Consider the following 113,233-nt stretch of genomic DNA (forward strand, 5'->3'; position numbering starts at 1 on the left):
CGAGATCAAGCTGCCCGGCATGGCCAACCACTTCTACCGCGAGCGCGTGGACCAGCACCTGCGCATCGGCATCCGCGCGATCGAACTTCTGCGCCAGGGCGGGGTCGACCAGTTGCACAGCCGCAAGCTGCGCAGCTTTGCCGAAGTGGCGTTCCAGTAAGCGCCCGCACCGTCACGTTCCCGAGCCTTTCCCGATCGAATGACCCCCATCCAAGAACGCCTCGCCCACCTTCTCAACGTCGATATCTGGCTGGCCATCACCCTGGCCGTGCTCCTGATGGCCCTGGTCGTGAGCCAGGTCACCCGCGTCCTTTTCAACCAGTTGCTCCGCTGGACCCGGCGCTCCGAAACCGTCTGGGACGAAGCCCTGGTTGAATCCGCTCGCCGGCCCATGCAGTTGCTGATCTGGATCGTGGCCCTGACCTGGGCCGCGACCGCCCTGCAGCGCCACTGGCCCGAGCCCGACTTCAGCCCCACCATCGGGCTGGCCCGCAACATCGGCATCGTGCTCACGGTGGCCTGGTTCTTCTGGCAGTTCATCGGTCGCGCGTCCGAACACACCATCGCACGCGGCCAGGCGCAGGATCCCGCCTTCGACCTGACCACCGCCCTGGCTCTGAGCAAGCTGGCCCGCCTGATCGTCGTCGTCGTGGCCACCATCACGGTGGCCCAGACCCTGGGTTTCCAGATCGGTGGCCTGCTGGCTCTGGGGGGCGTGGGTGGCATCGCGGTCGGCCTGGCCGCACGCGACATCCTGGCCAATTTTTTCGGCGGCCTGACCATCTACCTGGACCGCCCGTTCAGCGTCGGCGACTGGATCCGATCGCCCGACAAGAGCCTGGAAGGCACGGTCGAATACATCAGTTGGCGCCACACCCGCATCCGCGCCTTCAACAAGAACCCGATCTACGTGCCCAACTCGGTCTTCACCAACATCGTGGTGGAGAACCCTTCGCGCATGACCCACCGGCGCTTCACCGAAACCATCGGCGTGCGCTACGACGACCTGGCCCAGGTCGACGCGATCGTCACCGAAATTCGCCGCTACCTGAGCCAGCACCCCGCCATCGATACCCGGGAACTGCTGATCGTCAACTTCAACCGGTTCGGCACCAGTTCGCTGGACATCATGATCTATGCTTTCACGCTGCAGCGTGTCTGGGCCGAGTTCCAGTCCCTGAAGCACGAATGGCTGCTGGCCATTGGCCACATCATCGAGCGCCACGGTGCGCGCGTGGCGCTGCCGACCCAAACGCTGCACGTCGATACCCTGCCCGTTCCCCAGGAGCCCACACCCACCTGAGCGTGGGTGCTCGGCGCGGGCCGGGCTTTTTTCCTGACCCGCTTCATGACCCCATTTTTCTCCCCCCGGCGGGAACGCTGGCTGTTGCTGACCATCGCCGGCATCCAGTTCACGCACATCCTGGACTTCATGATCATGATGCCGCTCGGGCCGCAGTTCACGCGGCTGTTCGGCATCAGCGATGCACAGTTCGGGTTGCTGGTATCGGCCTACACGCTGTCGGCCGGGGCCTCCGGCCTGGCCGCTGCCACCTATGTCGACCGTTTCGACCGCAAGCACCTGCTGCTGTGGCTGTACGGCCTGTTTGCCATCGCCACCCTGGCCTGCGGACTCGCGACCAGCTACGGTTTTCTGATGATGGCGCGCGTGGCAGCCGGCCTGTTCGGCGGCGTGCTCTCGGCCCTCTCGCAGACCATCGTGGCCGACGTGGTGCCGTTCGAGCGTCGCGGTCGCGCCATGGGCATTGTCATGTCGTCCTTCTCCGTCGCCACCGTGGCAGGTGTTCCCATCGGCCTGTTCATTGCCAGCCTCTGGGGTTGGCAGCTGACCTTCGTCGCCATCGCGCTGTTCAGTGCGGTGCTGGGGCTCGGTGCCTGGCTCACCCTGCCCCGCCTGCGTACCCACCTCGATGCCCCGCGCACGCATTCCGTGTGGCGCGGCATCGGCCGGGTGCTCGTCCACCGCGACCACCTGTTGGCCTTCGCCTTCTCGGCCCTGCTCATGTTCACCGGGTTCACAGTGATCCCCTTCATCACCCTCTACATGCAGGCCAACCTGGGCATGACGGACACCCAGATCCCCTACGTCTACCTCTGTGGGGGCATCGCCACCCTGATCACGGCGCGGTTTTTCGGCCGGCTCACCGACCGGCTCGGCAAGGTCCGCACCTTCACCTTCATGGGCTGTGCCGTCACGCTCCCGCTGATGGTCACCACCCTGATCCCCCCCGCACCGCTGTGGGCAGTCCTGCTGGTGTCCACTGGCTTCTTCGTCTGCATGAACGGCCGCATGATCCCCGGCATGGCCCTCATCACGTCGGCACCCGCGCCGCAGCAGCGCGGCACCTTTCTCGTGCTCAACGCGGCGGTGCAGTCGGCCGCCATGGGCGTGGCCTCGTTCCTGGGCGGCTGGATCATCAGCCGCGACGCCAGCGGCCATCTCGAACACTACGGCTGGGCCGGGCTGGTGGGCGTTGCCGCCAGCCTGGGCTCCGTGCTGCTCGCCCGCCGGCTGCGTCTGCACGGCGCCCAGTCCGCCCGCTGATCCGCCACGGCGCTGGCGTGCCCGGCCTTGCGCCACGTCAAGGCCGCAGCCGGTGGCTTGCAGCTTGTTGCAATGCAGGGTTGCACGCCCGCGCCTTCTTGGGCATAGTGATCCCAACGGCTACCCGTGACCGTCGGGTTGCCAGAACAGCCCGGCGGTTTGTGTCAACCCGGAGCATAAGGAGGCTCTTCATATGAACCTGACGATCAGCGGTCACCACCTGGAAGTCACGCCGGCCCTGCGCGGCTACGTCACATCCAAGCTCGAACGCATCTCCCGGCACTTCGACCAGGTGGTCGACATCAAGGTGCTGCTGACGGTGGACAACCTCAAGGAGAAAGACCTCCGGCAAAAGGCCGAGTGCAACATCCACGTCAAGGGCAAGGACCTGTTCGCCGAGAGTGCCCATGCCGATCTGTATGCCGCTGTGGACGAGTTGGCCGACAAGCTGGACCGCCAGGTCCTGCGCTACAAAGACAAGGCGCAGGACCATCACCACGACACGGCCAAACGCCTGATGTGAAACCCCTGCCCTGGCGGGTGTGCTGAAGCCACCCGCATGTTGCGATGCAACAAGCCGCTTGAAATGTCAAGCGGCTTTTTTGTAGGCAACGTCTAGTCAATCGGACCCAACTGGGCATAATTTGCGGTCCGAAAGGCCTCCCCGATGAACCGACTTTCTGCCATATTGCCCGCCGCGCAGGTGCTGGTCCGTGTAGATGCCACCAGCAAGAAGCGCGCTTTCGAAGAAGCGGGCCTGTTGTTTGAAACCCTGCACGGCCTCAACCGCGCCCTCATTACCGACAGTCTGTTCGCCCGCGAGCGCCTGGGCTCCACCGGGCTGGGCCATGGCGTGGCCATTCCCCATGGCCGCATCAAGGGTTTGAAGCAGCCGCTGGCCGCGGTCTTCCAACTGGCCAACCCCATCGGCTTCGATGCCCCGGACGAACAGCCGGTGCAACTGATGATTTTCCTGCTCGTGCCCGAAGCCGCCACCCAGAAGCACCTGGAAATCCTCTCTGAAATTGCCGAGCTGCTCAGCGACAGCGGCCTGCGCGACAAGATGAAGAATGCCGACGAAGCCCTGGCCCTGCATGGCCTGATCAACGGCTGGCAATCGGCCCACGCACCGGCGTGATGAAAGCCCGCCTGCGCCTGGGCGCGGCACCCCCTCCGGCGACAGCCCACTGCAAAGCCCGATGAAGGCCACGGTCGTCAGCGCCGATGTCCTCTTCGAGGACCACCGCGACACCCTCAAGTGGCAGTGGGTCGCCGGGCTTGGCGCATCCGAACGCCAGTTCGACGACGCCGCCATCAGCCAGGCCCGCTCCGGCGCCGATCTGGTGGGCTACCTGAACTACATCCATCCCTACCGCGTGCAGGTGCTCGGCGAACGCGAGGTGGCCTACCTCAGCAGTACCAGCGAAGACGACAACCGGCGCCGCATCGCCCGCATCGTCACCCTGGAGCCACCGGTGCTGGTGGTGGCCGACAACCAGCCTGTGCCGGAGGGCGTGCGCGCGATGTGCGAGCGCGCCCAGATCCCGATGTTCGCCACGCCCGAACCGGCGGCCTTCGTGATCGATGTCCTGCGGGCTTACCTGTCGCGCCACTTCGCCGACCGCGCCACCATGCACGGCGTGTTCATGGACATCCTCGGCATGGGTGTCATGATCACGGGCGAATCGGGGCTGGGCAAGAGCGAGCTTGGCCTCGAACTGATCTCGCGCGGCCATGGCCTTGTGGCCGACGATGCGGTCGACCTCTACCGCATCAACCAGACCAGCATCGAAGGCCGCTGCCCCGAGCTGCTGCAGAACCTGCTGGAAGTGCGCGGAATCGGCCTGCTCGACATCAAGGCCATCTTTGGCGAGACCGCTGTGCGCCGCAAAATGCGCCTGCAGCTGATCGTGCACCTGGTGCGCAAGGAAACCATGGAGCGCGACTACGAGCGCATGCCTCACGAGCCGTTGTACCAGGACGTGCTGGGTGTGCCGGTGCGCAAGGCGGTGATCCAGGTGGTGGCCGGCCGCAACATCGCCGTGCTGGTCGAAGCGGCCGTGCGCAACACCATCCTGCAACTGCGCGGGATCGACACCTACCAGGAATTTGTGGCGCGCCACCGCGCGGCCATGTCGCGCGAAGGCTGAACTTCCAACCGCGCTGCTGTTGCAGCGCAGCGTGTCCGGCTTACCGGTTCACGGGATGACCACGGTGCGGGCAATCGCCTTTGGTGCAATGCGCATAGAGCGACAGCGCGTGCTCCTGGAGCGCGAAGCCGCGGGCCTTGGCCACCATCTGCTGGCGCTTTTCGATCTCCGGATCAAAAAACTCCTCCACCCGGCCGCAGTCCAGGCACACCAGGTGGTCATGGTGCTGCCCTTCATTGAGTTCGTAGACCGCCTTGCCCGATTCGAAGTTGCTGCGAATCAGCAGGCCGGCTTGCTCGAACTGCATGAGCACCCGGTACACCGTGGCCAGCCCGATGTCCGAGTGGTCCTCCAGCAGGACGCGAAAGACGTCTTCGGCGGTCATGTGGCGCTGCCGGGCCGTCTGGAAGATCTCCAGGATCTTCAGGCGGGGCAAGGTGGCCTTGAGGCCCGTGCTCTTGAGTTCTTCGATGTTCGACATGGATATGGCTCGGCGCGGGGGACGGCTGCAAAACACCGGCGGTAGAAGGGAAAAACCCATCGGAGCGCCACGGCACCCCCCGGCTACAATGGCCCGATGATATCGCCCTTGCCCGCCCCATGGCAGATACCCTTGGCGCGGCGGGTCAGCGGCAAGTCGACCCCGATGGCCTCGATGGATCTGTCCTGCCCATGCTGCTACGTCTTCTGACACCCCGTTCCCCGCTTCTGCTGGCCGCCGTCGCGGCGGGCCTGCTGAGCGCCTGTTCCAGCACCCCTTCCAGCCTGGGCAGCTCGCTCGCCCCCTACAAGATCGAGATCGTCCAGGGCAACGTGGTCACGCGCGAGCAGTCCCAGATGCTGCGCGCGGGCATGACCCGCACGCAGGTCGCTGAAATCCTCGGCACCCCGCTGCTGGCCAGCGTCTTCCACGGCAACCGCTGGGACTACGTGTTCACGCTTCAGCGCCAAGGCCAGAAGGTGCTGCAGCGGCGCTTCACCGTGTTCTTCGACAACGACCTCGTCGCCCGCTTCGAAGGCGACGAACTGCCCAGCGAGATCGAATTCGTGGCCTCGATCGACAACCGCCGCAAGATTGACAAGCCGCCAGCGCTGGAGGCCACGCCCGAACAGCTCAAGTCGTTCCGCGAGCGCAACCCGCAAGCCACCCCGGAAGCCGACACGGCGCCAGCCGGTGCGCCGGCCGGTGCCACCTACCCGCCCCTCGAAGCCGGAGCCACCCGATGAGCGCAGCCGACTTCCAGCCCCTGCGCGTGTGTGTCGCCGGGGCCAGCGGCCGCATGGGCCAGATGCTCGTCGATGCAATACGCGCCAGCGGCGACTGCCAGCTCAGCGGCGCGCTCGACATCCCCGCCAGCCCCGCCATCGGCCAGGACGCAGGCGCCTTCGGCGGCCAGCCCACGGGCGTGGCCATCACCGCCGATCTGGCCGCCGGCCTGGCCGGCAGCCGCTTCCTGATCGATTTCACCCGCCCCGAAGGCACCCTGGCCCACCTGCGCGAATGCGTGAAGCAAGGGGTCAACCTGGTGATCGGCACCACCGGCTTCAGCGACGCCCAGAAAGCCGAGATCGCCGAAGCGTCGAAGTCCATCGCCATCGTCATGGCCCCCAACATGAGCGTCGGCGTGAACGTCACCCTCAAGCTGCTGGACATGGCAGCGCGGGCCATGTCCACCGGGTACGACATCGAGATCATCGAAGCCCACCACCGTCACAAGATCGACGCGCCCAGCGGCACGGCGCTCAAGATGGGAGAGGTCATCGCCCAGGCCATGGGCCGCGACCTCAAGGATTGCGCCGTCTACGCCCGCGAGGGTGTGACCGGCGAGCGCGACCCGTCCTCCATCGGGTTCGCGACCATCCGCGGCGGCGACATCGTGGGCGACCACACTGTCCTGTTCGCGGGCACCGGCGAACGCATCGAAATTTCCCACAAATCGAGCAACCGCGCCGGCTACGCCCAGGGCAGTCTGCGCGCCGTGCGCTTCCTGGCCGACAAGACCAGCGGGCTGTACGACATGTTCGACGTGCTGGGCCTGCGCTGACCCCACCATGGCCACCAACGCCGTCTGGCACACCATCCTCCAGGGCGACTGGGTCAGCCGGCTGGTGGCCGCGCTGTTGCTCGGCATGTCGGTCAGCAGCTGGGTCGTCATTCTCTGGAAGGGCTGGCTGCTGCGCCGTGCCACGCGCGATGTGCGCACCGCCGCGGCCGCCTTCTGGCAGGCCGCCAGCGTCGCCGAAGCGGGACAGCGCATGGCCACTTTCGATCCACACCGCTGGCTGACCCCGTTGGTCGCCGCCGCGCAGGCGCTCGACCAGGCGCCCGCCCAGTCGCTGGCCGCAGCGGGCGACCGGGCCCACCAGTACACCCGCGTGCTGCGCGACGCCCTGCACGGCGTGCTGCGCCGGCTGCAGTTCGGCCAGGTGCTGCTGGCCACCGTGGGCGCCACCGCCCCGTTTGTCGGCCTGCTCGGCACGGTCTGGGGCATCTTCAATGCCCTCACCAGCATCGGCCTGGAAGGCCAGTTCAGCATCGAACAGGTGTCGGGGCCGGTGGGTGAAGCGCTGGTCATGACCGCGGCCGGTCTCGCGGTCGCCATTCCGGCCGTGCTGGCCTACAACGTGTTCGGGCGCCAGATCGGCCACATCGAAGCCGACCTCGAAGGGTTTGCCTTCGACCTGCGCGAACTGCTCACTCACCAAGGTGGTGATCTGTGAACCTGGCCAGACCCCAGGTGCAGGCCATGGATGCTGAGCGGGGTCGCCCCAAGCCGGATCTGCGCTCCCCTGAACAGCCCCTCGCGCAGCGGCGACGCCTGGAAGTCGCATGAGCTTCGGCCGGCTCGAAAAGGCTTCGGGCAACCCGCCCATGAGCGACATCAACGTCACCCCGCTGGTGGACGTGATGCTGGTGCTGCTGGTGATCTTCATCATCACCGCCCCGCTGATGGCCTCACGCCTGAAGCTGGACCTGCCCAAGGCGCCAACCCCTGACGCCAGCGCATCGGCCCAGCAGCCCGACGCCGTGACCCTGGCCATCGACGCCAGCGGGCAGTGGCACTGGCAAGACGAAGCGGTCACCGAAGACGAAGCGCGCCGCCGCCTGCAACAGGCCGCTGCCCGCAACGCCGACACCGAAGTCCAGGTGCGCGCCGACACCACCGTGCCCTATGGCCAGATCGTGCGCCTCATCGCCATGGCCCAGCAGGCCGGGCTGGCCCGGGTCGGCTTCGTCACCGACGCGGCCACGGCCCGCGAGCTGCAACTGGAAGGGGCGGCCACCGCCCCCCGCTGAGCGCCTAAAATTCCCCGGTTTGCGTCCACCCGCTGTGCCATCGGCCCGGGTGGGCCCGATGTGCACCCGAGCAACCTTTGGCCCCGTGGGCGGCAGGCGCCCACCTCTCCATGCAAGACAAATACCTCCACCAAGCCGTCGAACAAGCCGCCCATGCCCACTGGAGCGCCACCGACGCCTACCGCGTGACCGAAGATGCGGGCAAGAAGAAGTTCTACGCCTGCTCCATGCTGCCGTATCCCAGCGGCAAGCTGCACATGGGCCATGTGCGCAACTACACCATCAACGACATGCTCACGCGCCAGTTGCGCATGAACGGCTACAACGTGCTCATGCCCATGGGCTGGGACGCCTTCGGCCTGCCGGCCGAAAATGCGGCACTCAAGAACAAGGTGCCGCCAGCGCAGTGGACCTACTCCAACATCGCCTACATGAAGCAGCAGATGCAGGCGATGGGGCTGGCCATCGACTGGTCGCGCGAAGTCGCCACCTGCTCGCCCGAGTACTACCGCTGGAACCAGTGGCTATTCCTGAAGATGCTGGAAAAGGGCATCGCCTACCGCAAGACCCAGGTCGTCAACTGGGACCCGGTGGACCAGACCGTGCTGGCCAACGAACAGGTGATCGACGGGCGCGGCTGGCGCACCGGTGCGCTGGTGGAAAAGCGCGAGATCCCGGGCTATTACCTGAACATCACGGCCTATGCCAATGAACTGCTCGACCACGTGCAGATGGGCAACCCCAAAGCGACGCTCAACGGCTGGCCCGACAAGGTCCGGCTGATGCAGGAAAACTGGATCGGCAAGAGCGAGGGCGTGCGCTTTGCGTTCACCCATGACATCCAGGGGTCTGACGGCGCGCTGATCGGCGACGGCCGCATGTATGTGTTCACCACGCGTGCCGACACCATCATGGGCGTGACCTTCTGCGCTGTGGCGCCGGAGCACCCGCTGGCGCTGCACGCGGCCGCGACCAACGCCACGCTGGCGGCCTTCATCGAAGAGTGCAAGAAGGGCGGCACGACCGAAGCCGAGCTGGCCACGCAGGAAAAGCTGGGCATGCCCACCGGCCTGTTCGTCACACATCCGCTGACGGGTGCGCAGGTCGAGGTCTGGGTCGGCAACTACGTGCTGATGAGCTACGGCGACGGCGCCGTGATGGGCGTGCCCGCGCACGACGAGCGCGACTTCGCGTTCGCACTCAAGTACCAGTTGCCGATCAAGCAGGTCGTGGCGGTCGAAGGCGAGACCTTCTCCACCGACGCCTGGGCGGAGTGGTACGGCGACAAGCAGAAATGCGTGTGCGTGAACTCCGGCGAACTCGACGGCCTGGGCCACAAGGCCGCGGTCAACAAGGTCGCCGAGCTGCTGGCCGCCAAGGGCCTGGGCGAGAAGAAGACCACCTTCCGCCTGCGCGACTGGGGCGTCAGCCGCCAGCGCTACTGGGGCACGCCGATTCCCATCATCCACTGCGAAGCCTGCGGCCCGGTGCCGGTGCCCGAGAAGGACCTGCCGGTGCGCCTGCCCGAAGACCTGGTGCCGGACGGCAGCGGCAACCCGCTGAACAAGTGCGAAGCCTTCCTGGCCGTGGCCTGCCCGTGCTGCGGCAAGCCGGCCCGTCGCGAGACCGACACCATGGACACCTTCGTGGATTCGTCCTGGTACTTCATGCGCTATTGCGACCCGAGCAACCCCGAGAAGATGGTCGCCGACGGCGCCGACTACTGGATGCCGATGGACCAGTACATCGGCGGCATCGAACACGCCATCCTGCACCTGCTGTACGCGCGCTTCTGGACCAAGGTGATGCGCGACCTGGGGCTGGTCAAGGTCGACGAGCCCTTCACCAAACTGCTGACGCAGGGCATGGTGCTCAACCACATCTACTCGCGCCGCACCGAGAAGGGTGGCAAAGAGTATTTCTGGCCGCACGACGTGGAGCATGTGCTCGACGAAGGCGGCAAGATTGTCGGCGCGAAGCTCAAGAACGCGGTGGGCGATCTGCCGGTGGGCACGGCCATCGACTACGAGGGCGTGGGCACCATGTCCAAGTCCAAGAACAACGGTGTCGACCCGCAGGACCTGATCGAAAAGTACGGCGCCGACACCGCGCGCCTGTACACCATGTTCACCGCCCCGCCCGAAGCCACGCTGGAGTGGAACGACGCGGCGGTGGAGGGCAGCTACCGCTTCCTGCGCCGGGTCTGGAACCTGGGCGTGAAGCTGTCCCAGACCGATTGGGCGGGCGCGGTGGCGGCGGCCCACGGGGCTGCGAGCCTGGACGACATCAGCTTCGGCAAGGCCGCCAAGGCCCTGCGCCTGGAAATCCATACCGTGCTCAAGCAGGTGGATTACGACTACCAGCGCATGCAATACAACACCGTGGTGTCGGGCACCATGAAAATGCTCAACGCGCTGGAGGACTTCAAGCAGTTCGACGACGCGGGCGCCCAGGTGGCGGTGATCGAAGGCTTCGGCATCCTGCTGCGCGCGCTCTACCCGGCCACGCCGCACATCACCCACACGCTCTGGAGCGAGCTGGGCTACGCCGGCGCCCTGGGCGGCCTGCTCGACGCGCCCTGGCCGCAGGTGGACCCGGCGGCCCTGACGCAGGACGAGATCGAGCTCGTGCTCCAGGTCAACGGCAAGCTGCGAGGCAGCGTGACCGTGCCCGCCAGTGCCGACAAGGCCGCCATCGAAGCGGCGGCCCTGGCCAGCGAAGCGTTCGCCAAAGCCGCCAACGGCGCCCCGCCCAAGAAGGTGGTGGTGGTCCCGGGGCGCCTGGTCAACGTCGTGGTGTAAGGTTCAGCTTTCGAGGTCCCGATGAAACATCCGCAGCACGCCATCCCGCCGACCATGACCCATTCCACCCTGCCCTCTTCCGACCGCCGACGCTGGCTGGGCGGATCGGCCGCCCTGCTGGCGGCTGGCGTGCTGTCCGGCTGCGGCTTTGCGCTGCGGCAGGCGCCGAAGTTCTCCTTCAGCGCCATCAACATCATGGGCCTGACCAACACCAATATCTCGCGCGCCATCCAGCGCAACCTGAATGCGGCGGGTGTGCAGGTGCAGCGCGGCGGCGGCCCCTTGCCGGTGCAGGCCGTGATGACCATCGAAGCCGACTACCGCGAACGGGTGGTCACCGGGCAAAGCAGCGGGGGTCTGGTCACCGAACTGCAGTTGCGCACCCGCTTCCGCTACAACATCACCGCCCCGAACGGCCGCATCCTGCAGGAAAGCAGCGAGCTGCTGATCGAGCGGGACATCACCTTCAGCGAAACCGCAGCCATCGCCAAGGCCGCTGAAGAGCAGATGCTGTTCCAGGACATGGAGTCCGACATCACGCAGCAGGTGCTGCGCCGCCTGGCCGCCGTTCACATCTGACCGCATGCAGTTGGCCGCCGCCCAGTTGCAGGCCCACCTGGAACAGGGGCTGCGCAACCTCTACACACTGCACGGCGACGAAGCGCTGCTGGTCCAGGAGGCGGGCGACGCGATCCGCCAGGTGGCTCGCGCCCAGGGCCACACCGAACGCACGGTGCACACCGTGGCGGGCGCGCATTTCGACTGGAGCGCGGTGCTGGCCAGCGGAGGGTCGCTCAGCCTGTTTGCCGACAAACAGATCGTCGAAGTGCGCATCCCCTCCGGCAAGCCGGGCAAGGACGGTTCGGCCGCGCTGCAGCAGATCGCCGAAAGCGCACCCGGTAACGACAGCACACTCACCCTGGTGATCCTGCCCCGGCTCGACGGCATGGCCCAGAAAAGCGCCTGGTTCGGCGCCCTGGATGGCCACGGCGTCACGCTGCGCCTGGACCCGGTGGAACGCCAGGGCCTGCCCGCCTGGATCGCCCAGCGCCTGCAACGCCAAGGCCAGCGCGTGCAGGCCGGCGAGGCGGGCCAGCGCACGCTGCAGTTCTTCGCCGACCGGGTGGAAGGCAACCTGCTGGCCGCGCACCAGGAGATCCAGAAACTGGGCCTGCTCTACCCGGCGGGCGAACTGGGCTTCGAACAGGTGGAGGCCGCCGTGCTGAACGTGGCGCGCTACACCCCCTTCAAGCTGGCCGAAGCCGTGCTCGGTGGGCAACTGGCGCGCGCGCAGCGCATGCTCGACGGGCTGCAGGCGGAGGGCGAAGCGCCCGTGCTGGTGCACTTCGCGCTGGCCGAAGACATTCGCACCCTGCACCGCCTGCGCACGGCGGTGGACGCCGGGCGCCCCCTGCCCATGGCGCTGCGTGAAAGCCGCGTCTGGGGCGTACGCGAAAAGCTCATGGAGCGCGTGCTGCCGCTGCTGGGCGCCCACACGCTGGGCAAGTGGCTCGACGACGCCCACACCGTGGACGGTATCGTCAAGGGCCTCAAGGCCGACGGCTGGCCGATCGACCCCTGGCAGGCCCTGCAGCAGATGGCCATGCGCGTGGCGCGGGCCTGCGCGCCACGCTGATCCGCCGCTGCAGCGCCCTCACACGCCCGAGCGCCACGCAGCTTGCCGGAACTCGCTGGGCGCCATGCCGGTGTGCTCGCGGAACGCGCGGCTGAAATGCGCGCCGTTGTTGAAGCCCCAGGAAAAGGCGATGTCGGTGATGGTGCGCCCGGCCATCGCCGGGTTCTTGAGGTCGCGCATGCAGGCCTGCAGGCGCCGGCGCAGGATGTGGTTGGCCAGGGTGTCGTCTTCTTCGCTGAAGGCCTTGTGCAGGTGGCGTTTGCTGCAGTTGAGCGCCAGGGCCATGCCCTCGATGGACAGGCCCGGGTCGCGCAGGTGCTGACCGATGTGGTCGCGAATGCGGTCGCGCAGCGCCTCCATCTGTGTGGCGCTGCTGGCCTTGCCCGCCAGCTCCTGCAGCGACAGCCGCACCAGCTCCATGACCATCTCGCCCGCCCCGCAGGCCGAGGCCTCGCTCATGCTGGGCAGTTCCTGCCAGGTGCTGCGCATGGCTTCCAGCGCCACGCGGGAGATGCCGCTGGCGCCCCCCACGTGCCGCGCCATCAGCGGCTCCAGCCGCAGGCCGCGCTCGGTCAATTGTTCCCGAGGCAGCATCACGATGAGGTGCTCCACCCGCTCGGGGTTGCCGATCTCGTAGCTGCCGGTGGTGTCGTAGATGGCCCAGCCACCGGGCCGCACAAAGGCCTGGCGGCCGTGCTGCTCCACCGCCGCGCTGCCCTGCCAGGGCGCCACGATCTTGAGGTAGCTGGTGTCGCTGGAGCGCGCCAGCCGCTGGCTGCGCAGCACGCGGTGGCGGTTGGCTTCGAGTTTGGTGAACACCACCTGGCCGGCGTGCGAAGCCGCTATGTGACCGTCGAACAGGGTGTCGCCGTACAGGTCGGACTCCAGCCCACCGAAATGGCTCCAGACCCAGTCGCGCCAGACCGCCGCACGTTCGGCCGGCGCGGCGACATCGGTGGACATGAGGTGGGTGGCGGTCATGGCGCGAACCATTATGCGGCGCGACCTGCCGACCCTGAACCCCTTAAGGTCGAGGGAAAACCCGTATCGGCGTGCACGCTGGGGCAAGCACAAAGTGCACGCTGGGCAAAGCGGCTGCCCCGGGGTCTGCCTAGGATTTGAAACCCGTCCCAGAGGCGGTTTCCAACGCGAATCCAGGAGACAAGCATGGTTCACCCGACGAGACGACAGATCATCCGGGGCGCCGCCGCGACGGTGGGCGCCCTGTCCGTGGCGCCGCAGTTGCTGGCACAGTCCGCGCCCGTGCGCATCGGCTACACCATGGCGCGCACCGGCCCCTGGACCGGTGGCGCCCAGACCAGCCAGGAGCCCAACTACCTGCTGTGGGCCGAGCAACAGAACGCCGCCGGCGGCCTGGACGTGAAGGGCCAGCGCCGCAAGATCGAGCTGATCAGCAGCGACGACCGCAGCGACGTGGAGACCGTGGTCCGCACCTATGAAAAGCTCATGGGCAGCGACAAGGTGGACCTGGTGCTGCCGCCCTGGGGCTCCAACGCCAACTTCGCCGTGGCCCCGCTGGCCAACCGCTTCCAGTACCCCTTCCTCGCGCCCACCGCGCTGTCGCGCAAGCTGGCCGAGATGAAGCTGCCCTACTTCTTCCTGCTGCTGCAGCAGCCCAAGCCCATGTGCGAGGCGCTGGTCGACATGTTCAAGGCCGCCGGTGTGAAGACCGTGGCCGTGATCTACGTGGACGACCTGTTCGGCCTGGAAAACTACGCCGCCCTCAAGGTGGCGCTGCAGGGCAGCGGCATCCAGATGGTGGAGGACAAGAGCTACCCGGGCGGGGTGAAAGACCTCTCGCCCGTGCTGCGTTCCATGAAGGACAAGAACCCCGACGCCTTCGTGGGCTTCACCTACCCGCCCGACACCATCCTGGCCAGCCGCCAGGCCAAGGAAGTGGGGTTCAACCCCAAGTTCTTCTACGCTTCGGTGGGCACCGCCTTCCCGCTCTACAAGAACGTGCTCACCCCCGCCGGCGCCGAAGGCGTGCTGGGCATGGGCTCGTGGAACAGCAAGACCAGCCCGGGCGCCAAGGCCTACTTCGACGCCCACGTGGCCAGCCAGAAAAAGGAACCCGACCGCTGGGCCAGCGGCGCCACCTGGGCCGGCCTGGAAATCCTCACCAACGCCGTCAAGTCCGTCGGCCTGGACCGCAAGGCCATCCGCGACTACGTGGCGGGCAACACCCACAAGACCATCATCGGCGACATCAAGTTTGCCGGCAGCGAGAACGTGGGCACGCCGGGCACCGTGGGCCAGTGGCAGAACGGCGAGTTCGAGGTGGTGTGGCCGAAGGACCGCGCCACCGCCGCACTGAACCCCAACAAGCCGGCCTGGAAGTAGACCCACCCCCGAAGCGGCCACCGGGCCGCTCCCCCCTCAAGGGGGCGGCGCGAGCGGCCCGGCAAAGCCGGTTCCGCCGCGCCCTGGACAACTCTCCCTTCGTTTGCTGCATGTCCTTTTCTGCCTGGCTTGAACTCATCGCCTCGGGTCTCATCACCGGGGGCATCTACGCGCTGGTCGCGCTGGGGCTCAACCTCCAGTACGGGCTGATGCGCATCCTCAACATCGCGCACGGCGAATTCCTCATGGTCGGCGCGTTCCTCACCTGGATGGTGCAGTCCAGCTTCGGCCTCTCGCCGCTGTGGATGATCCCGGTCTCGTTCGCGCTGCTCATGGCGCTGGGCATCGCCATCCACTGGCTGTGCTTCCGCCGCCTCACTGCCACTTCGCCCAACCTCGACGTGTTCGAGGCGCGGGGCCTCATGGTGGCCTTCGGCCTCATGTTCCTGGTGCAGAACGTCATCTCCTACGTCTGGGGTGGCGATCTGCGTGGCTACGACTTCCTCACGCAGCCGGTGCAGATCCCGCTGCCGGGCGGCGAGGCGCAGTTTGCCGCCAACAAGCTGCTGGTGTTCGGCTTGGCGCTGCTGTTTGCGGGCGCGCTCATCGTGCTGCTGCGCCAGACGCTGCTGGGCAAGGGCGTGCGGGCGTTGATGCAGTCGCCCATCGGCGCGCAGCTCGTGGGCATTGACACCAAGCGCCTGCACCCGCTGATGTTCGGCATCGGCCTGGGCCTGTCGGGTGTGGCCGGCTGCCTGCTGTCCATGGCCTACACCATCAGCCCGTCCATGGGCGAGCCCTACACCGTCACCGCGCTCATCGTCATCACGCTCGGCGGCTTCGGCAGCATGGGCGGCGCGCTCGCGGGCGGCCTGCTGCTCGGCGTCATCGAAGCCGTGGGCATGCACTTCACCAACCCCTCGCTCAAGGCCTTGCTGAGCTACGTCGTCTTCATCGGCGTGCTGCTGCTGCGTCCCGAAGGCCTGTTTACGAGAAAGAGCAGAAAAGCATGACGCACAACGCCGGACCGCTCCAAGTTGTGCGAGCCCCCTCGGGGGGCAGCGCAGTACACGCAGTGACAAGCGTGGGGGCACCATGACCTCCCGACAATTCCTCATCCGCGACCTGCTGGTCCTGTTCGGCCTCACCGGCTGGGCCGTGGCCCTGCCTGGTTTTGCCAGCGAGTTCGCCGTGTCCATGGCGCTCACCTGCCTGATGTATATCGCCCTGTCATCCAGCTGGGCCATGTTCTGCGGCACCACGCGCTACCTCTCGCTGGCCACCTCGGCTTTCTTCGGCATCGGCGCCTACACCAGCGCCATCCTGCTCGAATCCCTGCCGTGGGAGCAGGTCATCGTGCTGGGCGCACTGGTGGCGGCCGCCGTGGCCGTGGTCATGGGTGCGGCGGTGCTGCACCTGCGCGGCACCTACTTTGCGGTGCTCACCTTCGGCATGACGGAGCTGATCCGCCACGCCATCAGCTACTTCGAGAAATCGGTCACCGGCACCGTGGGCCGCGTGCTCATGGTGGTGCCCGAACGCGAAACTATCTACCTCACCGTGCTGCTGCTGGCGGTCATCGCCGTGGCGCTCTCCATCGTCATCCGCCGCACCCGCTTCGGCCTGGCGCTGCAGGGCATTGGGGCCGATGAACAACGCGCCCAGACCCTGGGCGTGAACACCCGCATCGTCAAGGTGGCCGGCTTCGCGCTCACGGCCGCCATCGCGGGCGCCGTGGGCGCGGCCATGAGCGTGCGCTGGACCTACATCGACCCGCACACCGTGTTCAACCCCTTCATCGGCTTCCAGACCGTGCTGATCGCGCTGATTGGCGGCGCCATGACGCTGTGGGGCCCGCTGATTGCCGCCATCGTCTTCAGCGTGCTGGCCGAGACCCTGCGCCTGCAGGTGCCGCAGCTCTACATGATGTCGCTGGGTCTGCTGCTCATCCTCTCGGTGCTGTACCTGCCGGGTGGCCTCGCCTCGCTGCGTGCTGACACCTTCAAGGGCTGGAAAAACGACATCCAGGCCTGGTGGACCGACATCAAGGACGACCTGAGCGGCGAGACGAAACGCCGCAAGGAACGCGAGAAAAAACGCCGGGAGCAGCGCCATGTCTACTGACGCGAAACAGCCCCTGCTGGATGCGCAGCAAGTCACCGTCCGCTTCGGTGGCCTGGTGGCGGTGGACGCGGTCAGCGCCACCTTCATGCCCGGCGAGCTGGTGGGCATCATCGGCCCCAACGGTGCCGGCAAGACGACCTTCTTCAACGCCATTTCGGGCGTGACCAAACCCACCAGCGGCCGCCTGACCGTGCGCGGCCAGCAGTTGGCCGGCAAGGGTCCGCACCGCTTCGCGCGCAACGGCCTGGCCCGGACCTTCCAGACACCGCGCACCTTTGGCGACATGACCGTGCGCGACAACATCGCCTTCGGCCTCAAGTTCGCCGGCCGGCGCCGCCGCAAGTACCTCCTGTGGGGCGAAGAAAGCGGTGTGCCCTGGGTGCTGCGCACGGCCGACAGCATCCTCGGCCTCATTGGCCTCAGCGCGCAGGCCGATCTGCCCGCCGCTGCCATCACCCCATCGCAGCAGCGCCTGCTGGAGATTGGCATGGCGCTGGCCACGCGCCCGCGCATGCTGCTGCTGGACGAAGTGGCCGCCGGCCTGACCGAAAACGAGGTGGAGGAAATGGCCCGCCTCATCCGCCGCCTGCGCGACGAGCTGGACCTGACCGTGGTGTGGATCGAGCACGCCGTGACCACGCTGCTGCGCCACGTGGAGCGCGTGATCGTGCTGCACCAGGGCAAGAAGATTGCCGACGGCCCGCCGCGCGAGGTGGTGCGCAACCCCGAGGTGATCGAGGCCTACCTGGGCGACGAGATGAACGACGAGAACGACGAATCCCGCGCGGAGGTGACCGCATGATGTGGCACCGCCCCCAAGCCTTCACCCTGGGTGGCAGCACCAGCGCGCACCTGAAGGTGGAGAACCTCAGTGCCGGCTACGGCGCCTTCCTGGTGCTGCGCGACATCACGCTGGACATCCGCCCCGGCCTCACCGTGGTGCTGGGCCCCAACGGCGCCGGCAAGACCACGCTGCTCAAAGCCCTGAACGGCCTCATTCCGCGCGGCGGCAACGTGCTGCTGAACGGCGACGAGCTGCCCGAGAAAACCCACGAGATCGTGGAAAGCGGCATGGCCCTGGTGCCCGAAGGGCGGCAGCTGTTCCCGCAGCTCACCGTGGCCGAAAACCTGGAGCTGGGCGCCTGGCTGGTGCCCAAAGCCGAGCGCCCGCAGCGCATGGAACAGGCCTTCACCAACTTTCCGAAACTGCGCGAGCGCGTCAGCCAACTGGCCGGCACCATGAGCGGCGGCGAACAGCAGATGGTGGCCGTGGCCCGCGCCATGATGTGCGCGCCGCGCCTGCTGATGCTGGACGAACCGTCTCTGGGCCTGGCGCCCAAGATGGTGGACGAGCTGCTGGGCATTGCCCGCCGCATTGCCGACGCCGGCACCACCGTGCTGATGGTGGAGCAGAACGTGAAAAAAGCCCTGGCCGTGGCCGACCGCGGCTACGTGCTGGAGCGCGGCAACCTGGTGGCCAGCGGCCCCGCAAAACTGCTGGCGCGCTCCACCGTCATCCGCGAAGCCTACCTGGGCGCCGACAAAGACCCCGCCACCGGCACCACCAACGCTGCCGACGCCGTGGCGCGCCGCAAGAAAACCGCGACCGCGGCCTGACCCCTTTTGCTTTTATTCAGACCCGCCAAGGAGAACCCCATGTCCGACCTGTCCATGCTCATCAACGGCCTCAAGGTCACCGCCGAAAAAGGCGCCACCTTCGAACGCCGCAACCCACTGGATGGCAGCGTGGCCACCCGCGCGCCCGCCGCCAGCCCGGCCGACGCCGTGCTGGCCGTGGAAGCCGCCGCCGAAGCCTTCAAGACCTGGAGCGAAACCGGCCCCGGCGAACGCCGCGCCCTGCTGCTGAAAGCGGCCGATGCGCTCGAAGCCAAGACGCCCAAGTTCATCGAAGCCGTGGCCGCCGAAACCGGCGCCACCGGCATGTGGGCCGGCTTCAACGTGCACCTGGCCGCCGGCATGATCCGCGAGGCCGCCGCCCTCACCACCCAGATCAGCGGCGAGGTGATCCCGTCCGACGTGCCCGGCAGCCTGGCCATGGGCGTGCGCCAGCCGGCCGGCGTGGTGCTGGGCATCGCGCCGTGGAACGCACCCGTCATCCTCGGCGTGCGCGCCATCTGCGTGCCCCTGGCCTGCGGCAACACCGTCATCTTCAAGGGCAGCGAAAACTGCCCCCGCACCCACCAGCTCATCGTCGAAGCGTTTGAAGACGCCGGCTTCCCCGCCGGCGTGGTGAACTACATCACCAACGCCCCGGCCGACGCCGGCACCGTGGTCGAAGCCATCGTGGCCCACCCGGCCGTGCGCCGCATCAACTTCACCGGCAGCACCAAGATCGGCAAGATCATCGCCATGACCTGCGCCAAATACCTCAAGCCCGTGGTGCTGGAGCTGGGCGGCAAGGCCCCGCTGGTGGTGCTGGACGACGCCGACCTCGACGACGCCGTCAACGGCGCGGCCTTCGGCGCCTTCGCCAACAGCGGCCAGATCTGCATGAGCACCGAACGCCTCATCGTGGACCAGAAGGTCGCCGACGAATTCGTCAAGAAGTTCGCCGACAAGGCCAAGAACCTGCCCCTGGGCGACCCGCGCAAGCCCGAGCCCGTGGTGCTCGGCTCCGTCATCGGCCAAGGCACCGTGGACCACTGCAACGCCCTCATCGACGACGCCCTGGCCAAGGGCGCCAAGCTGGTGGCCGGCGGCAAGGCCGACAGCACGCTGATGCCCGCCACCCTGCTCGACCACGTGACCCCGCAGATGCGCATCTACCACGAAGAAACCTTCGGCCCCGTGAAGTGCATCGTGCGCGTGAAGAACACCGAAGAAGCCATCGCCTGCGCCAACGACAACGAATACGGCCTCAGCTCCGCCGTGTTCGGCAAAGACATCGCCCGCGCCTTCAACGTGGCCCGCAAGATCGACAGCGGCATCTGCCACGTGAACGGCCCGACGGTGCACGACGAAGCGCAGATGCCGTTTGGCGGCGTCAAAGGCTCAGGCATCGGCCGCTTCGGCGGCAAGGCCGGCATTGCCGAGTTCACCGAACTGCGCTGGATCACGGTGCAGACCACGCCGCGGCACTATCCGTTCTGAGGCCGGCGGCTTTCGGCAGCCTTTGCGAGAGGAGCCCCGGAGGCGTGCGTGTCCGGGGCCATCAGAGGGCCGTCGTCTGCCCAGGCGCTTCCGGTGAATGGAAGTCCTGGGCCGACCACTTCAGGCTCACCGCTGCCGGTCAGGTTCCGCAGCCCAATGCCAGCCGCCACCGCGACCCTGCCATGCCATGCCATGCCATGCCATGCCATGCGTCATCCTGTGAGGCAGCCGACCGCGGTACCTTCAGCAGTTGCCACGCAGCAGCGAAGGGCTGCACGAGGTTCCGAACGGCTCCTACCTGCCCAGGCGACTGGCGCCTTGCGACCTTGTACAGAAGATCACCCGCCCCGCGTGAGCAGCTGGTCTGCAGCGATTGCCGCCTATCGCAGCTCAAATCCGAATAGCCGCTAAAAGTCGAACATCGGTCGTTCGCTCGCGTCCAAGGCCCGATTTTCGGCGGTGAACCTGTCTGAATAGACCCGGTCGAGCTTGACCTAGCGCAACACCCTGCATTGGACGCGGCGCATGCTGTGTGGCCCTCAACTTGATGGGAGTCCATCATGGAAACTTCAAGCAGCTCCGTTCACCGTGAACCTTGGAACAAAGGAAAAATCGTTGGCCAGAAGGCGCCATTCAAGCTCAAAGACATCTGGGCGTTGCGCGTGCGCCTTCAACTGGAGGGCCGGGTTCGAGAGTTGGCACTCTTCAATCTCGGTATCGACAGCAAGCTGCGTGGTTGCGATTTGGTGGCACTCAAGGTCCGTGATGTATGCCACGGCGACCAAATGTCCACGCGAGCTATCGTCATGCAACACAAAACACTGAGGCCTGTGCAGTTCGAAATCACGGCGGGAACCCGCGAGGCGCTGCAGATTTGGATCAAGCAGGCCGCGTTGAAGTCAGATGACTTCCTGTTCCCCAGCAGGCTTCATGAATCACCCCATTTAGGCACGCGGCAGTACGCTCGGATTCTGGGTCACTGGGTTGACGAGTTGGGACTCGACCGTGCCGACTATGGGACGCACTCCATGCGAAGAACCAAGGCGACTCTGATCTATCGACGCACCAAAAACCTCCGAGCCGTGCAGCTGCTGTTGGGACATGCAAAACTGGAATCCACCGTGAGGTACCTGGGCATTGAGGTCGATGACGCGCTTGAAATCTCCGAGCAGACGGAGATTTGAACCCCACAGCTGGCTGTTGGCACAAGAGTCGGGCGCGTCCCACACAGGATGGTTCAGTTCGCAATACGACGGACCAAGGCCTTGGTGAATTCCGCTGTGCTCGCTTTGCCACCCAGATCACCCGTCCGAACCTTGTCGATGTTCAGCGTTGCGTCGAGTGCCTGGCGCAGTTTTGTGGCCATGTCTGTGAGCTGGACGTGGTCCAGCATCATCGCGGCGGCCAGCAACAGGGCGGTGGGGTTGGCGATCCCCTTGCCAGCGATGTCCGGCGCTGAACCGTGCACCGCTTCGAAGATCGCGGCGTCTGCGCCGATGTTGGCGCCCGGCGCCATGCCGAGCCCACCCACCAGACCAGCGACGAGATCGGACAGGATGTCACCGAAAAGGTTGGTGGTGACCAGCATGTCGAACTGCCAGGGGTTGAGCACCAGCTTCATTGCACAGGCATCGATGATGACGGTGTCCAGTTCGAACTTGCCCTTGTACTTTCGTTCGTACAAGTCCAGTCCGGTCTCCAGAAAAATGCCAGTGAGCGCCTTCATGATGTTGGCCTTGTGCACGATCGTGACCTTTTTGCGGCCCGTCGCGACGGCGTGTTCGAACGCGAACTCCAGCAGGCGGCGGCTGCCTGCTCGGGTGTTGATGCCGGTGGCCATGGCCACAGCGTGTGGGTCGTCGTCGATCTGCACGAAATGCTCGTGCCCGATGTACAGACCCTCCAGGTTTTCGCGCACCACGACGAGATCGATTTTGTCGAAGCGACCGCCGGGGATGATGGTCAGGGCTGGGCGCAGGTTGGCGTAGAGCTTGAACTCTTCGCGCAGCCGAACGTTCGACGAGCGATAGCCACCGCCCGAGGGCGTTTCCAGCGGACCCTTGAGCGCCAGGCGCGTGCGACGGATGCTGTCGAGGGTGGCCTGAGGCAGCGGGTCTCCAGCTTGCTTGACGCCTTCGAGGCCTGCGATCTGCCGGTCCCAGGTAAACGGCGCCTTGAGTGCATCCAGTGCGGCCACCGTGGCATCGACGATTTCAGGACCAATGCCGTCTCCGGGGATCAGGGTGGCGGGAATCGATGTGATCATGGTGAAGGTCCTTGGAAGAGCGTTGGTGTGAAGGTGAAGTGCATGAGCAGCCGGGCCATCTGTCGGAAGCCTCTGTTCAACAACATCTGGCGCCGACATCCATCAAAGTTGCGGCTGTTTGCAGGATGTCATCGCGTAGCGTTGATTTCGGCAACGGTCAGCGCGGTCATGTTGACGATGCGGCGCACCGTGGCGGAGGGTGTCAGTATGTGCACGGGTTTGGCTGCGCCCAGCAGAACGGGACCAATGGAAATGCCGCTGCCCGCCGCTGTCTTGAGCAGGTTGTAGGCTATGTTTGCCGCGTCAAGGTTGGGCAGCACGAGCAGATTCGCACTGCCTTTGAGAGGGCTCGATGGCATGAGATCACCTCTCTGCGAAGCATCCAAAGCAACGTCACCATGCATCTCACCATCGACCTCCAGCTTGGGTGAGAGCGCGCGTATCAGCGGCAGCGTGTCGCGCATCTTCACCGCAGAAGGGTGGTCGCTGGAGCCGAAGTTGGAGTGAGACAACAGTGCGGCCTTTGGCGTGATCCCGAAACGGCGTATTTCCTCGGCCGCCAACACCGTGATCTCGGCCAGTTGGGTGGCTGTGGGATCGTGGTTGACGTGGGTGTCAACGAGGAAGAGCTGCCGGTCGGGCAGCATCAGGCCGTTCATGCAGGCGTAAACATTCGCTCCCGAGCGCCGGCCAATGACCTGGTCGATGTACTGCAGGTGGAAGTCTGTCGTGCCCCAGGTGCCGCAAAGCATGCCGTCAACCTCGCCCTTGCGCAGAAGCATGGCCCCGATGAGCGTCAGGCGCCTGCGCATCTCGATCTTGGCGGTCTGCTGGGTCACCCCTCTGCGCTCCATGAGTGCATGGTAGGTCTGCCAGAAGTCTCGGTACCGGTCATCGTGTGCGGTGTTCACCACGTCGTAGTCCCGCCCGACTTGCAACCGCAGTCCGAAGCTCTCGATGCGCTGCAGGATGATCTCGGGGCGCCCGATCAGCGTGGGTCGTGCAAGGCCCTCATCGACGGCCACCTGGGTAGCACGCAGGACCCGCTCCTCTTCGCCCTCGGCATAGGCGATGCGCTTGCGCTCGGCCAGTTTGGCCACAGCGAAGATGGGTTTCATCGTCGTCCCGGAGGCGTAAACGAAGGACTGAAGCTTTTCGCGATAGGCTTCGAAGTCGGCGATGGGACGTGTCGCCACGCCCGACTCAGCGGCCGCCTGGGCCACCGCCGGGGCGATGTGCATCATCAGACGCTGGTCGAAGGGCCTAGGGATCAGGTGGTCACGACCAAAGGTAGAGACAGCGCCTGCATACACCGACGTCATCATGTCGGTCTGCTCGGCCTTGGCCAGTTCACGGATGGCATGTACGGCGGCCACTTCCATCGCTGGCGTGATGGTGCTTGCGCCGCAATCCAGCGCACCTCGGAAAATGTACGGGAAGCACAGTACGTTGTTGACCTGGTTGGGGTAGTCGCTGCGCCCGGTGGCGATCACGGCGTCGTCGCGAACCTTGCGGATTTCCTCCGGCTTGATTTCCGGCGTGGGATTGGCCAGTGCGAAGATCAACGGGTTGCTTGCCATGCTGGCCACCATCGCGGGCTTGAGCACACCACCGGCTGACAGACCGAGAAAGATATCGGCTTCACAGATCACTTCAGACAGCGTGCGCATCTTAGTCTTCTGTTGAAACACCGCTTTCTCCGGGTCCATCAGTTCCGCACGCCCTTCGTACACCACACCGGCCAGGTCGGTGACCCAGATGTTTTCGCGGGGAAAGCCGAGCGTGACCAGCAGGTTCAGGCAGGCCAGCGCAGCAGCACCTGCGCCGGAAGCGACCAGCTTGACACCTTTGATGTCCTTGCCGACCACCTCCAAGCCGTTCAGGATGGCCGCAGCCACGACGATGGCCGTGCCGTGCTGGTCATCGTGGAAGACCGGAATTTTCATGCGGTCGCGCAGCACTCGTTCGACGACGAAGCAGTCGGGTGCCTTGATGTCTTCGAGGTTTATGCCCCCGAACGTGGGCTCCAGCGACGCGATGATGTCCGCCAGCTTATTCGGGTCGGGTTCGTTGATTTCGATGTCGAACACATCGATGCCTGCGAACTTCTTGAATAACACGGCCTTGCCCTCCATCACCGGCTTGGAAGCCAGTGCGCCAATGTTGCCCAGTCCAAGCACGGCCGTGCCGTTGGTGATCACGGCGACCAGGTTGCCGCGCGAGGTGTAGCGAAACACGTTGGCCGGGTCGGCCACGATCTCCTCGCAAGCCGCGGCCACACCGGGCGAGTAGGCCAAGGCCAGGTCGCGCTGGTTGGTCAGTTGTTTGGTGCCCGCTACGGAGATCTTGCCGGGTGTCGGGAACTCGTGGTACTCCAGTGAGGCTTGGCGGAGTTCAGCATCTTTGTCTTTGGGATGGGTCATCGGGTCCTTTCGACCGGTCGAAGTGGTTGGGCTCAGCGCTTGCGTATCAGCCCTGCACGGCGCGCTCGTGCAGGATTTCGGCGTCAGTGATCGCCTTGTGCCCTCGCCTGAACACCGGTCCACACGAACGGTTTGGGTTCGGCGTTGTAGTCAACAACATGCTCAACGATCGCGGACACCAATCGGGGGACGCCACTGAAGCTGTTGCAGCGCAGTCCGTCCTCGGCCATGTCGCGATAGAAGCGCTGCACGGACGTCAACCAGGCGATGGACGTGGTGGTGAAATGCATGTGGAACCTCGGATGCTGGACCATCCAGGCCTGCACTGAGGGGTGCCCGTGGGTGTCGATGTTGTCGGCGATCAGGTGCAGCGAATGGGTCTTGGGCGTTACATGATCGACCTTGCGCAAGAACTTCAACCAGGCCGTTTGGGGGTTGCGCAGCATGCAACGACGGGTGAGCCGACCGTTGAGCGTTTTCAGCGCGGCAAACAAGGTCGCCATGCCCTGGAGTTGGCGCTTGTTGGTCGTCGCTTTCGCAGCGCCTGTTACGGGCGGAAGCACCGTCTGCAGTCGATCAGGTGCGAGCATGGGACGCATCTGTTTGCAGCTCAGCACCAGGGCGTGTTCGGGTGGAGACACATACACACCGACGATGTCTTCAATGGATCCGACGAATTGTGGGTCGTTCGAAGGACCGAACCTGTGCATCACAGGAGGCTTCAGTCCGTTGGCCCGCCAGTGACGCATCACCGTGCTGGGGCTGACCGCAAGCATTTCGGCCATCTTGTGCGCACTCAGGGTGTCTGCATCTTGGGTCGTCTGCGCCGTCAGCTCCAGCAGCTTTCGTACATCAACCTTCGTTGGGCGTGCACCGCGAGACTGGCGCAGTTCAATCCCTTGAAGTCCTGATGTCAGGTACCGCTTGCGCCACAGCGCAACCTGCGCGCGACCAATGCCCAGTTGCTCGCCAATTTCTTTGTTCTGTAGACCCTGCGAAGCCAGCAGAACGATCCGTGCGCGCTGCGCCAACCCCACGCTGGTGTGGGGTGAGCGCGCCAACTGGGTCAACTCATTGACCTGTTCGGTTGTCAACTCAACCGCCGGAGCGACCCGCATAGACGTTCTCCGCCGTTGATTGAGGTGGTGTCTGGCGCACAGTCTGGTCCGTGCTGTGATGGGAACTGCTCAGGCCTTCTTCACAAACTCAGACTTGAGCTGCATGGCACCGATGCCATCGACCTTGCAGTCGATGTCGTGATCGCCTTCCACGAGGCGGATGTTGCGCGCCTTGGTGCCCACCTTGAGCACGGTCGATGAGCCCTTGAGCTTGAGGTCCTTGATCAGCGTGACGGTGTCACCGTCCTGCAGCACGTTGCCCACGGCGTCTTTCCAGACCTTCACCGGTTCTGCGCTCTCGGTGGAGGCGCTGGCGCTCCACTCGTGGCCGCATTCGGGGCAGACGAGCAGTTCACCGTCGGGGTATGTGAGGGTGGACTGGCATTTCGGGCAGGGTGGCAAGCTCATGAGACAACAGAAAAAGGAAGTTGAAAAAGGAGGTTCAGACCGTCAGCTCGTCCGGCAACCGGCGCAGCACCCCGGCCAGGTCGTCGGCGTAGTCGCCCTCGGCCACGGTGTCGAGCACGCCGCTCTTCCAGAGCTTGGCGCGCACGCGGTGGTTGGCCTCGCACAGCATCACGCGCACGCCGCGCCTTTGCAGTTTGCGTACCACGTCCTGCAGCGCCTGCAGGCCGGTGAAATCCATGAACGGCACCAGCCGCAACCGCAGGATCAGCACCTTCGGGTCGGTGCGGGTCTGGAGCAACATGCGCTCCAGGCTTTCCACCGCGCCGAAGAAGAACGGGCCATTGATCTCGTAGACCAGCACCCCCTTGGGCAGCGCTGGTTGACCCAGTTCGTGCAGGGTGGACCTGAGGTCGTCCTCGTCCACCGTCTGCACCTCCACCGACGCCGCCATGCGGCGCAGGAACTGCAGCGTCGCCAGGATCACGCCGACGTTCACGGCCACCACCAGATCGGCAAATACCGTCAGCAGGAAGGTGATGACCAGGATCAGCCCGTCGGCCCGTGGTGCGCGCAGCAGGATGTGCAGGAAGTGCGGGATCTCGCTCATGTTGTAGGCCACCACGAACAGGATGGCCGCCAGCGCCGCGAGCGGGATGTTCTGCGCCAGCGGTGCCAGGAACAGGATCACCGCCACCAGTGTCAGTGTGTGCGTGACGCCCGCCAGAGGGCTGGTGCCACCGTTGCGCACATTGGTCGCGGTGCGGGCGATGGCGCCAGTGGCCGCGAAGCCGCCGAACAGGGGCACCACGATGTTGGCCAGGCCCTGGCCCACCAGTTCCTGGTTCGAGTCGTGTTTGGTGCCGGTCATGCCATCGGCCACCACCGCAGACAGCAGCGACTCGATGGCCCCCAGCATGGCGATGGTGAAGGCCGGCCCGATGAGCTGGACCATCTGCGTGAATGTCACCGTGGGAATGGAAAAGTCCGGCAGGCCCAGCGGGATGCCACCGAAGGCGGTACCGATGGTCGCCACCCCCGGAATCTTCCAGACCGACTGGATCACGGTGGCCACCACCATCGCCGTCAGCGGCCCCGGTACGCGCGCCATGCCGCGGATGCGCGACGAGTACAGCACCAGCAGCAAGCTCATCACGCCCATCGCCAGTGTCGGCACATGCACCTGCGTGATCACGCCCAGCAGGTGCAGCAACTTCTCGTGGAAATGTTCACCGCCGGTGGCCGGCAGGCCCAGAAAGTCCTTCCACTGGCCGACGAAGATGATCACGCCAATGCCGCTGGTGAAGCCCACCACAACCGGCGCGGGGATGAAGCGGATCACCGCGCCCATCTTGGCCACGCCCATGAACAGCAAGATGAAACCCGCCATCAGCGTGGCCACGCGCAGGCCGTCGATACCGTACTTGGCCGTCACGCCCGCCAGGATGGCGATGAAGGCTCCTGTGGGCCCGGCGATCTGCACCCGGCTGCCACCCAGCAGCGAGACCATGAAGCCACCGATGATGGCGGTGTAGATCCCTTGTTCGGGTCGTGCACCTGAGGCAATGGCAAAGGCCATGGCCAGCGGCAACGCCACCACGCCGACGATGACCCCGGCCACGATGTTGGGCACCAGGCGCCCTTTACCGAACTGGCCCGAGCGCTTGGCTTCCAGGACGGTGATCACCGGTTTTCCCAGGCCTGGCGAGCCTCGCGCAGCACGTCGTACATATCCGCCTCGATGTCCGACCAGGCACTGGGTGCCATCGAGGCCGGACGCACCAGGTGCTTGGGCAGGCGCGCGTCAATGGCCCAATCCTTGCGTGCAAAGACGATGGCGTTGCCGCATTCACGCGTGCCCACCACCAGCGCGTTGCCGTCAAACGCCAGGGCAATTCGCTCCATGAACACACCGTAGTAGATGTCCAGCTCGTGCAGGTTGCACAGCATCACCCCGCCGGGACGCAGCAGTCGGGCGCAATGGCCGTAAAAATTCTGGGTTCCCAAGGCGGGCGCCATCTGCTCGGCGTCGAAGCCATCCACCAGGATCACGTTGAACCGCTGATCGTCCACCGCCGCCACGAAGTCGGCACCGTCCGCCTGGACCACGCGGAAGTCCGCCTGATCGGGCGGGATTTCGAACTGTTCGCGCAAGGCGATCACCGCCGGATCGATCTCGACCACCGTGATGTCGGAGCCCGGCAGGTGCCGATGGCAGAACTTGGGTAGCGAACCACCGCCCAGACCGATCATCAGAATGTGCTGCGGCTGCGGCTGAAACAGCAGGAAAGCCATCATCAGGCGCGTGTAGTCCAGCACCAGCCGGTCGGGATCGCGCAGGTCCATCGCGCTCTGGATGTCGGTCGAGCCAAAACGCAGTTTGCGCCTGAAGCTCACATGCTCTACGCGCGCGCCTTGCTGGGTCAAACCCGCCCTGCGCGCTGCGGCGGCGATGGCGGAATGGTTTGAAGTGGTCATGTCGTCCAAGTCGGAGAAAGTTCTGGGAAGACACTCGGCTCTTTCGAGCAGGCCAGTCCGTACTCCGGGTTGATCACGCAGGCGCGTTGAACCGTCTCCAGGCTGGCCGCACCAAAGCACACCGCATCCAGCCAGTTCATGGCGCGCATGAAGGCAGGGAGCGTGCAGGCACAGTCGCCGAACTGGTGTTCGAACGCCGTCACATCGGCGTGTTCATGGCTGTCGTCCAGGCACGGGGAGGACCAGCGCACAAACCCGTTTTCCAGCCAGACCGTGGCGACCGGCCAGCGGCGGATTTCCCCCATCGGCTGGAACGTGATGACCAGCCGCGTTGAGGAATGGTCCTGCGGCGCGCGCTCCAGTGCCCTCACGACCGGCTCCAGTCCCGGCTGCGCAGCCAGTCACTCACGTCCTGCCACAGCGGCGGCCAGGCCACGGCGCTGAGCACCAGCGCCAACGGCACCGTGGCAATGAAACCCACCTGTTTGAACGCCAGTGCACCCGCCAATCCACCCGCGAAGAACAGCCCCAGGATGGTGGCGTGGATGCCCAGCTTGTCTCGGTCGGCACGCACGAAGTGCACCGCGTTCCCCTCGTGCGTGCGGTTCCAGTAGAGCAGTCGGCCCAGCTCAATGCCCAGGTCGGTCACGATGCCTGTCATGTGCGTGGTGCGGATTTCGGCCTTGGAGATTTTGGTCACGATGGCGTTCTGCAGCCCCATGATGAAGCTCAGCACAAGCACCGTGGCCGGCAGAAAGATGTCGATCAGCGCGTTCAGGTTGGCCCCCAGCAGGCCAAAGAGCAGCAACAACACCGCTTCAAGCATCAGCGAGAAGGCGTACTCGCTGTGCAGGTGGCGTCGCCGTGCCCAGTTCACCAGCACAGCCGTGGTGGCGGCACCTGCGGTGAACGCCAGCAGCGCGGCCAGACCTGCCGCGCTCAGATACACATTGCCCAGCACCAGGTTGTCCGCCAGCTCAGAGACGATGCCCGTCATGTGCGAGGTGTATCGCTGGATGGCCAAAAAACCGCCCGCATTGGCCGCTCCGGCCACGAACGCCAGCAAGCCGCCGAGCTGGCGGTTGGCGCGGCGGGTGCGCACTTTGTGGGTCAGGCTTTGGATCATGGCGGTCGGGTGAATGCGCTTGTCATGCGCCTTTGATGTGTCTATAGTATGCCTCCAACACACATCACATTGCAATAACATTATCATGTCATTGTTTCAACTCGAACAGTCGTTGCGCTCCCAGCGGTCTCGTCCTCGGTGTGTGCGCGTCAACCTACGCCTCTGGTACGCGCTCAAGTCCGCGAACCTCATCACGCAACGGGAAGTGCCGCTGAGTGACCCGCAGGTGAATGGATTGCGCCTGCCGTACCTGGGGGACGTGATGGTGGTGCTGGACCCGGACCTGCAATCGGAGGCCTTTGCCATCGAAGAAGGAGCGCCTGCACTCGCGCCTGTGCCTGTCACACCCCAGGCGCGCGAGCCGCAACCAGCACCAAGTCCGCTGTCGCCCGCCAAACGCCCCGATTCGTTCTTTGAAGGACGCTGGATGGGACGCTACTGAGGCCAGAAGCGGGCTGACGTGCTAATCAGATTTACATAGAATGCACATATGGAGCTCAAAACCGCCCGCCTGACCGTCCTGATCGACCCGGCCAAGAAGAAGGCTTTCGAAAGCCTGTGCGCGCGCCAGGACGTCACACCGTCCCAGGTCGTCCGGCGTCTGATCCGCGACTACCTGGCCAGCCACGGCGAGGGTTTCATCCCCAGCGGCCTGGCCCAGCCCGTTGCGGAAGAGGACAGCGCAGCCCCTGTGTAGGTTCGCGCTTCTTCAAGCAACCCGTTTCCCTATCAACGCTTGACCTCAGGCGAAGGCGAAACGGGGGTTGCTGCTGGCACCTTCCAGTTTGAACACGGCCATTGCCTGCACCAATTGAGTCGCTTGGCTCCTGAGGCTGGCCGCAGCGGCAGCGGACTGCTCAACCAGGGCCGCATTTTGCTGGGTCGCCTGGTCCATCTGCGTGATGGCCTGTCCCACCTGACCGACGCTGCTGCTCTGCTCCTGGCTGGCAGAGCTGATTTCGCTGACGATGTCGTTGACGCGCTGGATGGCCGCCACGATCTCTTTCATGGTCTGACCCGCATGGCCCACGAGTTCAGTGCCTTGTTCCACTTGATCGACGCTGGCGCCGATCAATGATTTGATCTCGCGGGCTGCCTCGGCGCTGCGCTGCGCCAGAGACCGTACCTCACCGGCCACCACCGCAAAGCCACGGCCCTGCTCACCGGCACGGGCCGCTTCGACGGCCGCATTCAGCGCCAGGATATTGGTCTGGAACGCGATGCCGTCGATGACACCGATGATGTCGGCGATCCGGCGCGAAGCGTCGTTGATGCCTTGCATGGTTTCGATCACCTGGCCAACGACTTCCCCGCCTTTGACGGCAACGCCGGATGCGGTCAGCGCCAACTGGTTGGCCTGTTGGGCGCTGTCGGCGTTGTGGCGTACGGTTGAGCCCAGTTGCTCCATGGTCGCAGCGGTCTGCTGCAGAGCGCTGGCTTGCTGCTCGGTGCGGCCCGACAGGTCCTGGTTACCTTGCGCGATCTGGGCGCTGGCCGTGGCCACACTTTCTGCATTGCTGCGCACCCCGGACACGATCTGCGACAGTGCCCCCTGCATCTCGGCCAAAGCACTCAGCAGAGGGCTGAATTCGTCGCGGGCGGGGTCATGAATCGGGGTGGTGAGGTCACCATCACGAACGCGCTCGGCCACTGCCTGTGACAACGCCACTCGGCGGCGCATGGCCCGCGCGACATAGCCGGACGACAAGACCAGGCCGACGATGGTAAGCAGCACCAGGGTTTCGAGCACCGAGAGGGTGCTGTTGATCTGGGTGGATATGTGCTCCACGTCACCCGTGAGTTCGGTGCGCTGGTACTTGACCATCTCATCGAGCACCGACAGCACCTGGTTGCGCGCGGGGATGGTGTTGTCCACCAGGTAGCTGAAAGCCTCGTCTTTTTTCTCGGCCTGGATCAGGGCGAGATTCGCATCGGCGTGCCGCCACAACTGCTCCAGCAGGGGCGGCAGCTTGGCAAACATGATCTTGCCGCGCTCGGTGTACAGGTCGTCCTTGTAGATCGCCGCAGACTTCTCAACGAGCTGGCGCTTGGCGACGATATCGGTCAGCGAAGCGGCCCGTTCTTCTGGCGTGCGCGCCAGGATCGCATGCCGGATCTGCAGGGAGATGCGCGTGATGTTCAACTCCATGGCATCGGCTTCTGCCAGCTGCGGCACGCGCGAATGTTCAGTCTGCTGCGCTGCGACCGACACTGCGTTGAGGCGTGTGTAGGTGAAGGCGGCAAGTGCCACCAGGGCCAGTGACAATACGATTACAACTATCCACAGTCGCGTGGCAATTCCGATTGATCCCAACGAACGCATGACGGTAACTCAATAATCTTGGACAAAGGCAAGTCTTTAGCTTGTCGGCAATTTGGAGAAGAACTTGACACGCTTAAAGCCTGCCTTGCACGCCCACGCGTGTATGACGGCAACTGGGCCGATAGCAGCCAGAAGCAGGCATGACGCTAACTACCGCAATCAGCCTGTAGCCGTCATCGATTTCCTTGGAGCGAGCGCCGATTTCTGGCCATTAGCCGGTTCTGTTCAAACGAATTTTCTAGGGCGCTGAATCAGACGCACGTTGTGTGCGCCGTGTTTCTCGCAGCATGAAAAGGTAAAGGCTCTCAACCTTTTCGCGCGCCCAGGGCGTCTTGCGCAGAAACGTCAAGCTGGACTTGACGCTGGGTTCTTGGGCAAAGCAACGGATCGGAATCCGTTGCGCGAGTTCAGCCCATCCGTAGTGGGCTTCGAGAGCACGAACGACCACTTCAAGCGTCACGCCGTGAAGGGGGTTTCTCGGCTGTGCGGGGCGAGGAGGATCGGCTTGCATGGGGCGATTCTGCATCCGAGTCCGGCAACGGGTCCACGCACAAGGCGCGCCAAGCACCCGCCAGAGCCCCCCTCATCCTGCTAAGGTGCGGCCAATCGGATCAGCCACCATATCTCCCGAAAGCCCGCCATGCCCCGACTCACCCGCCCCTTCGCCCTGCTGTTCGCCGCCGCGCTGGCCACCGCCGCAGGCGCCGAAGAAATCGGTTCGGTCGACACCGTGTTCAAGTTCATCGGGCCAGACCACAAGATCGTGGTCGAGGCGTATGACGACCCAGGCGTCAACGGGGTGACCTGCTACATCTCGCGTGCCAAGACGGGCGGGATCAAGGGCGCTTTCGGGTTGGCCGAAGACAAGTCGGAGGCGTCGATCGCCTGCCGCCAGGTGGGGCCGATCAGCATTCCGAAACCGATCCGCGAGCAGGAGGAAATTTTCAGCGAGCGCATCAGCCTGGTGTTCAAACGCCTGCGCATCGTGCGCATGGTCGACCCCAAACGCCACGCGCTGGTGTACCTGACGTATTCCGACCGGGTGATCGAAGGCTCGCCGCAGAACTCGGTGACGGCGGTGGCGGTGGACCGGGCGGTGCCGATTCCCTTGCGCTGACCGTTTCAGGGGGAAGGTGAGAAAATCCTGCCCATGAACGCGACCTCCACCTCCGAACTGATGAACACCCTGGGCAGCCAGGCCAAGGCCGCCTCGGCGCTGATGGCCAAGGCCGGTGCAGCCACCAAGGTGAAAGCCCTGCGCGAACTGGCGCGCCTGCTGCGGGCCAGTGTCGAACCGCTGCAGGTGGAGAACGCGAAAGACCTGGAACGCGCCCGCGCCGCCGGTCTGGCCGAACCCATGGTCGACCGGCTCAAGCTCACGCCCAAGGTGCTGGAAACCTGCGCCGAAGGTTGCGAGCAACTGGCGGCGATGGCCGACATCATTGGCGAGATCTCGGGCATGAAGCAGATGCCCAGCGGCATCCGCGTGGGCCAGATGCGCGTGCCCATCGGCGTGTTCGGCATGATTTATGAAAGCCGCCCGAACGTGACCATCGAGGCCGCGAGCCTCTCGATCAAGAGCGGCAATGCGTGCATCCTGCGCGGCGGCTCGGAAGCCATCGACTCCAACCGCGCGCTCGCCGCGCTGGTGCAGCAGGCCTTGGTGACCGCCGGGCTGCCGGCCGACGCGGTGCAACTGGTGCCGACCACCGACCGCGCCGCCGTGGGCCAGCTGATCACCATGCCGCAGTACGTGGACGTGATCATCCCGCGCGGCGGCAAGGGCCTGATCGAACGCATCAGCGCCGAGGCCAAAGTGCCGGTCATCAAGCACCTGGACGGCAACTGCCACACCTACGTGGACGACCCCTGCGACATCGCCATGGCGGTGAAGGTGGCCGACAACGCCAAGACGCAGAAGTACAGCCCCTGCAACGCCACCGAGAGCCTGCTGGTGGCGCGTGGCGTGGCGGCAGAGTTCCTGCCGAAGATCGGCGCCGTCTATGCCGCCAAGGGGGTGGAAATGCGCGGCTGCCCCGAGGCACTGGCGATCCTGGCTGGCGTGCCGGGTGCACGCACCCAGGCCGCCACCGAGCAGGACTGGTGCGCCGAGTACCTGGCGCCCATCGTCAGCGTGAAGCTGGTGGATGGCGTGGACGAAGCCATTGCCCACATCAACCGCTTTTCCAGCCACCACACCGACGCCATCCTCACCACCGACCACATGCACGCCCAGCGCTTCCTGCGCGAGGTCGATTCGGCCAGCGTGATGGTGAATGCGAGTACCCGCTTCGCTGACGGCTTCGAGTACGGGCTGGGTGCCGAAATCGGCATCAGCACCGACAAATTCCACGCCCGCGGCCCGGTGGGCGTCGAGGGCCTGACCTCGCTGAAGTACGTCGTGCTGGGCGAAGGCGAAGTGCGCGGCTGAGGCCCTTGCAACCCGGGGCTCCGGCCCCATCTCCAGCCTTTGACCTCCCGGACGGTCCCTACAATGGACCGTCCGATCTCTTCCAAGCGCAAAGGTTGTTTCCATGGTTCCGCACCTCGTCACCGCCCTGACCGGGCCGATCAACGAACTGGAGCAGCGGATCCTCGAATCCACCCCGGTGATCGAGCGCTGGTTCCGGCTGGAGTGGATGGAACACACGCCCCCGTTCTACAGCTCGGTGGACGTGCGCAACGCCGGCTTCAAGCTGGCCCCGGTGGACACCAATCTGTTTCCCGGTGGCTGGAACCACCTGACGCCGGAAATGCTGCCGCTGGCGGTGCAGGCCGCGATGGCCGCGATCGAAAAGATCTGCCCCGAAGCCAAAAACCTGCTGCTGGTGCCCGAAAACAGCACCGACACCTTCTACCTGAGCAACCTGGCGCAGCTGCAGCGCATCTTCTATCAGGCGGGCCTGAATGTGCGGCTGGGTTCGTTGTCGAACGACATCAAGGCCCCGACCACGATCGACCTGCCCGGTGGCGATTCGGTCACGCTCGAACCCCTGCTGCGCAGCAAGCGCCGCCTGGGCCTCAAGCACTTCGACCCCTGCACCATCCTGCTCAACAACGACCTGAGCGCGGGCGCCCCCGGCATCCTGGAAGACCTGCACGAGCAGTACCTGCTGCCGCCCCTGCACGCGGGCTGGAGCGTGCGGCGCAAGAGCCAGCACTTCAAGGCCTACGAGGAAGTGGCCAAGCGCTTCGGCAAGCTGCTGGGCATGGACCCGTGGCTGATCACGCCCATGTTCAACCAGTGCGGCCAGGTCGATTTCGCCGAGCCCCACGGGCTGGAATGCCTGCGCGCCAACACCGACGCGCTGCTCGCCAAGATCCGCCGCAAATACAAGGAATACGGCATCAACGAAAAGCCGTTCGTGCTGCTCAAGGCCGACAACGGCTCGGGCGGCCGGGGCATCCTGACGGTGCGCGACGCCAAGGACATCGACCAGCTCAGCCCCAAGGCACGCACCTGCATGGCCACCACACAGGCCGGCCAGCCGGTCAGCGAGGTGATCATCCAGGAAGGCGTGCTGACCAACGAACGCATCAACGCGGCCGTGGCCGAACCCGTGGTCTACATGATGGACCGCTACGTGGTGGGCGGCTTCTACCGCGTGCACGCCGACCGCGGGGTGGACGAAAACCTCAACGCGCCCGGCGCCAGCTTCGTGCCACTGGCTTTCGAACACAGTGCCCAGTTGCCGCAGCCGGGCGCCAAACCCGGTGCCAGCGTGCCCAACCGCTTCTACATGTACGGCGTGATCGGCCGGCTGGCCATGCTGGCCGCCAGTTACGAGCTGGAAGCCACCGACCCGGACGCCGAGGTCTACGAGTGAGCCCGCAGCACTGAACCATCGCCAGAGTGCCGTCAAGTTCAAGTTGTTGCGGCGCAACATGAGCGCCGGGCGACCCGTCTAGAGGAATCGCCCTACTGGCAAGCGCTGGCCGGCGGGCGCAGAATCGCGCACTTCCCGACAACGGTCCTGGCACACCGACGGTCCAGGCTTATTCGTGTCCAGCAAGCAATCGTCGCTCGCGGCGCTCACCCTGGGTGCCATCGGCGTGGTCTATGGCGACATCGGCACCAGCGTGCTGTATGCCGTCAAGGAAATCTTCGGCTCCGGTCATGTGCCGTTCACGCACGCCAACGTGTATGGCGTGCTGTCGATCGTGTTCTGGACGCTCACGGTCATCGTCTCGCTGAAGTACGTGACCCTGGTGCTGCGCGCCGACAACGGTGGCGAGGGCGGGCTCATCGCCATGCTGGCGCTGGCGTCGCAAGCGGTGAAAGACCACCCCCGACTGCGCCGCGTCATGTTGGCCATCGGCATCTTCGGCACCTCCCTGTTCTATGGCGATGGGGTCATCACCCCGGCCATTTCGGTGCTGTCGGCGGTCGAAGGCCTGGAAGTGGTCTCGCCCCACTTCAAGAAATACGTGGTGCCACTGACGCTGGTGGTGCTGTTCGCGCTGTTCTTCGTGCAAAAGCGCGGCACTGGCGGCATCGGCAGGTTTTTCGGCCCGATCACCCTGGTGTGGTTTGCCACCATCGCGGCCCTGGCCGTGCCGCACATCGTCGGCCACCCGGAAATTCTGGGCGCACTCAGCCCGCACCACGCGCTGCGGTTCGCCTGGGAACAGCCGGGCACCACCTTCATCATCCTGGGTGCGGTGGTCCTGTGCGTCACGGGCGGTGAGGCGCTGTACGCCGACATGGGCCATTTCGGCAAAAAGCCGATCCGCCTGGCGTGGTTTTCCATCGTCATGCCCTGCCTGACCATCAACTACTTCGGCCAGGGTGCGCTGCTGCTGGCCGACCCGGACGCGGTGAAGAACCCCTTCTTCAACATGGCCCCGGGCTGGGCGCTGCTGCCGCTGGTGGTGCTGGCGACCATGGCCACGGTGATCGCCTCGCAGGCGCTGATCTCGGGCGCCTTCAGCGTCACCAAACAGGCCATCCAGCTCGGTTACCTGCCGCGCCTGAACATCCGCCACACCAGCGTGCACGACAAGGGGCAGATCTACATCCCGTTCGTGAACTGGGCCCTGTTCACCGCCATCGTGCTCGCCGTGGGCATGTTCCGCTCGTCGTCCAACCTGGCCGCGGCCTACGGCATCGCCGTGACGCTGGACATGCTGATCACCACGGTGCTGACGTTCTTCGTGATCCGCTATGGCTGGCGCTACCCGCTGGCGCTGTGCCTGATGGCCACGGGCTGGTTCTTCCTGATCGACCTGGCGTTCTTCAGCTCCAACCTGCTCAAGCTGTTTGCCGGCGGCTGGTTCCCGCTGCTGATCGGTGGCGTGGTCTTCATGCTGATGATGACCTGGAAGCGCGGCCGCGAACTCATGAGCCAGGCCCAGCACGCCGATGCGATCGAGCTGGGCAGCTTCCTCGAAGCGGTGTTCATGGACCCGCCGGTGCGTGTTCCCGGCACCGCGGTGTTCCTCACGGCCGAAACCGGCACCACCCCGAATGCGCTGCTGCACAACCTCAAACACAACAAGGTGCTGCACGAGCAGAACCTGTTCGTCACGGTGCACAACCACGAGGTGCCCTGGATCGGACTGACCGACCGGCTGGAAATCGAGCCCCTCGGCCACGACTGCTGGCAGGTGGTGATCCACTACGGCTTCAAGAACGACCCCGACCTGCCCAAGGCGCTGGAGGGCCTGCGCGGCCGCGGCTGCGACCTGGAGCCCATGACCACCAGCTACTTCCTCTCGCGCGACTTGGTGGTGCCCTCGATGGGCGGCGGCATGGCCCTGTGGCGCGAAAAGCTGTTCGCACAGATGCACCACAACGCCGGTGCGGCCGCCGAATTCCTGCACCTGCCGAACAACTCGGTGATCGAGCTGGGCTCGAAAGTGCAGATCTGACCCCGGCGAGAATCGCCCGATGCTCACGCACCGGCAACTGCGCTATTTCGTGGAAATCGTCGACGCAGGCGGCTTCAGCCAGGCCGCCGAGCGGCTGTTCATTGCCCAGTCCGCGCTCAGCCGCCAGGTGCGCGACATGGAACAGACCCTGCAGGTCACGCTGCTGGAGCGCGAAGCCCGCCCGCTGGCGATGACGGCGGCCGGCCGCTCGCTGTACGCGGATGCGCGCCGCATCCTGGCCGCGCTGGAGTCGGCCGCGGCCAACGCGGTCCATGCCCAGCGCGGCACCGAAGGCACCTTGCGGCTGCTGCACTCGAGTTCGGTGCCCCTGGGGGTGCCCATCCTGGCCGCGCTGCGCGCCCACACCGGACAGCACCCGGGTGTGGGCATCGAAGTGTCCCAGGCAGCGTCGGAGCAGCAGGCCGAGGATGTGGCCGATGTGGGCCTGGCCCGCGCTCCCGTGCTGCGGCGCCACGACGGCGTGCATTACCAGCCCCTGTACGAAGAGCCGCTGATGCTGGTATTGCCCGCCGGGCACGCCTTGACCGGCCACACCCGCATCGGCGTCGCCGCCCTGCGGGCGGAACGCTTCGTCGCCACGCCCCACCTTGAGCGCGGTGGCCTGAGCCACCGGGTGGCCGAGCTGTGCCGCGCCCAGGGCTTCCAACCCCAGCCCGCCGCCGTGCGCTCGCGCAAGTGGTCGCAACTGGCGCTGGTGGCGGGGGGCTTTGGCATCGCCATCGTGCCGCGGTCGATGGCCGAACAGGCCCCCGCAGGCGTGCATTGCCTGCCGCTGGACGACCCGCTCGCCGTCAGCGGGGTGCTGGCGATGTGGCGGCACGACGCCCCCGAACTGGTGCAGCGTTTCACGCGGCGGCTGGTGAAATCGTTTCCAGGGGCCACGGCACCGATCTGATTTCGAGATCGGCGCACAGCGCATTCGGTATTGGCCCTCGCGGCAGCGAATCCCTAGAGTCGGCGGGACCGATCCCCGTTCACGCTGCCATGGAATTCCTGCTCGCCTTCCTGCCCCTCCCGCCGGCCGATCTGGCCATCGCCCTGCTGGCCGTCGGCGCGGCCTATGTGATCTTCGGCCTGGCCGGCTTCGGCACCGCACTGGTGGCGGCACCGGTCCTGGCGCACCTGGTGCCGGTGGCCGTGATCGTGCCCTTGCTCGCGCTGCTGGACGGCGCCGCGGCTGCAACCAGCGTCGCCCGCGATGGCGCTGCCGCCGACCGGGCCGAACTGCGGCGCATCGTGCCGGCCATGGCGCTGGGCAGCCTGGTGGGCGCGGCCCTGCTGCTGCTCGGCAGGCCCGATGCCTTGCTGCTGGCCCTGGGCCTGTTCGCCATGGGCTACGGTCTGTACGCGCTCAGCGGGCGCCGGCCCGCCGCGCGCTGGCCGGCGTCGGCCGCCTGGCCGTTTGGCGCGGTCGGCGGCGTGTTTTCGGCGCTGTTCGGCAGCGGGGGCTTTCTCTATGCGATCTACCTCGCCGGACGCCTCGACACGCCCGCGCGCATCCGCGTCACCCAGTCCACCCTGATCGGGCTGGCCACGCTCACCCGGGTGGTGATCTTCCTGCTGGCCGGCGTCTACGCCCAGGGCCCCGTTCTGGCACTGGCGGTGCTGCTGGCGCCCGCCATGCTGGCCGGCAACGCGCTCGGCCGCCGCCTGGCCCTGGGCCTGCCACGCGAGCGCTTCCTGCGCATCATGGGTGCGGTCGTGCTGTGCGCGGGCTGCGCGCTGGTCTGGCGCTACGTCCGGCTGTAGCCCGGGGACTCTGCGCATGGACAACGCCCGGCCAGCCGGTCGCGGCACAATCGCGCGATGTCTTTTTTCCGTGATCTGAACCTCTCGGCCGCCACGGCCGGTTTCGTGGCGGTGCTGGTGGGGTTCACCAGCTCGGTGGCCATCGTCTTCCAGGCCGCGCAGGCCTTCGGCGCCACGCCGGAACTCATCACCTCGTGGATGTGGGCGCTCGGTCTCGGCATGGGCCTGTGTTCGGCCATTCCTTCGCTGATCCTGAAGAAACCGGTGATGGTGGCCTGGAGCACGCCGGGTGCCGCGGTGCTGGCCACGGCCGGGCTGGCCGGGGGCTTTTCCATGGCCCAGGCGGTGGGGGCCTTCATGGCCTGCGCGCTGCTGATCATCCTGTCGGGCGCGACCGGCTGGTTCGAGCGGGTCATGAACCGCATCCCCATGGCCATCGCCTCGGCGCTGCTGGCGGGCGTGCTGGCGCGCTTCGGCCTGCAGGCATTTGCAACGGCGCAGACCGCACTGCCGCTGGTGGTGCTGATGCTGCTGGCCTATCTGCTCGGCCGCCGCCTGCTGCCGCGCTACGCGGTGCCGCTGACACTGCTGGTCGCGGTCGCCTGGGTGGTGGCGCAGGGCCAGTTCAATGCCGGGGCGCTGGTGCTGCAGTGGGCGGTGCCGGTGTTCACCCGGCCCGAGTTCACGTTCAGCGCCTTCGTCAGCCTGGCCCTGCCGCTGTTCATCGTCACCATGGCCTCGCAGAACCTGCCGGGCGTGGCCGCCATCCGCGCAGCGGGCTACGAGATGCCGATCTCGAAAATCATCACCATGACCGGCGTCGCCACCCTGGTGCTCGCACCTTTTGGCGGCTTTGCGCTCAATCTCAGCGCCATCACCGCCGCCATCTGCATGGGCGAAGAAGCGCACGCCGACAAGGCCAAGCGCTACACCGCGGCCGTGGCCTGCGGCCTGATCTACATCGCCATCGGCCTGGTGGGCGCTGCCGTCACCGGCCTGCTGCTGGCCTTCCCCAAGGAACTGGTGCTGGCCATCGCCGGGCTGGCGCTGCTGGGCAGCATCGGCGGCGGCCTGCATGCCGCGCTGAAGGACGATACGCACCGCGAAGCCGCGCTCATCACTTTTCTGGTCACGCTCAGCGGGGTGGTGATAGCCGGCATCGGCTCGGCTTTTTGGGGCGTGGTCGCCGGCGCGCTGGCGCTGTTTGTGCAACAGTACGGGAAGCGGTGAACCCCCAGCGCCCTTCGCGTCGAACCCGATACCCATGAACATTCTTTTTGTCGCCGACCCCATCGAGTCCTTCAAGATTTACAAGGACACCACCTTCTCCATGATGCGCGAGCTGCAGAAGCGCGGCCACCGCGTGGCCAGCACCGAGCCGCGCCTGATGCGCTGGCGCAGCGGGCAGCCGGTGATCGCGCAGGTGCGCCATCTGCAGCTCACCGGCCATGCCGACGACTGGTACACCGTGACCAGCGAGGCGCTGGAGCCCGTGCATGGATTCGATGCCGTGATCATGCGCAAGGACCCGCCCTTCGACAGCGAGTTCTTCTACGCCACGCACCTGCTGGAACAGGCCGAGCGCGAAGGCGCGCGCGTATTCAACAGCCCGCGCGCGCTGCGCGATCACCCCGAAAAACTGGCGCTGATGGAGTTCGCGCAGTTCGCGCCGGCCACCCTGGTCACGCGCAGCGCGGCCGACCTGCGCGCCTTCCACGCCGAGCACCGCGACATCATCCTCAAACCGCTGGACGGCATGGGGGGCATGGGCATCTTCCGCGTCGGCCCCGACGGCATGAACCTCGGCTCCATCATCGAAACGCTCAACCAGGACGGCGCCACCAGCGTGATGGCGCAGGCCTACCTGCCCGAGATCGCCGAGGGTGACAAGCGTCTGCTGCTCATCGGTGGCCAGGTGGCCCCGTATGTGCTGGCGCGCATTCCGCAGGGCAACGAGGTGCGTGGCAACCTGGCCGCCGGTGGCAAGGGCGTGGCCCAGCCGCTGCGCGAGGAGGACCGTGCCGTGGCCGAAGCCATCGCCCCCACGCTGGCAGCCCGCGGCCTGCTGCTGGTGGGGCTGGACATGATCGGCAACAAGGTGACCGAGATCAACGTCACCAGCCCGACCTGCTTCCAGGAAATCAGCGACCAGACCGGCTTCGACGTGCCGGCCATGTTCGTCGACGCGCTGGAGGCCGCGCTGGCCGGCTGAAAGGCGGTGGCGGGCGATGAGCGGTCGCGCCCTCTAGAAAACCCGAATGGTCTTGGCGGGTGACATTTCGCACACTACGCGCTGTCACCCCATCGAGCGGCAGGCAGGCGCTCGGCCGTGTGGCGTTGACCGATTAGGGACAGACGACCATGAGCGAAACGATCGACCTCATCTCCGCCGCCTTTGCCAAGACGGAAACCGGCCAGCAGGAAATCCAGCAGCGTTCGCTGGGCCTGTCGCCCATGGTGCGGCGCATTCTGGTGCTGGTGGACGGGCAGCGCTGCGGCCGGGATCTGGCCACCTTTGCAACGGGCAGCGACATCGCCGCCATCCTCGGCGAACTGGTCGACAAGGGCTGCATCCAGGCCCGGCAGCGTGAGATGCCGGAGAAGTCCGATCGCCGGGTGGTGGGGGCGGTGGCCGAAACACCCTCCGCGGCCAGAGAGGCCGACACTTTCCTGACCCGCTTGCCGCCAGCGGCCGAACGGACTGCGGCCCAGAACGAGATGGCCCGCAACTTCATGATCAACACGGTCAACACAATCTTCGGTCAGCACACCCGCCTGTCGCTGATCGAAAGCATTGCCCATGCCTCGGGCACCGACGGGCTGCGGCAGGCCTTCCTGGGCTGGAAAGAAGCCATGACCGAAAACCGGGCCGGCAGCAAGCGACTGCCGGAGTTCATGGGCAAGCTCGTCGCGGTGCTCTGAACCGCACGCACCCGGTGCCGTGCCGCATGGCGCCTGCGGTGCGGCCTCAGTGGGGTGTGGCGCGTGAAAACAGGTTGAGCACCAGCACGCCGGCCACGATCAGCCCCATGCCGATCAGGCCGGCCAGATCGATCTTCTGCCCATAAAGCACAAACGCCACCACGGTGATGAGCACGATGCCCAGGCCCGACCAGATGGCATAGGCCACGCCCACCGGAATCGTGCGCAGCACCAGCGACAGGCAGTAGAACGCCACCGCGTAGCCGGCCACCACCAACACCGAGGGCCACAGCCGCGTGAACCCTTCGCTGGCCTTGAGGGCACTGGTGCCCACGACCTCGGCCACGATGGCAATCCCCAATGCGAGCCAGCCGTTCACAGCCGTTCACCTCTTCCGCGTTCATCAGGGCCAACGAAGCAAAACCGGCCCGTGTGCACCGCGGAACCGGCTCCGCCGGGCCGCAGGCGCAATTCCCCCGACCCGCGACGCTGGCGCGCCAGCGCGGGGAAAAGCCGCCTCGGGTGGCGCAGGAGGGCGCTCACAGTTTTTCCGTTTCGCCCGCCTTGGGCTGCCAGGTCATCAGGCGCTTTTCGATCTTGCCGACCAGGCCGTCGAGCACCAGCGCGAACGTGGTCAGCACCAGAATGCCCGCCATCACCGTGTTGATGTCGAAGCTGCCTTCGGCCTGCAGGATCAGGTAGCCCACGCCCTGGCTGGACCCCAGGTACTCGCCCACGACCGCACCGACGAAGGCCAGCCCCACCGAGGTGTGCAGCGAGCTGAACACCCAGCTCGTGGCGCTGGGCAGGTAGACATGGCGCAGCAACTGCTTCTGGCTGGCGCCCAGCATGCGCGCGTTGGCCAGCACCACCGGGCTCACCTCCTTGACGCCCTGGTAGACGTTGAAGAACACGATGAAGAACACCAGCGTGACCCCCAGCGCGACCTTGGAACCCATGCCCAGGCCAAACCACACCGCGAAGATCGGCGCCAGGATGATGCGGGGCATCGCGTTCATGGCCTTGATGTAGGGCTCCAGAATGGCAGAGGCCATGGGCGAAAGCGCCAGCCAGAGGCCGCCGGCCAGGCCGCCCACCGCGCCGATGGCGAAAGCCATCACGGTTTCGGCCAGCGTGACCCCCAGGTGCTGGTAGATGTCGGCATCGGTGACGAACCAGGCCCAGATGCGCTCGAAGATGCGCAGCGGCTCACCGAAGAAGAACGCCGCCTGGCGGTCGTTCTCGAACATGAACGGCGGGATCAGCCCTGGCTTGGTCATCGCATGCCAGAACAGGAAGATCAGGGCCAGCAGGCCCAGTTGCCACAGGCGCAGCGTGGCCGGTCTCGGTTTGATCAGGTTCCACATAAGCGGGTGGGAGGCGGCCGCGTCAGGCGGCCTTTTGCAGTTGTTGCTGGTAGCCCTTGAGCACCTCTTCGCGCAGCACGCCCCAGATGGCGGCGTGCAGTTCGAGGAAGCGAGGCGTGGTCTTGACCTCGGCCACGTCGCGCGGGCGCGGAATGTCGATGGCGAACTCGCCGATCGGGTGGCTGGCCGGGCCGGCGCTGAGGATGACCACGCGGTCGCTCATGGCGATGGCTTCGTCGAGATCGTGCGTGATGAACAGCACCGCCTTCCGGCCCGCGCCCCCTTGCGCTGCGCGCTGTCCCCCCGAGGGGGAGCTCGGCGAGCTGGGGGCGGCCCGGCGCTCGCCGCCCTGCCAGAGATCCAGCACCTCGTTTTCCATCAGCTGGCGGGTCTGGATGTCCAGCGCGGAAAAGGGCTCGTCCATCAGAATGATGTCCGGGTCCATCACCAGGGTCTGCGCCAGGCTGGCGCGCTTGCGCATGCCGCCGCTCATCTGGTGCGGGTAGCGGTCACCGAAGCCGCCCAGGCCGACGCGGCGCAGCCATTCTTCGGCCTGGGCCTTGGCATCGCGATCCGCCAGACCGCGGAACTGCAGGCCGGCCATGACGTTCTGCAACGCCGTGCGCCAGGGCATCAGGCTTTCGGCCTGGAACATGTAGCCGGCCCGGGCATTGATGCCCGACAGGGCCTCGCCGAAGATGCGCACGCTGCCGGTGCTGGGCGTCAGCAGGCCGGCGGCCACATTGAGCAGCGTGCTCTTGCCGCAGCCGGTGGGGCCGACCACACTCACGAACTCGCCAGCCCCCACGGTGAGGTCGACGTTCTGCACCGCGGTGTAGCGCTGGCCGGGGTTGTCCTTGCTGACGAAGGTGCAGGCCACGCCCTGCAATTCAATGGCGGGATGACTCATAGAAAAAGCTCTGTCTACCAAATACCCAAGCGGGGAACGCCGCGGAACCGGCTTCGCCGGCCCGCTGGCGTTGTCCCCCTCGCGGCGTCAGCCGCGCAGGGGGGTGTCACTCACCGGTACTTCGCGTTCGCCTTCTTGACGAAGTCGTTGGTGTAGACCGCGTTCAGGTCGATCTTGGCCGCCGCGAGCTTGTCGTCCACGCTGGCCAGGGCCTTGAGCGCGGTCTCGGCGCCCTTGGCCGGGAAGCTGCCATCGGGCGACATCGCCTGCTTGGACGCCAGAAAACCGTCGATGTAGACCGCGCGGTCACCCAGCAGATAGCTTTCGGGCACCACCTTGATGACGTCGCTGCCACCGGCCTGCTGGATCCACTTGTTGGCCCGCACCATGGCGTTGGTCAGCGCCTGCGCGGTCTGCGGGTTCTTCTCGACGAACGACTGCGGCGCGTACAGGCAACCGGCCGGCATCGGCCCCCCGAACACCTGTTCGGCCTCGGCGAGCTTGCGCGTGTCGGTCACGATCTTCAGGTCGCCCGAGCGGGCGAGCAGCGTGATGACGGGATCGAGGTTGGCCATGGCATCGATCTGGCCCGAGCGCATGGCGGCCACCGCGCCGTTGCCGGCGCCCACACCCACGATGCTCACGTCGCTGGGCTTGAGCCCCGCCTTGGCCAGCACGAAATTGACCATCACGTTGGTCGAACTGCCCGGCGCGGTGACGCCCACCTTCTTGCCCTTGAGGTCGGCCACGCTCTTGAAGCTGGGCATGGTCTTGGGATTGACGCCCAGCACGATCTGCGGTGCAGCGCCTTGCAGCACGAAGGCCCGCATGGGCTGACCCTTGAACTGCATGTTGATGGTGTGCTCGAAGGCGCCCGAGACCACATCGGCGCTGCCGCCCACCACGGCCTGCAGCGCGCGCGAGCCGCCCGCGAAGTCGACGATGTTGACGTCCAGCCCCTCGGCCTTGAAGTAGCCCAGTTGCTCGGCAATGGTCAGCGGCAGGTAATAGAACAGGTTCTTGCCGCCCACGGCGATGGTGAGCTTGGGCTTTTCGATGCCTTGCGCCCAGGTGAAACCAGGCAGGGTGGCGGCCGCGAGGCCCCCGGCGATGAGGTGTCGTCTTTGCATGAATCTGTCTCCGTTGTGAACCCCGTCTCATGGCACGGCCATGGGCTGCATGCCCGGGTCCGGACGATGATACCCCCAGCCTCCGCAGCCCCTGGCTGCGGCCAACCCGTACTCAGCCCACGGGCTGGCCGTCGACAAACACCTTGAGTTCACCGGGTGCAAAGGCCGTCCACTGCTCGTTGCGGGTCAGCGGTGTGGTCACGATCACCGCCACCCGGTCACCGGCCTGGTTGATGTCGGCGAAATCGACGGTCCAGTCTTCGTCCATCAGCGTCGCGGCCTGGAACGGGTGCTGGCGGATCAGCCAGTGCAGTTTGGTGCTGCAGTGCGCCCACAGCGCATCCCCATTGGACAGCAGGAAGTTGAAGGTGCCGAAGCGGCTGATCTGTGGCACCAGCTCGCGCAGCGTGAGCGTGAGCTCGGCCACCGAGGGCACGCTGGCGTGCGACTTGGCCAGCTCCTGCATCAGCCAGCAGAACGCGCGCTCGCTGTCGGTGCTGCCAACCGGCAGGAAATGGCTGTGCAGCTTGGGGTGGTAGTCCTTGAGGTCGCCGTTGTGGGCGAACACCCAGTGGCGGCCCCAGAGTTCGCGGGTGAACGGGTGCGCGTTTTCCAGGCAGACCTCGCCGACCGTGGCCTTGCGCACGTGGGCAATGATGTTCCGGCTCTTGAGCGGGTAGCCGCGCAGGAACGCCGCCACGGGCGAGGCGGCCGCACTCTCGTGGTCGATGAACAGGCGCAGGCCCTTGCCCTCGAAGAAGGCGATGCCCCAACCGTCCGCGTGGTGATCGGTCGCCCCGCCACGCTGGCAGAAGCCGGTAAAGCTGAAGGTGGCGTCGGTGGGGGTGGCGCAATTCAGGCCGAGCAGTTGGCACATGGAAGCTATTGTGCCCCGGGCACCGTCCGCCGCGGAGACGGCCACCCTAGCCTTTGTGGCGAGGCTCCGGACGCAACCGCCAGGCGGCCAGCAGGGCCAGGGCGCACACCGCCCCCAGCATCACGAAAGTCTCGTGGAAGGCGGGCATGCGCTCGCCGCCATGGGCCGCCAGACGCCATTCGAGCACGATGCCGCACAGACTCACCCCGGCGGCGCCGCCCAGCATGCGCAGGAAGTTGATGACGCTCGCCCCTTGGGGAATGTCGACATGGTGCAGGCCGCGCATGGCCCCCACGTTGAGCGAGGGCAGGATGAAGCCCAGCCCGATGCGCCCCACGATGGCCCAGAGCACCAGCCAGGTGACCGTCATCCCCGGGCTGCCGCTGCCCACGGTCACCATGAGCACGAACGAGGCCGCCAGCAATGCCAGGCCCAGGCTGACCAGCCGGTGCGTGGGGTGGCGGTCGGCCAGGCGGCCCACCAGCGAAATCGTCACCGCCAGCACCAGGCCCGCCGGCAGCAGGATGGTGCCGACGAACGCTGCCGACATGCCCAGGCCCATCTGCATGAACACAGGCAGCAGGTAGGTGGAGCCGAACAGGGCCGTGCCGTAGATGAACGCCACCACGCTGCCCATGGCGAAGCGCCGGTCGCGGAACAGCGTCAGGTTCATCAGCGGCGCCGAAGCCCCGGGCGTCCGGCTGCGCAGCATGTGCCGCTGCAATGCCACAAAAGCCAGTAGGGCAATCACCGCCCCGCCCAGCAGGGTCCAGGCCATGACGGCCGTGCCCCCTTTGAGCTCGACCAGGCCGTTGAGCAGACACAGCGTGCCGGCCGAGGCCAGCAGCAGGCCACGCCAGTCCAGACCCGCCCCCTGTCCCGCCATCGCCCCGCCCGGCGCATTGACCGGCACGAACCGGCGCGCCAGCCACAGCGAGGCCAGACAGAACGGCACCACCATGAAGAAGATGGAGCGCCAGCCGAAGGCGTCGACCAACAGGCCGCCGATGCTGGGGCCGATGGCGGGCGCCAGCACCACGCCGGTGCCGAAGATGCCGCTGGCACGCCCCTGCTCACCCGGCTCGAAGGCGCGCAGGATGATGATGGCCGGGATCGGCTGGACCACGCCGGCCGCCAGCCCTTCGGCCACCCGCGCCGCCAGCACCAGCGGGTAGTGCTGAGCAAAGCCGCCCGCCAGGCCGCCGGCCAGCAGCAGCCACATGCAGCCCGCGTAGGTGCGCCGGTAGCCGTAGCGCGAAAGCAGCCAGGGCGTGGTGAGCATCGACACGGTCATGGCCGCCATGAAGCCCGAGGTGACCCACTGCGCCCGCTCCTGGCCCAGGTTGAAGTGCTGGCTCATGTCGGGAATGGCCACGTTGACGATGGTCGACGACATGACCGAGGCCATGGTGCCGATCATCACCGACAGCAGCAACAGCCAGCGGTAGCGGGCACCATGGCGCGCCCGCAGGGCAGCGATCGAATCGTCGGAAGGATGGGGCGTCATAGGGGCAGGCAACGGCGGCGTAGCTTATCGCCGTTTGCGCCCGGCCACCGCATAATTCCGCCAACCCTTGGGAAAACCACCATGCGCCTGCTTCTGGTCGAAGACGACACGATGATCGGAGAAACCGTGCTCGACCTGCTGCGGGCCGAGCACTACGCCGTGGACTGGGTGCGTGACGGCGATGCCGCCGACACCGCGCTGCGCACCCAGAGCTACGACCTGGTGCTGCTGGACCTGGGCCTGCCCCGGCGCGACGGCCTGACCGTGCTGCGCGACCTGCGCGCCCGCCGCGAGCGCGTGCCGGTGCTGATCGCCACCGCCCGCGACGCCCTGAGCCAGCGCGTCGAAGGCCTTGACGCCGGCGCCGACGACTACGTGCTCAAACCCTACGAGCTGGACGAGCTGCTGGCGCGCATCCGCGCCCTGCTGCGCCGCTCGGCCGGCCGGGCCGAGCCAGTCTACGACCACCAGGGCGTGAGCATCAACCCGGCCACGCGCGAAGCCAGCGTGCATGGCGAACCGGTGGTGCTCTCGGCACGCGAATGGGCCGTGCTGGAGCCGCTGCTGGCCCGCCCGGGCCTGGTGCTCTCGCGCGCGCAACTGGAAGAGAAGCTCTACGACTGGAAAAACGAAATCAGCAGCAACGCGGTGGAGGTCTACATCCACGGCCTGCGCAAGAAGCTGGGAGCCGATCTGATCCGCAATGTCCGCGGGGTGGGCTACATGGTGCCCAAGCAGTGACGCGCCCGCTGCCCTGCCCATCCGCCACGCACGCATGCTGCGACCGCTGACCTCCCTGCGCGCCCGGCTGCTGTGGTTCGTGCTGCTGGCCATCCTGGCCACGGCGCTGCTGCAGGCCACCCTGGCCCTGCGCGCCGCCCGCGCCGAGGCCGACACCATCTTCGACTACCACATGCAGCAGGTGGCCCAGTCGCTGCGCGCCGGCCTGCCCCAGGGTCTGGCGACGGGCGTGCTGCCCCTGCCCCCGGAGGAGCAGGACTTCGATTTCGTGGTCCAGATCTGGACGCTGGACGGCAACCTGATCTTCCAGTCGGCCTCGCGTGCCGAACTGCCGCCCCGCGCCGTGCTGGGTTTTGCCGAGGTGGACGCCCACGGCACCCAGTACCGGGTGTATTCGGTGCTCACCCGCGGACTGGTGATTCAGGTCGCCCAGGACATGGCGGTGCGCGAGCGCATGGCCAGCGAACTGGCGCTGCGTACCGCGGTGCCCATCCTGCTGCTGGCGCCCATGCTGATGCTGTTGGTGGGCTGGCTGGTGGGCACTTCGCTGGCGCCCGTGAACCGCGTGCGCCAGCAACTGGCGGCCCGCACCGCCGACGACCTCACCGCCGTGGCCGAAACCGCGCTGCCCGACGAACTGCAGCCCCTGGTGCACGAATTCAACGGCCTGCTGCAGCGCCTGTCGTTGGCGTTCGAGACCCAGCAGCGCTTCGTGGCCGATGCGGCGCACGAACTGCGCTCGCCCCTGGCCGCCCTGAAGCTGCAGGTCCAGGGCCTGCGCCGGGCTGGTGACGAGGCCACCCGCGAGCGGGCCCTGCAACGGCTGGACGCCGGCATCGACCGGGCCACCCGCCTGATCGAGCAGTTGCTGGTGCTGGCCCGCCAGCAGGCCCGCCAAGCCGAAGGCGCCCCCGCCCAGCCGCTGGCGCTGGACGAGCTGGCGCGGCAGGTGGTGGCGGAAGCGGTGGCGGCGAGCGGGGCCGACGTGGGCGTCGACGCCCCCGCCGACGGCCGCCCGGCCAGGGTCATGGGCCACCCGGAAGCGCTGCGCATCCTGCTGCGCAATCTGCTGGAAAACGCCCTCAAATACGCCCCGCCCGGGGGCCGCGTCGACGTGCGCGTGCAGCCCGCCGGGCCCGCAGACAGCCCGGCGGCCGTCTGGCTCAGCGTGGAGGACAGCGGCTCCGGCATCCCGGAAGGCGAACGCGAGCGGGCGCTGGACCGTTTCTACCGGCTGCCCGGCACCCCGTCGACCGGCAGCGGCCTCGGCCTGGCCATTGCCCAGGCGGTGGCGGCGCTGCACGGCACCCATCTGCAACTGGACACCTCGCCGGCGCTGGGTGGGCTGCGCGTGCGGGTCTGCCTGCCGGCCGCGGCCTGATTGCCCCGCGGGCCGGGCTGGCCGCCCACGGTTTTCCACATTGACGAAACGCGTGCTCGGTATAACATCGTCAGCGCAATCCGCTCCCGTGCCAGACCACTGCCCGCGCCGCCGCCCGGCGCCCCGCAGGAGCCCCTTCTGGACCCGCCCGGTTGCTTCGAAAGGAAACCGCGCGCTGCGGTCCGCCAGCCCCTGGCCCGACCAGCCTGCCTCATTTCACCAGAAGCCCACGATGAAGCACCCATCCTCATTCCCACCCCCGGAGGTTCCGTCATGGACATGAACCGCCGGCATTTCTTCCGCGTCAGCGGGGCGGGCCTCGTCGGCTCCAGCCTCGTGGCCATGGGCTTCTCGCCCGCCACCGCGCTGGCCGAAGTCCGCCAGTTCAAGCTGGCCTCCACCACCGTCACCCGCCAGACCTGCACCTACTGCTCGGTCGGCTGCGGCATCCTGATGCATTCGCTGGGCACAGGCGGCAAGAACGCCAAGGCGTCGGTGATCCACGTCGAAGGCGATCCGGACCACCCGGTCAACCGCGGCACGCTGTGCCCCAAGGGCGCCGGTCTGCTGGACTACATCAACAGCCCCAACCGCCTGCTGTACCCCGAGTACCGCGCCGCCGGCTCCAAGGAGTGGCAGCGCATCTCCTGGGACGAGGCGCTGGACCGCGTGGCCAAGCTGCTCAAGGCCGACCGCGACGCGAACTTCCAGGCCACCACGGCCGACGGCCTGACCGTCAACCGCTGGCTCTCCACCGGCATGCTGGCCGCTTCGGCCTCCAGCAACGAAGCCGGTTACATCACCCACAAAGTGGCCCGTTCCTGGGGCCTGCTCGCATTCGACAACCAAGCCCGTGTCTGACACGGCCCGACGGTGGCAGGTCTTGCCCCGACGTTTGGCCGTGGAGCGATGACGAACCATTGGGTCGACATCAAGAACGCGGACGTTATTCTGATCATGGGCGGCAATGCCGCCGAAGCGCACCCCTGCGGCTTCAAATGGGTCACCGAAGCCAAGGCGCACAACAAGGCGCACTTCATGGTGGTGGACCCGCGCTTCAACCGCTCTGCCTCGGTGGCGGACTTCTACGCGCCCATCCGTTCGGGCTCGGACATCGTTTTCCTCGGCGGGATCATCCATTACCTGCTGAGCAACGACAAGATCCACCACGAGTACGTTCACAACTACACGGACTTCAGCTTCATCGTCCGTGACGACTTCCAGTTCGTGGACGGCATTTTCTCGGGCTACAACGAAGAGAAGCGCAGCTACGACAAGAAGAGCTGGGACTACGAGCTGGGCGAGGACGGTTACGTCAAGACCGATCCGACGCTGCAGCACCCGCGCTGCGTCTACCAGCTGATGAAGCAACACTACGCGGCGTACACGCCCGAGAAGGTCGAAAGCGTCTGCGGCACACCGAAGGAAAAATTCCTGCACGTGGCCGAGAAGTTCGCCTCCACGGCAGTGGCCGGGCGTGCGGCCACCATCATGTACGCCCTGGGCTGGACCCAGCACTCCATCGGCGCGCAGATCCTGCGCTGCGCGGCCATGGTGCAGCTGCTGTGCGGCAACATCGGTGTGGCCGGCGGCGGCATGAATGCGCTGCGCGGGCACTCCAACATCCAGGGCCTGACGGACCTGGGGCTGTTGTCGGCCAGCCTGCCGGGCTACCTGTCGCTGCCGGGCGAAAAGGAACAGGACTACCAGCAGTACATCACCACCCGCACGCAGAAACCGCTGCGCGCGGGCCAGATGAGTTACTGGCAGAACTACCCCAAGTTCCACGTCAGCCTGATGAAGGCCTGGTTCGGTGCGGCGGCCACGGCCGACAACCAATGGGCCTATGACTACCTGCCCAAGCTGGACAAGCAGTACGACATGCTGCAGATCTTCCAGCTCATGAACGAGGGCAAGGTCAACGGCTACATCGCGCAGGGCTTCAACCCGATCGCGGCGCTGTCCGACAGCAACCGCCTGCGCAGTGGCCTGGCCAAGCTCAAGTTCCTGGTCGTGATGGACCCGCTGGCGACCGAAACGTCGGAGTTCTGGCAGAACTTCGGCGAGTTCAACGACATGGACCCGTCGCAGATCCAGACCGAGGTGTTCCGCCTGCCCACGACCTGCTTCGCCGAAGAAGAAGGCGCGGTGGTCAGTTCCTCGCGCGTGCTGCAATGGCACTGGAAGGCAGCCGAACCGCCGGGCGAGGCCAAGACCGACGTGGCCATCATGGCCGGCCTGCACCACCGCCTGAAAGCGCTCTACGCGAAGGAAGGCGGGGCCTTTCCCGACCCGATCCTGAACCTGGACTGGAAGTACGCCGAGCCCGACCACCCGAGTTCCGAGGAGATCGCCAAGGAGTACAACGGCAAGGCGCTGGTCGACCTGACCGATCCGGCCGACCCCAGCAAGGTTCTGCGGCCGGCAGGCCAGCAGGTTTCCGGCTTCGGTGAACTGCGCGACGACGGCTCCACCGCGTCGGGCTGCTGGATCTACGCCGGCGCCTGGACGCAGGCGGGCAACCAGATGGGCCGCCGCGACAACAGCGACCCCACCGGCATCGGCAACACGCTGAACTGGGCCTGGGCCTGGCCGGCAAACCGGCGCATCCTGTACAACCGCGCGTCGGCCGACCTGCAGGGCCAGCCGTTCAACCCGCACCGCAAGCTGGTGGGCTGGAACGGCAAGAGCTGGAGCGGGGCCGACGTGCCCGACTTCGGGGCCACGCTGGCACCGGAGACGGGCGCCGGGCCGTTCATCATGAACCCGGAAGGCGTGGCGCGCTTCTTCTCCCGCAAGGGGCTCAACGAAGGACCGTTCCCCACGCACTACGAGCCGTTCGACACGCCGCTGGGCTACAACCCGATGCACCCGGACAACGCCAAGGCCACGTCCTCACCGGCAGCGCGCGTGTTTGCCAACGTCTGGGACACCTTCGGCAAGGCGGCGGACTACCCGCACGTGGGCACCACCTACCGGCTGACGGAGCACTTCCACTACTGGACCAAGCACTCGCTGGTCAATGCCATCACGCAGCCCGAGCAGTTCGTCGAGATCGGCGAGGCGCTGGCGGCGGAGCTGGGCATCCGGGCCGGAGACCGGGTCAAGGTCAGCTCCAAGCGCGGCCACATCAAGGCCGTGGCCGTGGTGACCAAGCGGATCAAGGCCATGAAGATCGAGGGCAAGAACATCCACCACGTCGGTATTCCGATTCACTGGGGCTTCAAGGGCGTGACCAAGCCCGGGTTCCTGGCGAACACGCTGACGCCTTTCGTGGGCGACGGCAACACGAATACGCCGGAATTCAAGACCTTCCTCGTGAAGGTCGAGAAAATCTAGGAGACGCAGGATGTCATTGCAATCACTCGATATCAAACGCCTGTCCGCCACCACCACACCGGCTCCGCAGGCGCGCTCCCCGCAGTCGGGCGAGGTGGCCAAGCTCATCGATGTCTCCAAGTGCATCGGGTGCAAGGCCTGCCAGACCGCCTGCATGGAATGGAACGACCTGCGCCAGGAGCCGGGCCACAACGTCGGGGTCTACGACAACCCGGCCGACCTGACCGAAAACGCGTGGACGGTGATGAAGTTCACCGAATACGAGAACGAGGCCAGCGGCAACCTGGAGTGGCTGATCCGCAAGGACGGCTGCATGCACTGCGAAGACCCGGGCTGCCTCAAGGCCTGCCCGTCGCCGGGCGCCATCGTGCAGTACACCAACGGCATCGTGGACTTCCATGAAGAGCACTGCGTGGGCTGTGGCTACTGCGTGACCGGCTGCCCGTTCAACGTGCCGCGCATCAGCAAGAAGGACCACAAGGCCTACAAGTGCACCCTGTGCTCGGACCGCGTGGCCGTGGGCCGCGAGCCGGCCTGCGTCACCACCTGCCCGACCGGCGCCATCATGTTCGGCACCAAGAAGGCGATGAAGGACCAGGCCGATACGCGCATCGCCGACCTCAAGGAACGCGGCTTCGACCAGGCCGGCCTGTACGACCCGGCCGGTGTCGGCGGCACGCACGTCATGTATGTGCTGCACCACGCCGACAAGCCGTCGCTGTACGCCGGCCTGCCCGATGCGCCGAAGATCAGCCCCATGGTCAGTCTCTGGAAGGGCATGGCCAAACCGCTGGCCATGGCCGCCCTGGGAGCCGCCGCGCTGGGCAGCCTGTTCCACTTCATCACCAAGGGACCGAACGAGGTGTCCAAGGAGCTGGAGGACGAAATGGACCGCAAGGACCGTGAGGCCGAGGCCGGCACCCAGGAGGACGCACGATGAGACGCAATCCCCGCGACCTGGTCCGCTACACCGCGGGCGAACGGGCCAACCACTGGGTGGTCGGCATCTGCTTCATCCTGCTGGCGCTCTCGGGCCTGGCCTTCTTCCATCCGGCCTTCTTCCCGCTGACACAGCTGTTCGGGGGCGGGCCGTGGACGCGCATCCTGCACCCCTACATCGGGGTCGTGATGATGCTGTTCTTCGTCATCATGGCGCTGCGCTTCTGGCGTCTGAACGTGATCGAGCCGCGCGACGTCGAATGGCTCAAGAACGTCAACAAGATGGTGGACGGCAACGACCACGACATGCCCGAGCAGGGCAAGTACAACGGCGGTCAGAAGGTCCTGTTCTGGGGCCTGGTGGTCGGCATGGTGCTGCTGCTGGTGTCGGGCGTGCTGATGTGGCGCGCCTGGCTGAATCTGCCGGTGGACGTGGTGCGCATCGCCTCTGTGGTGCACGCCATCGCCGCCGTGTGGATGATCGGTCTGATCATCATGCACGTGTACGCGGCCATCTGGACGCGCGGCACCATCCGCGCCATGATGTACGGCACCGTCACCCGCGCCTGGGCCAAACAGCACCACCGCGGCTGGTACCGCAAAATGACCGGGGATAATTAACCCCCCCTGCGCCGCTGACGCGGCTTCCCCCCTCCGTAGCGCGCCGCTGCGAGGCGCTTCGAGGGGGGACAGCGCCTGTGGCCCGGCAAAGCCGGTTCCACCGCGCCCTCGATTTGGCGCTTCTTTATTCGTTGCGGGTCTTCGATTTGAGGGCGGTGGCTCTGTGTTTTTTGGGATCAACTGAACGTGCAACGCATTCTCCAGCCCGGTGATATCGAAGCCCTGGACCGCACCAGCCTGCTGCGCGTGCGGCTGCCGCAACCGGTCAGCCTGTTCGCCGACCGGGCCGCGCGCCTGGCGCAGAAAGCCGAAGGCCACCCCATTGGCGACTACCTGCGCTTCCTGGCCCACATCGTCAAGGCCCAGCAGGCCGCGGCGGCCCAGGTCCGCACCCGCGCGCCCGACGCTGCGCTGATCGCCCAGGCCTGCCAGCACGGCATGCCGCTGATGCCCGCGGCCGGCCACATCGACCCGGCCTGGCAGGGCGTGCTGGACCTGCTCATCGGCGCCGCCCGCCAGGCCCCGGCCCTGCCGCCCGCCCTGGCTCCGGTGCTGGACACGCTGCGCGACCTGCCGGCCGACGCGCGCGACGCCCTGGCCCGCCGCGTGCTCGCCGGGCTCTACACCGAAGCCCACGACCTGGCGGCCGCCCCCCTGGTCATGGCCGCGCTGCAGGTGGTGTTTGCCGACCGTGCCAGCCGCCTGAAAGACAGCGACATCCCTTACGCCGACCCGGCCACCATCTGCCCCGTGTGCGCCACGCCGCCGGTGGTCAGCGTGCTGCGCATCGGCGCGCGCGAGGCCGGCCTGCGCTACCTGCACTGCGGCACCTGCGGCACCGAATGGCACATGGTGCGCGTCAAGTGCAGCCACTGCGAATCCACCCGGCATGTTCGCTACCAGGGCCTGCAGGACGGCGACGCGCACACCGACGAGGTCGTCACGGCCGAAACCTGCGGCGACTGCCGCACCTACCGCAAGCTGGTCAACCAGGAAAAAGACCCGCTGGCCGAACCGCTGGCCGACGATCTGGCCTCGCTGCTGCTGGACCTGCTGATGGGCGAAACCGAATTCCTGCGCGCCAGCATGAACCCCTTGCTGCCCATGAGCGACGCCGGAGCGTCCGCGTGAGCACCCCGACGCCCACGCTGCGCCTGCCGGCGGTGGACCGCGTGCTGTCGGCGCCGGCGCTGCAGGCACTGACGGCCGAACACGGCGGCCACGCCACCACCGAGGCCGTGCGCGCCACGCTGGAGGCCCTGCGCCCGGCGGCCCTGGCCGGCCAGCTGACACCGGCACAGATCGAGCCGGCGGCCCTGGCCGATGCCGTGGCCCAACGCCTGGCCGCGCGCTTCGCGCCGCGCCTCAAGGCCGTGTTCAACCTCACCGGCACCGTGCTGCACACCAACCTGGGCCGCGCCCTGCTGCCCGACGCTGCCGTGCAGGCCGTGGTGCAGGCGCTGACCACGCCCGCCAACCTCGAATTCGACCTCGCCACCGGAGGCCGGGGCGACCGCGACGACCTCGTCAACGACCTGCTGCGCGAGCTCACCGGCGCCGAAGCCGCCACCGTGGTGAACAACAACGCTGCGGGCGTGCTGCTGACGCTCAATGCGCTGGCCTCGCGCAAGGAGGTGATCGTCTCGCGCGGCGAACTGGTCGAGATCGGCGGCGCCTTCCGCATCCCCGACATCATGGCCCGTGCGGGCGCGAAGCTGGTCGAGGTCGGCACCACCAACCGCACCCACGCCAAGGACTACGCCGAGGCCATCACCGACCGCACCGCGCTGCTGATGAAGGTGCATTGCAGCAACTACGCCGTCACCGGTTTCACCAAGAGCGTTCCCGAAGCCGAGGTGGCCGCCATCGCCCACGCGCGCGGCCTGCCGCTGGCGGTGGACCTGGGCTCGGGCACGCTGGTCGACCTGGCGCAGTGGGGCCTGCCGCACGAAGCCACCGTGCGCGAGACGATCGAAGCCGGTGCCGATCTCGTCACCTTCAGCGGCGACAAGCTGCTGGGCGGGCCGCAGGCAGGGCTGATCGTCGGCCGCCAGGACCTGATCGCGAAGATCAAGAAGAACCCGCTCAAGCGCGCGCTGCGCGTGGGCAAGCTCACGCTCGCCGCGCTCGAACCCGTGCTGCGCCTGTACCTTGCACCCGATCTGCTGCCCCAGCGCCTGACCACGCTGCGCCTGTTCACCCGGGCGCCGGCCCAGATGCGCGCCCAGGCCGACGCCCTGCTGCCCCCCCTGCAGGCCGCGCTGGGCAGCGGCTACACCGCGAGCAGCGCCCCGATGTTCAGCCAGATTGGCAGCGGCGCGTTGCCGGTCGACAACCTGCCCAGCCACGGCCTGTGCATCGCCCCGGCCAGCGCCCGCCGCGCCGGCCGCGCGCTGGCCCGGCTGGAAGCCGCGCTGCGCAGCCTGCCGCGCCCGGTGATCGGCCGCATCGCCAGCGATGCGCTGTGGCTGGATCTGCGCTGCCTCGAAGCCAGCGACGAAGCCGCCTTCACCGGCCAGTTGCCCCGGCTCGCCGAAGCCCTGGCCCAGGCCTGAACGGCCGGCAGCGCCCATGATCATCGGCACCGCCGGCCACATCGACCACGGCAAGACCGCGCTGGTGCGCGCGCTCACCGGCGTGGAAACCGACCGCCTGCCGGAGGAAAAACGCCGCGGCATTTCCATTGAACTGGGTTACGCCTACCTGCACGCCGACGACGGCTGCTCGCTGGGTTTCGTCGACGTGCCGGGCCACGAGCGCCTGCTGCACACCATGCTGGCGGGCGCCACGGGCATCGCCCACGTGCTGCTGGTGGTGGCCGCCGACGACGGCGTGATGCCGCAGACGCGCGAACACCTGGCCGTGGTGGCCCTGCTGGGTGTGCGCCAGGGCAGCGTCGCCCTCACCAAGATCGACCGGCTCGACCCGGCCGCGCGCGCCGATCGCCTGGCCGCCGTGCAGGCCGAGGTGCAGGCGCTGCTGGCCGCCACGGCACTGGCCGGCGCGCCCCTGTTTCCCGTCTCGGCCCACACCGGCGAAGGCGTGGCGGCCCTGCGCGAACACCTGCTGGCCACCGCGCGCCTCCACGACCCCGCGGCCGGCACGGCCACGCCGGCCCCCGGCATCGGTTTCCGCCAGGCGGTGGACCGCGCCTTCACCCTGGCCGGCACCGGCACCGTGGTCACCGGCACCGTGGCCGCCGGCCACGCCGGGGTGGGCGACGAGCTGCAGCAGGTGCCGGCCGGGCGGCCCGTGCGCCTGCGCGGCATCCACGCGCAGAACCGGCCTGCGAAACGGGCCGACCCGGGCCAGCGCTGCGCCCTGGCGCTGGCCGGTGTGGACAAGGACGAGATGCACCGGGGCGACTGGGTCTGCCACCCCGCCATCGCGCTGACCACCACCCGGATCGACGTGCAGATCAGCCTCTGGCCCGACGAGGCCAAGGCACTGCGCTCGGGCACGCCGGTGCACATCCACCTGGGCACCAGCGACCGGATGGGCAGCGTGGTGCTGCTCGACACCGACACGCTGGCGCCCGGCCAGCGCGCGCTGGCGCAACTGGTGCTGCACGGCAGCGTGGCCGCCTGGCACGGCGACCGCGGCGTGCTGCGCGATGCCGCCGCCAGCCGCACCCTGGCCGGCGTGCGCGTGCTCGACCCGTTCGCGCCCCAGCGCTACCGCCGCACCCCCGAGCGCCTGGCCGCGCTGAACGCCCTGGCGCTGCCCGACCGGGCCGAGCGTCTGGCCGCGCTGCTGGCGCAGGCGCCGCTCGGGCTGGACCTGCGCCAGACCGCCCGCGCCGAAGGCCTGGTCACGCCCGACGCGCTGCCGCTGCCTGCGGGCACCCTGCAACTGGAGCGGGGCGAACTGGCGATCACCCCCGCCGCCCTGGCCGCCTTGCAGGCCGGCGTGGTGGACCGTCTGCGCACCTTCCACGCCGGCGCGCCCGACGAAATCGGCCCCGACAGCCGGCGTCTCAGGCGCCTGGCGGCGCCCCGCGCCAGCGACGCGCTGTGGCAGCACGCCATCGACGACCTGGTGGCCCGCCAGGCCATCGTGCGCAGTGCCCACTGGCTGCACCTGCCCGAACACGAAGCGCGTCTGAGCGAGGCCGAACAGGCGCTGGCGCAGCGGCTGCTGCCCGCCCTGCTGGCGGGGGGCTTCGATCCGCCCTGGGTGCGCACCCTGGCCCAGGACCTTGGCTGTGCCGAGACGCTGGTGCGGCAGACGCTGGCGCGCATGGCGCGGCGCGGCGAGGTCTTCCAGGTGGTCAAAGACCTGTACTATCCGATCCTGACCCTGGAGCAGTTGGCCGGCCTGGCCCGCGACTGCCAGAGCGGTCCCCGGGGCCTGCAGGCGGCCAGCTTCCGCGACGCCAGCGGGCTCGGCCGCAAGCGGGCCATTCAGGTGCTGGAGTTCTTCGACCGCGTCGGCTTCACCCGGCGCGTGCGCGACGAACACCTGCCCCGCCCCGGGACCACGCTGTTCGGCCACCCCGCGGGCCCGGACTGACGCTCACGCACAACGGAAGGGAAGCGTCCCCGGTGGGATGCCCGGGCTTCAAACCCGGCGGGTTGCGCCAAGCGCGGCCGGTGGGTTCGACTCCCTCTCCCTTCCGCCACGATGGCCCCGGCCGTTCCATTAAGTCCGGTCTAAGCGAGTGCGCCCACATTGAAGTCCTGTTCAACCAACGGCTTCCCCCAGGAGCGCACATGGACCTCAAGACCCTCACCCCCACCCGCCTCGTTCTGGCCCTCGCAGCCGCCGGCGTGATCGGCGGCGCGGGCGCGACCTACTTCACGGGCACGCACGCAGGCGCCACCAGCCAACCGCCGGTGGCCACCCTGACCGCACCGGCACCCGCGACCATCGCCGGCACACCCGACTTCGCACAGATCGCCGCCCACCAGGGCGCGGCCGTGGTCAACATCAGCGTCAGCGGCCTGCGCAAGACGGCCGACGAAGGCGCCACCAGCGCCCCGGGCATCGACCCCAGCGACCCGTTCTACGAGTTCTTCCGGCGCTTCCAGCAAGGTGAGCAGACACCCAGCGAACAGCCCGTGCACGCCCAGGGATCGGGCTTCATCGTCAGCCCCGACGGCCTGATCCTGACCAATGCGCACGTGGTGCGCGATGCCAGCGAGGTCACGGTCAAGCTCACCGACCGGCGCGAATTCCAGGCCAAGGTGCTGGGCGCCGACCCCAAGACCGACGTGGCCGTGCTGCGCATCGATGCCCACAACCTGCCCACCGTGACGCTGGGCACCACACGCGACCTGCGCGTGGGCGAATGGGTGCTGGCCATCGGCTCGCCGTTCGGTTTTGAAAACAGCGTGACCGCCGGCGTGGTCAGCGCCAAGGGCCGCTCGCTGCCCGACGACAGCCTGGTGCCCTTCATCCAGACCGACGTGGCCGTCAACCCCGGCAACTCCGGGGGGCCGCTGTTCAACGCCCGCGGCGAGGTGGTCGGCATCAACTCGCAGATCTACAGCCGCTCGGGCGGCTACCAGGGCCTGTCGTTCGCCATTCCCATCGAACTGGCGAGCAAGGTCAAGGACCAGATCGTCGCCACCGGCAAGGCCAGCCATGCGCGTCTGGGCGTGACGGTGCAGGAAGTCAACCAGGCGCTGGCCGACTCGTTCCGGCTCGACAAGCCCGAGGGCGCGCTGGTCTCCGGCGTGGAACCCGGCGGCCCCGCCGAGAAGGCCGGCCTGAAGGTGGGCGACGTGATCCTGCGCCTGAACGGCCAGTCCATCGTGGCCTCGGGCGACCTGCCGGCGCTCATCGGCCAGGCCGCGCCTGGCGACAAGGTGGCGCTGGACGTGGTCCGCCAGGGCCAGCCCCAGACCATCGACGCCCGGCTCGGCGACGCGGCCACGCCCAAGAAGACCGAGACCGCCGCGGCCGGCAGCAACTTGGACCAGGGCCGCCTGGGCCTGGCCCTGCGGCCTCTGCAACCGCAGGAAAAGCACCAGGTGGGCGTGGACGGCCTGGTCATCGAAAACGTGGCCGGGGCGGCGGCCCGGGCCGGCGTGCAGCCCGGCGACCTGCTGATGGCCGTGAACGGCACACCCGTGCACAACATCGAGCAGGTGCGTGCTGCGGTGGCCAAGGCCCAGAAGTCTGTGGCGCTGCTGATCCAGCGCGACGGCGACCGCATCTTCGTGCCGGTCCGCCTGAGCTGAATCCGCCCCGGGCCCGCGCCTCAGCCGCCGGCGGCCGGGGCGCAAGCCGACCCGCTGACGGCCGACGCCGCCACACAGCGCGCGCAGATGCAGGCCTGGCCGCGCGTCTGCGCGGGCAGCCGGGCCAGCAGGTCGGCGCTGAAATGCTGGTCCATGCACCAGCAAGGCCCCTGCGGCACACCGGTGGCGCGCTCGATCTCCATCGCGCAGCGGTTGTCGCCCCCACACAGCGGGCAACGGGCGGGATCGGGCAAGGGAGCGGCGTCGGTCATGGTCAGGCTCTCGGGCGACGGAATGGCGGGGGGCTCCATGGTATGGTCTGCGGCCCATGCTGCGATACCGGATTCCCTTTCTGGCTCTGGGCCACTGCCTGGCCCTGACGCTGACCCTGCTGACCGCCCCCGCCGTGCAGGCGGCCGGGCCGACCGATCCCCACACCGTGCCCGACACCCTGGCCCAGCGCCTGCAGGCCTGCACGCTCTGCCACGGCAAGGAGGGCCGGTCGACCAACAGCGGCTACTTCCCACGCATCGCCGGCAAGCCCGCCGGCTACCTGTACCACCAGTTGCTGCACTTCCGCGATGGCCGGCGCAACAACGCCGGCATGACCGCGCTGCTCGACCACCTGAGCGACGGCTACCTGCGTGAGATCGCCGACCACTTCGCCAACCTGGACCTGCCGTACCCGCCCCCACCGCCGCCCGAGGGCAGCGCCACGCTGCGCGCGCGCGGCGAACAGCTGGTGCGCCAGGGCGACCCGGCCCGGCAACTGCCCGCCTGCACGGCCTGCCACGGCAGCGCCCTGACCGGCGTGCGCCCGGCCGTTCCCGGGCTGCTCGGTCTGCCCCGCGACTACCTGCTGGGCCAGCTGGGCGCCTGGCAAACCGGCCTGCGCCAGGCCTTCGCGCCGGACTGCATGGCCGACATCGTCCGCCGGCTGTCGCCCGAAGACGCCTCGGCCGTGGCCAGTTGGCTGGCTGCACAACCGGTGCCCGTGCCGGCCCACCCGGCCCCGCCCGCGACCCAGCCCCTGCCATTGCGCTGTGGCCTGGTACCCCATGCCGCGCCGGGAGCCCGGCCATGACGCGCCCGCTGAAGATCGCACTGGCCGTGCTGGGCCTGGCCGTGGCCCTGCTGGCCGTGCTCGTGCTGCTGGAAATGCGCGCACCGGCCCTGCCGGCGGTGCCGGCAGACACGCCCGCCGCCCCGTCCGCGCAGGTGGCGCGTGGCGCCTACCTCGCGCAGGCCGGCAACTGCATGGCCTGCCACACCGCCCGGGGCGGCCAGCCGTACGCGGGCGGCCACGGCGTCGCCACCCCGTTCGGCACGGTGTTTGCCAGCAACCTCACGCCCGATCCCGCCACCGGCCTCGGCCACTGGTCGGCCGAGGCTTTCCGCCGCGCCCTGCACGAGGGCCGATCGCGCGACGGGCGCCTGCTCTACCCGGCCTTCCCCTACGACCACACGACCCGCTTGAGCGACGCCGACACCGACGCGCTCTACGCCTTCCTTCGCAGCCTGCCACCGGTGGCCCAGGCCACACCGCCCCACACCCTGCGCTTCCCCTACAGCACCCAGGCTGCCCTGGCGGTGTGGCGGCTGCTGTTCTTTGACGCCGGCCGCTTCGAGCCCGATCCGCAACGCAGCGCCGCGTGGAACCGGGGCGCTTACGTGGCCACCGTGGCCCATTGCGCCGCCTGCCACACCACGCGCAACGCCTGGGGTGGTCCCGCAACGGTCTGGGGCGGCAACCGGATGCCCGACGGGCGCTGGTGGGCGCCCTCGCTGCGCGACCCGCGCGAGGCCGGCGTGCAGCACTGGAGCGAAGACCAGATCGTCGCTCTGCTGCAGGGCGGTCAGACCGCGGATGCCAGCGTGCTGGGCCCGATGGCCGAGGTGGTGTTCCACGGCACCCAGTACCTGCACGGCGACGACCTGGCCGCCCTGGCCGGTTTTCTGCGCACCCTGCCCACCGACAGCCGCCCGGCGCCACCTTTCGAGCCGGCCGACCCGGCCCAGCGCGCGCTGGGTGAGCGCCTGTACGGCCAGCAGTGCGCGGCCTGCCACGGCGACGCGGGCCAGGGGGCCGCAGGCGCCTACCCGGCCCTGGCGGGCAACCGCGTGGTGCAGATGGATTCACCGGTCAACACCCTGCAGGCCATCCTCAGCGGCGGCTTCGCCCCCGCCACGGCGCGGCATCCGCAACCCTACGGCATGCCCCCCTTCCGCACGCTGCTCGGCGATGGGGAAGTGGCGGCCGTGGCCAGCTTCATCCGCCAGAGCTGGGGCAACCAGGCTGCGGCGGTGGCGCCGCTGGACGTGCAGCGCGTGCGCTGAAGCTAACGCCCCAGCAGCGCCTCGCCCCAGTCCCAGGGGCCGGTGAGCGTCAGCGTCACCACCACCCAGGCTCCGTCAGGCCGCACCTGCAGCTCGGCGTCCCAAACCCCGCCCTCCTCCTGCGGGCCGCGGGGCCCGGGGCCTTGCCGCTCGGCCGCCGCCAGCACCCGGCGCGCCTCGGCCACCACGGCGTCCTGCTCACCGGACGGCACGCTGGCCATGGCCTCCCAGCAGCCCAGGCCCTGGCCATCGTCGCTGGCATCAAAGATCAGATAGAGCAGTTCCATGCTGTGAGCAGCGCCGCAGCGGGCCGGGGTGCGGCGGCAGCAGCGCTTCCAAAAGTGAAGTAGGCTTTCCGAACGGGCTCAGGGAAAAACAGGAGAACGGTCGTTCGATTTTCGTTCCACAATCTTAAGTTTCCGACCCGAGTCCGCACACATCCACCCGGAGAGACAAGCATGACCGCTGCAACGGCCGACCGCCCTTGGCTGGGCGCCTACCCCGAAGGGGTTCCCGCCGACATCGACGTGGACCAGTACCCTTCCCTGGTGCACCTGATCGAGGACAGCTTCACGCGCTTCGCGCCGCGCACGGCCTACAGCTTCATGGGCAAGGAGGTGACCTACGCCCAGACCGATGCGCTCTCGCGGGCCTTCGCCGCCTACCTCCAGGGCCTGGGGCTGGCCAAGGGCGACCGGGTCGCCATCATGATGCCCAACGTGCCCCAGTACCCCGTGGTGGTGGCCGGCATCCTGCGCGCCGGCTACGTGGTGGTCAACGTCAACCCGCTGTACACGGCCCGCGAGCTGGAGCACCAGCTCAAGGACTCGGGCGCCAAGGCCATCGTCATCATCGAAAACTTTGCGGCCACGCTGGAGGCCTGCCTGGCCAAGACCCCGGTCAAGCACGTGGTGCTGGCGGCCATGGGTGACCTGCTGGGCCTGCTCAAAGGCGCCATCGTCAACTACGTGGTGCGCAACGTCAAAAAGATGGTGCCCGAGTTCAGCCTGCCCCAGGCGGTGCGCTTCAACGACGCGATCGCGCGCGGCGGTCGCGGTACATTGCGCCAGCCCGACATCGGACCCGACGACGTGGCCGTGCTGCAGTACACCGGCGGCACCACGGGCGTGAGCAAGGGCGCGGTGCTGCTGCACCGCAACGTGATCGCCAACGTGCTGCAGTCCGAGGCCTGGAACGATCCGGTCATGAAGAAGGTGCCGGCCAGCGAGCAGCCCACCAGCGTCTGCGCCCTGCCGCTGTATCACATCTTCGCGTTCACCGTGAACATGATGCTGAGCCTGCGCACCGGCGGCAAGACCCTGCTCATCCCCAATCCGCGGGACCTGCCGGCCGTGCTCAAGGAGCTGTCCAAGCACACCTTCCACAGCTTCCCGGCCGTCAACACCCTGTTCAACGGCCTGGCCAACCACCCCGACTTCGGCACCGTCAACTGGAAGAACCTCAAGGTGTCCGTGGGCGGCGGCATGGCCGTGCAGGGCGCGGTGGCCAAGCTCTGGCTGGACAAGACCGGCTGCCCGATCTGCGAAGGCTACGGCCTGTCGGAAACCAGCCCTTCGGCCAGTTGCAACCCGGTCACCAACACGTCCTTCACCGGCACCATTGGCGTGCCCCTGCCGAACACCTGGATGAAGTGCATCGACGATGCCGGCAACCAGGTGCCCGTGGGCCAGCCCGGCGAGATCGCGATCAAGGGCCCGCAGGTGATGGCCGGCTACTGGCAGCGCCCCGACGAGACCGCCAAGGTCATGACCGCCGACGGGTACTTCAAGTCCGGCGACATCGGCGTCATGGACGACAAGGGCTACTTCAAGATCGTCGACCGCAAGAAGGACATGGTGCTGGTCAGCGGCTTCAACGTCTACCCCAACGAGGTCGAAGACGTGGTGGCCACGATGCCCGGCGTGCTCGAATGCGCGGTGGTCGGTGTGCCCGACGAGCGCTCGGGCGAAGCGGTCAAACTGGTGATCGTGAAGAAGGACGAATCCCTGACCGAAGCACAGGTGCGCGAGTTCTGCAAGGCCAACCTCACGGGCTACAAGCAGCCCAAGGTGATCGAGTTCCGCACCGAACTGCCCAAGACCCCGGTCGGCAAGATCCTGCGCCGCGAACTGCGCGACAAGAAGTAGCCCGCCGCGCACAGCCTGTCCTTCCCTCAGGGACAGCGCGATGCGGCTGTGCCACGTTCTCGACGCTGTCCACGCTCTGATCGCGCACAGGCTTCTGGTCCAATGCGCCCATGAACAAGACGCCCCGTACCGCCATCGTCGCCGCCCTGCACGACGAGCTCGCCAGCGTGCTGGCCCTCATGCCCGATGAGCAGAAGCAGGTGATCGGGGGCCGGGCGTTCTGGGTCGGGCATCTGCACGGGCAGGAGGTGGTGGCGGTGCTCAGCGGCATCGGCAAAGTGGCGGCAGCCACCACGGCCACGCTGTTGATAGAGCGTTTTCACGTGCAACGCATCGTGTTCACTGGCGTGGCCGGTGGCCTTGGGCCGGGTGTACGGGTCGGGGACGTGGTGTTGGCCCGCAGCTTCCTGCAACACGACATGGATGCCTCACCGCTGTTTCCGCGCCATGAGGTGCCGGGTTACGGGCGTGCCCGCTTTGACGCCGACAGCGGCTTGGCCGATGCGCTGGCACTGGCTTGCGAGCGCATGCTGGGCGCCTTGCCCCCACAGTTGGACGCCAGCACCGTTCAGGCCTTCGCTCTTCAGACCCCGCGCCTGCACCAGGGCTTGCTGATCAGCGGCGACCGCTTCGTGGCCACCACAGCCGAAAGCACCAAGCTGCAACGCGAGCTGCCCGAGGCCTTGGCGGTGGAAATGGAGGGGGCGGCATTTGCGCAGGTCTGCCACGATTTTGGCGTGCCGCTGGCGGTGGTGAGAACCATTTCGGACCGCGCCGATGACGATGCCCATGTGGATTTCCCGCGCTTCCTGCGCGACGTGGCCAGCCGCTACAGCGGTGCCATCGTTCGCGAGCTGATGGCCTGAGGCGGCTCAGCGCGTCTTGCGCGCACCCGTGACGGGCGACAGCGCCTGCCTCAGGCGGTCTTCGCGCTGCGGAACCTCCGCACTCAAGGCGCGTTCGACGTGGCCAATGTGGTCGAGCATGCGCCGCCGTGCCAACGGCAGATCACCAGCCTCCAGCGCCGCCACGATGGCGGCGTGCTCATCACAAGACTGTCTGGCGTCATGGGTGGACTGGTAGAGCGTGGCGGCGAGCGTGGTGCGGGCCGTGAGATCGCGCAGCACGTCGCACAGCAAGCGGTGGCCCAGGTTTTCCGCCAGACACACATGGAAATCCGCCAGCATGAAAGCCCTCGTGGCAGCGTCGTCCTGCTGGATGGCCAGACGCTCCTGTTCGATATGGCGGCGCAAGGCTCGGGCCACCTGCTGCAGAGGGCGGCCTTCCTCCGTGGGCTCGGTCGCGGGTGGCGCCAGGATGCCGGCCTCGACGATGCGGCGGGCCGAGAATGCGTCCCGCGCGTCGTCCATGGACGGCTCCACCACATACCAGCCCTTGCGCGGCCGCACCTCCACGAACCCCCTGGCCTGCAACTGCATCAGGGCTTCGCGCACCATGGTGCGGCTGACCTGGAAGAGGTCGGCCAGCTCCTGTTCGCCCAGCCGCTGCCCAGGCGCGAGTTGCTGCGCCAGGATGGATTCGACGACTCGTTGGGCGATTTCAAGCTGGGTGGACATCAGCCGAACACTGTAACGCCTTCGCCTTGCGCCGCCTGGACTCCTCGGTCATTCCAATCGGGGCTGTTCCCTGCCGTCCAGCACGGCATGGGCTTTGGTGCGGTCAATGTCACCTTCCCAGGCCGCGACCACCACGGTGGCCACGCAGTTGCCGATCAAGTTGCCCAGTGCCCGGGCGATGCCCATGAACCAGTCAATCGACAGCACCAGGACCAGCCCAATGGCCGGAATCGCCGGAATGGCATGCAATGTGGCAGCCAACACCACGATGGCCGAACCCGGGACGCCATGGGCACCTTTGCTGGTGACCAGCGAGATCGCCAGGATGGCCAGCAGGTCCGACATCGAGATGGGGGTGTTGGTGGCTTGCGCAATGAACACCGCCGCCAGCGTGATGTAGATGGAGAACGCGTCCAGGTTGAAGGAATAGCCGGTGGGAATGACCAGACCCACGGTGGAGTCCTTGATGCCCATGCCGCGCAGCTTGGCCATGATCTGCGGCAACACGCTGTCGGACGATGTGGTGGCAAACACCACGGCCAGTTCCTCGCGCAGATAGCGCAACAACTTGAAGATGCTGAAGCCGGCCATGCGCATGATCAGACCCAGCACCACAAAGACAAAGAAGATCACAGCGCCGTAGAACAGCAACACCAGCATGCCCAACTGCTTGAGCGAACCCAGGCCGTATTTGCCCACGGTGAAGGCAATGGCACCCAGCACGCCCAGCGGGGCGAGTTTGATGATGAGGCCCATGATCTTGAACAGCACCTGCGAGAGCGTGTCGATGAAACCCGCCACCGGCGCACCACGTTCGCCCAGCAAAGCCAGGGCGCAGCCGAACAGCACGGCAAACAGCAGCACCTGAAGCACATCGCCGTTGGCAAAAGCCGCCACCACCGTGGTGGGAATCAGCTTCATCAGGAACTCCACCGTGCCTCCGCTGGTGAGCTTGTCCGCATTGCTGGCGTAGGCACTCATGGCAGACGCGTCGAGTGTGGCCGGGTTCACGTTCATGCCCACGCCGGGCTGGAACCAGAACGCCAGCACCAGGCCCAGCAACAGGGCGATGGTGGTGACGACCTCGAAATAGATCAGCGCCTTGACGCCAACCCGGCCGACCCGCTTGAGATCACCTGCGCCCGCGATGCCATGCACCACCACGCAGAAGACCAGCACCGGGATGATCATCTTGATGAGCTTGATGAATCCATCACCCAAGGGCTTGAGTTTGACCGCCAGCTCCGGCGATACGAACCCCAGGGCAATGCCCAGCAGCAGGGCCAGCAACACCTGCCCGAACAGGGACTTGAAAAACTTGGCCACCTTTTCTCCTCGACAAGTTAGAAATACAAATCTTGTATGCAAGAATGTAGGCAAGAAAACCTGTTGGCTTTCGAGGGATTTCCCTAGGTTGGAATGGCCGTCTGTCGGCGTGCAGGACGGCGCTGACCTGGCCAGACGGGGCCTACCTCAACCAGCCCCGCTTGCGGAAATAGATCATCGGCACCACGGCCGAGATGATCATCAGCACGATGGCGAAGGGATACCCCAGCTTCCACTGCAGCTCGGGCATGAACTGGAAGTTCATGCCGTAGCTGCTGGCCACCAGCGTGGGGGGCAGCAGCGAAACGCTGGCCACCGAGAAGATCTTGATGATCTTGTTCTGGTTGATGTTGATGAAACCGACCGTCGCGTCCATCAGGAAGTTGATCTTGTCGAACAGGAACGCGGTGTGGCCATCGAGCGAATCCAGATCGCGCAGGATCTGGCGCGCGTCCTCGAACTGCTCGGCGCTCAGCAGCCGGCTGCGCATCATGAAGCTGACGGCGCGGCGCGTGTCCATCACGTTGCGGCGGATGCGGCCCGACATGTCCTCGTGCCGGGCGATGGCACCCAGCGCCTCGCCCAGCGCGCTGTCGGTCGCTTCGCTGGAGAGCACCTTGTGGCTGACCTGCTCCAGATCGTCGTAGATGTCTTCCAGCGTGTCGGCGCAGTACTCGGCGTCGGCGTCGAACAGCATCAGCAGCACGTCCTTGGCGTCCTCGATCAGGCCCGGCATGCGGCGTGCGCGCATGCGCAGCAGGCGGAACACCGGCACGTCCTCGTCGTGGATGGAGAACAGCACGCCCCGGCTCTTGAGGCTGTCGTTGTGTTCGTTGAGGATGAAGGCCACCCGCACCGCACGCGGGTCTTCGGGGTCATCGATCAGAAAGTCCGAGCGCACATGCAGCTCGCCGTTGTCTTCCTCGAAGAAACGCGCCGACTCCTCGATGTCGTCGTCCATCGCATCTTCGGGGATGGACAGACCAAAATGCTGCTTGACCCAGCGCCGCTCCTCGGGCGTGGGGTCTTCCAGGTCGACCCAGATGGGCTTGAACCGGGCCAGCTCTTCGAGCGACTCGATTTCTTCCTGGAACAGGCGGCCATTGGCCAGGGTGAAGACGTTGAGCATGGGGCGCTCCCGGCTGGACGGTGGACTGGGCGAAACGGAGCGAGGCGAGGGCCTCAGGGTTCGGCGGCGCTTTCAGCCGACCGGCCGCCCGTATCAGCCACCGCAGGATCCACGGCGCTCAGGCAGTCCCGGTAGAGGCTGAAAGCACACAACTGGGGGGCGTGCTTTCCATGGCAATCTCCGAAAGGATATGCCCCGAATTATGGCACCGCCACCTGAGCAGACCGGTGCGCGCCAGCGCATTTCCGAGCCCGCGTCGGCGTTTACAGGAACTTCACACAATCGCCATGGAACGGAATGCAAAGGTCGCCACAATCGGTTCCGTGCCCCGATGCCGGGTGCTCTGACACTCACACCATGACCGCCCTGCCCGACGCCCCTTTTCACGCCGCAGCCGCACGGCGCCCCCTGCACGCCGCCATCGGCGCGATCAGCCTGGCCGTGCTCACCGGCTGTGCCAGCCTGTCGGCCCCCGCAACCGCCGACCTGCCCGCCATCGCCACGCCCGCCCAGTGGCGGACCGCGCCTGCCGAGGCCGGCAGCGCCACCGCCCTGGCCAGTTGGTGGCAGCGCTTCGGCGATGCCGAGCTCACCGCCCTCATCACCCAGGCCCTGCAGGCCAACACCTCGGTGCGCAGCGCGCAAGCCTCGCTGCAACAAGCCCGTGCCCAGCGCGATGCCGCGCAGGCGGGCCTGTGGCCCACGCTGACCGGGTCGGGCTCGGGCCAGCGCAGCAAGAGCGGCGATGCGGCCGCCAGCAACCGTTTCCAGGCCGGGCTGGACGCCAGTTGGGAGCCCGATCTGTTTGGCGCCAACCGCAGCACGGCGCAGGCCAGCGAGGCCGACCTGGCGGCCGCCGGCACCACGCTGGCCAATGCCCAGGTTTCGCTGGCCGCCGAAGTCGCCCTGGGTTACATCGACCTGCGCGGCCTGCAACAGCGCCTGGCCATCGCCCAGGCCAGCCTGGCCGCCCAGGCGGAGACCCTGCAGATCACCCGCTGGCGCGCGCAAGCCGGACTGGCCGCCTCGCTGGACGTGGAGCAGGCCCTGGCGGCGTACGAACAGACGGCCGCCCAGGTGCCGGCCTTGCAGACCAGCATCGGCCAGAACCTCAACGCCCTGGCGGTACTGACCGGCCAGGCCCCGGGCGCCCTGAACGAGCGCCTTGCCAGCGCTGCCCCGGTGCCCCAGGCATCTGCCACGCTGGCCCTGGCGATCCCGGCCGAGGTCTTGCGCCAGCGGCCCGATGTGCGCACCGCCGAATACCGCATCGGTGCCGCCCTGGCCCGCCTGGACGCGGCCGAAGCCGACCGCTATCCGAGCCTGCGCATCGGGGGTTCGGTGGGCCTGTCGGCGCTGACGCTGTCGGGACTGGGCAGCGGCGCCACCATCGCCAACAGCCTGCTCGCGAGCATTTCGCTGCCCCTGTTCGACGGCGGCACGCGCCGCGCCCAGGTGCAATCACAGGAAGCCGCGCTCGAAGCCGCGCGCGTGAACTACGAGGCCGCCGTGCTCACGGCCCTGCAGGACGTGGAAGACGCGCTGCTGGCCCTGCGCGGTGACCAGGAGCGACTGGTCCGCCAGCAGAGCGCCCAGCAGGCTGCCGCCAACGCGGACCTGCTGGCCCGCCAGCGCTACAGCAGCGGCCTGATCGACTTCCGCACCGTGCTGGACACGCAGCGCACCCTGCTGTCCGCCCAGGACAGCGTGGCCAGCACCCAGGCAAGCATCGCGGCCGACCACGTGCGCCTGTACAAGGCGCTGGGCGGCGGCTGGAATCCCGAAGCGGCCACCTCCACCGAACCCGCGTCGACCCGCTGACATCGAACCCCCTCACGCCGGACACACCATGAGCAAGAAGAAGGAAGCCACCTCCGCCGAACTCCAGGACCTGCTGGGCCAGGACAGCCCCCCGCGCTGGTGGCAGCGCACCTCGCTGTGGGCAGGCCTGGCCGTGCTGGCCCTGGCCGGCGGCGGCCTGTACGTCTGGCAAGCCCAGCAGCAGTCGCGGGCCGCACCGGTCTACCTGACCGAGGCCGTCAAACGCGGCGACATCACCCTGACGGTCGCGGCCAACGGCACGCTGCAGCCCACGCGCTCGGTCAACGTCGGCAGCGAACTCTCGGGCACCGTCAAACGGGTGCTCGTGGATGTGAACGACCGCGTCAAAGCCGGGCAGGTGCTGGTCGAGCTGGACACGGCCAAGCTGGTCGACCAGGTCACCCAGGCCCGCGCAGGGCTGGCTTCCGCGCAAGCTTCGCTGGCCCAGACCAGCGCCACGCTGAAGGAAGCCCAGGCCTCGCTGGCCCGCTACGAAGAGGTCGCGCGCCTGTCCGGCGGCAAGGTGCCGTCGGCCACCGAACTCGACACCGCACGGGCCGCCGTCGAGCGGGCGGTGGCCGCCGAAAACGCGGCACGTGCCAGCGTCGAACAGTCGCGCGCCACGCTCTCGACCAACGAAACCAACCTGTCCAAGGCCTCCATCCGCTCGCCCATCGACGGTGTGGTGCTCTCGCGCTCGGTCGACCCGGGCAACGCGGTCGCAGCCTCGCTGCAGGCGGTCACGCTGTTCTCGGTCGCCGAGAACCTGACCCAGCTCAAACTGGACGTGGCGGTCGACGAGGCCGACGTCGGGGCCGTGCAGGCGGGGCAGAAAGCCACCTTCACCGTCAGCGCCTTCCCATCCCGCCGCTACCCGGCCACCATCGAGCGCGTGGCCTTCGGCTCCACCAAGACCGACAACGTGGTCACCTACACGACCACGCTGGGCGTGGACAACGCCGACCTCAGCCTGCGCCCGGGCATGACCGCGTCGGCCACCATCGTGGCCAAGGAAAGCCAGGGCGCGCTGCTGGTGCCCAACACGGCGCTGCGCTTCACGCCAGCCAGCGCCGGCGCTGCGCCCGCGAGCGCCAGTGCATCGAGCGATGGCGGCATCCTGTCCAAGATCATGCCGCGCCCGCCGCGCTCGAACACGCCCAAGACCGCCGGCGTCGATCGCCGCGGCGGCGGGGCCGGCCCGCGCCAGATCTGGGTGCTGCGCGACGGCCAGCCGGCCGCGGTATCGGTGCGCACCGGCATCAGCGACGGCCGCATGACCGAGGTCACGGGCGAAGGCCTGGAAGCGGGCATGCCCGTCATCATCGAGCAGCGCGCCGGAGGCAGCCGCTCATGACAGACACCGGCACCCTTGCGCTGATCCGGCTGCGCAACATCACCAAGACCTACGGCGAGGGCGCGACCGCCTTCCTCGCCCTGCGGGGCGTGGACCTGGACATCGAGGCCGGCGACTTCGTTGCCATCATGGGGCCCAGCGGGTCGGGCAAATCCACGGCCATGAACACGCTGGGCTGCCTGGACGTGCCCAGCGGGGGCGAATACCTGTTTCGCGGCGTGCACGTGGAAAACCTCTCGCGCGACGAGCGGGCCCGCCTGCGCCGCCGTTACCTGGGCTTCGTGTTCCAGGGCTTTCACCTGCTGGCACGGACCTCGGCCCAGGAAAACGTCGAGCTGCCCCTGGTCTATCGGGGTGAGCCCGCCGCGCAGCGTCACGAAGCGGCCCGTCGCGCCCTCGACAAAGTCGGCCTCAAGGGATGGGAACACCACACCCCGGCCGAGCTTTCGGGCGGGCAGCAGCAGCGGGTGGCCATCGCGCGCGCCATCGTGACCGAACCCCAGGTGCTGCTGGCCGACGAGCCGACCGGCAACCTGGACACCCAGCGCAGCCACGAAATCATGGAGCTGCTCTGGCGCCTGAACACCGAGCAGGGCATCACCGTGCTGATGGTCACCCACGAGCCCGACATGGCCGTCTATGCCCGGCGCATCGTGCGCTTTGTCGATGGCGTGGTCGCCAGCGATGAGCCCAACGAGCCCCTGCTGCTGCGCCCCACCCCGGAGACCGGCCATGTGGCTTAACACCCTCATCCTCGCGCTGCGCTCGATCCGCCGCAATCTGCTGCGCTCGTTCCTGACCGTGCTCGGCATCGTGATCGGCGTCAGCGCCGTGATCACCATGGTGACCGTGGGCAACGGCGCCACGATGGCGGTGCAGAACCAGATTTCCGGCCTGGGCACCAACCTGCTGCAGATCCGCCCCGGCCAACGCATGGGGCCTGGTGGCAGTGGTGGCGCGCCCTCCTTCAAGGACACCGATGCCGATGCCATTGCCAGTCAGATCGGCGGCGTGACCGCCGTGGCACCCGAAGCCCGCACCGGCACCACCATCGTGGCCGGTGGCCGCAACTGGAGCAGCAGCATCATCGGCAGCACCAACCAGTGGCTGGTGACCGGCAACTGGACCATCGCAGACGGGCGCGAGTTCACCAACGACGAGCTGCGCGCCGGCGCGGCCGTGTGTCTGATCGGCCAGACCGTGCAGCGCGAGCTGTTCGGCAGCGGCAGCGCCGTCGGCTCGCAACTGCGCGTGAAGGCCATGTCGTGCGAGGTCATCGGCGTGCTCGGCTCCAAGGGCCAGGGCGCCTTCGGCAACGACCAGGACGACATGGTGCTGATGCCGCTGAACACCTTGCAGCGGCGCATCACCGGCAACACGCGGGTCAACACCCTGCTGGTGTCCATGGCCGACGGCGCCGACCCCGCGCGTGTCACGGCCAGCCTGACGCAACTGCTGCGCGAACGCCGCAAGCTGGCCGACAGCGACGAGAACAACTTCAACGTGCTGGACACCAAGCAGCTCGCCGACACGCTCTCGGGCACCACCCAGGTGATGACCATGCTGCTGGGCGCCGTGGCCGCCGTGAGCCTGCTGGTGGGGGGCATCGGCATCATGAACATCATGCTGGTGAGCGTCACCGAGCGCACGCGCGAAATCGGTCTGCGCCTGGCCATCGGCGCGCTCGAACGCGAGGTGCTGCTGCAGTTCCTGATTGAAGCCGTGGTCCTGGCCGCCCTGGGCGGGCTGGCCGGCATCGTGCTGGCGACCCTGGCATCGATTGGCCTGTCGGCCGTCATGAACGTGCCCTACCAGTTCAACGCCAGCGTGAACCTGCTGTCCTTTGTGTTCTCGGCCGCCATCGGCGTGGTGTTCGGCTATTTCCCGGCCCGCAGCGCTGCTCGACTGAACCCGATCGACGCCTTGCGACACGAGTAGCAGGGTCACCCCCCTGCGCCGCTGACGCGGCCTCCCCCCGCTCTTGCGCGCCGCCACGCGGCGCTGGGCAGAGGGGCAGCACCTGTGGCCCAGCGGAGCCGGTTCCACGGTGCCCCTGCATGAAGGCGCACCGTTCGGACGGCTTCAGCCCCTGCGCGGCTGCACTTTGCTCGCCGCCAGCTTGGCGTTCGCCCGCGCGGCATCGGTGGTCTCGGCGCGCGCCAGCGCCACACCCATGCGGCGCTTGGTGAAGCTCTCGGGCTTGCCGAACAGGCGCAGATCGGTGCCGGGCACCGCCAGGGCTTCGTCCACGCCATCGAACACGATGCCCTGGGCGTCGACACCACCGTAGATCACGGCGCTGGCGCCCGGGTTGCGCAGGCGGGTGTCGACCGGCAAGCCCAGGATGGCGCGCGCGTGCAGCTCGAACTCGCTCTGGTGCTGGGTGCACAGCGTGACCAGGCCGGTGTCGTGCGGGCGCGGGCTGACTTCGCTGAACCAGACCTGATCACCCTTGACGAACAGTTCCACGCCAAACAGCCCCAGGCCGCCCAGATCGTCGGTCACGGCCTTGGCGATCTGGCGTGATTGGTCGATCGCGGCCGCCGACATGGCCATGGGCTGCCAGCTCTCGACATAGTCACCACCGACCTGCACGTGGCCGATCGGGTCGCAGAAGTGGGTCTGGACGGCGCCATCCGCGCCCTTGGCGCGCACCGTCAGTTGCGTGATCTCGTAGTCGAAGTCGATGAAGCCCTCGACGATGATCCGTCCGTGGCTCACCCGGCCGCCGGCCATGGCGTAATCCCAGGCTTTCTGCACGTCGGCCGGTCCGTCGATCTTGCTCTGGCCCTTGCCGCTGGAACTCATCACCGGCTTGACGATGCAGGGGTAGCCGATGCCGGCGTCGATGGCCGCCTGCAGCTCGGCCAGCGAGTCGCAGAACCGGTAGGGGCTGGTGGGCAGACCCAGGGTTTCGGCCGCCAGGCGGCGGATGCCCTCGCGGTCCATGGTCAGGCGCGCGGCGCGCGCCGTCGGGATCACGGTCACCACGCCCGCCGCCTCCAGCTCCTGCAGCATGGGCGTGGCGATGGCTTCGATCTCAGGCACCACCAGGTGCGGGCGTTCGGCCTCGATCAGCGCCTTGAGCTGCGCCGGGTCGCTCATGGTGATGGTGCGCGCATGGTGCGCCACCTGCTGGCCGGGCGCGTTGTCGTAGCGGTCGACCGCAATGGTCTCGACGCCCAGGCGCTGCAGCGCGATCAGCACCTCCTTGCCCAGTTCGCCGCTGCCCAGCAGCATGACGCGGGTGGCCGAAGGGGAAAGCGGGGTGCCGAGCGTGGTCATGAAAGGTCCTGAGGATGGGGAAGGGTGTCGGGTTCGTCGGGCACGGCCGTGCCCATGGCCTGGCCCATGCGCACCGCGAGGCCCGGCTGCCAATGGGGGTTGAAGTCGATCGTGTGCCGGGGCCAGAGCATCACCACGGTGGAACCCAGCAGGAAGCAGCCCATTTCTTCGCCGCGATCCAGCACAAAGCTCTGGTCGTCGTACGGCCATTCCCGCACCTGACCGGGGCGCGGCGGGTTCACCACGCCATGCCAGACGGTGGCCATGCTGCCGACGATGGTGGCCCCCACCAGCACCAGGGCAAAGGGGCGTTTCTCGTGCCGCGGGCCGTGCGGCACGTCGAACAGGCACACGACCCGCTCGTTGCGCGCAAACAGGCCGGGCACGCCGCGGGCCGTGGCGGGATTGACCGAAAACAGCGCCCCCGGCACGTGGATCATGCGGCGCAGCCGCGCGGCGCTGGGCATGTGGATGCGGTGGTAGTCGCGCGGGCTGAGGTAGATGGTGGCGAAGTCGCCGTCGTCGAACTGGCTGGCCAGCCCCGCGTCGCCCCCCAGCAAGGCCTGCGTGGAATAGTGATGCCCCTTGGCCTGGAAGATCTGGTCGCGCTGAATCGGGCCGAACTGGCTGATGGCGCCATCGACCGGGCACAGGAAATCGGCCGCCGACAACGGCCTCGCCCCGGGGCGCAAGGTCCGGGTGAAGAATTCGTTGAAGCTGCGGTAACTGGCTGGGTCCGGGTTGGCCGCCTCGGACATGTCCACCCCGTAACGCTGGATGAAGCGGCGGATGGCCATCTCGGTCAGAGCGCCAGCCTGGGCGCGCGCCAGCCGCCCGGCCAGGCGGGTCAACGCCTGCTTGGGCAACACATATTGCAGGGCAACGGAAAATTCCACGTCGGTGACGGATTGGGCGGGGGAGGCGGCAGAACCGGGGAGCGCCGATTGTAGGACCGCAGGCCCGTTGGCGCGGGGCGACCGGTGCGCCTGAAGCCCTGGGGATCGCGCCGGCCCCGTCCCTGGACGCGGCGCCCCCTTTGAAAGGCCGCGCTCAGTGCACGGCGTGCAGCGCCGGCTGGGCCTGGGCGTACCAGTCGCACCCGCCGTCGGTGAAGGCGTCTTCATCGATGGCGGCGTCGAAAGCCTGGGTCTGCGGATGCGTGATCGGGATCAACGGCTTGTCCAGCGGCCGGCACACGCGCTGGCGCAGGCTGCGCAGCGGCCGGCTGCTTTCCATGGCGCTGATCACGGCTTCGGGGTCCAGCATCAGCACGAAGGGGTTGAGGCGGTTGGCAGCGGAGTTCATGGCGGTGTCCTGAAAAGCGGGGGGTTTGTGGCGATGACAATTCGTTTGTCGATGTCACAAACTGTATTTGGGCTGTTTCAGAAGGTTAAGTCGGCGCCCTGCCATGCCGTGTGTAGGAAGCCGCCCGACAAAGCCGGAACTGACCGGAAAACCCCCGGCTTTTCCGGCCTCCGGACGCCGTCGGAGCCGGGCAGATGCGGGGATTTCAGGCCCGCAAGGCCTCGACGCTGGCCGCCACCACGCCTTGAACGCTGCCACTGGCGGCGTAACACTTGCGCAGGTAGCTGGCGTGGTTGCCGTCGCGCGCGGCCGTGCGTTCGATCTCGTCCATCGCGGCCTGGGACTGCAGCGCGTCGGCATGGGGGGCGATCTTGCGCAGGGTGGCCAGCACGTCTTCGCGGATGCTGATCTGCTCGCGCGTCTTGGGATTGACCATCATGCCGTCCAGGCCGAAGCGGCAGGCCTGGAAGCGGTTGTAGGTGTAGACGAGGTAGTCGTCTTCCTCCGGCGGCGGCTCGTTGCGCTCCAGCAGATGGCGGCACAGCGCCTGCAGATAGCAGGCCAGGCCGGCGGCGCGCTCCACCGTCAGCGGCGTGTCGCACACACGCAGCTCGATGGTGCCGTATTCGGGCTTGGGCCGGATGTCCCAGTAGAAGTCCTTCATCGACTTGACCACGCCGGTGCTCTCCATCTTGGTGAAGTAGACATTGGCGAACTCTTCCCAGCTCAGCATGAACGGCGCCCGCCCGCTCAGCGGGAACGCGAACACCGAATTCAGGCGCGCTGAGTCGAACAGCGTGTCCACCCCCTGCGAAAACGGCGACGAGGCCGACAGCGCGATGAAGTGCGGCACGTAGCGGTTGAGCGAATGCAGCAGGAACAGCGCCTCGTCGGGCGAGCTGCAGCCCACGTGCACGTGCTGGCCGAACACCGTGAACTGCTTGGCCAGGTAGCCGTACAGGCCCGACAGCTCCTGGAAGCGTGGCTTGGAAAAGATGCGCTGCTCGAACCAGCGCTGGAACGGGTGGGTGCCGCCCCCGGCGATCTCGATGTTGAGCCGGTCGCACGCATGCACCAGCGTGTCGCGAATGGCGCGCAACTGCGCCAGCAACGGCCCGTGTTCGCTCTGCACGTCGGTGGCGATCTCGATCATGCTCTGCGTCATCTCCGGCGTGACCATGCCCGGGAAAGGCTTGCGCCGCAGCAGTTCCAGCAGGTCGTTGGCGCTGCTGGACAGGTCCATGTCGTAGGTGTTGACCAGTTGCAGTTCAAGCTCGACCCCCAGGGTCAGCGACTCGGAGACCTTGAAGGTTTCCAACGGCATGGTTCAGGGCTCCTGGGTGACGTGGGTTTCGGCCGCGGCGTGCAAGGCGCGCTGCGTGACCAGCGGGCCCAGCAGTTCCTGCACCAGCATCATGAAGGCCATCACCGCCAGCACATCGCGCGCCGGGGCAAAGCCCAGGATGCGGCTCTGCTCCAGCAGCAGGATGGCAAAGGCCGACATCGGCATGAGCGCCAGCCCGGCCAGCACGCCCTTGCGCTCGGTGCTGCCCGACAGCCGCGCCGCAGCCACGTTGCACAGCACTTTGGAGGCCGTGCGCACCACCATCAGCGTGAGCCCCAGCGCCAGGCCCGCGGGCACCGCCCGCCAGTCCAGCAGGGCGGCGATGTAGACGAACATGAAGATGTTGAGCAGATCGCCCGCCGTGCCGAAACCGCGCTGGGCGTTGGTCAGGTGCACGCGGCGCTCGCGGGCCACGATGCCGAAAGTCAGTGCGGCCAGCAGCGGAGACAGCTTGAGCCCGTAGGACAGGGTCGTCAGCAGCAGCACCGCCAGCGCGAACACCAGGGTCACGTCACGCGCCTGGATGCGCTGGGCCCGCAGCAACGCCGGCATGGCCACGCCCAGCAGCGCGCCGGCGGCCACCGACGTCACCAGCACGTGCACGCTGCCCAGCACGGCCTGCACCATGTCGCCCGAGGTGGACAGGTGCCAGTACCCCACCACCAGCTTGAGCGCCAGCACCGCCACCATGCAGTTGATGGCGCACAGGTGCAGCACCCGCTCGGTCACCTGGCCGGTGCTGCGCAGTTCGTTGGCCACGCGAACGATACCGGCCGGCGAGGCCGAGACCGACAGCGACGCGATGATCAGCCGGGTGTCCACCGGCAGCTCGAACCAGCCGGCGGCGAAATACACCAGCGCAAAAGTCAGCACCGATTCCACCAGCCCGAGCACCAACACCCAGGGGTTGTGGCGGAACCAGCGCAGATGGATGCGGTAGCCCAGTTCGAACAGCACCAGCGACAGCGCCACATTGGCCAGGAACGGCAAGCCCGGCACGGACTCGGTCACCCCGGGCAGGTTGAACAGGCTGGCCACCAGCCCCACCGCCACGTAACTGCTGACCCGGGGAATGCCCGCCGACTCGTTCAGACGCTCCCCCAGGAACCAGGCCACCAGCAACACCAGTGGCCAGGTCACGGCCTGCAACAGAAAGGTCATGTCTTCGGGCATCGGCGCGGGCCTCCTGGGGTTGTGGTCGGTCTGGAGGGCGGATCGTAACCGCGACGGCAGCCCCTGACCATCGGGCCAAGCCGGCAGAAATGCACACCCGGACACCGACCGGTTACAAACCCGACATGGGCTTGTGGTCCACTACGAATATGAAGCTCCAACAAATGTTCCCGCTGGCCCGCCTGCGCCCGCATCTGCCACGCCACGCCCCGGCCGTGTTCCTGCTGTGTGCCTGCGCCACCCTGGCCCACGCCCAGGCGCCCGAGCCCGTCAGCCCCGCCAAAAAGGAGCTGGTGAGCAAACTGGTTCGCCTGCAGCAGCCCGGCATCGAGAACCTGGCCCGCTCCCTGGTCGAGGAACCGGCCGCCATCCTGCTCGAACGGGCGAGCCAGGTGGTCGCTGCCCGCGTGCCGGCCGACAAACAGGACGCCCTGGGCAAAGATGTGCAGGGCGACGTGCAGAAATACCTGAACGACACCGTGCCCCAGGTGCGCAGCCGCGCGGTCGCGCTGGCGCCGTCCACCATCGGCAGCCTGCTGGAGCAGAAGTTCACCGAGGACGAGCTGCGCCAGGTCATCGCCGTGCTCGAATCCCCCGCGTTCGCCAAGTACCAGCAACTCAGCAGCGAGATGCAACAGGCGCTGCAGTCGAAGCTGGTGGCCGAGACCCGCAGCACGGTGGGCCCGCGGGTGCAGGCCCTGGAAAAGTCCATCGGCGATCGCCTCGCGGCCGCCCAGGGCCCCGCCAGCGGCAATGCGCCCGCGGCCAAGCCGCCGGCGAAAGCACCCGGCAAATAAACGCCCTGGTCAGGCGCGGAAGCGCCCGGCCAGCGGCTGCAGACCGCATTCGTCCAGCAAGGCCCGCAGGCGTTCGCCCGCGCGGGCCTGCAGAGCAGCCTGCGGAGACGGCCGCCGGCGCGCCACGATCAGCTCGTTCTTCATGGAGTGCTCCCAGCCCACGAGTTCGGTCACCGTGACCTCGTAACCCTGCGCCTCCAGTTGCAGGCAGCGCAGCACGTTGGTGATCTGGCTGCCGAACTCGCGTGTGTGCAGCGGGTGCCGCCAGAGTTCGGCCAGCGGCGTGCGCGACAGGTTCAGTGCCTTGTGCTGGCGCATCACCGACGCCACTTCGGCCTGGCAACAAGGCACCAGCACCATGAAACGCGCCTGGCGCGCCAGCCCGAAGGCGATGGCGTCGTCGGTGGCGGTGTCGCAGGCATGCAGTGCCGTCACCACGTCGATCTGCGGCGGCAGGTCCGGGTGGTCCATGGCCTGCTGCACGGTGGTGGCCAGAAACTTCATGCGCTGAAACCCGAGGCGCTGCGCCAGCGCCACCGATTTCTCGACCAGCTCGCTGCGCGCCTCCACGCCGTACACCCAGCCGGTGGACTTGGCTTTGAAGAACAGGTCGTAGAGGATGAACCCCAGGTAGGACTTGCCGGCGCCGTGGTCGGCCAGTGTCACGTCGCCACGCTCGTCCAGCACCTGCTGCAGCAGCGGCTCGATGAATTGCACCAGGTGGTAGACCTGCTTGAGTTTGCGCCGCGTATCCTGGTTGAGCTTGCCCTCGCGCGTGAGGATGTGCAGCTCCTGCAGCAGTTCGACGGACTGGCCCTCGCGCAACTCGGGCAGTTGCTGCTGCAGCGTGGGTGCGGCGCGGTGGCGTGAAGACGGTTTCGGCATGGGGCGATCATAAGGACGCGCCGCCACCACTGCCGGCACAGCGACAATCGCCCGATGCCCACGAACGATTCCACCCACGCGCCCCCCACCCCGCCTGCCGGTCACGCTTACGCCCGGCTCACGCCGGACCGGGTGCTCGACGCGCTGGCCAGCGTCGGCCTCTGGGGCGACGGCCGGCTGGACACCCTGGGCAGCTATGAGAACCGGGTCTACCAGGCCGCGCTCGAATCGCCCGTGGACGGGCACAGCCAGGTGGTGGTGAAATTCTACCGACCCGGACGCTGGAGCGACGCCCAGATTCAGGAGGAACACGACTTCGCGGCCGAACTGGTGGCCGCCGAAGTGCCCGTTGTCGCCCCGCTGCCACTGAACGGCCGCACGCTGCACCATTTCGACGGCTTTGCCTTTGCCGTCAGCCCGCGCCGCGGCGGCCGCCGCCCGGAACTGGACGACTTCGACGTGCTGGAGTGGATCGGCCGCTTCCTCGCCCGCCTGCACAGCGTGGGCGCTGCCCGGCCTTTCCAGCACCGGCCGGCGCTGGACAGCCAGACCTTCCTGCACGAGCCGCGCGACTGGCTGCTGGCGCACGAAGCCATCGCGCCCGAAGTGCGCAGCGCCTGGACGCGGCATTGCGAGGAAGCGCTCACACTCATTGAATCCCATTGGCTGCTGCAACCCCAGCCGCTGTCCGCCGACCACCGCAGCCTGCGCCTGCACGGCGATTGCCATCCGGGCAACATCCTCTGGACCCCGGACGGTCAGCCCGGCGCCGGCCCGCACTTCGTCGACCTGGACGATGCCCGCACCGGCCCGGCCGTGCAGGACCTGTGGATGCTGCTCTCGGGCGAGCGCGCCCAGCGCAACCAGCAGCTCGGCGCCCTGCTCGACGGCTACGAACAGGTGCGCGACTTCGACCGGCGCGAACTCGCCCTGGTCGAGCCGCTGCGCACATTGCGCCTGATCCACTACAGCGCCTGGATCGCCCGCCGCTGGGACGACCCCACCTTCCCGATCAATTTCCCCTGGTTCGGCAGCCGCGATTACTGGCAAGGCCAGGTGGACATGCTGGTCGAACAGATCGAAGACATGCAGGCGCCGCCGCTGGTGGCCTGAGCCGGGCGCCATCAGCGCTGGCCGGTGCGCCCGGCAGGCAAAGGGCATAGCCGTTTTCCCACGCCTGGCAACGCCACGGTTCAAAAGCCCCTGACCGCCACAGGTGCATGTTCAAGAACGCGCTCGCCCCGACGATGACTTCAGGACGCGCTGCGCGCAAAACCGCCGCGCCCTTCGATCTTCGTCAGTCAGGACCCCATGACCGCCTACTCCCGCCTTGAGACCCGCTTCGCTGCCGAAACCGACCACCTGGCGCAGCAAGCCATGCTGGAGACCATCGATCAGGCCCACGCCATTGCCGAGTACGCGGCCGACGGCACCCTGCTTCGCGCCAACGAGCGCTTCGTCCAGATGCTCGGCTACACCACGGAGTCCCTCGTTGGCCGGCACTATCTGGAACTGTGCCTGCCGGGCGACGAGGCGCACGAAATTGCCTGGGAACACCTGGCGCAGGGCCAGGGCGTGACCGGTGAATTCCAGAACCTCGCGCGCGACGGCCGCCACCTCTGGCTCCTCTCGCACTTCCATCCGACGGTCGACAGCGAAGGCGTGGTCCTGCGGGTGCTGCACCTGGCCAGCGACCTCACCGACAGCAAGGATTTCCACGCCGACGTGGCCGCGCGCCTGGCCGCGATCGACCGGGTCCAGGCCGTCATCGAGTTCGACCTCGGCGGCCATGTCCTGCACGCGAACGACATCTTTCTGGACCTGATGGGCTACCGCCTCGAAGACATCCAGGGCCAACACCACCGCATGTTCTGCACCCCGGGCCACAGCCAGACTGCCGAATACACCGCGTTCTGGGACCACCTTGCTTCCGGCCAGGTCCACAGCGGGGAGTTCAAGCGGCTGGGCAAGGACGGGCGCGAAGTCTGGATCCAGGCCAGCTACAACCCGGTGCTGGACTCGGAGGGGCAACCCGTCCGCGTGATCAAGTTCGCCACCGACATCACCGAACGCAAACAGCAGGGCGCCGAGGTGCAGGCCCTGATCGACGCGATCGACCGTGTGCAGGCGGTCATCGAGTTCGACCTCAGCGGGCACGTGCTGCACGCCAACGACAACTTCCTGCGGCTCATGGGCTATTCCCTGAGCGAGATCCGGGGCCAGCACCACCGCCTGTTCTGCGAACCCGCCTACGCGCAGAGCCGCGCCTACGATGCTTTCTGGGACCAGCTCGCCTCTGGCCGGGTGCACAGCGGCGAGTTCCGGCGTCTGCGCAGCGACGGCCAGCCGGTCTGGATCCAGGCCAGCTACAACCCGGTGTTCGACCCCGAAGGCTACCCGGTGAAGGTGGTCAAGTTCGCCACCGACATCACCGACATCAAGCGCCGCACCGCCGACAACGAAAGCCTGACCCGCGCCATCGACCGCGTCCAGGGCGTGGTCGAATTCGATCTGAGCGGGCACGTGCTGCACGCCAACGACAACTTCCTCGAAACGCTGGGCTACACACTTGACGAAGTCGTGGGCCAGCATCACCGCATGTTCTGCACCGAAGACCGCGCGCGCTCCCCCGAATACCAGGAGCGCTGGGCCCAGCTGGCCCGCGGCGAGCTGCTCGCCGGCGTATTCCACCGGGTCGACAAACAGGGCAACGATGTCTGGGTGCGCGCCAGCTACAACCCGGTTTTCGACACCGCGGGCCGGGTCCTCAAGGTGGTGGAGTTCAGCACCGACATCACCGAGGCCAAGCGCCTCGCCGCCGAAGCCACCAGCAAGATCGACGCGCTCTCGCGCTCGCAGGCGGTGGTCGAATTCGACCTCGAAGGCCGTGTGCTCTCGGCCAACGCCAACTTCCTGCGGGCACTGGGCTACGCCGAGCACGAAGTGCTGGGGCAGCACCACAGTCTCTTCTGCCCGCCCGATGTGCTGGCGTCGCCCACGTACCGGCACTTCTGGGCCGACCTGGCACAGGGCCGTTTTCAGAGTGGCCGTTTCTGCCGCCTGAGCAAACAGGGCACCGAGGTCTGGATCCAGGCCACCTACAACCCCGTCCTCGACCACCAGGGCAGGCCCTGGAAAATCGTCAAGTTCGCCATGGACGTGACCGAGCAGGTACAGCGCGAACAGCGGTTCGGCCGCCAGATCGATGCCCTGTCGGAGACGCTCAACGCGATGCAGGGTGGCCTCGGACACCTGGACGACCAGGTCCGCCAGTCGCGCCGCCTGGGCAACGACACCCAGCATCAGGCGGAAGAGAGCGGCCGCTGCCTGACCCGCATCCAGGCCACTGCGGACGCACTCTGCCAGACCAGCGACAGCGTGCACCAGGTTCTCGGGCTGATCGGCGAGATCGCCGGACAGTCTCACCAGACGGCCCTGAACGGGGCGGTCGAGGCCGCGCGCGCCGGTGAACAGGGCCTCGTGGTCGTCACCGAGGAGATGCGCCGGCTGGCCGACCGCTCTTCCGAAGCCACCCGGGAACTCGCCCGGCACCTGAGCCAGACCGGGCGCCAGGCCGAAGAAGGCCGGCGTCTGTCCGGCGACACCGAAACCTGCCTGCGTCACCTGCTCCACGCCCTGAACCAGACCCGGCAGGCGCTGGACGAGATCCAGGCCGCCACCCAGCAGCAGGCCCTCCACACCCAGCGCGCCTCGCAACTGCTCGCCGAACTCCAGCAGGTGACCACGGCCCGGTAAGGGCCACGGACCCGAAGCCCCCACCCGTTCCGGGCCTTATCCTGGGTCGACACTAGGGTCTTTCGAACAATTACATTGCACACAATTTAATTGTTCGAAATAATACGACCCATGGCCTCCCCGATGACCGACAACGACCCGTCCCTGCTGCTGGACAACCAACTGTGCTTCGCGCTGTATTCCGCATCGCTGGCCATGACCAAGCTCTACAAACCGATGCTGGACGAACTCGGGCTGACCTATCCGCAGTACCTGGCTTTGCTGGCGCTGTGGGAGCGCGATGGCCTGACCGTCTCCGAACTCGGCGAGCGCCTGTTCCTCGATTCGGGCACGCTGACCCCGCTGCTCAAGCGCCTCGAAGCCGCCGGCCATGTGAGCCGTTTGCGCGACACCGCGGACGAGCGCCGCGTGCTGGTGCGCCTGACCCCCAGCGGCCGGCAACTGAAGGCGCGCGCCCTGCGCATTCCGGCCTGCATCCGGCAGGCCACGCAGTGCGAGCTGGACGAGATCCGCGCCATGACCCGGCAGTTGCAGGGGCTGCGGTCCCGCCTCCACACCTGATCCCTTTTTCCGTTCACCACCCCGCTTGCCCCGCAAGCCCACTTCAAGGAAGACCACCATGGCATCGCTCGATAAAGTCCTCTACACCGCCCACGCCCACACCACCGGTGGCCGCGACGGCGCCTCGCGCACCGACGACGGCCGCCTGGACGTGAAGCTCTCGCCGCCCGGCACGTCGGGCACCGGCACCAACCCCGAACAGCTGTTCGCCGCCGGCTACTCCGCCTGCTTCATCGGCGCCATCAAGGCCGTGGCCGCCAAGCAGAAGATCAGCGTGCCGGCCGATGTGGCCATCGATGCCGAGGTGGACCTGGGCCCGGTCGGCCAGGCCTACGGCATCGCCGCACGCCTGACGGTGCACCTGCCCGGCATGGACCGCGCGGCCGCGCAAGCCCTGGTCGACACCGCCCACCAGGTCTGCCCCTACTCCAACGCCACGCGCGGCAACATCGACGTCACCATCACCCTGGCCTGAGTGCCGGGCGGCCGGGGCCAACGCCCCGCGCTGCAGAAAAAAAGGGCGCCCTGGGGCGCCCTTTTTCGCGAGGTTGGCAGGCTCAGGCCAACAGCGCGTTCACACGCCGCACGTAGGCCGCAGGATCGTCCGGCAGACCGCCTTCGGCCAGCAGCGCCTGGTCGAACAGGATGTGCGCCAGATCGTCAAAGTGGCTGGAGCCGTCAAGTTTCTTCACCAGCGGGTGCTCCGCGTTGACTTCGAGGATGGGCTGCACCTCGGGCGCCTTCTGGCCGGCCGACTTGAGCAGCCGTGCCAGCTGGGTGGAATAGTCGCCGTCTTCCACCACCAGGCAGGCCGGGGAATCGACCAGGCGCGTGGTCACGCGCACGTCCTTGGCCTTGTCCTTGAGCGACGCCTTGAGCTTCTCCAGCACCGGCTTGAAGCTCTCGGCCGCCTGCTCGGCCGCCTTCTTCTCGTCCTCGTCCTGCAGTTCGCCCAGATCGACCGCGCCTTTGGCCACGCTCTGCAGCGGCGTGCCGTCGAACTCCGGCAGGAACGACAGCGCCCACTCATCGACGCGGTCGGTCATCAGCAGCACCTCGATGCCCTTCTTGCGGAAGAGTTCGAGCTGCGGGCTGTTCTTGGCCGCCGCCAGCGTGTCGGCGGTGATGTAGTAAATGGCTTTCTGGCCATCCTTCATGCGCGCCTTGTAGTCGGCGAAGGACACGCTCACCGCATCGCTCTGCGTGGAGGCGAAACGCAGCAGCTTGGCCAGCTTCTCGCGGTTGGCGAAATCCTCGCCCAGGCCTTCCTTGAGCGCGGCGCCGAACTCGGCGTAGAAGGCGGTGTACTTGCCCGCGTCCTGGGCCTGTTCGGCCTTGTCTTCTTCGCTGACCACGTCGGTCACGCCGTCCTGGCCCTCGGCGGTCTCGGGCGCCTTGTCCTTCCGGGCCAGGTCTTCCAGCATGGCCAGCACGCGGCGGGTGTTGCCTTCGCGGATGGCCTTCACATCGCGGCTTTCCTGCAGCAGTTCGCGGCTCACGTTGAGCGGCAGGTCGGCCGAGTCGACCACGCCCTTGACCCAGCGCAGGTAGGCCGGCATCAGCGCGTCGGCCTCGTCCATGATGAACACGCGCTTGACGTACAGCTTGATGCCGGCCTTGCGGTCGCGGTTCCAGAGATCGGCCGGCGCCTTGGCCGGGATGTACAGCAGTTGCGTGTATTCGGTGCTGCCTTCGACGCGGTTGTGGCTCCAGGCCAGCGGGGCTTCCTGGTCGTAGCTGATGACCTTGTAGAACTCGACGTACTGCTCGCCGCTGATGTCCTTCTTGGGCCGGGTCCACAGGGCCGACGCCGAGTTGACGGCCTCCCATTCATCCTGGGTGACGTACTCGCTCTTCTCGGCGTCCCACGTCTCCTTCTGCATCAGGATGGGCAGGCTGATGTGGTCGGAGTATTTGCCGATGATCTGCTGGAGCTTCCAGTGGCTCAGGTACTCGGTGGCGTCCTCGCGCAGGTGCAGGATCACGCTGGTGCCGCGGGCCGCGCGCTCGATGGTCTCGACCTCGAAGTCGCCCGTGCCGGCGCTGACCCAGCGCACGCCTTCGGCAGCAGGCAGGCCGGCACGGCGGCTTTCCACCGTGATGCGGTCGGCCACGATGAAGCCCGAATAGAAGCCGACGCCGAACTGGCCGATGAGCTGCGCGTCCTTCTTCTGGTCGCCGCTGAGGCGTCCCATGAAGTCCTTGGTGCCGCTCTTGGCGATGGTGCCCAGGTGCTCCACCGCCTCGGCCTGGCTCATGCCGATGCCGTTGTCGGTGATGGTGAGCGTGCGGGCGTCCTTGTCGAAGGCCACGCGCACTTCGAGGTTCGGGGCGTCCTCGTACAGCGAGGCCTGGTCCAGCGCCTCGAAACGCAGCTTGTCGCAGGCGTCCGACGCGTTGGAAATCAGTTCGCGCAGGAAGATTTCCTTGTTGGAGTACAGCGAGTGGGTGACGAGGTGCAGCAGCTGGGCCACTTCGGCCTGGAAGTTCAGGGTCTGTTTGCTCATGCTCGGATCAAAAAGAGTGACAAAGGAAACCGCTGCCCGTGCCCCGGGCTGGCGACAGCCGGCGGGCAGGCAGCACGCGCAAGGGCGAAATTATGGGCGCAGGGCAGGGTTTCAAGCCCTGCCGGGACCGGCGATCACACCGGCAGCCAGCGCCACCAGAACGGCTTGGGCCGGCGCGGCTCAGCGCCCAGCGCCTTCAGGCGCTTGACGAAGGGCGCCCGCCCATGGCGGGTCGCGGCCTCCAGGGGCGTGAGGTCGTCGAAGTCGGAGCGGAGGTTGGGGTCGGCACCGTGTTCGAGCAGCAGTTGGGCCACGGCGTCGTGCCCGTGGACCAGGCTCGCCACCAGCGGCGTGCACATCACCTCCGGGTGCTGGTAGTTGGGGTCCACCCCGGCACTGAGGTGGTAGCGCGCCAGCGCCTCGTCCCCGGTGCAGGCCGCGTCGTACAGTTCTTTCCAGTCACCACCAGACATGGGCTTCCTCGCTTCGGGTGGGGCCGTCCAGGCCCCGGTTCAGAAACGCTCGTCCGGCCGCAGGTAGCGCCACTGGCCCACCGGCAGTTGGCCCAGCACGATGCGGCCCATGCGGATGCGCTTGAGCCCCACCACGTGCAGACCGACCTGTTCGCACATGCGGCGAATCTGGCGCTTCTTGCCTTCGGTGAGCACAAAGCGCAGCTGCTCGGGGTTCTGCCAGTCGACCTGTGCCGGCTTGAGCGGCTGGTCATCCAGGCTGAGGCCGTGGCGCAGCAAGGCCAGACTTTCGGCGGGAAACACGGCCTGCACATCCTGCGTGACCACGTCCGCACCCTTGGGTCCGTTGGGCGCCCAGTGCACCCGCACCAGGTATTCCTTCTCGATGCCGGAATCCTCGCCGATCAGGGTGCGGGCGACGCGGCCGTCCTGCGTGAGCACCAGCAGGCCGGTGGAGTCGATGTCGAGCCGGCCGGCCGGCGCCAGGCCGCGCGCGTGCTGCGGCTGCCAGCTCGGCCCGCGCCGGATGAGCGGGTCGCTGCGCCACTGGTTGCGGGGCTGCACCAGTACGGCGGCGCTTTCGTGGCCGTCTTCGGCCTGCGCACTCACGTAGCCCACGGGCTTGTGCAGCAGGATGGTCACGCGGCTGTCCTGCCGGTGCTGGGCGGCGGGCAGCACGTCGATGCGGTCGGCCTCGGTCACGGCCTGGCCCATCTGCGCCGTCTGGCCGTTGACTTCCACCCAGCCGCGCTCGATCCATTCGTCGGCCTCGCGCCGCGAACACAGGCCCAGATCGGCCAGCCGCTTGTTGAGGCGGATACTGTCGCCCGGCGAGCGCTCCGCAGCCGGCGGGCGCGGTGCTCGGGCCGCCGGATTGGTTCGCCCCGGTGGCCGCTCACCACGCTCGGTGCGTTCGTTTCGGGGGCCGCGATCACCACGATCACCACGATCACCGCGCTCGCTGCCCTGGCGCCCAGCCGGTGCCCCCCCCGGGCGCGCCGGCCCCCGGGGGGCGCTGCGTTCGCCCGGCGGGTTCCACGCTTCGCGGGCCGCTTCGTAGGCCGCCCGCTCGGCCTGAACCTCCGACAGCGGACGGGCACGCGCCGGTCCCCGGGGCCGCACAGGCGGCCGCGGGGCGGTGGGTTTGCCGGTGGCCGCCTGGGGTTTGAGTTGCAGCGTCTTGGTGGTTTTTTCGGTCATGTGCGAATCATCCCACGGTCCTGCCCCGCCGTGACGGTCGGCGCCTACAGCTCGCCCGTGCGCAAGGCCTGAAGGTCGAGCATGCGCAGGCCGCCGTATTCAACCCGGATCCAGCCTTTGGCCGACAGGGCGGCGAGGGCCTCGTTCACCCGCTGGCGCGACAGCCCCACCAGGTAGGCCAGTTCCTGCTGGGTGATGCGCAGCACGCCGCCCACGTTGGGCGAAAGCAGCGGATGGAACAACGCCGCCAGGTTGCGCGCCACGCGCAGGTCGGGGTTGTTGATGCGGTCGATCTCGCGCGCGGCGATGAACTGCCCCAGGCGCTCGTTCAGTTGGTTCATCACGAAGCGGTTGAACCCGATCGAGTGGTCGAGCAGCCAGTGGAAGGTGTCGACCGGCAAACCGGCCACGCGGCTGCGCCGCAGGGCCAGCACGTTGTAGCGATAGGCCTCGCGCTTGAGCGCCGTGCCCTCCCCGAACCAGCCCCCTGGGGCAATCCCGGTGAAAGTGATGAGAAAACCCTGCGAGTCGTCGTTGCTCATCTTGAGCAGACCATCGAGCAGGCCGAACCAGTAGGTCACGGTGCGGCCGTACCGGCAGATGGTGTCGCCGGCCTGGATCTCGCCCACGATCAGCGCCTCCTCCGCGCGCAGCCGCTCTTCGCCGGAAAGGGCCCGCACCCAGGGAATTTCGTCCAGCTCGGCGCGTTGGGGAGGACGGGCGGTCTCGCGCAGGACCGAACCAGGGCGGGAGGGGCGAAAGGCACTCATGCGGCAAGTCCGGGACACATTGGCTAGGGAAAGTCCTAGGAGGGTTGACCCTTCGATTGTCGTCGTACCGACAACACGACGTCAAACATCGTGCCTACCATGCAGGCCAGTTGGTACGGATCGGTGGCCGGTGGTCGCCCATCCGCTCCACCCCGCCGCCCCGATTGCGCGGCACAAGGAGACAAGCACCATGCAAACGACCTTCCCCCAGCTGCTGCTGGAACACGCCAGGCAGCGGCCCGAAGCGCCGGCCATGCGCGAGAAGGAATACGGGATCTGGCAGACCACCTCGTGGGGCGAGATGGCCAAGCTGGTCGAAAGCATCGCCTGTGGGCTGCACCAGGCCGGCCTGCAGCGCGGCGAGCACCTCATCGTCGTCGGCGCCAACCGTCCGCGCCTTTACGCCGCCATGATGGCCGCCCAGGCGCTGGGCGCCATTCCCGTGCCGCTGTACCAGGACGCGGTGGCTGCCGAATGCGTGTTCCCGATCAACAACGCCGAGGTGCGCTTCGCGGTGGTGGAAGACCAGGAGCAGGTCGACAAGATGCTGGAGATCCAGCCGCAGTGCCCGCAGCTGCAGCACCTGTACTACGACGATCCGCGCGGCCTGCGCAACTACGACCAGCCCGGCCTGGCGGGCCTGGACGAGCTGATCGGCGCCGGCCAGGCCCACGCCAAGGCCCACCCCGACCTGTTCCGCGAGGAGATCGCCAAGGCCCGGCCTGAGGACGTGGCCGCCATGTTCTTCACCTCGGGCACCACCGGCAATCCCAAGGGCGTGGTGCACACCCACCGCACCCTGATCGACCGCGCCACCGTCGGCAGCAAGTTCGACCGGCTGACCCCCCAGGACGAGGTGCTGGCCTACCTGCCGCCGGCCTGGATCGGGCAGAACATCTTCAGCTACGCGCAATGGCTGGTCACCGGCTACGTGGTGAACTGCCCCGAGTCGGGTGCCACGGTCAGCATCGATCTGAAGGAGGTGGGCCCGACCTACTACTTCGCCCCGCCGCGCGTGTTCGAAGGCCTGCTCACCAGCGTGATGATCCGCATGGAAGACGCGGGCGCGCTCAAGCGCAAGATGTTCCACACCTTCATGGACGTGGCCCGCCGTGTCGGCCCCGACCGGATGGACGGCAAGCCGGTCGGCTTCCTGGACGGTCTGAAGTACGCCCTGGGCAACCTGCTGGTCTACGGCCCGCTGCGCAACAACCTGGGGCTGTCGCGGGTGCGCGTGGCCTACACCGCGGGCGAAGCCATCGGCCCCGACCTGTTCAGCTTCTACCGCAGCATCGGCATCAACCTCAAGCAGCTCTACGGCTCCACCGAAACCGCCGTGTTCGTGTGCCTGCAGCCCGACCACGAGGCGCGCGCCGACACCGTGGGCGTGCCCTGCGAAGGCGTGGAAATCAAGCTGTCGGACACCGGGGAAATCCTGGTCCGATCGCCGGGCCTGCTCAAGGAGTACTACAAAAACCCCAAGGCCACCGAAGAGGTGCTCGGCGCCGACGGCTGGTACCACACCAGCGACGCGGGCTTCATCGACAAGGACGGCCACCTGAAGATCATCGACCGCGTCAAGGACGTCGGCCGGCTGCGCGGCGGCGCGCACGACGGCGCCATGTTCGCGCCCAAGTACGTGGAGAACAAGCTCAAGTTCTTCTCGCACATCAAGGAAGCGGTGGCCTTCGGCGACGGGCGCGAGAAGGTCTGCGTGATGATCAACATCGACTTCGAGGCCGTGGGCAACTGGGCCGAGCGGCGCAACCTGCCGTACGCGGGTTACACCGACCTGGCCGCCAAGCCCGAGGTGTACGAACTCATCAAGGACTGTGTGGAAAAGGTCAACGCCGACCTCAGCCGCGACGAGCTGCTGGCCGGCAGCCAGATCAGCCGCTTCCTGGTGCTGCACAAGGAACTGGATGCCGACGACGGCGAGCTGACCCGCACCAACAAGGTCCGGCGCGGCTTCATCGGCGACAAGTACGGCGTGCTGGTCGACGCGCTCTACGGCGGCAAGGCCGAGCAGTACATCGAAACCCAGGTCAAGTTCGAGGACGGGCGCAGCGGCAGCGTGAGTGCCACGCTGCGCATCTCGGACGCCAAGACCTTCCAGCCGGTCAAGGCCGCGGCCTGAGGCCGCAGCGCGCACCCCGAGGGAAACACCCGCATGAGCACCAAGAAGATCGGCGACGTCATCCTCGACGTCCAGAACATCAGCCTGCGATTTGGCGGCGTCAAGGCGCTGACCGACATCTCCTTCAATGTGAAGGAGCACGAGATCCGCGCCATCATCGGCCCCAACGGCGCCGGCAAGAGCTCCATGCTCAATTGCATCAACGGCGTGTACCAGCCGCAGGAAGGCGCCATCACCTTTCGCGGCCGCACCTTCAAGGGCATGAACAGCCGGCAGGTGGCCGAGATGGGCATCGGCCGCACCTTCCAGAACCTGGCGCTGTTCAAGGGCATGAGCGTGATCGACAACATCATGACCGGCCGCAACCTGCGCATGAAGAGCCACATCCTGCTGCAGGCGCTGCGCATCGGGCCGGCGCAGAAAGAAGAAGAGCAGCACCGCGAGTTCGTCGAACACATCATCGACTTCCTCGAAATCCAGGCCTACCGCAAGACGCCCGTGGGCACCCTGCCCTACGGCCTGCAGAAACGCGTGGACCTGGGCCGTGCGCTGGCCATGGAGCCCAAGGTGCTGCTGCTGGACGAACCGATGGCGGGCATGAACGTCGAGGAGAAGCAGGACATGTGCCGCTTCATCCTGGACGTGAACGACGAGTTCGGCACCACCATCGTGCTGATCGAACACGACATGGGCGTGGTGATGGACATCTCCGACCGCGTGGTGGTGCTGGACTACGGCAAGAAGATCGGCGACGGCACCCCGGACGAGGTGCGCAACAACGAAGAAGTCATCAGCGCCTACCTCGGCACGAGTCATTGAGATGCACCCCCTGCGCCGCTTCGCGTCTTCCCCCTCTCTCGCCTGTGGCGGGAGGGGCACGCACCCTGCGGCCCGGCAAAGCCGGTTCCACGGGTGCCCTGGGCTGGGTTCCCCTTCGTTGGTCTGCTGCATTGGCGCTCACGTTTTCGCCGCTGCGTGTTGGTGAATCACTGAGGATTTGAAATGGGATTTTTTCTTGAAACACTGATCGGCGGCCTGATGGCGGGCATGCTGTATTCGCTGGTCGCCCTGGGCTTCGTGCTGATCTTCAAGGCCTCGGGCGTCTTCAACTTCGCCCAGGGCGCGATGGTGCTGTTCGCGGCGCTGGCGATGGCGCGCTTTTCCGAATGGATTCCGCAGTGGCTGGGGCTGGAGAGCAAGCTGCTGGCCAACCTGATCGCCTTCGCCATCGCCACCGCCTGCATGTTCGCGCTGGCTTGGCTGATCGAACGCCTGGTGCTGCGCTACCTGGTCAACCAGGAAGGTGCCACGCTGCTGATGGCCACGCTGGGCATCTCGTACTTTCTGGACGGCCTGGGCCAGTCGCTGTTCGGCTCCAACGTCTACCAGATCGACATCGGCATGCCCAAGGACCCGCTGTTCCTGTTCGAAAGCATGTTCGAAGGCGGTGTGCTGATCAACCAGGAAGACATCGTCGCGGCCATCATCGCGGCCTGTCTGGTGGCCCTGCTCAGCCTGTTCTTCCAGAAGACCAGCACCGGGCGCGCGCTGCGTGCCGTGGCCGACGACCACCAGGCGGCGCAGTCCATTGGCATCCCGCTCAACCGCATCTGGGTCATCGTCTGGTGCGTGGCCGGCATCACCGCGCTGGTGGCCGGGATCATCTGGGGCTCCAAGCTGGGCGTGCAGTTCTCGCTGACCACGGTGGCGCTGCGCGCGCTGCCGGTGGTGATCCTGGGCGGGCTGACTTCGGTACCCGGCGCCATCATCGGCGGCCTGATCATCGGCGTGGGCGAAAAGCTCTCGGAGATCTACATCGGTCCACTGGTCGGCGGCGGCATCGAAATCTGGTTCGCCTATGTGCTGGCGCTGGTGTTCCTGCTGTTTCGGCCGCAAGGGCTGTTCGGCGAAAAAATCATCGACCGGGTATGACATGAAACACCCCCTGCGCCGCTTCGCGTCTTCCCCCTCTCTCGCCTTCGGCGGGAGGGGGACGCTCCCTGAGGCCCGGCAAAGCCGGTTCCTCGGGAGCGCTGGGTCAGGCATTTCTCACCGAAGAGGCTGAGACAAAAGGAAAAGAACATGTTCTACAGAGAAAACGGCCAGTTCAAGACTTCCTACCGCGCCGACCAGCAGATCTTCCCGATCGCGCAGGACCGCTGGGCCATCCTGGCGCTGCTCGCCCTGGCTTTCGTCGCCGTGCCGATGCTGGCCAGCGACTACATGATGCGGGCCATCCTGATCCCGTTCCTGATCTTCTCGCTCGCCGCCGTGGGCGTGAACATCCTGGTCGGCTATTGCGGCCAGATCTCGCTGGGCTCGGGCGCCTTCATGGCGGTGGGCGCCTACGGGGCCTACAACTTCTTCGTGCGCGTGCCGGGCATGCCGCTGATCCCGGCGCTGGTCCTGGGGGGTGTCTGCGCCATGCTGTTCGGCATCCTGTTCGGCCTGCCCAGCCTGCGTGTGCGCGGTCTGTACCTGGCGGTGGCCACGCTGGCGGCGCAGTTCTTTGCCGACTGGATGTTCCTGCGCATCAAGTGGTTCACGCTGGACACGCCCTCGGGTTCGGTGGCGGTGTCGAACCTGCAGGTGTTCGGTCTGCACCTGGAAAGCGCGGTCAGCAAGTACCTGTTCTGCCTGAGCATCCTGGCGATCATCGCGCTGCTGGCCAAAAACCTGGTGCGTTCGGCCATCGGCCGCGAGTGGATGGCCATCCGCGACATGGACGTGGCCGCCGCGGTGATCGGCATCCGCCCGATGTACGCCAAGCTCAGCGCGTTTGCGGTCAGCAGTTTCATCATCGGCGTGGCCGGTGCGCTGTGGGCCTTCGTCTACCTGGGTGCCTGGGAGCCCTCGGCCTTCTCGGTCGACTACTCCTTCCGCCTGCTGTTCATGGTGATCATCGGTGGCCTGGGTTCCATCATGGGCAGCATGTTCGGCGCCGCTTTCATCACGGTGCTGCCCATTGCGCTGAACCAGTTGCTGCCCTTCGTGGCCGGCCTGTTCGGCATGACCGTTTCCACCACCGCCGTCGCCCACGCCGAATTCATGATCTTCGGCGGGCTGATCGTGTGGTTCCTCATCGTCGAGCCACACGGGCTGGCACGGCTGTGGTCCATCGGCAAGCAGAAGCTGCGCCTCTGGCCTTTCCCCCACTGATTTTTTCCCCGCTCGCTTTCACCACCCACCCCAGGAGACATCCATGAAGCTTCGCAAGATCGTTCTCGCAGCCGCCCTCACCGCCGCCGGCGCCGGTGCGCTGCTCACGGCCCCTGCCGCCATGGCGCAGGAACAGTACCTGCCCGTGCTCTCCTACCGCACCGGCCCGTACGCCCCCAACGGCACGCCCACGGCGAACGGCATCGTCGACTACTACAAGCTGGTCAACGAGCGCGGCGGCATCAACGGGGTGAAGATCCTGGTCGAAGAATGCGAAACCGGCTACGACACCGCGCGCTCGGTGGAATGCTACGAACGCCTCAAGGGCAAGAACGGCGGCGCGGCCCTGATCCATCCGTGGTCCACCGGCGCCACCTTCGCGCTGACCGAAAAGGCACCCGTCGACAAGATTCCGCTGATCACCACCGGCTATGGCCGCAGCGAAAGTGCCGATGGCATGGTCTTCAAGTGGAACTTCCCGCTGCTGGGCACCTACTGGGTGGCCGCCGACGTGATCGTGCAGGCCATCGGCAAGAAGGAAGGCGGCCTGGACAAGCTCAAGGGCAAGAAGATTGCGCTGGTCTACCACGACAGCCCGTTCGGCAAAGAACCGATTCCCCTGCTGCAGGAGCGCGCCAAGATGCACGGCTTCGATCTGCAACTGCTGCCCGTGACCGCGCCGGGCGTGGAGCAGAAGGCCACCTGGCTGCAAGTGCGCCAGAGCCGCCCCGACTACGTGCTGCTGTGGGGCTGGGGCGTGATGAACTCCACCGCGCTCAAGGAAGCCCAGGCCACCGGCTACCCGCGCGACAAGATGTACGGCGTGTGGTGGGCGGGTGCCGAACCCGACGTGCGCGACGTCGGCCAGGGTGCCAAGGGCTACAACGCCGTGACCCTGCAGCACGGCACCGACCGCAACGCCCCCATCGTCAAGGAAATCCTGGACAAGCTGCACGCCAAGGGCAAGGGCACCGGGCCGAAGGAAGAAGTGGGTGAGACCCTGTACCTGCGCGGCGTGGTCAGCGCGGCCATGGGCGTGGAAGGCATCCGCGCGGCCCAGGAGCGGTTTGGCAAGGGCAAGGTCATGACCGGCGAGCAAGTGCGCTGGGGCCTGGAAAACCTGAACCTGACGCAAGCCAAGCTGGACGCGCTGGGCTTCAAGGGCGTGCTGCGCGGCCCGATCAGCACCTCGTGCACCGACCACGTGGGTTCGGGCGCCGCCCGCATCCACACCTGGGACGGCAGCAAGTGGGCCTTCAGCACCGACTGGTTCGATGCCGACTCGCAGATCATCAAGCCGATGGTCAAGAGCACGGCCGCCAAGTACGGCGCCGAGAAGAAGCTCGAAGCCCGCCCGGCCGCCGACTGCAGCTCCTGATGACAAGCCCCCGCCGCTGCGCGCAGCGGCGGGGAGCTTTGGAGGCTGTTCGCACAGCCGCCATCCGCAAGACCGGCCTGCCGGGTCTTGCGAATGGTCCACGAGGAATCACCACCATGAGCACATCCCCCCCTATCGTCCTGAACGTCAACGGCATCGAGGTCATCTACAACCACGTGATCCTGGTGCTCAAGGGCGTGTCGCTGAACGTCCCCGAAGGCCAGATCGCGGCCATCCTGGGCGGCAATGGCGCGGGCAAAACCACCACGTTGCGCGCCATCTCCAACCTGCTCAAGGGCGAGCGTGGCGAGGTCACCAAGGGCAGCATCGAGTTGCGCGGCGAGCGCATCGAGAACCTCAGCCCCGCCGACCTGGTGCAGCGCGGTGTGGTGCAGGTGATGGAAGGGCGCCACTGCTTCGCGCACCTGACCATCGAAGAAAACCTCATGACCGGCTCCTACACGCGCACCGACAAGGCCGAGGTCGCGCGCAACCTGGAGAAGGTCTACACCTACTTCCCGCGCCTGAAGACGCGCCGCACCTCGCAAGCCGCCTACACCTCCGGCGGTGAGCAGCAGATGTGCGCCATCGGCCGGGCGCTCATGGCCAACCCGAGCGTAGTGCTGCTCGACGAACCGTCCATGGGCCTGGCGCCCCAGATCGTGGAAGAGGTGTTCGAGATCGTGAAAGACCTGAACACCAAGGAGAAGGTGACCTTCCTGATCGCCGAGCAGAACACCAACATGGCGCTGCGCTACGCCGACTACGGCTACATCATGGAAAGCGGCCGCATCGTGATGGACGGCGCGGCCGACGACCTCCGCAACAACGAAGACGTCAAGGAGTTCTACCTGGGCGTCGGCGGTGGCGAGCGCAAGAGCTTCAAGGACGTGAAAAGTTACAAGCGCAGGAAACGCTGGCTCGCGTAGCAAGCCAGCGGCCCCCTCTGCGCCGTCACCCTCGGTGCGTCCCCCCTCAAGGGGCAACGCGAGAGGCCCGGCAAAGCCGGTTCCACCGCGTTCTGGATAAAAGACACTTCACCCGTACCTTTGTGGTTTTCGCTATGACCGAACATTTCGACGCCCTGGAAACCCGATCAGCCGCCGAGCGCGAGGCGGCCCAGATGGCAGCGCTGTCGGCGCAGGTGGCCCACGCGAAATCGGCCACCGCGGCCTTCGCCGAGCTGCTCGCCGACGTGGACCCGGCCACGGTGTCCAGCCGGGGCGCACTGGCCCGGCTGCCCGTCATCCGCAAGCACGCGTTGCTGGAACGGCAGCAGGCCAGCCGTGCCACGGGTGGCGACCCCTTCGGCGGTTTCAGCGCGGCGGTACGCGGCCCGCAGATGCAGCGGATCTACGCCTCGCCCGGCCCGATCTACGAGCCCGAGGGCACGGCGCGCGACTACTGGCGCGCCGGGCGCGCGCTGTACGCCGCCGGCTTCCGTGCCGGCGACCTGGTGCACAACAGCTTCAGCTACCACATGACGCCGGGCGCCTTCATCCTCGAATCGGGCGCGCTGGCCGTCGGCTGCACGGTGTTCCCTGCCGGCACGGGCCAGACCGAGCAGCAACTGCAGGCACTCACCGAGCTGCGGCCCGACGCCTACACGGGCACGCCCAGCTTTCTGCGCATCCTGCTCGAAAAGGCCCAGGAGGCCGGCGTCGACACACGCTGCCTGCGCAAGGCCTCGGTGGGCGGCGAGGCCTGCCCGCCCAGTTTGACGGCATGGTTCCAGGAACAGGGCGTGGCGGTCTACCAGACCTATGCCACGGCCGACCTGGGCCTGGTCGCCTACGAAACCCCGGCCCGCGAAGGCCTGGTGCTGGACGAGGGCGTCATCGTCGAAATCGTGCGCCCCGGCACGGGCGATCCCGTGCCGGAGGGTGAGGTCGGTGAACTGGTCGTCACCACGCTCAACCCGGTCTACCCGCTCATCCGCTTCGGCACGGGCGACCTCTCGGCGATCCTGCCGGGCACCTGCCCCACCGGCCGCACGGCGCCGCGCATCAAGGGCTGGATGGGGCGCGCCGACCAGACCACCAAGATCAAGGGCATGTTCGTGCACCCGGCCCAGGTCGCCGACATCGTGCGGCGCTTCCCCGAGGTCCTGAAGGCGCGGCTGGTGGTGCGCGGCGAAATGGCCAACGACCAGATGTGCCTGCAGGTCGAAGCCCGCGAAGCGTCCGAGGGCCTGACCGGCCGGATCGAGCTGGCCGTGCGCGAAGTCACCAAGCTGCGTGGCGACGTGCAGGTTTGCGCCCCGGGCAGTCTGCCCAACGACGGCAAGGTGATCGAAGACGCACGCAACTACCAGTGACGGCCCCGCGGGTTTTCCCGCAAACAGCGCTACGTACTTTCCGCGATTCCGTTCTGCGGCACGCGGCTTAACATCCTTAAGCCTCATTCCAAGGAGTAAATCGACATGAAACGCCTTCTGACACTGGCCCTCTCGGCCGCAGCGGTTTCGGGCGCCTTCGCCCAAGGCTTCCCCAGCAAGCCCATCACGCTCGTGGTGCCCTTCGCTGCAGGCGGCCCCACCGATCTGGTGGCCCGCCATCTCGCCGAAGCCATGCGCAAGCCCATGGGCGGTGCCAGCATCGTGGTGGAAAACGCAGCCGGAGCCGGGGGCACGATCGGTGCCACCAAGGTGGCCCGCGCCACGGCCGACGGCCACACCCTGCTGGTCTGGCACATCGGCATGGCCGCCACCACCAGCCTGTACCGCAAGCAGCAGTTCAAGCCCCTGGAAGACTTCGAGTACCTGGGCATCATCAACGACGTGCCCATGACCCTGCTGGGTTCGCCCAAGCTGCCGGCCAACACCTACCGCGACTTCGAGAACTACATCCGCGCCAACGGCGGCAAGCTCAACCTGGCCCATGCCGGCCTGGGCTCGGCATCGCACATCTGCGGCCTGATGTGGCAATCCGCCGTGAAGCTGGACAAGTCGATGACCACCATCGCCTACCGCGGCACGGGTCCGGCCATGAACGACCTGATTGGCGGCCAGATCGACGTGATGTGCGACCAGACCACCAACACCACCAGCCAGATCGAAGCCGGTCGCGTGAAGGCCTTCGCCGTCACCACGGCCAAGCCCCTGAGCAACAACAAGGTGCTCAAGGACTACCCGACGCTGCAGGAAATGGGGCTGAAGGACTTCAACCTCACCATCTGGCACGGCCTCTACGCCCCCAAGGGCACCCCGCCCGACGTGCTCAAGAAGATCAACGAAGCCATGGTGGCCGCGCTGAAGGATCCGGAGTTCGTCAAGCGCCAGAACGACCTGGGCGCCCTCGTCGCCACCGACAAGCGCGTGACCCCGGCCGGCCACAAGGAATTCGTGGCGGCCGAAATCGCCAAGCTCAAGACGGCCATCGAAGCCGCGGGCCAGTTCGCCGACTGAACGCGCCTGACACGGCGCCGCTTGGTGCCGTTCTCTCAGCGACCAGCCACCTTCGGGTGGCTGCGTCGTTTCTGGGGCCGCTGCGGCCCCACCTCACACGCCCCAGACCACTTCCACGCGCGCCTTGGCACAGCGCTCCAGCATGTCGATGAAGGGGGTCGTGCGCAAGCGCAGCGACACCGGATCGAACTGGGGGGAGGGTTCGCCACGGGCTTCGGCCTCTTCGCGCTGCTGGCGCTGGTGGGCCTCTTCCTCGGCCACCGCGGCGCGCAGCGCGGCGATGGCACCGGGCATCTGGTCGGGCACGATGATGCCCGGCTGGTCCGGGTCTTTGCCCAGGATTTCGAGCACACGCCGGCCTTGGGGCTCCAGCATCACCAGGTCGGCGGTTTCACGGGACTTGAATCGGTACAGAGACATGCTCGCTTCCTCGTCTGAACAGGATGGCGGAAGCGAATCATTCTGTCACCAAATCGCCGCCGCACGGTCGCGCGCGGGATCCGGCCGCTCCGGGTAAACCCCCTAGCCATCAAATACTTCATGTCTAAACTAATCAGGCATGAACACTCCACACCCCGCGCTGCAGCGCATCCTGTGCATCGGAGGCGGCCCGGCGGGCCTCTATTTCGGCCTGCTCATGAAGCAGCGATTTCCGGCACTGGCGGTGACGGTGGTCGAGCGCAACCGGCCCTACGACACCTTCGGCTGGGGTGTGGTGTTCTCCGACCAGACCCTGGTCAACCTGCGCCGCGCCGATCCGGAAACCGCGCAGGCCATGCAGGACGCCTTCAACCACTGGGACGACATCGAGGTGTTCTACAAGGGCGCCAGCGTGCGCTCCGGCGGCCATGGCTTCATCGGCATCGGCCGCAAGCGCCTGCTCAACATCCTGCAGGAACGCTGCCAGGCGCTGGGTGTGGACCTCGTGTTCGAGACCGACGTGACCGATGACCAGGCGCTCGCGCAGCAGTACGGCGCCGACCTGGTGATCGCGTCGGACGGCCTCAACAGCCGCATCCGCACGCGCTACGCAAGCAGCTTCCAGCCCGACATCGACACCCGGCTGTGCCGCTTTGTCTGGCTGGGCACGAAGAAAACCTTCGACGCTTTCACCTTCGCGTTCGAACAGACCGAACACGGCTGGTTCCAGGCCCACGCCTACCAGTTCGACGACGACACCTCCACCTTCATCGTTGAAACGCCCGAGCACGTGTGGAAGGCCCACGGCATCGAGGACATGAGCCAGGAAGACGGCGTGGCTTTCTGCGAGCGGCTGTTCGCGAAGTACCTCGACGGCAATCCCCTGATCAGCAACGCCAAGCACCTGCGCGGCTCGGCCAACTGGATCCGCTTCCCGCGCGTGATCTGCCACACCTGGGTCCACCATCAAGACATTGCCGGCAAACGCACGCCCATCGTGCTGATGGGCGACGCGGCCCACACCGCCCACTTCTCCATCGGCAGCGGCACCAAGCTGGCGCTGGAAGACGCGATCGACCTGGCCGACGAATTCAGCCGCGCCGCCGGCACCGACGAGACCATGGAGCAGGTGCTGCAAGGCTACGAAGCCCGGCGCAGCGTCGAGGTGCTCAAGATCCAGAACGCCGCGCGCAATTCCACCGAGTGGTTCGAACACGTGGACCGCTACACCGGCATGGAGATCCCGCAATTCGCCTACTCGCTGCTCACGCGCAGCCAGCGCATCAGCCACGAGAACTTGCGTCTGCGCGACGCCAAGTGGCTGGAAGGTTACGAGTCGTGGCTGCAAGAACGTTTTGCCCCCCACGCTCCACCACTGCGCGGGTCGCTGCCCCCCGAGGGGGCTGATCCGGCTCGGGGCGGCCCGGCGCCGGATCGCGCGGCGCGGCGTCCCACCCCGCCCATGCTGCTGCCGCTGAAGGTGCGCAGCGTTGAACTCAAGAACCGCATCGTCGTCTCGCCCATGGCGCAATACCAGGCGCAGGACGGTGTGGTCGGCGACTGGCACCTGATGCACCTGGGCGCTCGCGCCGTGGGCGGCGCGGCGCTGGTGATGGTCGAGATGACCAGCCCCACGCCCGAAGGCCGCATCACGCCCGGCTGCCCGGGGCTGTGGAACGATGCGCAGCAGGCCGCCTTCACCCGCATCGTCGATTTCGCCCGCCGACATGGCGGCGCGAAGATGGGCCTGCAGCTCGGCCACAGCGGCCCCAAAGGGTCGACCCAGCGCGGCTGGGAAGCGATGGACGAGCCGCTGGCCACGGGCAACTGGCCGTTGCTGTCGGCCAGCGCCGTGCCCTATGGCGAGCAGAACCAGGTGCCCAGGGCCATGACCCGCGCCGACATGGACGCGATGACCGCAGCCTTCGTCGACTCCACACAACGCGCTGCCGCCGCGGGCTTCGACTGGCTGGAGCTGCACTGCGCCCACGGCTACCTGCTTTCGGCCTTCATCTGCCCGCTGACCAACCAGCGCCGCGACGCCTACGGCGGCTCGCTCGAGAACCGCTGCCGCTACCCGCTGGAGGTGTTCAAGGCCATGCGCGCCGCCTGGCCCGCCGACCGGCCTATGAGCGTGCGCATATCGGCCAACGACTGGGCGCCCGGCGGCAACACGTCCGACGACGCGGTCGCCATCGCGCGCCTGTTCAAGGCGGCGGGCTGCGACGTGATCGACGTGTCCTCCGGCCAGACCACTCGCGCCGCAAAACCCGTCTACGGCCGCATGTACCAGACGCCGTTCGCCGACCGCATCCGCAACGAGGTCGACATCCTGACCATGGCCGTCGGCGCCATCAGCGAGGCCGACCACGCCAACAGCATCATCGGCGCCGGTCGGGCCGACCTCTGCGCCGTGGCCCGCCCGCACCTGGCCGACCCGGCCTGGACGCTGCACGAAGCGGCCAAGCTGCAGACGCGCGCCATCGACTGGCCCCTGCCCTACCTCAGCGGCCGCGACCAGCTCTACCGCGAGATCGCCCGCCAGCAAGCGCTGCAAGGCAGCGTGATCGCACCAGACCCGGCCGAAACCGCATGAACACCCCGCTCGACACCCTCGACCTCGAAGCCCGCGCGCACAGCGAACACGCGCAGGAGCTGCGCCTGTGGCTGCGGCTGCTGGCCTGCTCGCAACTGATCGAGAAGCGCGTGCGCACGGGCCTGCGCGAGCAGTTCGACACCACCCTGCCGCGCTTCGACCTGATGGCCCAGCTCGAACGCCACCCCGAGGGCCTGAAGATGAAGGAGCTGTCGCAGCGCCTCATGGTCACCGGCGGCAACGTCACCGGCATCACCGACCAGCTCGTCGCCGAAGGGCTGGTCGAGCGCATGGGCGTCGAGGGCGACCGCCGCGCGTTCCTCGTGCGCCTCACGCCCGACGGCCGCAGCGCCTTCGAACGCATGGCCGTGCAGCACGAGCAATGGATCGTGCAGGCCTTCGAAGGCCTGAGCCCCAAAGACCTCGACCACCTGCACCGGCTGCTGGGCAAGGTCAAGCAACACCAACTGGACCTCGAATGAAACACCCCATCCCCGACCACAACCCCATGCGCGGGCAGTACCGCGCCGTCGCCGCGCAGGCACCGAGCCACTTCGCGCTCAGCGTGGCCGACGGCGTGGCCACCGTCACGCTCAACCGGCCCGAACGCAAGAACCCGCTGACCTTCGATTCCTACGCCGAGCTGCGCGACTGGTTCCTCGGCCTGCAGCGCGCCACCGACATCAAGGCGGTGGTGGTCACGGGCGCGGGCGGCAACTTCTGCTCCGGCGGCGACGTGCACGAAATCATCGGCCCGCTCACCCAGATGACCATGCCCGAGTTGCTGGCCTTCACCCGCATGACCGGGGCCCTGGTCAGCGCCATGCGCGCCTGCCCGCAGCCCATCGTCGCCGCGCTCGACGGCGTGTGTGCCGGCGCCGGCGCGATGATGGCGCTCGCGTCCGACCTGCGCCTGGGCACGCCCGCGGCCACGGTGGCTTTCCTGTTCACCCGCGTCGGCCTGGCCGGTGCCGACATGGGCGCCTGCGCCCTGCTGCCGCGCATGATCGGCCAGGGCCGCGCCAGCGAACTGCTGTTCACCGGCCGCGCGATGACCGCGCCCGAGGGCCACGCCTGGGGCTTCTTCAACGCCCTGCACGACAGCGACGCCCTACTGCCCGCCGCGCACAAGCTGGCGTCGCAACTGGCGCAGGGCCCGACCTTCGCCCACGGCATGACCAAGACCATGCTGCACCAGGAATGGGCCATGACGCTGGACCAGGCCATCGAAGCCGAAGCCCAGGCCCAGGCCATCTGCATGCAGACGCAGGACTTCCGCCGCGCCTACGAAGCGTTTGCCGCGAAACAGCGACCTCAGTTCGAAGGCGATTGAAGGAGCACGCCATGGCCGGTTTCGAACACCCCCACCCCCACGGCATGCTGGTGCCCACCGCGCACCTGGAACTGCCCTTCTTCGACGATGCGCACCGCGCGCTGGCCAACGGCCTGGCGGCCTGGACACACGCGCAGCGCGTTGACGAGACCGACGACCGCGTGGCTTGCCGGGACTGGGTGCAGCGCCTGGGCGCCGCCGGCTGGCTGCGCTACTGCGTGCCCGCCGCGCACGGCGGTGCCCTGCCTGCGCTGGATTCGCGCGCGCTGGTCATCCTGCGCGAAACCCTGGCCTTCCACTCGCCGCTGGCCGACTTCGCCTTCGCCATGCAGGGCCTGGGCAGCGGCGCCATCACGCTGGCCGGCACCCCCGCGCAGCAGGCCGCCTACCTGCCCGCCGTGGCCCGTGGCGAGAAGATCGCCGCCTTCGCGCTGAGCGAGCCCGAGGCCGGCTCCGACGTGGCCGGCATGCGCCTGCGCGCCCTGCCCACCGCTGGAGGCTGGCAGCTCGACGGCCAGAAAACCTGGATCAGCAACGGCGGCCTGGCCGACTTCTACGTCACCTTCGCCAAGACCGATCCCGACGGCGGCGCGCGTGGCATCAGCGCTTTCATCGTCGACGGCGATGCCGCCGGCCTGGACAGCAGCGCCCACATCCAGGTGATGGCGCCGCACCCGCTGGCCACCCTCACCTTCAGCGCCTGCGCGCTCGCGCAGGACGCGCTGGTGGGCAGCGTGAACGGCGGCTTCAAGCTCGCCATGCAGACGCTCGACATCTTCCGCGCCTCGGTGGCCGCGGCCGCGCTCGGCATGGCGCGCCGCGCCTTCGCTGAAGCCGTGGCGCATGCCAAAGGGCGCCAGATGTTCGGCCAGACGCTGGCGGACTTCCAGCTCACGCAGGCGCGGCTCGGTGAGATGAGTGCCCTGATCGACGCCGCCGCGCTGCTCACCTACCGCGCCGCCTGGCTGCGCGACCGCAGCCCCACCAGCGGCGCCGGCACGCCGGCCTACACGGCCGCGGCCGCGGCCGCCAAGCTCACCGCCACCGAAAACGCGCAGAAGGTCATCGACATGGCGCTGCAACTGTTCGGCGGCCGGGGCGTGCAGGTCGGCAACGTGGTCGAACACCTGTACCGGGACATCCGCTCGCTGCGCATCTACGAAGGGGCGAGCGAGGTGCAGTTGCTCATCCTGGGCAAGCAGGCGTTGAGATGAAGCACCGCCCTGCGCCGCTGACGCGGCGTTCCCCCGATCTGGCGCGCTTTCAGCGTTGGGAAGGGACGCGCACCCAATGGCCCGGAGAAGCCGGTTCCGCGGGTGCCTGGGGTTGAAGCACCTGGCTCGCAGAATGAAGGAGACCCCCATGCCATCCGCGCAAACCGACACCTTCGTGCACAACCGCCTGCCACCGCGCGAGCAATGGCCCGATCTGCGCGACGACCAGCCTGAACGGCGATCGCTGCCGGCCCAGATCAACGCCGTGCAGGCGCTGTTCGACCGCGCCTTCGCCGCCGGCCATGCTCACCGCCCGCTGTTCCGCAGCGACGAACGCACCCTGAGCTACGCGCAGGCCCGTGCCGAAGTGAATCGCATCGCCAACGTGCTGGCCGGCCTCGGCCTGCAGCCCGGCAACCGGGTGCTGCTGCGCGGCGGCAATTCGGTGGCGATGGCGCTGGCCTGGCTGGCCGTGGTGCAGAGCGGGCTGATCGCGGTGGCCACCATGCCGCTGCTGCGCGCCACCGAGCTCAAGGCCATCATCGACAAGGCCCGGCCCTCGGCCGCGCTCTGCGACGTGAAGCTTCAGGACGAACTCCGGGCCGCGCTGGCGCAGAGCCCGGACACCACCGCCCTACCGCTGCGCCTGTTCAACACCGGCGACGCCGCGGTGGCCTTGTCCGATGGTCCGCAGGGCCGTCCCCAGGACGCTCGCTCGCCGTCGGCCAGCCTGTCTTCACCCGCTTCAGGGGCACACACGCTGTCGCTGGAAGCGCTGGCCCGGCACGCCAGCGACCACGCCGCGCCCTGCCCCACCCACGGCGACGACATCGCGCTGCTGGCCTTCACCTCGGGCACCACCGGCAGCCCCAAGGCGGCCGTGCACACGCACCGCGACGTGCTGGCCGCCTGCGAAACCTGGCCGCGCCACGTGCTGCGCGCCACGCCCGACGACATCGTCATGGGCTCGCCGCCGCTGGCCTTCACCTTCGGCCTCGGTGGCCTGCTGATCTTCCCGATGTGGGCCGGCGCCTCGGTCTATTTCCCCAGCATTCCCTACACGCCCGAAGCGATGGTCAAGCTGATCGCCCAGGTCGGCGCCACCATCTGCTACACCGCGCCCACCTTCTACCGCCAGATGGCACCGTTCGCGCAGCGCCTCGGCGTCGGCCGGCTGCGCCTGAGCGTGAGTGCGGGCGAAGGTCTGCCCGATGCCACGCGCCAATTGTGGAAGGCCGCCACGCGGCTGGAAATGCTCGACGGCATCGGCGCCACCGAGATGTTCCACATCTTCATCTCGGCCGCGCCCGCCGACGTGAAACCGGGCGCCATCGGCCGCGTGGTGCCGGGTTACGAAGCGAAGATCGTCGACGACCAGGGCCACGAGCTGCCGCGCGGTCAGGTCGGCCGCCTCGCGGTCAGAGGGCCGACCGGCTGCCGCTACCTCGACGACCCGCGCCAGACGGTCTACGTGCAGGACGGCTGGAACTACCCCGGCGACGCCTTCCTGCAGGACGACGACGGCTACTTCGTCTACCAGGCGCGCACCGACGACATGATCATCACCGCTGGCTACAACGTCGCCGGCCCCGAGGTCGAGGCCGCGCTGCTGCAGCACCCGGCGGTGGCCGAATGCGGCGTGGTCGGCAAGGCCGACGATCAGCGCGGCATGATCATCCTGGCCTACGTGGTGCTGCGCGCCGGGCATGCTGCCGACGCGGCCCAGGTCAAGGCGCTGCAGGACCACGTCAAGCACACACTGGCCCCCTACAAATACCCGCGCGAGGTGCGCTTCGTCGACAGCCTGCCTCGCACCGAAACCGGCAAACTGCAGCGCTTTGCGCTGCGCAAGCTGGCCACCGCCGCCCCTTCTGGAAGCTGACCCCATGACCCTCCTGCAACCGCCCGGCTGGGCACAACCCCGGGGCTACGCCAACGGCGTCGCCGCCAAAGGCACCCTCGTCTTCGTCGGCGGCCAGATCGGCTGGAATGGCGACCAGCAGTTCGAGAGCGACGACTTCATCGCCCAGACGAAACAGGCGCTGCTGAACGTGCGCGCGGTGCTCGCCTGCGCGGGCGCCGGCCCCGAGCACATGGTGCGCATGACCTGGTACATCGTCGACCGCGACGAATACAACGCGCGCCTGGCCGAACTCGGCCCGGTCTACCGCGAAGTGCTCGGCCGGCATTTCCCGGCCATGACCTGCGTGGAAGTCAGCCGCCTGGTGGAAACGCGTGCCCAGGTCGAGATCGAGGTCACGGCCGTGCTGCCGGACTGACAGGCGCCAGTCATCCGGTCAAAAAAAGAGGGGCCGCAAGGCCCCTCCTGGCTGGGCAGAGCGCGCTGCCCCCGCGGCCGCCGGCCGATCAGGCCTTCAAAGCCACCAGCACCTCGTCCAGCATCTTCTTGGCGTCGCCGAACAGCATGCGGTTGTTCTCTTTGTAGAACAGCGGGTTGTCCACACCCGCATAGCCGCTGGCCATGGAGCGCTTCATGACGATGCTGGTCTTGGCCTTCCAGACCTCCAGCACCGGCATGCCGGCGATCGGGCTGGTGGGGTCGTCCTGCGCGGCCGGGTTCACGATGTCGTTGGCGCCGATGACCATGGCCACGTCGGTGTCGGGGAAGTCGTCGTTGATCTCGTCCATCTCCAGCACGATGTCGTAGGGCACCTTGGCTTCGGCCAGCAGCACGTTCATGTGGCCCGGCATGCGGCCGGCCACCGGGTGGATACCGAAGCGCACGCTCACGCCCCTGTCGCGCAGGGTCTTGGTGATTTCCTGCACCGTGTGCTGGGCCTGCGCCACGGCCATGCCGTAGCCCGGCACGATGATCACGCTCTTGGCATCGCGCAGCAGCTCGGCGGTTTCGGTGGCCACCACCGGCACCACTTCGCCCTGCGGCTCGGCGGCCGCGCCATCGGCCTTGGCGGCCGGCTTGCCCGCACCGCTGCCGAAACCGCCGGCGATCACACTGATGAAGTTGCGGTTCATCGCGTTGCACATGATGTAGCTCAGGATCGCGCCCGACGAGCCCACCAATGCACCTGTGACGATCAGCAGATCGTTGCTGAGCATGAAGCCGGTGGCCGCTGCGGCCCAGCCGGAATAGCTGTTGAGCATGGAAACGACCACGGGCATGTCGGCGCCGCCGATGGCCATGACCATGTGGATGCCGAACAGCAGGGCAATCACGGTCATGATGATCAGCGGCGTCATGCCGGCCTGCACGTCGGGTGCGTTCAGGAAGGCGCGGCCGAACCAGATCACCACCAGCAGGCCGGCCAGGTTGAGCCAGTGGCGCGCCGGCAGCAGCAGCGGCTTGCCGCCGATCTTGCCGTTGAGCTTGCCGAAGGCGATGAGCGAGCCCGAGAAGGTGACCGCCCCGATGAGGATGCCGATGTAGATCTCGATTTCGTGGATCGCCTTTTCGGCGCCCTCGAACTGCAGCGAGGTGTCGACGTAGCTGGCGAAGCCCACCAGGCAGGCGGCCAGGCCCACCAGGCTGTGCATCAGCGCCACGAGTTCGGGCATCTGGGTCATCTTGACCGTGCGCGCGGCGTACAGGCCGATGCTGCCGCCGATCACCAGCGCACCGACGATCCACGGCAGCGCGGCCGGCGACACGCGCGGGCCGAACACCGTGGCCAGCACGGCCAGCGTCATGCCGATGATGCCGTAGAGGTTGCCGCGCCGCGACGATTCCGGGTTGGACAGGCCACCCAGGCTGAGGATGAAAAGAATGGCGGCGCCGAGATAGGCGACCGTGGCCAGGCTTTGGGACATATCGTTGTGCCTTTGGTGTTCTTGTTATCGGGTGATTTATTTGCGGAACATGGCCAGCATGCGGCGCGTGACGGCGAAGCCGCCGAACATGTTCACCGCAGTCAGCACGATGCCGGCGAAGGCCAGCCACTGGATCAGCGCGTCGGGCCGGCCGTTGCTGCCGGCCTCGGGCGGCAGGATCTGCACCAGTGCGCCGATGACGATGATGCTGGAGATGGCGTTGGTCACGCTCATCAGCGGCGTGTGCAGCGCGGGCGTGACGTTCCACACCACCATGTAGCCGATGAAGCAGGCCAGCACGAACACCGTGAAGTGGCCCAGGAAGGCCGCTGGCGCGTAGGCACCAATGGCCCAGAAGGCCAGCGCGCCCAGGCCGAAGATGACCGCGAGCGTCTTGGCCGGCAACGGGCCACTGCTGCCATGGCCGTGACCGCCCTTCTTCTCGGCCACCGGAGCGGCCGGCTTCGGCGCCGGCTTCGGCGCGGCCGCGATCGGCGGCGCGGGCCAGGTGATCTCGCCGTCCTTGATGACCGTCAGGCCGCGGATCGCGTCGTCCTGCATGTTGACGTGGATCACCCCGTCCTTGGTCTTGCACAGCTCCTCGGTCAGGCGGAACAGGTTGGTGCCGTACAGCGTGGACGACTGGAACGCCATGCGCGAGGCGAGATCGGTGTAGCCGACGATGGTCACGCCGTGGCGCACCACCGCTTCACCGGGCACGGTCAGCTCGCAGTTGCCCCCCTGCTCGGCCGCCATGTCGACGATCACGCTGCCGGGCTTCATGCTCTGCACCATCTCGGCCGTGATCAGGCGCGGCGCGGGTTTGCCCGGAATCAGCGCGGTGGTGATGATGATGTCGCACTCTTTGGCTTGCTGCGCGTACATGGCGCGCTGCGCGGCCTGGAAGCCTTCGCTCATGACCTTGGCGTAGCCGCCGCCGCCCGAGCCTTCTTCCTCGTAGTCCACCTTGACGAACTCGCCGCCCAGCGAAACCACCTGGTCGGCCACCTCGGCGCGCGTGTCGTTGGCGCGCACGATGGCGCCCAGGCTGGCGGCCGCACCGATGGCGGCCAGACCGGCCACGCCGGCGCCGGCGATGAAGACCTTGGCCGGCGGCACCTTGCCCGCGGCCGTGATCTGGCCGTTGAAGAAGCGACCAAAGGCGTTGGCGGCCTCGACCACGGCGCGGTAGCCGCTGACGCCGGCCATGGAGGTCAATGCGTCCATCTTTTGCGCGCGGCTGAGCGTGCGCGGCAGCGCGTCGATGGCCAGCACCGTGACCTTGCGAGCCGCCAGTTGTTGCATCAACTCCGGGTTCTGCGCCGGCCAGACGAACCCGATCAGGGTCTGGCCCGCGCGCATCAGCACCACCTCTTCGGGGGTGGGCGGGCGCACCTTGAAGACGATGTCGGCGCTGGCCCAGAGTTCGGCCGCCGATGCGGCGATGCTGGCGCCCGCTTCGCGGTAGGCGCCGTCGGACAGGTCGGCCCGCTCGCCCGCGCCGGTTTCCACCACCACGCCAAAACCCAGCTTGACCAGCTTGCCCACCACGTCGGGCACGGTGGCCACGCGTTTTTCACCGGGAAAGGTTTCGCGGGGAACGCCGATGCGCTGCGGTGTGGGAGCGGCTGCGCTGGCCGGCGAAGGGGCGGTGATTGCGCCAGAAGTCATGGCAAGGTCCTCGATACAGAAAGAAAAACGAAAAACGAAATCGGGCGGCCGGCACCACCGGGGTCAGCCCACCGGGGGCCGGGCCGCGTCCACGGGCGGGGGTGACGGCGGCACCAGCGGCTGCGGCACCGGCAGCGCGGGCATCACCAGGCGACCGGAGAGCGAATAAACGCTGCTTTTGACCGCGTCCCTGAGCTGCCGGCCCCACACCACATGTTCAGGGGGCACACGGGGCGGCAGGCGCTCCGAAACGGCCGCACCTTCCCCACCGATGCGCTCCCAGACGAACACACGCACGTCGACGAACGAGCCGGTGGAAATCGCGTGGCGGCTCCACACGGTGTAGACCGGCGCCGACGACCATTGGGGCAAGGGAAGCTCGACACCGGCCTCGAGCAATGGCGGCGCCAGTTGCTTGAAGACGCTCGCAGCGTTGTAGCGCGGCGTCACCGTCAGGCATTGGGCGAAGCTGAGGTTGATGCCCTCGTTCCCTTCGCGGTAGATGTTTTCATCCGGCTGGCAGTCGGGCGAATACCGCATGTACCCGGCGCGGCCGCCCCCCATACCGGTCGAACTGGTGCTCACCAGCACCAGTGCGCCAGCACTGGTGCTGGTGGGCAGGCGATAGAACACCGC

At 67.3% G+C, this 113,233-nt stretch carries 103 protein-coding genes, 1 tRNA gene and 1 pseudogene (2 of these 105 cut by a window edge); 68 read left to right on the forward strand and 37 right to left on the reverse strand.

What is annotated here, in order from left to right; genetic code table 11:
* The 6 genes from L0977_RS06390 to hprK form a co-directional block, all read left to right on the forward strand.
* On the forward strand, window positions 1-160 hold the end of the coding sequence (locus L0977_RS06390; protein ID WP_234264016.1) for an AMP nucleosidase. It extends 1,349 nt beyond the left edge of the window; the window shows 160 of its 1,509 coding nt (coding positions 1,350-1,509); its start codon lies beyond the left edge, outside the window; the stop codon is at window positions 158-160.
* Window positions 161-199: 39 nt separating this feature from the next.
* Entirely contained in the window at window positions 200-1,303 is a 1,104-nt protein-coding gene (locus L0977_RS06395) for a mechanosensitive ion channel family protein (RefSeq protein ID WP_234264017.1), read from the forward strand.
* Window positions 1,304-1,348: 45 nt separating this feature from the next.
* Complete coding sequence (locus L0977_RS06400; RefSeq protein WP_234264018.1) at window positions 1,349-2,566, forward strand: MFS transporter; 1,218 nt, start codon at window positions 1,349-1,351, stop codon at window positions 2,564-2,566.
* A gap of 193 nt (window positions 2,567-2,759) precedes the next feature.
* Complete coding sequence (hpf, locus tag L0977_RS06405; RefSeq protein WP_234264019.1) at window positions 2,760-3,089, forward strand: ribosome hibernation-promoting factor, HPF/YfiA family; 330 nt, start codon at window positions 2,760-2,762, stop codon at window positions 3,087-3,089.
* A 144-nt stretch (window positions 3,090-3,233) separates the two neighbouring features.
* On the forward strand, window positions 3,234-3,704 hold the full coding sequence (locus L0977_RS06410) for a PTS sugar transporter subunit IIA (RefSeq protein WP_234264020.1): 471 nt from the start codon (window positions 3,234-3,236) through the stop codon (window positions 3,702-3,704).
* A 61-nt stretch (window positions 3,705-3,765) separates the two neighbouring features.
* The gene (gene hprK / locus L0977_RS06415) at window positions 3,766-4,716 is read left to right on the forward strand and encodes an HPr(Ser) kinase/phosphatase (protein WP_234264021.1); all 951 of its coding nucleotides are present in this window, start codon (window positions 3,766-3,768) and stop codon (window positions 4,714-4,716) included.
* 40 nt (window positions 4,717-4,756) lie between these two features.
* Here hprK and fur read toward each other — a convergent pair whose 3' ends face one another.
* Window positions 4,757-5,197: a ferric iron uptake transcriptional regulator gene (gene fur / locus L0977_RS06420; RefSeq protein ID WP_234264022.1), complete on the reverse strand. Its 441-nt coding sequence runs from the start codon at window positions 5,195-5,197 to the stop codon at window positions 4,757-4,759.
* A gap of 191 nt (window positions 5,198-5,388) precedes the next feature.
* Here fur and L0977_RS06425 point away from each other — a divergent pair, with 191 nt between their 5' ends.
* The 7 genes from L0977_RS06425 (at window position 5,389) to holA (ending at window position 12,451) form a co-directional block, all read left to right on the forward strand.
* Window positions 5,389-5,943 carry an outer membrane protein assembly factor BamE gene (locus L0977_RS06425; RefSeq protein ID WP_234264023.1) on the forward strand — a complete coding sequence of 185 codons (555 nt, stop codon included), beginning with the start codon at window positions 5,389-5,391 and terminating at the stop codon, window positions 5,941-5,943.
* Window positions 5,940-6,761: a 4-hydroxy-tetrahydrodipicolinate reductase gene (gene dapB, locus L0977_RS06430; protein ID WP_234264024.1), complete on the forward strand. Its 822-nt coding sequence runs from the start codon at window positions 5,940-5,942 to the stop codon at window positions 6,759-6,761. Before L0977_RS06425 ends, dapB begins: the two co-directional genes overlap by 4 nt.
* A gap of 7 nt (window positions 6,762-6,768) precedes the next feature.
* Window positions 6,769-7,437, forward strand: a complete 669-nt coding sequence (locus L0977_RS06435) for a MotA/TolQ/ExbB proton channel family protein (RefSeq protein WP_234264025.1) — start codon at window positions 6,769-6,771, stop codon at window positions 7,435-7,437.
* A gap of 109 nt (window positions 7,438-7,546) precedes the next feature.
* Window positions 7,547-8,014: an ExbD/TolR family protein gene (locus L0977_RS06440; protein WP_234264026.1), complete on the forward strand. Its 468-nt coding sequence runs from the start codon at window positions 7,547-7,549 to the stop codon at window positions 8,012-8,014.
* Window positions 8,015-8,124: 110 nt separating this feature from the next.
* A complete protein-coding gene (gene leuS, locus L0977_RS06445) occupies window positions 8,125-10,815 on the forward strand; it encodes a leucine--tRNA ligase (protein ID WP_234264027.1) in 2,691 nt (896 codons plus the stop codon).
* Between the two features lie 21 nt (window positions 10,816-10,836).
* Window positions 10,837-11,394, forward strand: a complete 558-nt coding sequence (locus L0977_RS06450; protein WP_234264028.1) for an LPS-assembly lipoprotein LptE — start codon at window positions 10,837-10,839, stop codon at window positions 11,392-11,394.
* 4 nt (window positions 11,395-11,398) lie between these two features.
* Window positions 11,399-12,451, forward strand: coding sequence for a DNA polymerase III subunit delta (holA, locus tag L0977_RS06455; RefSeq protein ID WP_234264029.1), 1,053 nt, complete (start codon window positions 11,399-11,401; stop codon window positions 12,449-12,451).
* A gap of 18 nt (window positions 12,452-12,469) precedes the next feature.
* Here the strand turns inward: holA and L0977_RS06460 are convergent, their stop codons facing one another.
* On the reverse strand, window positions 12,470-13,432 hold the full coding sequence (locus L0977_RS06460; RefSeq protein WP_234264030.1) for a helix-turn-helix domain-containing protein: 963 nt from the start codon (window positions 13,430-13,432) through the stop codon (window positions 12,470-12,472).
* A 186-nt stretch (window positions 13,433-13,618) separates the two neighbouring features.
* Between L0977_RS06460 and L0977_RS06465 the strand changes: the two genes are divergently transcribed.
* The 7 genes and pseudogenes from L0977_RS06465 (at window position 13,619) to L0977_RS06495 (ending at window position 21,234) form a co-directional block, all read left to right on the forward strand.
* The gene (locus L0977_RS06465; RefSeq protein ID WP_234264031.1) at window positions 13,619-14,815 is read left to right on the forward strand and encodes an amino acid ABC transporter substrate-binding protein; all 1,197 of its coding nucleotides are present in this window, start codon (window positions 13,619-13,621) and stop codon (window positions 14,813-14,815) included.
* Window positions 14,816-14,925: 110 nt separating this feature from the next.
* Window positions 14,926-15,828 (forward strand): branched-chain amino acid ABC transporter permease, encoded by a 903-nt coding sequence (locus tag L0977_RS06470; protein ID WP_234264032.1) that lies wholly within the window; start codon window positions 14,926-14,928, stop codon window positions 15,826-15,828.
* 82 nt (window positions 15,829-15,910) lie between these two features.
* Entirely contained in the window at window positions 15,911-16,939 is a 1,029-nt protein-coding gene (locus tag L0977_RS06475; RefSeq protein ID WP_234264033.1) for a branched-chain amino acid ABC transporter permease, read from the forward strand.
* Complete coding sequence (locus L0977_RS06480; protein ID WP_234264034.1) at window positions 16,929-17,741, forward strand: ABC transporter ATP-binding protein; 813 nt, start codon at window positions 16,929-16,931, stop codon at window positions 17,739-17,741. The genes L0977_RS06475 and L0977_RS06480 overlap by 11 nt, the downstream gene beginning before the upstream one ends.
* A gap of 107 nt (window positions 17,742-17,848) precedes the next feature.
* Window positions 17,849-18,556 (forward strand): annotated as a pseudogene (locus L0977_RS06485) (ABC transporter ATP-binding protein); the annotation flags it as partial.
* Between the two features lie 39 nt (window positions 18,557-18,595).
* The gene (locus L0977_RS06490; RefSeq protein ID WP_234264036.1) at window positions 18,596-20,050 is read left to right on the forward strand and encodes an aldehyde dehydrogenase; all 1,455 of its coding nucleotides are present in this window, start codon (window positions 18,596-18,598) and stop codon (window positions 20,048-20,050) included.
* Between the two features lie 560 nt (window positions 20,051-20,610).
* The gene (locus L0977_RS06495; protein WP_234264037.1) at window positions 20,611-21,234 is read left to right on the forward strand and encodes a tyrosine-type recombinase/integrase; all 624 of its coding nucleotides are present in this window, start codon (window positions 20,611-20,613) and stop codon (window positions 21,232-21,234) included.
* Between the two features lie 53 nt (window positions 21,235-21,287).
* Here the strand turns inward: L0977_RS06495 and L0977_RS06500 are convergent, their stop codons facing one another.
* The 8 genes from L0977_RS06500 to L0977_RS06535 form a co-directional block, all read right to left on the reverse strand.
* Entirely contained in the window at window positions 21,288-22,316 is a 1,029-nt protein-coding gene (locus tag L0977_RS06500; protein ID WP_234264129.1) for an isocitrate/isopropylmalate dehydrogenase family protein, read from the reverse strand.
* A gap of 128 nt (window positions 22,317-22,444) precedes the next feature.
* A complete protein-coding gene (locus L0977_RS06505) occupies window positions 22,445-24,739 on the reverse strand; it encodes an NADP-dependent malic enzyme (protein WP_234264038.1) in 2,295 nt (764 codons plus the stop codon).
* A gap of 83 nt (window positions 24,740-24,822) precedes the next feature.
* Window positions 24,823-25,857 carry an IS630 family transposase gene (locus tag L0977_RS06510; RefSeq protein WP_234264039.1) on the reverse strand — a complete coding sequence of 345 codons (1,035 nt, stop codon included), beginning with the start codon at window positions 25,855-25,857 and terminating at the stop codon, window positions 24,823-24,825.
* A 69-nt stretch (window positions 25,858-25,926) separates the two neighbouring features.
* Window positions 25,927-26,265, reverse strand: coding sequence for a zinc ribbon domain-containing protein YjdM (locus tag L0977_RS06515; protein WP_234264040.1), 339 nt, complete (start codon window positions 26,263-26,265; stop codon window positions 25,927-25,929).
* Window positions 26,266-26,299: 34 nt separating this feature from the next.
* Complete coding sequence (locus tag L0977_RS06520) at window positions 26,300-27,949, reverse strand: SulP family inorganic anion transporter (RefSeq protein ID WP_234264041.1); 1,650 nt, start codon at window positions 27,947-27,949, stop codon at window positions 26,300-26,302.
* Complete coding sequence (locus L0977_RS06525) at window positions 27,946-28,740, reverse strand: fused MFS/spermidine synthase (RefSeq protein ID WP_234264042.1); 795 nt, start codon at window positions 28,738-28,740, stop codon at window positions 27,946-27,948. Before L0977_RS06525 ends, L0977_RS06520 begins: the two co-directional genes overlap by 4 nt.
* Window positions 28,737-29,111, reverse strand: a complete 375-nt coding sequence (locus tag L0977_RS06530; RefSeq protein ID WP_234264043.1) for a hypothetical protein — start codon at window positions 29,109-29,111, stop codon at window positions 28,737-28,739. The genes L0977_RS06525 and L0977_RS06530 overlap by 4 nt, the downstream gene beginning before the upstream one ends.
* A complete protein-coding gene (locus L0977_RS06535) occupies window positions 29,108-29,866 on the reverse strand; it encodes a YoaK family protein (RefSeq protein ID WP_234264044.1) in 759 nt (252 codons plus the stop codon). Before L0977_RS06535 ends, L0977_RS06530 begins: the two co-directional genes overlap by 4 nt.
* Before the next feature lie 85 nt (window positions 29,867-29,951).
* Here L0977_RS06535 and L0977_RS06540 point away from each other — a divergent pair, with 85 nt between their 5' ends.
* Together L0977_RS06540 and L0977_RS06545 are read left to right on the forward strand one after the other, a co-directional pair.
* Window positions 29,952-30,308: a hypothetical protein gene (locus tag L0977_RS06540; protein ID WP_234264045.1), complete on the forward strand. Its 357-nt coding sequence runs from the start codon at window positions 29,952-29,954 to the stop codon at window positions 30,306-30,308.
* A gap of 48 nt (window positions 30,309-30,356) precedes the next feature.
* A complete protein-coding gene (locus tag L0977_RS06545) occupies window positions 30,357-30,563 on the forward strand; it encodes a ribbon-helix-helix protein, CopG family (protein WP_234264046.1) in 207 nt (68 codons plus the stop codon).
* Window positions 30,564-30,608: 45 nt separating this feature from the next.
* On the opposite strand, the gene L0977_RS06550 is transcribed toward L0977_RS06545, so the two are convergent.
* Both L0977_RS06550 and L0977_RS06555 read right to left on the reverse strand, forming a co-directional pair.
* Window positions 30,609-32,189 carry a methyl-accepting chemotaxis protein gene (locus L0977_RS06550; RefSeq protein ID WP_234264047.1) on the reverse strand — a complete coding sequence of 527 codons (1,581 nt, stop codon included), beginning with the start codon at window positions 32,187-32,189 and terminating at the stop codon, window positions 30,609-30,611.
* Window positions 32,190-32,427: 238 nt separating this feature from the next.
* Window positions 32,428-32,715 carry a VF530 family DNA-binding protein gene (locus tag L0977_RS06555; protein WP_234264048.1) on the reverse strand — a complete coding sequence of 96 codons (288 nt, stop codon included), beginning with the start codon at window positions 32,713-32,715 and terminating at the stop codon, window positions 32,428-32,430.
* A 114-nt stretch (window positions 32,716-32,829) separates the two neighbouring features.
* Between L0977_RS06555 and L0977_RS06560 the strand changes: the two genes are divergently transcribed.
* The 9 genes from L0977_RS06560 (at window position 32,830) to L0977_RS06600 (ending at window position 42,752) form a co-directional block, all read left to right on the forward strand.
* Window positions 32,830-33,306 (forward strand): CreA family protein, encoded by a 477-nt coding sequence (locus tag L0977_RS06560; protein WP_234264049.1) that lies wholly within the window; start codon window positions 32,830-32,832, stop codon window positions 33,304-33,306.
* A gap of 33 nt (window positions 33,307-33,339) precedes the next feature.
* On the forward strand, window positions 33,340-34,620 hold the full coding sequence (locus tag L0977_RS06565; protein ID WP_234264050.1) for a glutamate-5-semialdehyde dehydrogenase: 1,281 nt from the start codon (window positions 33,340-33,342) through the stop codon (window positions 34,618-34,620).
* A gap of 103 nt (window positions 34,621-34,723) precedes the next feature.
* Window positions 34,724-36,016 carry a glutamate--cysteine ligase gene (gene gshA / locus L0977_RS06570; RefSeq protein WP_234264051.1) on the forward strand — a complete coding sequence of 431 codons (1,293 nt, stop codon included), beginning with the start codon at window positions 34,724-34,726 and terminating at the stop codon, window positions 36,014-36,016.
* Between the two features lie 175 nt (window positions 36,017-36,191).
* Complete coding sequence (locus L0977_RS06575; RefSeq protein WP_234264052.1) at window positions 36,192-38,060, forward strand: potassium transporter Kup; 1,869 nt, start codon at window positions 36,192-36,194, stop codon at window positions 38,058-38,060.
* Between the two features lie 19 nt (window positions 38,061-38,079).
* Complete coding sequence (locus L0977_RS06580; protein WP_234264053.1) at window positions 38,080-38,976, forward strand: LysR family transcriptional regulator; 897 nt, start codon at window positions 38,080-38,082, stop codon at window positions 38,974-38,976.
* An 89-nt stretch (window positions 38,977-39,065) separates the two neighbouring features.
* On the forward strand, window positions 39,066-39,830 hold the full coding sequence (locus L0977_RS06585; RefSeq protein ID WP_234264054.1) for a sulfite exporter TauE/SafE family protein: 765 nt from the start codon (window positions 39,066-39,068) through the stop codon (window positions 39,828-39,830).
* Window positions 39,831-39,887: 57 nt separating this feature from the next.
* A complete protein-coding gene (locus L0977_RS06590; protein ID WP_234264055.1) occupies window positions 39,888-41,060 on the forward strand; it encodes a benzoate/H(+) symporter BenE family transporter in 1,173 nt (390 codons plus the stop codon).
* A gap of 34 nt (window positions 41,061-41,094) precedes the next feature.
* Entirely contained in the window at window positions 41,095-42,042 is a 948-nt protein-coding gene (gene gshB, locus L0977_RS06595) for a glutathione synthase (RefSeq protein WP_234264056.1), read from the forward strand.
* A gap of 149 nt (window positions 42,043-42,191) precedes the next feature.
* Window positions 42,192-42,752 (forward strand): hypothetical protein, encoded by a 561-nt coding sequence (locus L0977_RS06600; RefSeq protein WP_234264057.1) that lies wholly within the window; start codon window positions 42,192-42,194, stop codon window positions 42,750-42,752.
* Between the two features lie 46 nt (window positions 42,753-42,798).
* On the opposite strand, the gene L0977_RS06605 is transcribed toward L0977_RS06600, so the two are convergent.
* The 6 genes from L0977_RS06605 to L0977_RS06630 all read right to left on the reverse strand — a co-directional run bounded on the left by L0977_RS06605 (window position 42,799) and on the right by L0977_RS06630 (window position 48,543).
* Window positions 42,799-43,131, reverse strand: coding sequence for an SMR family transporter (locus tag L0977_RS06605; RefSeq protein ID WP_234264058.1), 333 nt, complete (start codon window positions 43,129-43,131; stop codon window positions 42,799-42,801).
* A gap of 160 nt (window positions 43,132-43,291) precedes the next feature.
* The gene (locus tag L0977_RS06610) at window positions 43,292-44,119 is read right to left on the reverse strand and encodes an ABC transporter permease (RefSeq protein ID WP_234264059.1); all 828 of its coding nucleotides are present in this window, start codon (window positions 44,117-44,119) and stop codon (window positions 43,292-43,294) included.
* A 22-nt stretch (window positions 44,120-44,141) separates the two neighbouring features.
* Window positions 44,142-45,029, reverse strand: coding sequence for an ABC transporter ATP-binding protein (locus L0977_RS06615; RefSeq protein WP_234264060.1), 888 nt, complete (start codon window positions 45,027-45,029; stop codon window positions 44,142-44,144).
* A gap of 110 nt (window positions 45,030-45,139) precedes the next feature.
* Window positions 45,140-46,159 (reverse strand): ABC transporter substrate-binding protein, encoded by a 1,020-nt coding sequence (locus L0977_RS06620; protein WP_234264061.1) that lies wholly within the window; start codon window positions 46,157-46,159, stop codon window positions 45,140-45,142.
* A gap of 112 nt (window positions 46,160-46,271) precedes the next feature.
* A complete protein-coding gene (locus L0977_RS06625; protein WP_234264062.1) occupies window positions 46,272-47,036 on the reverse strand; it encodes a class II glutamine amidotransferase in 765 nt (254 codons plus the stop codon).
* A 46-nt stretch (window positions 47,037-47,082) separates the two neighbouring features.
* Window positions 47,083-48,543, reverse strand: coding sequence for an MFS transporter (locus tag L0977_RS06630; RefSeq protein WP_234264063.1), 1,461 nt, complete (start codon window positions 48,541-48,543; stop codon window positions 47,083-47,085).
* Between the two features lie 81 nt (window positions 48,544-48,624).
* Here L0977_RS06630 and L0977_RS06635 point away from each other — a divergent pair, with 81 nt between their 5' ends.
* The 10 genes from L0977_RS06635 (at window position 48,625) to L0977_RS06680 (ending at window position 61,749) form a co-directional block, all read left to right on the forward strand.
* On the forward strand, window positions 48,625-49,284 hold the full coding sequence (locus L0977_RS06635; protein ID WP_234264064.1) for a response regulator: 660 nt from the start codon (window positions 48,625-48,627) through the stop codon (window positions 49,282-49,284).
* Window positions 49,285-49,318: 34 nt separating this feature from the next.
* Window positions 49,319-50,665, forward strand: a complete 1,347-nt coding sequence (locus tag L0977_RS06640; protein ID WP_234264065.1) for an ATP-binding protein — start codon at window positions 49,319-49,321, stop codon at window positions 50,663-50,665.
* 273 nt (window positions 50,666-50,938) lie between these two features.
* Complete coding sequence (fdnG, locus tag L0977_RS06645) at window positions 50,939-54,004, forward strand: formate dehydrogenase-N subunit alpha (RefSeq protein ID WP_234264066.1); 3,066 nt, start codon at window positions 50,939-50,941, stop codon at window positions 54,002-54,004.
* Between the two features lie 10 nt (window positions 54,005-54,014).
* Window positions 54,015-54,944, forward strand: a complete 930-nt coding sequence (fdxH, locus tag L0977_RS06650) for a formate dehydrogenase subunit beta (protein ID WP_234264067.1) — start codon at window positions 54,015-54,017, stop codon at window positions 54,942-54,944.
* Window positions 54,941-55,564: a formate dehydrogenase subunit gamma gene (locus tag L0977_RS06655; protein ID WP_234264068.1), complete on the forward strand. Its 624-nt coding sequence runs from the start codon at window positions 54,941-54,943 to the stop codon at window positions 55,562-55,564. Before fdxH ends, L0977_RS06655 begins: the two co-directional genes overlap by 4 nt.
* 186 nt (window positions 55,565-55,750) lie before the next feature.
* A complete protein-coding gene (gene fdhE, locus L0977_RS06660) occupies window positions 55,751-56,695 on the forward strand; it encodes a formate dehydrogenase accessory protein FdhE (protein WP_234264069.1) in 945 nt (314 codons plus the stop codon).
* Window positions 56,692-58,119 (forward strand): L-seryl-tRNA(Sec) selenium transferase, encoded by a 1,428-nt coding sequence (gene selA, locus L0977_RS06665; protein ID WP_234264070.1) that lies wholly within the window; start codon window positions 56,692-56,694, stop codon window positions 58,117-58,119. The genes fdhE and selA overlap by 4 nt, the downstream gene beginning before the upstream one ends.
* 16 nt (window positions 58,120-58,135) lie before the next feature.
* Window positions 58,136-60,076 carry a selenocysteine-specific translation elongation factor gene (gene selB / locus L0977_RS06670; protein ID WP_234264071.1) on the forward strand — a complete coding sequence of 647 codons (1,941 nt, stop codon included), beginning with the start codon at window positions 58,136-58,138 and terminating at the stop codon, window positions 60,074-60,076.
* Between the two features lie 14 nt (window positions 60,077-60,090).
* Window positions 60,091-60,185, forward strand: a tRNA-Sec gene (locus tag L0977_RS06675).
* A gap of 91 nt (window positions 60,186-60,276) precedes the next feature.
* The gene (locus L0977_RS06680; protein WP_234264072.1) at window positions 60,277-61,749 is read left to right on the forward strand and encodes a DegQ family serine endoprotease; all 1,473 of its coding nucleotides are present in this window, start codon (window positions 60,277-60,279) and stop codon (window positions 61,747-61,749) included.
* 20 nt (window positions 61,750-61,769) lie between these two features.
* Here the strand turns inward: L0977_RS06680 and L0977_RS06685 are convergent, their stop codons facing one another.
* Window positions 61,770-62,060, reverse strand: coding sequence for a cysteine-rich CWC family protein (locus L0977_RS06685; RefSeq protein WP_442786614.1), 291 nt, complete (start codon window positions 62,058-62,060; stop codon window positions 61,770-61,772).
* A 17-nt stretch (window positions 62,061-62,077) separates the two neighbouring features.
* Here L0977_RS06685 and L0977_RS06690 point away from each other — a divergent pair, with 17 nt between their 5' ends.
* Both L0977_RS06690 and L0977_RS06695 read left to right on the forward strand, forming a co-directional pair.
* On the forward strand, window positions 62,078-62,833 hold the full coding sequence (locus L0977_RS06690) for a c-type cytochrome (RefSeq protein ID WP_234264073.1): 756 nt from the start codon (window positions 62,078-62,080) through the stop codon (window positions 62,831-62,833).
* On the forward strand, window positions 62,830-64,086 hold the full coding sequence (locus tag L0977_RS06695) for a c-type cytochrome (RefSeq protein ID WP_234264074.1): 1,257 nt from the start codon (window positions 62,830-62,832) through the stop codon (window positions 64,084-64,086). The genes L0977_RS06690 and L0977_RS06695 overlap by 4 nt, the downstream gene beginning before the upstream one ends.
* A gap of 2 nt (window positions 64,087-64,088) precedes the next feature.
* Here the strand turns inward: L0977_RS06695 and L0977_RS06700 are convergent, their stop codons facing one another.
* A complete protein-coding gene (locus tag L0977_RS06700) occupies window positions 64,089-64,373 on the reverse strand; it encodes a hypothetical protein (RefSeq protein WP_234264075.1) in 285 nt (94 codons plus the stop codon).
* Between the two features lie 171 nt (window positions 64,374-64,544).
* On the opposite strand from L0977_RS06700, the gene L0977_RS06705 reads away from it, so the two are divergent.
* Both L0977_RS06705 and L0977_RS06710 read left to right on the forward strand, forming a co-directional pair.
* Window positions 64,545-66,233 carry a long-chain-fatty-acid--CoA ligase gene (locus L0977_RS06705; protein ID WP_234264076.1) on the forward strand — a complete coding sequence of 563 codons (1,689 nt, stop codon included), beginning with the start codon at window positions 64,545-64,547 and terminating at the stop codon, window positions 66,231-66,233.
* A 110-nt stretch (window positions 66,234-66,343) separates the two neighbouring features.
* Window positions 66,344-67,099 (forward strand): 5'-methylthioadenosine/adenosylhomocysteine nucleosidase, encoded by a 756-nt coding sequence (locus L0977_RS06710; protein ID WP_234264077.1) that lies wholly within the window; start codon window positions 66,344-66,346, stop codon window positions 67,097-67,099.
* 6 nt (window positions 67,100-67,105) lie between these two features.
* On the opposite strand, the gene L0977_RS06715 is transcribed toward L0977_RS06710, so the two are convergent.
* The 3 genes from L0977_RS06715 to corA form a co-directional block, all read right to left on the reverse strand.
* A complete protein-coding gene (locus L0977_RS06715) occupies window positions 67,106-67,810 on the reverse strand; it encodes a GntR family transcriptional regulator (RefSeq protein WP_234264078.1) in 705 nt (234 codons plus the stop codon).
* Between the two features lie 48 nt (window positions 67,811-67,858).
* The gene (locus tag L0977_RS06720) at window positions 67,859-69,136 is read right to left on the reverse strand and encodes a C4-dicarboxylate transporter DctA (protein ID WP_234264079.1); all 1,278 of its coding nucleotides are present in this window, start codon (window positions 69,134-69,136) and stop codon (window positions 67,859-67,861) included.
* Window positions 69,137-69,278: 142 nt separating this feature from the next.
* Window positions 69,279-70,265: a magnesium/cobalt transporter CorA gene (gene corA, locus L0977_RS06725; RefSeq protein ID WP_234264080.1), complete on the reverse strand. Its 987-nt coding sequence runs from the start codon at window positions 70,263-70,265 to the stop codon at window positions 69,279-69,281.
* A gap of 357 nt (window positions 70,266-70,622) precedes the next feature.
* On the opposite strand from corA, the gene L0977_RS06730 reads away from it, so the two are divergent.
* From L0977_RS06730 to L0977_RS06745, 4 genes are read left to right on the forward strand one after another with little or no spacing between them, the layout of a single operon-like run.
* Window positions 70,623-72,086: an efflux transporter outer membrane subunit gene (locus tag L0977_RS06730; RefSeq protein WP_234264081.1), complete on the forward strand. Its 1,464-nt coding sequence runs from the start codon at window positions 70,623-70,625 to the stop codon at window positions 72,084-72,086.
* A gap of 28 nt (window positions 72,087-72,114) precedes the next feature.
* Window positions 72,115-73,440, forward strand: a complete 1,326-nt coding sequence (locus L0977_RS06735; RefSeq protein WP_234264082.1) for an efflux RND transporter periplasmic adaptor subunit — start codon at window positions 72,115-72,117, stop codon at window positions 73,438-73,440.
* A complete protein-coding gene (locus L0977_RS06740; RefSeq protein ID WP_234264083.1) occupies window positions 73,437-74,183 on the forward strand; it encodes an ABC transporter ATP-binding protein in 747 nt (248 codons plus the stop codon). The genes L0977_RS06735 and L0977_RS06740 overlap by 4 nt, the downstream gene beginning before the upstream one ends.
* Window positions 74,173-75,378: an ABC transporter permease gene (locus tag L0977_RS06745; protein WP_234264084.1), complete on the forward strand. Its 1,206-nt coding sequence runs from the start codon at window positions 74,173-74,175 to the stop codon at window positions 75,376-75,378. Before L0977_RS06740 ends, L0977_RS06745 begins: the two co-directional genes overlap by 11 nt.
* Window positions 75,379-75,522: 144 nt before the next feature.
* Here L0977_RS06745 and purT read toward each other — a convergent pair whose 3' ends face one another.
* The 5 genes from purT to L0977_RS06770 all read right to left on the reverse strand — a co-directional run bounded on the left by purT (window position 75,523) and on the right by L0977_RS06770 (window position 80,548).
* Window positions 75,523-76,725: a formate-dependent phosphoribosylglycinamide formyltransferase gene (purT, locus tag L0977_RS06750; RefSeq protein ID WP_234264085.1), complete on the reverse strand. Its 1,203-nt coding sequence runs from the start codon at window positions 76,723-76,725 to the stop codon at window positions 75,523-75,525.
* Window positions 76,722-77,621: an archaetidylserine decarboxylase gene (gene asd, locus L0977_RS06755; protein WP_234264086.1), complete on the reverse strand. Its 900-nt coding sequence runs from the start codon at window positions 77,619-77,621 to the stop codon at window positions 76,722-76,724. The genes purT and asd overlap by 4 nt, the downstream gene beginning before the upstream one ends.
* A gap of 154 nt (window positions 77,622-77,775) precedes the next feature.
* Window positions 77,776-78,030: a hypothetical protein gene (locus tag L0977_RS06760; protein WP_234264087.1), complete on the reverse strand. Its 255-nt coding sequence runs from the start codon at window positions 78,028-78,030 to the stop codon at window positions 77,776-77,778.
* A gap of 205 nt (window positions 78,031-78,235) precedes the next feature.
* Window positions 78,236-79,354: a YbdK family carboxylate-amine ligase gene (locus L0977_RS06765; RefSeq protein ID WP_234264088.1), complete on the reverse strand. Its 1,119-nt coding sequence runs from the start codon at window positions 79,352-79,354 to the stop codon at window positions 78,236-78,238.
* A 3-nt stretch (window positions 79,355-79,357) separates the two neighbouring features.
* Window positions 79,358-80,548: a cation:proton antiporter gene (locus L0977_RS06770; RefSeq protein WP_234264089.1), complete on the reverse strand. Its 1,191-nt coding sequence runs from the start codon at window positions 80,546-80,548 to the stop codon at window positions 79,358-79,360.
* 149 nt (window positions 80,549-80,697) lie between these two features.
* Between L0977_RS06770 and L0977_RS06775 the strand changes: the two genes are divergently transcribed.
* Window positions 80,698-81,345 carry a hypothetical protein gene (locus L0977_RS06775; protein ID WP_234264090.1) on the forward strand — a complete coding sequence of 216 codons (648 nt, stop codon included), beginning with the start codon at window positions 80,698-80,700 and terminating at the stop codon, window positions 81,343-81,345.
* Window positions 81,346-81,354: 9 nt separating this feature from the next.
* On the opposite strand, the gene L0977_RS06780 is transcribed toward L0977_RS06775, so the two are convergent.
* A complete protein-coding gene (locus tag L0977_RS06780) occupies window positions 81,355-82,230 on the reverse strand; it encodes a class I SAM-dependent methyltransferase (protein WP_234264091.1) in 876 nt (291 codons plus the stop codon).
* Window positions 82,231-82,284: 54 nt separating this feature from the next.
* Between L0977_RS06780 and L0977_RS06785 the strand changes: the two genes are divergently transcribed.
* From L0977_RS06785 to L0977_RS06800, 4 genes are all read left to right on the forward strand, one after another.
* On the forward strand, window positions 82,285-83,343 hold the full coding sequence (locus L0977_RS06785) for a serine/threonine protein kinase (RefSeq protein ID WP_234264092.1): 1,059 nt from the start codon (window positions 82,285-82,287) through the stop codon (window positions 83,341-83,343).
* Window positions 83,344-83,541: 198 nt separating this feature from the next.
* Window positions 83,542-85,986, forward strand: a complete 2,445-nt coding sequence (locus L0977_RS06790) for a methyl-accepting chemotaxis protein (protein ID WP_234264093.1) — start codon at window positions 83,542-83,544, stop codon at window positions 85,984-85,986.
* A gap of 111 nt (window positions 85,987-86,097) precedes the next feature.
* Window positions 86,098-86,547, forward strand: coding sequence for a MarR family winged helix-turn-helix transcriptional regulator (locus tag L0977_RS06795; RefSeq protein ID WP_234264094.1), 450 nt, complete (start codon window positions 86,098-86,100; stop codon window positions 86,545-86,547).
* Window positions 86,548-86,605: 58 nt separating this feature from the next.
* Window positions 86,606-87,022, forward strand: a complete 417-nt coding sequence (locus tag L0977_RS06800) for an organic hydroperoxide resistance protein (protein WP_234264095.1) — start codon at window positions 86,606-86,608, stop codon at window positions 87,020-87,022.
* Window positions 87,023-87,104: 82 nt separating this feature from the next.
* On the opposite strand, the gene htpG is transcribed toward L0977_RS06800, so the two are convergent.
* The 4 genes from htpG to L0977_RS06820 form a co-directional block, all read right to left on the reverse strand.
* Window positions 87,105-89,054 (reverse strand): molecular chaperone HtpG, encoded by a 1,950-nt coding sequence (gene htpG / locus L0977_RS06805; RefSeq protein ID WP_234264096.1) that lies wholly within the window; start codon window positions 89,052-89,054, stop codon window positions 87,105-87,107.
* A gap of 134 nt (window positions 89,055-89,188) precedes the next feature.
* Entirely contained in the window at window positions 89,189-89,527 is a 339-nt protein-coding gene (locus L0977_RS06810; RefSeq protein ID WP_059400350.1) for an ankyrin repeat domain-containing protein, read from the reverse strand.
* Between the two features lie 39 nt (window positions 89,528-89,566).
* On the reverse strand, window positions 89,567-90,727 hold the full coding sequence (locus L0977_RS06815; RefSeq protein ID WP_234264097.1) for a pseudouridine synthase: 1,161 nt from the start codon (window positions 90,725-90,727) through the stop codon (window positions 89,567-89,569).
* Between the two features lie 44 nt (window positions 90,728-90,771).
* Window positions 90,772-91,497, reverse strand: a complete 726-nt coding sequence (locus L0977_RS06820) for a Crp/Fnr family transcriptional regulator (RefSeq protein WP_234264098.1) — start codon at window positions 91,495-91,497, stop codon at window positions 90,772-90,774.
* A 190-nt stretch (window positions 91,498-91,687) separates the two neighbouring features.
* Between L0977_RS06820 and L0977_RS06825 the strand changes: the two genes are divergently transcribed.
* The 8 genes from L0977_RS06825 to L0977_RS06860 all read left to right on the forward strand — a co-directional run bounded on the left by L0977_RS06825 (window position 91,688) and on the right by L0977_RS06860 (window position 101,577).
* Entirely contained in the window at window positions 91,688-93,634 is a 1,947-nt protein-coding gene (locus L0977_RS06825; RefSeq protein WP_234264099.1) for an AMP-dependent synthetase/ligase, read from the forward strand.
* Window positions 93,635-93,667: 33 nt separating this feature from the next.
* Window positions 93,668-94,453, forward strand: coding sequence for an ABC transporter ATP-binding protein (locus L0977_RS06830; protein ID WP_234264100.1), 786 nt, complete (start codon window positions 93,668-93,670; stop codon window positions 94,451-94,453).
* Window positions 94,454-94,636: 183 nt separating this feature from the next.
* Window positions 94,637-95,566, forward strand: a complete 930-nt coding sequence (locus L0977_RS06835; RefSeq protein ID WP_234264101.1) for a branched-chain amino acid ABC transporter permease — start codon at window positions 94,637-94,639, stop codon at window positions 95,564-95,566.
* Window positions 95,567-95,716: 150 nt separating this feature from the next.
* Window positions 95,717-96,793 carry a branched-chain amino acid ABC transporter permease gene (locus L0977_RS06840; protein ID WP_234264102.1) on the forward strand — a complete coding sequence of 359 codons (1,077 nt, stop codon included), beginning with the start codon at window positions 95,717-95,719 and terminating at the stop codon, window positions 96,791-96,793.
* A gap of 43 nt (window positions 96,794-96,836) precedes the next feature.
* Complete coding sequence (locus L0977_RS06845; RefSeq protein WP_234264103.1) at window positions 96,837-98,171, forward strand: ABC transporter substrate-binding protein; 1,335 nt, start codon at window positions 96,837-96,839, stop codon at window positions 98,169-98,171.
* A 116-nt stretch (window positions 98,172-98,287) separates the two neighbouring features.
* Window positions 98,288-99,100 carry an ABC transporter ATP-binding protein gene (locus L0977_RS06850; protein ID WP_234264104.1) on the forward strand — a complete coding sequence of 271 codons (813 nt, stop codon included), beginning with the start codon at window positions 98,288-98,290 and terminating at the stop codon, window positions 99,098-99,100.
* A gap of 134 nt (window positions 99,101-99,234) precedes the next feature.
* Window positions 99,235-100,488, forward strand: coding sequence for a phenylacetate--CoA ligase family protein (locus L0977_RS06855; RefSeq protein ID WP_234264105.1), 1,254 nt, complete (start codon window positions 99,235-99,237; stop codon window positions 100,486-100,488).
* Window positions 100,489-100,593: 105 nt separating this feature from the next.
* A complete protein-coding gene (locus tag L0977_RS06860) occupies window positions 100,594-101,577 on the forward strand; it encodes a tripartite tricarboxylate transporter substrate-binding protein (protein WP_234264106.1) in 984 nt (327 codons plus the stop codon).
* A gap of 93 nt (window positions 101,578-101,670) precedes the next feature.
* On the opposite strand, the gene L0977_RS06865 is transcribed toward L0977_RS06860, so the two are convergent.
* On the reverse strand, window positions 101,671-101,997 hold the full coding sequence (locus L0977_RS06865; RefSeq protein WP_234264107.1) for a DUF1840 domain-containing protein: 327 nt from the start codon (window positions 101,995-101,997) through the stop codon (window positions 101,671-101,673).
* Window positions 101,998-102,136: 139 nt separating this feature from the next.
* On the opposite strand from L0977_RS06865, the gene L0977_RS06870 reads away from it, so the two are divergent.
* From L0977_RS06870 to L0977_RS06895, 6 genes are all read left to right on the forward strand, one after another.
* A complete protein-coding gene (locus L0977_RS06870; protein ID WP_234264108.1) occupies window positions 102,137-104,593 on the forward strand; it encodes a bifunctional salicylyl-CoA 5-hydroxylase/oxidoreductase in 2,457 nt (818 codons plus the stop codon).
* Window positions 104,590-105,075, forward strand: coding sequence for a MarR family winged helix-turn-helix transcriptional regulator (locus L0977_RS06875; RefSeq protein WP_234264109.1), 486 nt, complete (start codon window positions 104,590-104,592; stop codon window positions 105,073-105,075). The genes L0977_RS06870 and L0977_RS06875 overlap by 4 nt, the downstream gene beginning before the upstream one ends.
* A complete protein-coding gene (locus L0977_RS06880) occupies window positions 105,072-105,926 on the forward strand; it encodes an enoyl-CoA hydratase family protein (protein WP_234264110.1) in 855 nt (284 codons plus the stop codon). The genes L0977_RS06875 and L0977_RS06880 overlap by 4 nt, the downstream gene beginning before the upstream one ends.
* A gap of 11 nt (window positions 105,927-105,937) precedes the next feature.
* Window positions 105,938-107,140 carry an acyl-CoA dehydrogenase family protein gene (locus L0977_RS06885; RefSeq protein ID WP_234264111.1) on the forward strand — a complete coding sequence of 401 codons (1,203 nt, stop codon included), beginning with the start codon at window positions 105,938-105,940 and terminating at the stop codon, window positions 107,138-107,140.
* Window positions 107,141-107,288: 148 nt separating this feature from the next.
* The gene (locus L0977_RS06890; protein ID WP_234264112.1) at window positions 107,289-109,022 is read left to right on the forward strand and encodes an AMP-binding protein; all 1,734 of its coding nucleotides are present in this window, start codon (window positions 107,289-107,291) and stop codon (window positions 109,020-109,022) included.
* A gap of 4 nt (window positions 109,023-109,026) precedes the next feature.
* Window positions 109,027-109,419: a RidA family protein gene (locus tag L0977_RS06895; protein ID WP_234264113.1), complete on the forward strand. Its 393-nt coding sequence runs from the start codon at window positions 109,027-109,029 to the stop codon at window positions 109,417-109,419.
* A gap of 88 nt (window positions 109,420-109,507) precedes the next feature.
* Here L0977_RS06895 and pntB read toward each other — a convergent pair whose 3' ends face one another.
* From pntB to L0977_RS06910, 3 genes are all read right to left on the reverse strand, one after another.
* Complete coding sequence (pntB, locus tag L0977_RS06900; protein ID WP_234264114.1) at window positions 109,508-110,926, reverse strand: Re/Si-specific NAD(P)(+) transhydrogenase subunit beta; 1,419 nt, start codon at window positions 110,924-110,926, stop codon at window positions 109,508-109,510.
* A 36-nt stretch (window positions 110,927-110,962) separates the two neighbouring features.
* Complete coding sequence (locus L0977_RS06905; protein ID WP_234264115.1) at window positions 110,963-112,597, reverse strand: Re/Si-specific NAD(P)(+) transhydrogenase subunit alpha; 1,635 nt, start codon at window positions 112,595-112,597, stop codon at window positions 110,963-110,965.
* A gap of 63 nt (window positions 112,598-112,660) precedes the next feature.
* A protein-coding gene (locus tag L0977_RS06910) for a hypothetical protein (RefSeq protein ID WP_234264116.1) crosses the window boundary here: on the reverse strand, window positions 112,661-113,233 show its 3' portion. The gene runs 216 nt beyond the window's last position; the window shows 573 of its 789 coding nt (coding positions 217-789); its start codon lies off the right edge, out of view — the gene reads right to left on this strand; it ends in the stop codon at window positions 112,661-112,663.

The sequence above is a fragment of the Hydrogenophaga sp. NFH-34 genome (assembly GCF_021401345.1).
GTDB classification, from domain to species: Bacteria; Pseudomonadota; Gammaproteobacteria; order Burkholderiales; family Burkholderiaceae_C; genus Hydrogenophaga; species Hydrogenophaga electricum.

Bases quoted from the DNA above. Each gene is read 5' to 3' on its own strand.
- L0977_RS06395 (WP_234264017.1), top strand. From the start codon at position 200: ATGACCCCCATCCAAGAACGCCTCGCCCACCTTCTCAACGTCGATATC.
- L0977_RS06400 (WP_234264018.1), top strand. From the start codon at position 1,349: ATGACCCCATTTTTCTCCCCCCGGCGGGAACGCTGGCTGTTGCTGACC.
- hpf (WP_234264019.1), top strand. From the start codon at position 2,760: ATGAACCTGACGATCAGCGGTCACCACCTGGAAGTCACGCCGGCCCTG.
- L0977_RS06410 (WP_234264020.1), top strand. From the start codon at position 3,234: ATGAACCGACTTTCTGCCATATTGCCCGCCGCGCAGGTGCTGGTCCGT.
- hprK (WP_234264021.1), top strand. From the start codon at position 3,766: ATGAAGGCCACGGTCGTCAGCGCCGATGTCCTCTTCGAGGACCACCGC.
- fur (WP_234264022.1), bottom strand. From the start codon at position 5,197: ATGTCGAACATCGAAGAACTCAAGAGCACGGGCCTCAAGGCCACCTTG.
- L0977_RS06425 (WP_234264023.1), top strand. From the start codon at position 5,389: ATGCTGCTACGTCTTCTGACACCCCGTTCCCCGCTTCTGCTGGCCGCC.
- dapB (WP_234264024.1), top strand. From the start codon at position 5,940: ATGAGCGCAGCCGACTTCCAGCCCCTGCGCGTGTGTGTCGCCGGGGCC.
- L0977_RS06435 (WP_234264025.1), top strand. From the start codon at position 6,769: ATGGCCACCAACGCCGTCTGGCACACCATCCTCCAGGGCGACTGGGTC.
- L0977_RS06440 (WP_234264026.1), top strand. From the start codon at position 7,547: ATGAGCTTCGGCCGGCTCGAAAAGGCTTCGGGCAACCCGCCCATGAGC.
- leuS (WP_234264027.1), top strand. From the start codon at position 8,125: ATGCAAGACAAATACCTCCACCAAGCCGTCGAACAAGCCGCCCATGCC.
- L0977_RS06450 (WP_234264028.1), top strand. From the start codon at position 10,837: ATGAAACATCCGCAGCACGCCATCCCGCCGACCATGACCCATTCCACC.
- holA (WP_234264029.1), top strand. From the start codon at position 11,399: ATGCAGTTGGCCGCCGCCCAGTTGCAGGCCCACCTGGAACAGGGGCTG.
- L0977_RS06460 (WP_234264030.1), bottom strand. From the start codon at position 13,432: ATGACCGCCACCCACCTCATGTCCACCGATGTCGCCGCGCCGGCCGAA.
- L0977_RS06465 (WP_234264031.1), top strand. From the start codon at position 13,619: ATGGTTCACCCGACGAGACGACAGATCATCCGGGGCGCCGCCGCGACG.
- L0977_RS06470 (WP_234264032.1), top strand. From the start codon at position 14,926: ATGTCCTTTTCTGCCTGGCTTGAACTCATCGCCTCGGGTCTCATCACC.
- L0977_RS06475 (WP_234264033.1), top strand. From the start codon at position 15,911: ATGACCTCCCGACAATTCCTCATCCGCGACCTGCTGGTCCTGTTCGGC.
- L0977_RS06480 (WP_234264034.1), top strand. From the start codon at position 16,929: ATGTCTACTGACGCGAAACAGCCCCTGCTGGATGCGCAGCAAGTCACC.
- L0977_RS06490 (WP_234264036.1), top strand. From the start codon at position 18,596: ATGTCCGACCTGTCCATGCTCATCAACGGCCTCAAGGTCACCGCCGAA.
- L0977_RS06495 (WP_234264037.1), top strand. From the start codon at position 20,611: ATGGAAACTTCAAGCAGCTCCGTTCACCGTGAACCTTGGAACAAAGGA.
- L0977_RS06500 (WP_234264129.1), bottom strand. From the start codon at position 22,316: ATGATCACATCGATTCCCGCCACCCTGATCCCCGGAGACGGCATTGGT.
- L0977_RS06505 (WP_234264038.1), bottom strand. From the start codon at position 24,739: ATGACCCATCCCAAAGACAAAGATGCTGAACTCCGCCAAGCCTCACTG.
- L0977_RS06510 (WP_234264039.1), bottom strand. From the start codon at position 25,857: ATGCGGGTCGCTCCGGCGGTTGAGTTGACAACCGAACAGGTCAATGAG.
- L0977_RS06515 (WP_234264040.1), bottom strand. From the start codon at position 26,265: ATGAGCTTGCCACCCTGCCCGAAATGCCAGTCCACCCTCACATACCCC.
- L0977_RS06525 (WP_234264042.1), bottom strand. From the start codon at position 28,740: ATGACCACTTCAAACCATTCCGCCATCGCCGCCGCAGCGCGCAGGGCG.
- L0977_RS06535 (WP_234264044.1), bottom strand. From the start codon at position 29,866: ATGATCCAAAGCCTGACCCACAAAGTGCGCACCCGCCGCGCCAACCGC.
- L0977_RS06540 (WP_234264045.1), top strand. From the start codon at position 29,952: ATGTCATTGTTTCAACTCGAACAGTCGTTGCGCTCCCAGCGGTCTCGT.
- L0977_RS06545 (WP_234264046.1), top strand. From the start codon at position 30,357: ATGGAGCTCAAAACCGCCCGCCTGACCGTCCTGATCGACCCGGCCAAG.
- L0977_RS06550 (WP_234264047.1), bottom strand. From the start codon at position 32,189: ATGCGTTCGTTGGGATCAATCGGAATTGCCACGCGACTGTGGATAGTT.
- L0977_RS06555 (WP_234264048.1), bottom strand. From the start codon at position 32,715: ATGCAGAATCGCCCCATGCAAGCCGATCCTCCTCGCCCCGCACAGCCG.
- L0977_RS06560 (WP_234264049.1), top strand. From the start codon at position 32,830: ATGCCCCGACTCACCCGCCCCTTCGCCCTGCTGTTCGCCGCCGCGCTG.
- L0977_RS06565 (WP_234264050.1), top strand. From the start codon at position 33,340: ATGAACGCGACCTCCACCTCCGAACTGATGAACACCCTGGGCAGCCAG.
- gshA (WP_234264051.1), top strand. From the start codon at position 34,724: ATGGTTCCGCACCTCGTCACCGCCCTGACCGGGCCGATCAACGAACTG.
- L0977_RS06580 (WP_234264053.1), top strand. From the start codon at position 38,080: ATGCTCACGCACCGGCAACTGCGCTATTTCGTGGAAATCGTCGACGCA.
- L0977_RS06585 (WP_234264054.1), top strand. From the start codon at position 39,066: ATGGAATTCCTGCTCGCCTTCCTGCCCCTCCCGCCGGCCGATCTGGCC.
- L0977_RS06590 (WP_234264055.1), top strand. From the start codon at position 39,888: ATGTCTTTTTTCCGTGATCTGAACCTCTCGGCCGCCACGGCCGGTTTC.
- gshB (WP_234264056.1), top strand. From the start codon at position 41,095: ATGAACATTCTTTTTGTCGCCGACCCCATCGAGTCCTTCAAGATTTAC.
- L0977_RS06600 (WP_234264057.1), top strand. From the start codon at position 42,192: ATGAGCGAAACGATCGACCTCATCTCCGCCGCCTTTGCCAAGACGGAA.
- L0977_RS06610 (WP_234264059.1), bottom strand. From the start codon at position 44,119: ATGTGGAACCTGATCAAACCGAGACCGGCCACGCTGCGCCTGTGGCAA.
- L0977_RS06615 (WP_234264060.1), bottom strand. From the start codon at position 45,029: ATGAGTCATCCCGCCATTGAATTGCAGGGCGTGGCCTGCACCTTCGTC.
- L0977_RS06620 (WP_234264061.1), bottom strand. From the start codon at position 46,159: ATGCAAAGACGACACCTCATCGCCGGGGGCCTCGCGGCCGCCACCCTG.
- L0977_RS06625 (WP_234264062.1), bottom strand. From the start codon at position 47,036: ATGTGCCAACTGCTCGGCCTGAATTGCGCCACCCCCACCGACGCCACC.
- L0977_RS06630 (WP_234264063.1), bottom strand. From the start codon at position 48,543: ATGACGCCCCATCCTTCCGACGATTCGATCGCTGCCCTGCGGGCGCGC.
- L0977_RS06635 (WP_234264064.1), top strand. From the start codon at position 48,625: ATGCGCCTGCTTCTGGTCGAAGACGACACGATGATCGGAGAAACCGTG.
- L0977_RS06640 (WP_234264065.1), top strand. From the start codon at position 49,319: ATGCTGCGACCGCTGACCTCCCTGCGCGCCCGGCTGCTGTGGTTCGTG.
- fdxH (WP_234264067.1), top strand. From the start codon at position 54,015: ATGTCATTGCAATCACTCGATATCAAACGCCTGTCCGCCACCACCACA.
- L0977_RS06655 (WP_234264068.1), top strand. From the start codon at position 54,941: ATGAGACGCAATCCCCGCGACCTGGTCCGCTACACCGCGGGCGAACGG.
- selB (WP_234264071.1), top strand. From the start codon at position 58,136: ATGATCATCGGCACCGCCGGCCACATCGACCACGGCAAGACCGCGCTG.
- L0977_RS06680 (WP_234264072.1), top strand. From the start codon at position 60,277: ATGGACCTCAAGACCCTCACCCCCACCCGCCTCGTTCTGGCCCTCGCA.
- L0977_RS06685 (WP_442786614.1), bottom strand. From the start codon at position 62,060: ATGGAGCCCCCCGCCATTCCGTCGCCCGAGAGCCTGACCATGACCGAC.
- L0977_RS06690 (WP_234264073.1), top strand. From the start codon at position 62,078: ATGCTGCGATACCGGATTCCCTTTCTGGCTCTGGGCCACTGCCTGGCC.
- L0977_RS06695 (WP_234264074.1), top strand. From the start codon at position 62,830: ATGACGCGCCCGCTGAAGATCGCACTGGCCGTGCTGGGCCTGGCCGTG.
- L0977_RS06700 (WP_234264075.1), bottom strand. From the start codon at position 64,373: ATGGAACTGCTCTATCTGATCTTTGATGCCAGCGACGATGGCCAGGGC.
- L0977_RS06705 (WP_234264076.1), top strand. From the start codon at position 64,545: ATGACCGCTGCAACGGCCGACCGCCCTTGGCTGGGCGCCTACCCCGAA.
- L0977_RS06710 (WP_234264077.1), top strand. From the start codon at position 66,344: ATGAACAAGACGCCCCGTACCGCCATCGTCGCCGCCCTGCACGACGAG.
- L0977_RS06715 (WP_234264078.1), bottom strand. From the start codon at position 67,810: ATGTCCACCCAGCTTGAAATCGCCCAACGAGTCGTCGAATCCATCCTG.
- corA (WP_234264080.1), bottom strand. From the start codon at position 70,265: ATGCTCAACGTCTTCACCCTGGCCAATGGCCGCCTGTTCCAGGAAGAA.
- L0977_RS06730 (WP_234264081.1), top strand. From the start codon at position 70,623: ATGACCGCCCTGCCCGACGCCCCTTTTCACGCCGCAGCCGCACGGCGC.
- L0977_RS06735 (WP_234264082.1), top strand. From the start codon at position 72,115: ATGAGCAAGAAGAAGGAAGCCACCTCCGCCGAACTCCAGGACCTGCTG.
- L0977_RS06740 (WP_234264083.1), top strand. From the start codon at position 73,437: ATGACAGACACCGGCACCCTTGCGCTGATCCGGCTGCGCAACATCACC.
- L0977_RS06745 (WP_234264084.1), top strand. From the start codon at position 74,173: ATGTGGCTTAACACCCTCATCCTCGCGCTGCGCTCGATCCGCCGCAAT.
- purT (WP_234264085.1), bottom strand. From the start codon at position 76,725: ATGACCACGCTCGGCACCCCGCTTTCCCCTTCGGCCACCCGCGTCATG.
- L0977_RS06760 (WP_234264087.1), bottom strand. From the start codon at position 78,030: ATGAACTCCGCTGCCAACCGCCTCAACCCCTTCGTGCTGATGCTGGAC.
- L0977_RS06765 (WP_234264088.1), bottom strand. From the start codon at position 79,354: ATGCCGTTGGAAACCTTCAAGGTCTCCGAGTCGCTGACCCTGGGGGTC.
- L0977_RS06770 (WP_234264089.1), bottom strand. From the start codon at position 80,548: ATGCCCGAAGACATGACCTTTCTGTTGCAGGCCGTGACCTGGCCACTG.
- L0977_RS06775 (WP_234264090.1), top strand. From the start codon at position 80,698: ATGAAGCTCCAACAAATGTTCCCGCTGGCCCGCCTGCGCCCGCATCTG.
- L0977_RS06780 (WP_234264091.1), bottom strand. From the start codon at position 82,230: ATGCCGAAACCGTCTTCACGCCACCGCGCCGCACCCACGCTGCAGCAG.
- L0977_RS06785 (WP_234264092.1), top strand. From the start codon at position 82,285: ATGCCCACGAACGATTCCACCCACGCGCCCCCCACCCCGCCTGCCGGT.
- L0977_RS06790 (WP_234264093.1), top strand. From the start codon at position 83,542: ATGACCGCCTACTCCCGCCTTGAGACCCGCTTCGCTGCCGAAACCGAC.
- L0977_RS06795 (WP_234264094.1), top strand. From the start codon at position 86,098: ATGGCCTCCCCGATGACCGACAACGACCCGTCCCTGCTGCTGGACAAC.
- L0977_RS06800 (WP_234264095.1), top strand. From the start codon at position 86,606: ATGGCATCGCTCGATAAAGTCCTCTACACCGCCCACGCCCACACCACC.
- htpG (WP_234264096.1), bottom strand. From the start codon at position 89,054: ATGAGCAAACAGACCCTGAACTTCCAGGCCGAAGTGGCCCAGCTGCTG.
- L0977_RS06810 (WP_059400350.1), bottom strand. From the start codon at position 89,527: ATGTCTGGTGGTGACTGGAAAGAACTGTACGACGCGGCCTGCACCGGG.
- L0977_RS06815 (WP_234264097.1), bottom strand. From the start codon at position 90,727: ATGACCGAAAAAACCACCAAGACGCTGCAACTCAAACCCCAGGCGGCC.
- L0977_RS06820 (WP_234264098.1), bottom strand. From the start codon at position 91,497: ATGAGTGCCTTTCGCCCCTCCCGCCCTGGTTCGGTCCTGCGCGAGACC.
- L0977_RS06825 (WP_234264099.1), top strand. From the start codon at position 91,688: ATGCAAACGACCTTCCCCCAGCTGCTGCTGGAACACGCCAGGCAGCGG.
- L0977_RS06830 (WP_234264100.1), top strand. From the start codon at position 93,668: ATGAGCACCAAGAAGATCGGCGACGTCATCCTCGACGTCCAGAACATC.
- L0977_RS06835 (WP_234264101.1), top strand. From the start codon at position 94,637: ATGGGATTTTTTCTTGAAACACTGATCGGCGGCCTGATGGCGGGCATG.
- L0977_RS06840 (WP_234264102.1), top strand. From the start codon at position 95,717: ATGTTCTACAGAGAAAACGGCCAGTTCAAGACTTCCTACCGCGCCGAC.
- L0977_RS06845 (WP_234264103.1), top strand. From the start codon at position 96,837: ATGAAGCTTCGCAAGATCGTTCTCGCAGCCGCCCTCACCGCCGCCGGC.
- L0977_RS06850 (WP_234264104.1), top strand. From the start codon at position 98,288: ATGAGCACATCCCCCCCTATCGTCCTGAACGTCAACGGCATCGAGGTC.
- L0977_RS06855 (WP_234264105.1), top strand. From the start codon at position 99,235: ATGACCGAACATTTCGACGCCCTGGAAACCCGATCAGCCGCCGAGCGC.
- L0977_RS06860 (WP_234264106.1), top strand. From the start codon at position 100,594: ATGAAACGCCTTCTGACACTGGCCCTCTCGGCCGCAGCGGTTTCGGGC.
- L0977_RS06865 (WP_234264107.1), bottom strand. From the start codon at position 101,997: ATGTCTCTGTACCGATTCAAGTCCCGTGAAACCGCCGACCTGGTGATG.
- L0977_RS06870 (WP_234264108.1), top strand. From the start codon at position 102,137: ATGAACACTCCACACCCCGCGCTGCAGCGCATCCTGTGCATCGGAGGC.
- L0977_RS06875 (WP_234264109.1), top strand. From the start codon at position 104,590: ATGAACACCCCGCTCGACACCCTCGACCTCGAAGCCCGCGCGCACAGC.
- L0977_RS06880 (WP_234264110.1), top strand. From the start codon at position 105,072: ATGAAACACCCCATCCCCGACCACAACCCCATGCGCGGGCAGTACCGC.
- L0977_RS06885 (WP_234264111.1), top strand. From the start codon at position 105,938: ATGGCCGGTTTCGAACACCCCCACCCCCACGGCATGCTGGTGCCCACC.
- L0977_RS06890 (WP_234264112.1), top strand. From the start codon at position 107,289: ATGCCATCCGCGCAAACCGACACCTTCGTGCACAACCGCCTGCCACCG.
- L0977_RS06895 (WP_234264113.1), top strand. From the start codon at position 109,027: ATGACCCTCCTGCAACCGCCCGGCTGGGCACAACCCCGGGGCTACGCC.
- pntB (WP_234264114.1), bottom strand. From the start codon at position 110,926: ATGTCCCAAAGCCTGGCCACGGTCGCCTATCTCGGCGCCGCCATTCTT.
- L0977_RS06905 (WP_234264115.1), bottom strand. From the start codon at position 112,597: ATGACTTCTGGCGCAATCACCGCCCCTTCGCCGGCCAGCGCAGCCGCT.